Origin of the sequence: Agrobacterium genomosp. 13 str. CFBP 6927 (genome assembly GCA_900012615.1) — a bacterium.
Classification (GTDB): domain Bacteria; phylum Pseudomonadota; class Alphaproteobacteria; order Rhizobiales; family Rhizobiaceae; genus Agrobacterium.
In genome coordinates this window covers 264035-379377 of the sequence record LT009756.1, presented here as the reverse complement: position 1 = coordinate 379377, position 115343 = coordinate 264035, and the positions used below count along the sequence as shown (strand labels likewise).

The following is a 115343-nucleotide window of genomic DNA, read 5'->3' as shown; positions in this document are numbered from 1 at the left end:
CGACAATGCTGACTGAATCCCCTGCTTCAATCGTTGTGACAACCGGCGTTAATGTCGAGAGAGTTGCGCTACTCTTTTGGTATGTGAAGCCGATGGACAGGCTTGCAGAGGCCAGCGGCTGAGAACCGCCGTCGATCTGCTTGAGAATGTCTTTTACTCGATACGCCGCGAGCGCAGACGGTGCGAGAGCATAGGCACCGTTCGGACCGCCAAGCTTTCCGGCAGCGTTAGCGAGACTACCCGCAGCACTCGCGAGGCCGGAGGACACCGACAGGCTGATGCCAGCAAACATCTCCTCATGCAGGCTTTTGTAGTTGGACTTGTCCTGCGCCGAAAGCAGATTGACGTTGCGCTCTGCGAGGATAGCAACATCCCGCTCAGCGGACACCTCAGCCGCTTGAAGGTTGGCATCGCGGCCAGCAGAGATTATCAGATCACGGCCGGCAGAAAGGGTGGATCTGGCATTGGTCTCGGAAGACTGGCTCGTTTGATCAACCGACTTGCCGTAGCCAATGCCCACAGAGGCGCTACCACCGCCTGAACTGAAAGAAAGACCGAAACCGGAGCGCTGCTCCTTCTGCGCCGACGAGGCACTTTCTGCCCCGGGAGTGATATTGACGTCGCGGGCTGCATCAAGCGTGATGTCACTGCTGGCTGCGATAGAGGAGCCGATGACATTCACGTCGTTCTCGCGTGCCGTGAGCGTGACATCGGTCCCTGCCGTCAGCGCGGAGCCGACGTTAAGGGTAGATGACTGGCTCTTTTCTTTCTGTTCCTTGCCCCAGAGCGAAAGGAAGCCGCCGCCGGAACCGGCGAACAGGCCGGACTTCTTGCTACTGCTCTCCAGCGCGTGCTGCTCCTCGGCCCCGATGATGGCAACGCTGTCGCCCGCGACGCTGATCGCATCCCCGGCCGTTATGTTCGACCCCGCTATGACGGTGTTGCCGCCAGCATCCAGCTTGATGTTGCCGGAGGCGGAAAGCTCTGAGCCTACTGTCGCTTCGTCGTAGTTGTACTGCGTCGAGCTCTTTTTCGAGAGAAAGCCCTTGGATGAGGAGTTCTGCTCAAACTCAGCAGTATTCTTGCCCGACGCGATCAGCAGATCGCCGCCCGCGCTGACATTGATATCGGCTTTGCTGGTCTCATCGCCAGCCATCACCTTCGAGGCGGAGACGACGGTATCTCCACCTGAGACGATGGACACGCCCTTCCCGCCGCTAACCGATGATCCGACGACAGTCTGCGTTTCCGTGTGGCTCGTCGTCTGTTTGCTTCCGCCGAACAGACCGCCCTTTTTCCTGTAGGTGTAATCTATCGTGGTGGTGTCGATGGCCTCAGCGACTGTCACATCGCCGGTCGCCTTCAGACCAACCGTTCCATCGGCAGCAATGTTGCTGCCGATGACGTTGAGGTTGCCACCTGCATTGGCTGAGACCGACCCGCCCGCGGTGATCTCGGAACCCTGGCTGGTGGTTCTCACAACCGTCGTAGAACTCCGCTTGTCGCGCAAAGTGCTGGTCGTTGACCGTTCGGTGACGGAGATATTGATGTCTCCATTCGACGTCAGGCCGAGATTGCCGCCGGCCGTCACCTTCGCATTGGCGAGCAGAATGCCCTCATTGCCCTTCAGCGAGGCATTACCCCCCGCCGTGAAGGTGCCGCCGATTGCGGCGATCGATGAACCGGAAACGCTAAGATCGCCAGTCGATGCAATCATCCCTGATGTTGCAAGCAGGCCGGTATCGATCGTCACCTGATTACCCGCGATCAGCGCACCCGCAGAATTCAATCTTTCCCTGTCATTGGCTGCAAGATGCAACACGGGCGCAAGAACGCTCGCGCCGTTCACCATCTGCCACTCATAAACGACGACGGATTCGGTAAGGCTGGCGATCTCCTCAGCCGACAGCGGTTCGCCAAGCGGGCGCTGCTGCGCGCGCAGATAGGCGGCTCCGTTGTCGAGCAATTGCTTTATTTGAGTGATCGAATCCTGCCCGGTAAAACCTGAGCCCGTGGCCAGTCTGATCTGTTGCTCAATATACTGGTTTTCGAAATAGGCGTCCCCAAGGAACTGGATCTGGCGATCCGGCTGGTAGCCGATGCGACCAAGGAAATAGCTCGATCCATAGAATTTCGAGACGTCGAGAAAAGCGGCTCGGGTCTCATAAAGGAAGCTCTGGCCAGGAATGGTACCGCCAAAACCGCCGGACTGTGGGGTGGCGACACCGCCAAGCGTGAACAGCGCACCGCTTGCCGTCATACCGGACAGGAGTTCGGTCGGATTGTTCGAAGGCGCAGGCGCTGCAACGGCAACATGGTCGGCGATCGATCCGGCAATCGCGGTATTGTTGACGGCAGCAAAGCCGGTGATACTAAGTGCTCCGCCCGAGCGGATTGCCGCTGGAACCCCACCGATCGCGTCGACGCTTTCCACGGTTCGTCCCGGTCCAACATCCTTGGATGCATCCCGCGTTCCAAACGGGCTGGGGCCAGGCATGGAAACCTGATATGAGAATTCATGGCCTCCGGTATCGCCGCTGTCCCGCCTTTCTTCCCACTGGAAGATGACATCAGGATAATATTGGCAACCCGAGCTTTGATTGCAGTTGACCGACGTCGTGCGCTGCAGCTGCAAGCCGAGATTTGTCAGCGTGCCTGTGCCAACAAACGTCATGCCGGAGCCGGCTTCAATGTTGCTGTAGGCATTGGTAAGATCGGCGGTATCGACAAAAAGCGTATTACCCGCCTTGATCGTCGCCGCGGGGCTTCCAGCCGATGTGAGGCGGTCCTCGGTCACATCACGATAGACATGGCGAATGGGGGCACCAATGACGAACTGCTTATCAGCAAAAGAGACGGAAGATGAACAATCTCCACACAGGCGTGCATAATAAGTGTCATAAGCCGACACGAGTGCGTTTGAGATTTGCTGGCTCGTATAGGTCGGAGCCACGCTTTTCTCGTTACGCAGGTTTGCCGTCAGGATCGAGATATTGCGACCAGCGGAGATCAGACCTGAACTGTTGACCGTAGCAGCATTGCGCGCGCCGGAAGCACTTCCAGCAATTGTGAGGTCACGACCTGCGACAATCGCCCCCTGATCATTGGCAAGCACGCCGCCCACGAAAAGTGCGGCGTCGTTACCGGCATAGATGAGCCCCGTGGCGGTGTTGGTCAGGTTGCCGGCGATATTGAGGGTAAGATCATTGCCGGCAGCCAGCTGACCGGAGTTGGCAAGCTGCGAAAGCGACAGCGTCAGATCATGGGCCGCCAGAATATTGGTGGCGCCATTCGCAGCAAGGCTACCCGCTTTAATCGCGATGTCACCTGACCCCTGAACGGAACGAGCTGTGCTGCTCGCGGTGACAGCATTGAGCCGCGCACCCGTCAGATCTGTCGTTCCAGATGAGGTGAGATCAATGCCACCTGACGTCAGCGTGCTGTTGATGAGATTGATATTATTGGCATTGATGTAGAGCGTGCCGGATGTGGCAAGTCTGCTCCGGTTATTGGAAAGGTCGGCATTTTGCTGCCTGATCCTGATATCGCCGCCGGCGGCCGTGCGTTTATCGAAGCTGATGACACCATTTGTCGAAGACAGCAAAACGTCTCCGTTTGCCTCCAGACTGTCATAGCGGATGTCGCTGCCGGCCGAAGCCTGCAAATTCCCTTCTGCAAGCACGAGCCCGGAAATCCCCAGATAAAGGCCGGAGAGCAGAGCCAAATCTCCTTTCGAAAGCAGTGAGCCCGCCGTGATCGCTCCTGAGGCCGCCGTAAGCGACATCGCCGCGCCAGACTGGGCCGTGCCGCTGATGGCAATGGAGCCAGCTCCCGACCATAGCGAAACAGGTCCGGCAGCAGACGCGTCGGCGAGGGCAATACGCCCGTCTGCCAACACAGTGATCGCGCTACCGGCGCCAAGAGTGCCGACAACATCAACGAAGCCGGCCCCGCCGTCGACAAGGATATCCTCTTCCGCGCCAATCGAAGCGATCTTGGCGTCCTTCCCCGCCTTGACCGACACCGACTTTTTTGAGGTCAGACGACCGGCCGAAACACTCCCCTTCGAGGAGATGCTGACGCCGTTATTGCCAGAGGCATTGCCGATCGAAATTTTACCGTCTGCCGACAGCGAAAGCTCCCCGGCATTGGCCGCCATGTCGCCGCGCATGCGAACGCCGGCACCTTTTTCCGTGACAACCATCTTGATGCGGCCGGCCTGCATGGCCCCGAGTGCTGAACCATCGATTGCGTATTCAGGTGTTCCGGAGGTGGCATCGAGCGCTGTTGCCTCCCCGGTGGCATAATCGAACTTGCTCTTGCCGGCGGTCAGGCGCAGATCCTCACCGTAGATCGTTCCGTCGATCTGGATGGTACGGGACACGACATCGAACAGATCGACCGCACCATCACCGAGCGCAAAATTCGCACCGTTCGGACCGAATGTGACATCCCCTGCGTTGACCGTGAAGCCATTAAGGCGTCCGTCGACGCCAATATCAGGCACGCCCGTCGTCAGCGTGGCGCGGGGCGTGTTGATGAAGCCGCAGCCGTTGCAGGTAATCCCGTTCGGATTGGCGATGATGACATCGGCCCTGCCGCCGAACACTTCGGTTGGACCGAGAAGCGAACTACGGTTCTGCGACGTCACCTCATTGAGGATGACAGTGGCAGAACCTCTGCCTTGAAGGTTTGGATTGCCAGGTGTCACACCACCCAGTTTCGACGTGCCCACCTCACCATTGAAGTTGTTGAGAATGACCCCCGGCGTACCGACGTTGAAGTTATTGTATTTGTTATGCGACAGGCCCTGGCCGTTGGGACCGACGATATCGATGAGCGGCACGCCGTTCGGGGCAGCCCCTATCCCGGGCCGATTTATGGGGGACCCTCCAGCTTCCGGCGTTATGTCCTGTGCGTGAAGAAGCACCGGCTGAAGCACGAGCGTACAACTGACAACTGTCGCAATGATTTTTCGAACCAGCGCTCCGGCATGAGCGAACAGAACGGTTTCGGTTGCTTTGTGCGAAAGATACTTGAACTGTGATGTCATTGCTGTTCGCCTCATGGCAGACGATGAAAGTTGGGCTTAGCGGTCTTTTCTGCTCGTGTCGGCCGGAGAAGGCTTGCTGTCGAGTTTCTTGTAGACATCGGCCAGCTTCGATTGTGGAGCTGGGCATTTTTTGCTTTTGGCAATTTCGCCAAGAACCTGATTGCGGTTACGCAATGCGTCGATTTCCAGTTTCTCTGGCGATTTGGGATCCATGAAGAAAAGCGCGGGGAAGAACAGAAGAACGCCTGTCGCACCGAGGATGACGTTCTTACCCTGCGCATCGGCTCGTTCTTTCACCGTCGCCAGCACCTGCCGCTCATTAGCTTCGAATTCGCGCTTGATGCCCACGCAATCGAAAGCGCTGTCGGTCGGGTTGGTCGAAGAAACCGGATGCGCTGCCCGGCCGCCGCAACCGGAAACGACAATGGCAGTCGCCACCAGCGCGAATACGACAGACAATTTGGGGATGTGAAAAGAAGATCTGATCATAATATTCTCTTTTGAAGCCTACCAGCGTGCCGTCACGCTGGCGAAAATTAGATTGCCGCGTCCGTGATTGACGCTGCTGGAAAATGCCTGGGAGTAACCAAAATCGGCGCTGATGTTTCCCCCCACGAGTTTCGCGCCAACGGTCCAACTCGCGAGATGGCCGTCCGGAACATCGAAGCGATGCTGCGAGAACACACGGCCGTAATCGAGACCAAGGTAGGGGCGCAATTCGCCCAGAACGGGCGCCAGACTTGTGCCCTCCCATGGCATTGTCCGCCACGTCAATTCATTACGGCTGAAAAATCCGTTATTGCCGAATATGACGCTTTCCCTCAGGCCGCGTACGTTGCTGGAGCCACCAAGGCCGATCTGCTCCGCGCCAAACATGTTATCTGGCGAATATTGGGCATTGAGGAGTGTCGTGAACTCGAACCGCTGGCCAGCCGCCTCAAACGGCCGCGTCGCGCTGACGGTCGTGTTGAATTTCAAAAACCGAGGATCGGCCATGCCGGCTCCGGGCTCGCCGGCCTCCACGGCGTCGAAGAGATCAAGACCCTTATCAAGGGCAAAATCGAGAGCGATGACGCCACCCAGTATTCTTTGCGAACGCGACAAGCCTAGAGTGCCTATCGTGTATCGGCGGCTCCCGACCTCAATCCGATTGCCGAGAAGGAAGTTGTCGGTCTGCTTGTAGGTGAGGCCGCCCCTGAGCGTCGTGATCGAGTCCTTGTCCCGCAAAATGACGCGATCTATGCCAAATCCAACCTGACCGGAGTTACCGGAGGTTTCGATCGGCCCGAAACTGCCGGGAATGGTGCTGTCATATTCGTACCAGGAACCATTCGCCGAAAAAGTCCAATAGCCATAAGGGACACTCGTGTTGACCGAATAGCTGTTGCTGCGCCCTCGACCGTCATCACTCCAAGGGTAGTCCGGGCCGCTATGCCCGTAGGATAGCCCTAACTGATCATTGAGGCCCAACAGGTCATCGAACCCAAAGGAAATGTTGCTTTGGGAATAACCGGTACTTTCCTGCCCAAGATTATTGTTGGAAATACTTGCGTACCAGCGCTTGGATGGTTTCTTCTCGACGTTGAGGATGGATGTCCCATCCTCCTTGCCCGGCAACATCGAGGTCTTTGCATCGTTCGATGACAGGCGATTGATCTGGTCCAGCCCCTGCTCAATATCGCGAATATTGGCGACCTCACCCTTCACGCCTGGAAAAGCCGTAGCGAATGAACCGTTTCGCTCGGGTGGTTGACCGTTAAGGTAGATATCGGAGATCGTTCCTTCGACGACCACCAATCGCAGCAATTCTGTTCCGGCAATATCCTGTGGTGGAACATATGCGCGAGACGTCACCAGTCCCTTGTCTAGATAGAGGTCTGTGATGGCCTTCAGCAGAGTGGTGATATCCGCAACACCGATGCAACGATTGTCGTAACGCTGCGTAATTTTTCTGAATTCAGCGGCGGACAGCCTTGTTGCACCTTCGATCTCCACGCGCGAGATATTGAAGCATGGGCCAGTGGACTTCGCCTCGCCTCCTGGTGCCCTGTCCACACGGCTAGTGACGCCATCAGGCGTGACCTGCTTTAGGTTTTCAAGCCGCTGCAACTGTTCTTGTTGTTCTTGCCGACGGGAAAAATCATCGGCGGGTGACTGTGCACTTGCCTGCCCTGACGCGATCAGGCTTGCAAAAAGCGCAATGACAAAGGTCCGCTTGAAACTGTTTCGCGCGCTCTTCGGAGAATTGGCTAAGATTTGAGCAACCGGTACAATTGCGAGACAAAAGTCAGGAGGGACTAACCGTCGGAAACCAGGAATGAAAGCAGCAAGTGACATATTTCGGAGGCCTGCATTTGAAATGAAGTTTGTCGCGGCAATGCCGCCCATGCTTCACTCTGCAGCTGTCCTTGCTGTCGATCCCCTACCGGGTGCATAGATCAGTTCATCTGATCCAAGAAGCGTTAAAGTAGTAATTTTCTTTACGAAACGATAGTCGCAAGTCATTTGCCCAAAGAACCGCGCGCTTTAAAAATTCACGTAATAATCAATCCTGCCAATGCCATGGCAAGCATATAATTTTTCATCCGTGATTTTTAGCGCAACGCACCAAATTTTTGGCTTTGCTATCCCTTGAGTTAAACAACAACTAGAAGTTACTGCAACGCACATCTTTCTGCAAGCACCAGATGACGACCAAAGTTAAGAGCAAACTAAAATTGCTTCTAACATTGAGCCTAGTCAGGCAAATGCAAGCACTCAATCGTCCCCAACGGATTCCGAAGATCGTCCGTGATCGCATGCGAAGCTGTCGGACAGGCAAAACACAAAGCTTGGATTTCAACGTGGCGACCAACGATGGCCAGCCCTCGTAACCGTAAATAGCACGCATCAGGCCACCCATCTCTGCCTTCGTGTCAAAGCAGCCTGGTTAATCGGCACATGACGCTGGAGAGAGTCCCACAGCGCCGACGTCGGGTCATTTTCAGCCCTCGCCGTTGGGATGGCGTATCGAAACACACGAGGTCAGTTTTACCGCCGAAATTGCTGGATGTCACGGCATACCGTTGCACGACCTTACGCGCGCGCGAGGCAAAAACGCTGGAAAATCAGCGCTTGTTGGACGTCGTTGATCTTGCTGGAGAGGTCACTGGAGCGGGTGAAGGGAATCGAACCCTCGTATTCAGCTTGGGAAGCTGCTGCTCTACCATTGAGCTACACCCGCGCCGCGCATAAGACATCGGATAGTTCGATCCGGGTGTCAAGCACCCGGCAGGGTCATTGTTCAGCGCGGAAATGCTTGGAAAGTTTCAGGCCCTGCGCCTGGTAGTTTGAGCCTAGGCCAGTGCCATAGAGGCCTTCCGGCTTGTGCAGCATGTGCTCGTAAACCAGCCGGCCAACGATCTGGCCGTGTTCTAGGATGAAGGGCACCTCGTGGCTGCGCACTTCGAGCACGGCGCGGCTGCCTGTGCCGCCGGCCTGGGCATGGCCGAAGCCGGGGTCGAAGAAGCCGGCATAGTGGACACGGAACTCGCCCACCAGAGGATCGAACGGTGTCATTTCGGCCGCGTAAAGCGGCGGCACATGTACGGCTTCGCGTGAAACGAGAATATAGAATTCATCCGGATCAAGGATCAGTTCCGCGCGGCCGCGCGCATGAAGCGGTTCCCAGAAATCGAGAACGTCGTGCTGGGCCTTCTTGTCGACATCCACCACCGCCGTGTGATGCTTGCCGCGATATCCGATCAGCCCGTTCTCGCCGAAACCCTTCAGGTCGATGGAAAGCGCAATGCCGCCGCCGGTCACGTTCGGGGTGTCGCTGGCGACCAGCATTTCCGTCTCGTGCAGTTTCAGCAGTTCGCTTTCGTTGAGCAGCGAGTGACCAACGCGGAAGCGGATCTGCGACAGGCGCGATCCGCGACGCACCACAACGGGGAAAGTGCGCGGGCTGATTTCCAGATAGAGCGGGCCTGAATATCCCGCCGGTATCTTGTCGAATTCCTGCGCATTGTCGGTCATGACGCGGGTGAAGATATCAAGACGCCCCGTCGAGCTTTTGGGATTGGCCGAGGCCGACATCTCCGCCGGCAGCTCCAGGCTCTCCATCAGGGGAACGATATAAACGCAGCCGGTTTCCAAGACGGCACCCTGGGTAAGATCGACCTCGTGCAGGCTGAAGCGCTTGAGCTTGTCGATGACGCGGGTTTCGGGGCCGGGCATGAAACTGGCGCGAACGCGATAGGCCTTCGAGCCGAGCCTGAGATCAAGGCTGGCGGGCTGCACCTGGTCAGCATCCAGATCGGCCTCGCTTTTCAGCTTGCCGCCCGCAAACAGCGCCCTGATTGCGCCGTCCGCCAAAATGCCCGTCGTTCTCGTCATGGTCATCATTCCTTTTTACGGCGACAAAACCAAAAGGAAAGCATTGACGCAAGCCGGTAACGGCAGTATGGCAAGCTTATCCCGTGGTGATTTGGCCGGTCGGCTTGCAGCCACGTTAAACAAGTGGCTAAAAAGACCGGGTGCTAGGAACCGGTCTGCTTTTGCGGCCGGTTTTTTTGTTTTGAAGGTGATCACATGAGCAATAAATGGCGCCCGGCAACCCAGCTCGTTCACGGCGGTACGCTACGCTCACCCTATGGTGAAACGTCGGAAGCGATCTATCTGACCCAGGGCTTCGTTTACGAAAACTCCGAAGCCGCCGAAGCCCGCTTCAAGGGTGAAACGGATGGATTCATCTACGCCCGCTATGCAAGCCCGACCAATGACATGTTCGAAAAGCGCATGTGCCTGCTGGAAGGTGCGGAAGACGCCCGGGCGCTCGCCTCCGGCATGGCCGCCGTCACTGCCGCCATCATGTGCCAGCTGCGCGCCGGTGACCATATTGTCGCCGCCCGTGCCCTCTTCGGCTCCTGCCGCTGGGTGGTCGAGACGCTCGCGCCCAAATACGGCATCGAATGCACGCTGATCGACGGACGCGATCTTGGTAACTGGGAAAAGGCGATCCAGCCGAACACCAAGCTGTTTTTCCTCGAAAGCCCAACCAACCCGACGCTCGAAGTGGTGGACATCGCCGGTGTGGCGAAGCTTGCCAACCAGATTGGCGCAAAGGTCGTGGTCGATAACGTCTTCGCAACGCCGCTCTTCCAGAAGCCGCTGGAACTCGGCGCCCATATCGTCGTCTATTCCGCGACGAAGCATATTGACGGCCAGGGCCGTTGCCTTGGCGGCGTGATCCTTTCCGACAAGAAGTGGATCGAGGAAGAGTTGCAGGACTATTTCCGTCACACCGGCCCGGCCATGTCGCCGTTCAACGCCTGGACGCTTCTGAAGGGCATCGAAACCCTGCCGCTGCGCGTCAAGCAGCAGACGGCCAATGCCGGCAAAATCGCTGATTTTCTCGCCGATAGCGGCAAGGTCGCCAAGGTCATCTATCCCGGCCGCGCCGATCACCCGCAGGCCGATATCATCGCCCGGCAGATGTCCGGCGGTTCGACGCTGGTGGCTTTCGAGCTGAAGGGCGGTAAGGAAGCGGCATTCGCGCTGCAGAACGCACTGGAAATCGTGAAGATTTCCAACAATCTGGGCGATGCCAAGAGCCTCATCACCCACCCTGGCACGACAACGCACAAGAACCTGACCGATGAGGCACGCGCGGAACTCGGCATTTCCGGCGGCACCCTGCGGCTTTCCTGCGGTATCGAGGATACGGACGATCTGCTGGAAGATCTGGCGAAGGGACTGGCGGCTGTTTCCGCCTGAAAATCAAACCCACACAATCGCCATGGCCCGCCTTCACCGTCGGGCCATGGTGCATAACCGGTTCCGCCATCCTGGCAAAAGCCGGTGGGACGCAACCAATATTTACCTTTATCGTTATCCCTAACGGTGGAAAACAGCGCAACAGGAGATGCCCCCTGCCCGTCAAGTCATTCATTTTCTTGACGATAGCCAGAGCCTATAGTGTAGGATATTGGCAGCAGGCATAAGATCGAGGTGTGGCGCGTATGTATCGTGCTCTGACAAGGGATATCGAGGTTACGGTTGATCCGTATTATCTCGAGGAACAATCCGACCCGGATGACGACCGTTACGTCTGGGGCTATAAAGTCGTGATCTCGAACAATTCCGATATTCCGGTAACGCTCGTCAACCGTTACTGGCATATCACCGACCAGAACGGACAGGTGGACGAGGTCTACGGCCCCGGCGTCGTCGGCGAGCAGCCACAGCTGAACCCCGGCGACAGCTACGAATACTCATCCGGCTGCCCGCTGGATACTCCGTCCGGCCTGATGTTCGGCCATTATGAAATGGAAACGGACAAAGGCGAGGTGTTCAATGTCACCATACCCGCGTTTTCGCTGGATTCACCTGGCCTGTTGCGGGTTCTGAACTGAAGCAGGCGCATTCGTGCGAAGCTGCGCATTCAAAAGCGCAGCCTCGCCAGTCAAACCGCTTCAGGCGTTTTCAAACTCGCTGACATCGTAGCGATAGGTCGTGGAGCAGAACTCGCAGGTCACGGCAATCGCGCCGTCTTCCTCACTCGCCTTGATCTCCTCGGCAGTGAAGCCGGAGAGAACGCCCTTGATCTTTTCGCGCGAGCAGCTGCAGCGGTCGAAAATGACCTGCGGATCATAGATGCGCACGCCATTCTCATGGAAAAGCCTGTAAAGCAGGCGCTCCACCGGCACCTGCGGGTCGGTCAGCTCATCGGTATCCACCGTGTTCAGCAGCGTTACCGCCTCGGTCCAGGCATCGTCTTCCGCCACTTCGGAACCACCCTCGTCACCGTCACCTCCATGAAGATCGCGCAGACGCAGGCGCTCGGGCGCCTGGGGCAGGAATTGGGCAATCACGCCGCCTGCACGCCAGCCGTGGCGCGGCTTGCCTTCGCCGTCACGGTCGAAGAACTCGGCGACACCGAGGCGCACACGGGTAGGAAGCTGTTCGGACTGACGGAAATAAACCCCGGCAATTTCCTCCAGCGACGAGCCGTCCAGCGGCACGATACCCTGATAGGGCTGCATTCCTGCTCCCTGATCGATGGTGAAGGCCAGAATACCGGTGCCGAGCAATTGTTCGGGAGATGTCGCTCCCGCCGCAATCGCCTCCGCCAGCCGCTCCTCATCGAAGCGGGCATAGGCGCGCATGCTTTCGGGCGCGGTGAAATCCGCCACGAGAAGATCGACCGGGCCATCGCCCTTGGTCTGAACGGTCAGCTTGCCGGAGAATTTCAGGGACGTGCCGATCAGCGCCGTCAGCACAGTCGCTTCCGCGAGAAGGCGGGCGACCACGGCGGGATAATCATGCCTTTCGAGAATGGCATTCAACAGCGGGCCGACCTGTACGGCGCGGCCGCGCACATCCAGACCTTCGACCTGAAAGGGTACGACCTTGTCGTCGCCAGCAAAATCGAGATCGTCCAGTTCAACCGTTACATCTGCCATATCATAACTCCCTGGCGCAGCCGTTGCGCCGCTACCGTCCAAAAGTCCGGCTTTTTAAATGTGCTTTTTCCGCTTGTCGCACAGAGATCCGGGAAGCGAAACCGCCTCCGGGGAAAATCGTGCAAATCGTGATTTTGGCCCGCCAGCGAAAAACCGACGAGCCTGTTCGAAGTCCCACAGATGGTAACGTGCGCGGCCGAGTTCAAGAACCCTTCCTCACCCGCCGGGCTGGAAGGGTAAAAGCCGTCAGATGACGCCCATGCACCACGCGATGATGGACTTCTGTGCGTGGAGCCGGTTTTCCGCCTCATCGAAGACCACCGATTGCGGGCCATCGATCACGCCATCCGTCACTTCCTCACCGCGATGTGCCGGCAGGCAATGCATGAACACCGCGTCTTTATCGGCTTTCGCCATCAGGGCTTCGTTAACCTGATAGGGCTGGAAAATATTGTGGCCGCGCGCCTTGTGTTCCTGGTTCATGGACACCCAGGTATCGGTGACGACGCAATCCGCTCCCGCCACCGCCTTGTCGGCATCGTGATACAGGGCGATCTCGCCGCCATTGTTCCGCGCCCAGTTCAGGAACTTGTCGTGCGGCTCCGAACCCATCGGCACCGCCATTGCCATGCGGTAGCCAAAACGGGCGGAGCCTTCCACGAAGGAATGCAGCACATTGTTGCCGTCGCCCGTCCAGGCAATTGTCTTGCCCTTGACCGGGCCGCGATGTTCCTCGAACGTCAATATATCCGCCATGATCTGGCAGGGATGGGTATCGTCCGTCAGACCATTGATGACCGGCACGGTGGCGTGTTCGGCAAGCTCGAGCAGGCGCGAATGATCCGTCGTGCGGATCATGATGGCGTCGACATAACGCGACAGAACCTTGGCCGTATCACCAATCGTTTCGGCGCGGCCGAGCTGCATTTCCGTGCCCGACAGGAAAAGGGTCTCGCCGCCAAGCTGGCGCATGCCGACATCGAAGGAGACGCGGGTGCGGGTGGACGGCTTTTCAAAGATCATCGCCAGCATCTTGCCGGCAAGCGGCTTTGCCGCCGTGCCGGTTTTGGTGGCAATCTTGCGCGTGCGCGCATCATCAAGAATTGTCCGCAAGTCCTCCGACCCTACGGCCGAGAGGTCGAGAAAATGTTTTGGTGAAGCCATTTCAAACTGTCCCATGCTCGCGAGCCTCCGGGAAGAGGCCCGCCCTTTATTGTTTCCTCAGGCGATTTTCGCCTGTTTCGCGGTCAGGGAGGAAGCAGCCGCCTCAACGCGCGCCAAGCCCTCTCGGGCTTCTTCGGCCGTGGTGACGAGCGGCGGCAGAAGGCGGATGACATTGTCCCCCGCCGGCACACCAAGCAGATGCTCAGCGCGCATGGCCTGCAGCAGATCACCCGAAGGCACCTTGGCCTTGATGCCCAGAAGAAGGCCTTCGCCGCGAATTTCCTCGATCACGTCAGGATACCGGTCCTTGATCGAAGCGAGCCCCTGCCGGAAGATCAGCGCCACATCACGGACCTTCTCGAGAAAACCGTCGGCGAGAACAACATCGAGCACAGCATTGCCCACCGCCATGGCCAGCGGATTGCCGCCATAGGTGGTGCCGTGCACACCCGCCGTCATGCCGGAAGCGGCATCCGCCGTTGCAAGGCATGCGCCGAGCGGGAAACCGCCGCCAATGCCCTTTGCGACTGCCATGATATCGGGCGCAACACCGGTCTGCTCATAGGCGAACAGCTTGCCCGTGCGGCCAACACCCGTCTGAACCTCATCGAAAATCAGAAGCAGGCCGTGCTCGTCGCACAGGCTGCGCAGGAGTTGCAGGAATTCTTTGCTGGGCGCGCGGATACCGCCCTCGCCCTGGATCGGCTCGATCAAAAGCGCCGCCGTCTCGGCCGTGATGGCTGCCTTCAGGGCATCGACATCGCCGAAAGGCACCTGGTCGAACCCTTCGACCTTGGGGCCGAAACCCTCAAGGTATTTCTGCTGGCCGCCGGCGGCGATCGTCGCAAGCGTGCGGCCATGGAAAGCGCCTTCAAAGGTGATGATGCGGAACTTTTCCGGATGGCCCTTGGAATAGTGATAACGACGTGCCGTCTTGATTGCGCATTCCAGTGCTTCCGCACCGGAATTGGTGAAGAACACCTTGTCTGCAAACGTCGCTTCCGTCAGGCGCCTGGCAAGCTTTTCCTGTCCCGGTACTTCATAGAGGTTAGAGACGTGCCAGACCTTCTCGGCCTGCGTCTTGATCGCATCGACGAGATGCGGATGGGCGTGGCCCAGCGAGTTGACCGCGACGCCGGCCGCAAAATCGAGATATCGTTCGCCGCTTTCCGTGAACAGCCAGACGCCCTCGCCTCGCTCGAAGCGCAGGGGGGCTCTTGCAAACGTATCGAACAATGGCGCGGCGGCTTCGGCCATGGCTGTATCACTCCTTGCGCGGATGCGCTGTCAGACGGTTGTCAATAGGCCTCGAGGGTTATCCCTCGCCTGAAAATCAAAAATGCCGCCTTGCGGCGGCAGGGGCACTATTGTCACTTCGTTTGCCGATGTCAACAAAAGTCCGCATTTCCCGGGCTTCTCAAGCCCTAGTATGCGGCGGCCGATGAGCCCCAAGGTGTTGCCTTTCAGACTCAACTCACCAGCAAGTTGGGGAAAACCGGAAAATCGATTCCAGATGATTCCCCCGACTCTTGCCACGGAGTCTGCGTGGCACTAGGTTAATCGCTAATTACTAGACTGCATTGCGGCGGAACTAGTCACCAAAAATCCGGCGGAAACCACGCTTGCGGCACGCCCGCGAGACGGAGAAGGATTCTGCCGAAAATATACGCGACAAGCGGAGAAGCGGCATGAACTGGACAGACGAGCGAGTCGAGAAACTCAAGAAATTGTGGTCCGAGGGGCTTAGCGCCAGCCAGATTGCGGCGCAGCTGGGCGGCGTCAGCCGCAATGCCGTGATCGGCAAGGTCCATCGTCTCAACCTGCCAGGACGCGTCAAGGCTGGCGGCCCGGTTACTTCGGCGCGTTCCGCGCCCAAGCGCACAGCCGCACCTGCACCGCGCGCCACGACTTTCGCGGCACGCGTCAACGCGGCACCGGCACGGGTTCTCACCCGTTCGAACGCGGTGACGGCACTGCACGAGGAGATGGACATCGAGACCGCACAGGTTCTCGATTACGTTCCTTCCAAGAACGTTGTTACGCCGATTTCCCGTCGCCTGACCTTGACGGAACTGACCGAGCGCACCTGCAAGTGGCCGGTTGGCGATCCGCTGAAGGACGATTTCCATTTCTGCGGTTGTGAAGCGCTGGAATCCTCGCCCTATTGCAAGTTCCATGCGAAACTCGCCTATCAGCCGGTAAGCGAGCGCCGCAAGGCTTGAGTGTTGCGGCACGTTATCAGCACTCAAAAACTACGGGCCTTCGGGCCCGTTTTTTTATGGCAAAACCCAAGGTGGTTCCGACTTGGAGCACGTGTTGTTCAAGAAGCGTTGCCAATCCTTGTTCTTGCGTATTCTCCGAACGTACAGCTGCAACGCGCCCTTGCTGCAAATGCTCTGAATTCGTCCGCGGCGTGCAGCGTCCTTTTTTATCCCTGCCAGGTTTCACTGCTTAATCCAAACTTCAGCGGACCGTCTGCCGCCCTTCCAAAAAGGACGAGGGCGCCTTATTTGCGGAAGGTTCAAAATCGAAAGGCCCGACACCATTCGGTTTCGGGCCTTCTGATTTCTGCGTAGTCCGAATGAAACTACAGGTTTCAGTTTCGCTCAGGCTTCCATCGAATATCCGGCGCCACGCACGGTGCGGATGACATCCTGCATATGGGAGAAATTCAGGGCCTTGCGCAGGCGTCCGACATGCACGTCGACGGTGCGCTCGTCGACATAGATATCGTGACCCCAGACGCCATCCAGCAATTGTGAACGGGAGAAGACCCTGCCCGGCGATGTCATCAAAAATTCGAGCAGGCGGAATTCCGTCGGGCCGAGGCGCACTTCACGGCTTTTGCGGTGAACGCGATGGGTCTCGCGATCCAGTTCGATATCACCGCATTTCAGCACCGATGAGAGAACCTCGGGACGGGCCCGGCGCAGCATGGCCTTGACGCGGGCCATGAGTTCCGGGGTCGAGAACGGCTTGACGACATAGTCATCGGCGCCGGTGGCAAGACCACGAACCCGCTCGCTTTCCTCACCGCGCGCCGTCAGCATGATGATGGGCAGGCGCTCGGTTTCCGGCCGCATTCTCAAACGTCGGCAGAGTTCGATACCGGATACGCCGGGCAGCATCCAGTCCAGGATGAGAAGATCCGGAATACGCTCCTGCAGCCTGATTTCCGCCTCATCGCCGCGGGGTATCGTGTCGACGTCGTATCCCTCAGCCTCGAGATTGTAACGAAGCAGGACGCTCAGCGCTTCCTCATCTTCCACAACTGCAATCTTGGGCACCATATACTGAACTCCGCAAGCTTCTGCCTGTCTGTTACTCGGTCACCGAACCGAGAGTGTTGGAACTGTCGTCCTTCGGACGTTCGCCCTCCGGCTGGCTGCCGGTGGTCATGTAGTAGATCGTTTCAGCGATATTCGTGGCATGGTCGCCGATACGCTCGATGTTCTTGGCGCAGAACAGGAGATGCGTGCAGGTGGTGATGTTGCGCGGATCTTCCATCATGTAGGTCAGAAGCTCACGGAAGAGCGACGTGTACATGGCGTCGATTTCCTCGTCGCGCTCGCGAATGGCATTGGCCTTCTCGGCGGAGCGTGTGGAATAGACGTCGAGGACTTCCTTGAGCTGCACCAGCGCCAGTTCCGACAAATGCTCGATACCGCGCGCGAGCTTGCGCGGCACGCCGGTTCCGGCAACCGCGATGACGCGCTTGGCCGTGTTCTTGCCGAGATCGCCGACGCGTTCGAGATCGGCGGCGATACGCAGGGTGCCGATGATCTCGCGAAGGTCTGCCGCCATCGGCTGACGCCTGGCGATGGTGACGATGGCCTTGTCGCCGATTTCGCGTTCGGCGTGGTCGAGAATTGTATCGTCCGAAATGACCTTCTGCGCGAGTGCGGCATCGGAATTGACAAGCGCGCGCACGGCATCGCCGCACATCTGCTCGGCAAGACCGCCCATTTCGGCGATACGGCGCGTCAGAAACTTCAATTCGTCGTCATAGGCCGACAGGATATGCGAATGGGTCGTTGTCTGTGTCATGGTCTAGTCCTCCGGCTTGGCCTGCATGCGCGGACCCGGAAGCGGGCACGGCAGAGGCACCAGTCTTGTTCGGTTTCGATAAAGCGCCGGCCGGGATCAGCCGAAGCGGCCCATGATGTAATCCTGCGTGCGCTGGTCATCCGGATTGGTGAACATCTTGTCCGTTTCGTTTTCCTCGACAAGATGACCAAGATGGAACATGGCCGTGCGCTGGGAAACGCGCGCCGCCTGCTGCATGGAGTGGGTGACGATGACGATCGTGTAGTTGGTACGCAACTCGTGGATCAGCTCCTCGACCTTCGCCGTCGCGATCGGATCGAGCGCCGAGCAAGGCTCATCCATCAGGATCACTTCCGGGCTGACGGCAACCGCGCGGGCAATGCACAGACGCTGCTGCTGACCGCCGGAAAGACCCGTGCCGGATTCGTGGAGACGATCCTTCACTTCATTCCACAGGCCGGCCTTCTGCAGGCTGTGTTCAACGATCTGGTCCATATCCGCCTTGTTACGGGCAAGACCATGGATGCGCGGACCGTAGGAGATGTTCTCGTAAATCGACTTCGGAAACGGGTTCGGCTTCTGGAACACCATGCCCACGCGGGCGCGCAGTTCCACGACGTCGATCGCCTGATCGTAGATATCATCGGTATCGAGCGTTATCTTACCGGTGACCCGGCAACCGTCGATCGTATCGTTCATGCGGTTCAAGGTGCGCAGGAAAGTGGATTTGCCGCAACCGGACGGGCCGATAAGGGCGGTCACCGTGTTTTCCCGGACATTGAGGTTCACGTCGTAAAGCGCACGCTTCTCGCCGTAATAAACCGAAACGTCCTTGCCGATCATCTTGTATGAAACTTCATTCATTTTCTTGTCCAGCGCCTTTTCAACTGCTGCTTCCGACAACATGTTCATTGCTCAATCTCCCTCTACCAGCGCCGTTCGAAGCGGCGACGCAACAGGATTGCGCCAACATTCATGACGATGAGGAACAAAAGCAGGATGATGATAGCGCCGGATGTCCTTTCGACAAAGGCGCGTTCGGCTTCGTTCGCCCACATGTAAATCTGCACCGGCAGGGCCGTGGACGGATCCATCGGCGTTGTCGGATAATTCGCAACGAATGCCACCATGCCGATCAAGAGCAGCGGCGCCGTTTCGCCCAGCGCGTGAGCAAGGCCGATGATCGTGCCGGTCAGAATGCCGGGCATGGCAAGCGGCAGGACGTGATGGAAGATCGTCTGCATCTTGGAGGCGCCGAGGCCGAGTGCTGCGGCACGGATCGACGGCGGCACCGCCTTCAATGCGGCGCGCGTGGCAATGATGATCGTCGGCAGCGTCATCAGCGTCAGGACCAGGCCGCCGACCAGAGAGGCCGAGCGCGGAAAGCCCATGAAGTTGATGAAGACGGAAAGACCGAGCAGACCATAAACGATTGAGGGAACAGCCGCGAGATTGTTGATGTTCACCTCGATAAGGTCCGTCAGGCGGTTCTTCGGCGCGAATTCCTCGAGATAGATCGAGGCGGCGACACCGATCGGCAGCGACAGAACCAGCACGATCATCATCATATAGAAGGAACCGATCAGCGCCACACCGACACCCGCCGCTTCCGGACGGCTCGAATTGCCGTTAACGAAGATGCCGGTATTGAAATGTTTGCCAAGCTGGCCACCTTCGGCGAGCTGGTTCATCCAGCCGAGCTGCTGGTTCGAGATGCGGCGGTTGGCCTCATCCACCGTCAGGTCGACCTGGCCCTTGAAGGCGCTATCCACATCGCCCGATGCAAGAAGCGTGACGGTGCGTGTGGTGCCGATAACGGCAGGATCGGCGACGACGATGTCGCGCAACTGGGTGCGGACGCTGTCGGAGATCATGACGTTGACGGCGCGCAGACCGGCGCGGTCCGTTGGCGCGATGCCGAGAACCTTGGCAACCGCATCGCGGGCGAGAACGGGATAATTGGCCGTCATCAGCTTTGCGGGATTGGCGGCGCGCTCATTCTTCGGGTCGATGATCAGTTCGGAGAACTCGACCGGAACGGTGATCATCGTCTGCTGGAAGGCGGTGTAACCCTTGGATACGACCGACCAGAGCAGCAGGAAGAGGAAGATAAGGCCGAAGGAAATCGCTGCCATTCCATAAGCACGGAAGCGGCGTTCGGCGGCATAGCGGCGCTTGATGCCGATATCACGGCGCGTAGCCTTGTTCACGGCGGCACCGGCCGCGGGAGAAACGATGTCGGTCATTCATATTGCTCCCGGTATTTGCGCACGATGTAAAGCGCGTAGATATTCAGGCAAAGCGTGATGGCGAAAAGCGTGATGCCCAGCGCGAAGGCGACAAGCGTCTGCGGCGAGGTGAATTCAAGGTCGCCGGTCAGCTGGCTGACGATCTTGACCGTCACCGTGGTCATGGGTTCGAAGGGGTTGAGCTGCAGGCGCGCGGCAACACCAGCCGCGAGAACCACGATCATGGTTTCGCCGATCGCACGCGACGCCGTCATCAGCACGGCGCCGACGATGCCGGGAAGAGCGGCGGGAACGATGACCTTCTTGATGGTTTCGGACCGCGTGGCGCCAAGGCCGAGCGAACCGTCACGCAGGGAACGCGGCACAGCGGTGATGATATCGTCCGACAGCGACGAGACATAGGGGATCAGCATGATACCCATGACGAAGCCGGCGGTGATGACGCTCTGCGCCTGAATGAAATTGGCGTAGTTACCCGTCGCCAGACCGTTGATCTGCGTGGAAATGTCTCTGAGGAAAGGACCAACCGTCGTCAGCGCGAAGAAGCCGTAGACAATGGTCGGAATACCGGCGAGCACCTCGAGCAGCGGCTTTGCCACGGAGCGAAAGCGCGGCGACGCATATTCCGACATATAGATTGCCGAAAACAGGCCGACCGGGACAGCCACCAGCATGGCGACGAGACCGATGTAGAGTGTGCCGGCGAGCAGCGGGATCAGGCCGAACTGACCGGAGGAGTCGGTTGCGCCAGCCGCCGCGAAACGTGGATCCCACACCGTACCGAAGAAGAACTGGTGGGCCGGAACCATGGTGAAGAACTGGATCGCTTCCGTCAGCATCGACATAACGATGCCGATGGTCGTGAGGATTGCGATGGAAGAAGCGACGAGCAGGGCCGCGAGAATGACCCTCTCGACCTTGTTGCGTGCCCGGAAGCGCGGTGCAATCGAACGCAGCGCATAAGCGGCACCGCCGAGTGCGGCCAACAGCACGATAGCGACCATCGCGAAGCGGCTGGTGGAGGTCATGTCGTTGAGCGTATGGGCGGCATCGACCATAAACCGCTCGGGATCGCCGGCGATCGCGACACCCTTCGAGGCCAGAAGCGGCCTTACCGCCGCCGTATCGGCATCGACCTGCGCGATTTCCTCCGCCGTCAGCCGCTGAAGGCCACGGGCGATGGAGGTCACCATGCCATAGGTCAGGCTCTGCTGCGCCTCGGATTGCGCCCGCACATCCTCAGGGAAATTTCCGCGTACCGCCGAGGTGACGACGAGCGGGCTGACAATGAGCCAGACGGCAAGAATGAACGCCGCGGGCAAAACCGCCCAGACGACCGCGTAGGAACCGTGATAACCGGCACGGGAATGCATGTTGGCGGGACGCCCGCCAGACAGGGCAACGGCACGGCGGCTGCCGAGCAGGTAGCTGCCGATGCCGATCAGCGCCAGTATCAACAAAAGGATCGATGTGTTCATTAGAGTTCCCTCGGCGTGCCTCAAGAGCACGGTGCGATATCGGGCAAATCAAAAAGTCATCAAAACGAGACGGCTGAACCACCCGGAGATGCTTGCCGCCTGACTGGATCAAAGTCTGGCAAGCGTCAAGGTTGATACATCCTATCCATCTGTAATCGATCAACAATTATGTGGACGATAATGGATCGGAACTGTCAACCGGAGACAATTACCAAAGCGGAAGGGCACCGGAGCGGAACGAGGGGCGCGGCATACCGCGCCCCTCTTTCTTATTACATGGACGCGCCAGCTGCGAACTTGGCGCGGATTTCTTCGCGCTCCTTGTCCGGAGCGGCAACGAGGCCGTAGTTGGCGAGCGGAGAATCCGGGCCGATCATTTCATCGGAAACGAAGAACTCGACATATTCCTTGAGGCCCGGGATAACGCCCAGGTGAGCCTTCTTCACGTAGAAGAACAGCGGGCGCGAAACCGGGTACTTGCCGCTGGCAACGGTTTCGGTGGACGGAACGACGCCCGAAACAGTCGCAACCTTCAGGCGGTCGGCGTTGTTTTCATAGAAAGCGAGGCCGAAAACGCCAAGGCCGGTCTTGTTGGCATCGATACGGGCAAGCGTCTCGGTGTAGTCGCCGTCAATGTCGACTGCGGCGCCGTCCTTACGGACTGCAACGCACTTGGCGGCAGCCTGCTTGGCATCGGTGACGAGCGTCTTGATGGCGTCGGTGGCGCCGGCTTCCTTGCAGCCGTCAGCCATGATCTTCTCTTCGAAGACTTCGCGCGTGCCGTGCTTGGAACCCGGGATGTAAGCGGCGATCGCGACGTCCGGCAGTTCCTTGTTGACTTCCGACCACTTCTTGTAGGGGTTGGCAACGAGCTTGCCGTCCTTGAGGACTTCAGCGGCGAGCGCGAGGTAAAGATCCTTCGGCTCAAGCTTGATGTCCTTGTTGGAAGAGTCCATCGCAAAGACGATACCGTCGTAACCGATCTTCACTTCCTGAACGTCGGCAACGCCAGCAGCCTTACAGGCGGCCAGTTCGTCGCTCTTGATCTTGCGCGAAGCGTTGGCAATGTCGATAGTGCCTTCGCCGACGCCGGAGCAGAACGCCTTCAGACCGCCGCCCGTGCCGCCGGACTCAACAACCGGAGCCTTGAAGTTCGGGAAGGTTTCAGCAAAGGTCTCGGCAACAATCTTGGCATAGGGCAGAACAGTGGAAGAACCGGCAACCTGGATCTGGTCGCGAGCAGCGGCGGCGCCAGCGAAGGCGACAGAAGCCACCAGAGCTGCTGCGGAAAATTTTACGATGTTCATTTGTCTCTCCCGTCGTGGGCTTGTTTGTGGACGCAGCCGATTGCGGCAATCGCTCTTAGCATGCGCTCGGCGACCTTTTCTTAACCACCGTAGCCCCATCCTTTTATGTCACTTTGACGAAAGATTTGTGACAATCTAAATTATTGATTTTATTTATAAATATTTACGACATTAAAAGCAGATGCATATTTTATGTCAGAATCTCACGGTGAAGTCCGTGCCGCTGCCCAATTCCGATTTAATGATGAGGCGGGCGCGGTGGCGGGTGAGGATGTGCTTGACGATGGCAAGCCCGAGACCCGTGCCCTTTTTTGAGCGGCTGTCGGCGACGCTGACACGATAAAAACGCTCCGTCAGGCGCGGCACATGTTCGGCGGGAATGCCCGGCCCCTTGTCGATGACGCTTACCTCCACCGGCTTGCCGGGTTCGGCGCGCAGCCAAACATCCACGACCTTGCCTTCCTGCCCATATTTGCAAGCGTTTTCAACGAGGTTCTGGAATACCTGCACCAGCTCGTCACGGTCACCCTGCACTTCCGCCGGCCGGTCCGGCAGATGCAGGGTGATATCGACATCCAGCTCATCGGCGAGCGGCAGCAGCGCATCGCGCACATGGCCGATGACAGGGACGAGATCAACCCTCTGGTCCGGGGCGATATTGGCGCGCAATTCCAGCCTCGAAAGGGACATGAGGTCATCCACCAGCCTGCTCATGCGGGTTGCCTGATCCAGCATGATGGCGAGGAAACGTTCCTGCGCTTTCGGATCGTTGCGCGCCGGGCCCTGCATGGTTTCGATGAAACCGCGCAAGGAAGCGAGCGGGGTGCGCAATTCATGGCTGGCATTGGCAACGAAGTCGCTGCGCATACGGTCGATGCGGCGAAGCTCCGAAACATCGCGGAACGACAGGATATAGAATGGCGGACCCGCCCCCTCGCCCGCATCGGCGCGGGCGATGCGAACGATAAAGACCCGCTCGGAAGGAAAACGCTCGGAATGCTCGACCTGGTTGGGCTGGCCGGTGGCGATGGTTTCGCGAATGACATCCAGCAGGCCAGGCGAACGCAGCCGGGCGGAAATATGCGCACCGGCCGGAAGCTGGCCGAAGGCACGCTCCGCCGCGCCGTTCTGAAACAGCACGCTGGCATTCCTGTCGAGGATGAAGACGGGCGTATCGAGGACGGCAAGCCCCGCCCGGACACCGGAAATGACGTTTTCGCCGGGCACTTCCGGCTGATCCGTTTCCGCAGCCACGTTTTCGTCCTTCGCCGCCGCCGGCCTTTCCCGAACGGCGAGAATGGCGATAATGGCGCAGAGCCACAGGATTGCCGGCATATAGGGCGTGTGAAGCTCCGAGACCGCCACGATGGCGAGCATGCTGACAACCAGAACAGGCAACCAGTTTCGGCGAAGCTTTTTTCCCAAAAGCCTTAATCCACTATCGCCTTCCATGACTGCCATTTCAGCCCACTTTCCACTTCCACCTGACAGCGCATCGAAACCTCATAGGCCAGCTTCATGACAGAGATTCATCGCCGCGCATTTTCCACAACGTATATGCGCAAAATCGGCGCTGCAATCGCCCGTACCGCCGCACCCCGACCAGGCAATCCTCTTTCACTTGAATTCCGGCAATGGATATGAATTCATTGGTGGCGAGTTGCCTTTACACAACAACAGCCGGAGGAAAACATGGTCGAGGAAACGAAGAAGCGCTCGGTGGAGCTCACCATTGGCGGCAAGCCGCGCAGCTTCGACATCGATGATCCGGTCCTTCCCGACTGGGTGGAGGAAAACAAGCTTTCGGCCGGCGATTATCCCTACGATAAAAAGATGAAGCGCGAGGAATACGATGCAGTCCTCGAAGCGCTGCAGGTGGAGCTGGTCAAGGTACAGTTCTGGTTGCAGGCCACCGGCAAACGGGTGATGGCCGTGTTCGAAGGCCGCGATGCGGCCGGCAAGGGCGGCGCGATCTTCGCTACCCGGGCATATCTCAACCCCCGCTATGCCCGTATCGTGGCGCTGACGAAACCGACGGAAACCGAGCGCGGTCAATGGTATTTCCAGCGTTATATCTCGCATTTTCCGACAGCGGGTGAATTCGTTCTGTTCGACCGTTCCTGGTATAACCGCGCCGGGGTGGAGCCAGTCATGGGGTTCTGCACCCCGGAAGAGCACAAGCGCTTCCTCAAGGAAACGCCGCGTCTTGAAAAGATGCTGGTCCATGAGGACGTTCATCTGTTCAAGTTCTGGCTCGACATCGGCCGGGAAACGCAGATCGAGCGTTTTCACGATCGTCGCCACAGCCCGCTGAAATGCTGGAAGCTTTCCGACATGGATATTGCCGCACTGACGAAATGGGATGACTATACGGACAAGCGCGACGAGATGCTGGAAAAGACCCATACCGACGCTGCCCCCTGGACAGTGGTGCGCGCCAACGACAAACGCCGCGCAAGGGTGAACCTCATCCGGCACATTCTCAATGCGCTCGACTATGACGGCAAGGACAAGAAGGCAATCGGCGAGATTGACGGCAAGATACTGGGATCAGGCCCCGGCTTTCTCAAATAAGGATAGAGCGAAAATGACAGGCGCCCAAAGGCCGCGGCGCTTGTCACCTTTGTTACCGGGTCGCTTCTTACTGACCCGGCAGAATGCGCACGGAATAAAGATTGACCGGGCGGCTGTTGCCATCAATATCGCTGTTGATGAAGACCTTGCCCGGCGCATTGGGGGCTAGCGAACGTTCAAATGTCGCATTCAGCAGCATATCCGCACGCTCGGCCGTGGCCGTGAAGCGGTGACGGGAGCAATCGCCAAGGGTTGCGAAATCGCAGGCGACGGAAACCTGCGTCTGCCGGTCGCTGGATGATTGCAGCGTGATTGATATGGTCGAGGATTTGCCCGCCATATCCCGCATCACCTCCACCGGAACCTCAATGCTGACCGCACCATCCTGGGAGACGCTTCTCGACGTCACCTTTATCGCCTTGCCGGCCGGCGTGGCAATATTCTCGACAGTGGCGCGCGCGCCTGCCGAAATTCCGGAACTGCCGCGCTCGGCATTAAATATTTCGACCCAGTCATCGGAAAAACCACGGCCGGCGGAAAGGCTCGGCGCTGGTTCCGCACCGGTGAAGTCCTCCGCCTGCACCTGCGCCGGCGGATTGGGCACGCTGGTATCGCGTTGCTCCGGCGACAGCAGCAGGCCGGAGGAATAGGCCCACCAGGCGCCGAAACCGATAAAGGCCAGGAGCGTCAAATATATGAAAAGTCGGGCAAAAAGCCCGCGGCGTTTGCGCCGGCCAACAGCACCTTCTGGACGAAAGGCAAGCGAGGCGTCGGCTGCGCTGGAGCCTCTCTTTCGCGTCTTTCCATTACGCCGGTCGGCGCTCAGGTTTTCAGCAGCAATCGGACGCACGTCGCGCGTTTCGCCGCGCAATTCCGGTTCGACAGCCATATCGCCATGATGCTGGGGTTGTGAGGCAGGATCGACCGAGTGATCATCCTGCACCGGGCTTTCCGGCAGAGGCGGCCGCAATTGCTGCTCCACCCGGTCGAGAAGACGGTTGCGCTCTTCATTCTCAATAATATGGATCAAGCTTTCGAGCCGCTGGCGCTGCTGGGCCACCACCTGCGGATCGTCTATGCCCTGCTTGCGCAGGCCCGCTTCCAGTGCCTGACGGGAGGATTGGTAAATCCGTGCACGAACTTCGGCGTTCGATCTGTCCGATTTTTCCAGAGCATTTCTGATTGCCGTTTCCAGTCCGCTCACGACCGATCCTTGTTCTATTGCGCCTTGCAAAAAATATGCGGCGTTGCGCCATACATTCACGATTCGGTAACGGCTATGCCGCGCCTCCGCAAGCACCGTTTGTTATAAAGACCGGATTGCTTTGGGGAAAATCGATCCATTGTGGCGCTGCGAACGCAGATTTGAGAGCCCGGCACCACACCGTTTTCGCTTTCAATCCGCTGGCGAACGCGATATTGACTTACGTGCGCGTAAACGTAATCCGTGGGAGGAGACATGCTGCCGTCCGTGCTGAAAGACAATCTGCGTCTTCCGGTCATAGCGTCACCGCTATTCATTATTTCACATCCGCAACTGACACTGGCCCAATGCAAGGCGGGTGTCATCGGTGCTTTCCCCGCGCTGAATGCGCGGCCAGAAAGCCAGCTGGATGAATGGCTGGCAATGATTACCGAGGATCTGGCCGCCCACAACAAGGCCAACCCCGACCGCCCGGCTGCGCCCTTCGCGGTCAACCAGATCGTGCACATGTCCAACCGGCGGCTGGAACACGATCTCGGCCTCTGCGTCAAATACAAGGTGCCGGTGGTGATTTCCTCGCTCGGCGCCGTGCCGGAGGTCAACGCGGCCGTGCATTCCTATGGCGGCATCGTTCTGCATGACATCATCAATGACCGCCATGCCCGCTCCGCCATCCGCAAGGGAGCGGACGGGCTGATCGCTGTGGCCACCGGCGCCGGCGGACATGCGGGCACGCTTTCGCCCTTCGCCCTCGTTCAGGAAATCCGCGAATGGTTCGACGGGCCACTGCTGCTCGCCGGCGCCATCGCCAATGGCGGCTCCATTCTTGCCGCACAGGCGATGGGCGCGGATATGGCCTATATCGGCTCCCCCTTCATCGCCACGCAGGAGGCGCGCGCCTCCGACGGCTACAAGCAGGCGATTGTGGAAGCGCAGGCCAAGGATATCGTTTATTCGAACTATTTCACGGGCGTGCATGGCAATTACCTGAAAAGCTCCATCGTCGCCTCCGGCATGGACCCGGACAATCTCCCCGAGGCGGATCCTTCGAAAATGGATTTCGAAACCGCCACCGGCGGCGCCAAGGCGTGGAAAGACATCTGGGGCGCAGGCCAGGGCATTGGCGCGGTCAAATCTGTCGAGCCTGTAGCGGACCTCGTCGATCGTCTGGCCAATGAATATGAGGACGCCAAAAAGCGCATCTGCGGCAAGGCCTGAAGCCACAGGTAAACAATGGACAGGCAAAGCTTTTTACGGAATTTTCAAAACCAGCGCATTCAAGGCTTGAAATCCGTCAGCATTGCCTGTATCAGCCCGCCATGAAGCTGATCCGTAACAAACGGGTCACAATCGGGCCGCTTTAGCTCAGTTGGTAGAGCACGTCATTCGTAATGACGGGGTCACGTGTTCGAGTCACGTAAGCGGCACCATTTTATCTCCCCAAATCGCAATTTATGCTCAGGCCGATTTCCATCGGCGCTGTCAGCGTTTCTGTTAGCATCATGCTGCCTGCGATCACCAAAACCTTTGAAACCAAACCGCCCGCCACACGTTGACCGGCAAGTCACTCTCAAATGGAAAGCCGGTCATCGTGGACGTCATCCGTATTCTTATCGCCATCATCCTTCCGCCCGTTGGCGTGTTCCTTCAGGTCGGGCTTGGCCTGCATTTCTGGCTGAATATTCTGCTGACACTGTGCGGTTATGTGCCCGGCATCATTCACGCCATCTGGGTGATCCTGCGGAAATAGCAATCACGATGATCGCTGCAGCGCGGCGGCGTGCCGCGCGCAAAGGGATGCCCGCAATATTTTAGTACGTGATTAAATTCTTGCAGAGCTGGAACCTCACCTTCGCCCTCACGTTATGGTGATGACACCAGTCAAGGAGAAAATCATGAACCAGATCATCTACATCGTCGGCCTAGTCGTTATCGTGCTGGCAATTCTGTCGTTTTTCGGCTTCCGCTGATCACCGTTGTCAATTCGATCGCATGCGCTTATCCTAAGCAGCAGTAACACACGACTGCGTTCATGGGTTGCTCCGCTGTCGAGTGTATTTCGGGATCGCGTTGCTCTGGGAGGTGCACGATGAAGAACGAGAGATGGACAGAACCTGTCGAGGTCAATCTCGAGGCGAACGGCAAGAGTGTCGTCGCCGGCCCCTTCGAGGCCCTGATATTGTTGACCGAAGGCTGGCCTAAAATTCGTGGATTGAGTTTCGTGAGAGCCAGAAGCGCCTGCCGCGCCGCCCTTGATGGACGCAAGTCTCCCGAGGAAGCCCGCAAGTGCTTTACCGATGCGGTTTCAGAGATGCAAAAAAACCCGCATTGACGTGCGGTGAAACGATAAACGGCTCCTTCTCAGGAGCCGTTTTTGTATGCGGCATTTCCGGGCCATAAAGAAGCCGGAAATGCCGCTTGTAACGCTGCCCGGCCTTACATCCAGTAGGGCGCGACGCCATAATAGTCATAGACCTTGCGGTCCTTGGCGTTCAGCAGATCGTCATCATCGAGATTGGCGAAATGCGGCGCGTTTTCGATCTCTTCCTTAGTCAGATCGATGCGGTAGCCGTCAAGCTCCTCGTCGTAGTGAAGCTTTTCCCAGGGCAGCGGGTAATAATCATCGCCGATGCCGAGGAAGCCGCCGAAGCTCAATACCGCGTAAGCGACACGACCGCCGCGTTTTTCCAGAATGATGCGCTGGATCGAGCCGATGTGTTTGCTATCGGCGCCATAAACGCGTGTTCCTTCAACCTTGTCGCTGGCGATAAGGCTCGGCGTGTCCTTGACATAGGGGTCCTGTCCGGCACGGGGTTCCTGATGCAACATGACATCTTCCTCCTTGGTTTTCCTCGTAAATGTTACGTTGGTAAACCACCGCACGGGCAATTCGTTCCGAAGCTTTTTCAGCCGTGAAAGAGGAATTTTTTCGGATAAGCATGGAACGAAACGGCGTTATTGCCTGATCTTCTGCCAGACCGAAGGCGAGACACCGACCATCTTGCGGAAGACACGGGAGAAATGCGCCTGGTCCGAAAAACCGGCGGCTATGGCAATGTCGGTGAGCGCCATGTCCGTTCGCGTCATCAGATCCTTAACGCAGTCAATACGCGCCTGCATCTGCCATTGATGCGGCGGCACGCCCGTCGATGCCTTGAAGGCATGGCTGAAATGGGATTGCGACAGGTTGGTGAGTTCCGCGAGTTCCTCCAGCCTTATCGACCGCAGGCAATGTTCGCGAATGTAGTCCGTCGCCGCCCGCAATTGCCAGGAGGCGAGCTTGCTGCGCTTCTTGACCGGCTCGCGCTTTACCTTGAGGAAATCCGTCAACAGCGCCAGCACGAGGCTTTCGCCGTAGAGATCGTGCAACGGGTCTGGATTATCGCATTCGGCGGCGATCAGCCGCGCGAGCGCCAGCAGCCGCTCATCCTCGAACATCAGATGCGGATCGAGCAGCGCATGGGGATCGAAGCCCTGCACCAGCCGCGCACCCAGCAATCCCGCATCGAAGTGCAGATCGAGGTGGCGCACGAAGGAAACATTGCTCAGTTCCGCATGCACATCCAGATCGGCGGGTACGAAGGAAATCCGGTTCGCTTCAGACGAGCCGTAATTGTCGCGGCGGTGCCGGTTCATCATGAAGCGGCCGCCATCCGCCCCATCCATATCGAGTAGGAAAACGAAACGCGGGTCCTTGCCAACATAACGGCCGCCCGCCCTTGGTGCGCAACGCACGTCCCAGAGATCGGCAACGATGCCGTTCCACATCCTTGAGCGCGGGCCGCCAATAACGGCAAAGCCCTCGATCTCATTTTCCATCCGAACGCGGAAAGCCATGGCCTCTTGATCCCGCAAGGCGCCATAGCGCCACTATAAACATGATAAGATTATTCATGTTTATAGTGGCAAACTATTTTTCCCGCAACTGCCGGCCGGCCATTACCACTTCTTGGAAAGCTTGAAGGTGATGGTGCGGCTGTCACCCCAGCCGCAAACCGACACGCCGGCGCAGCTTTTGACATATTCCTTGTCGAAAACGTTCGCGACGTTGACGGACGCTGTCCAGTCGTTCTTCTCGTAGCGGATCGCGGCATCGAACACAGCAGCATCCGGCACACGCAGCGTATTTGCCGCATCGGCCCAGGACTTGCCCTGATAGCGCACACCGCCACCAATGCTGAGGCCTTCAAACGTATCGTCGGTGAAGGCATAGTCCACCCATAGCGACGCCGTATGAGCCGGTACGATCCACGGCGATTTGCCGATCAGGTTGGGATTGGCATCCTTGGTAATGTCGAGATCCGTATAGGAATAGGAGGCGAGCGCTTTCCAGTTGTCGCTGAGATTGGCCTTGGCCTCCAGCTCGAAGCCCGTGGATTCCACCTGCCCGAACTGGCCGCTCGTGGTTACGCCGCCGGCCGTATAGGAAACGATGGCATTGTCCTTGACCAGCTTGAAGACGGAGGCCGTGATGCTGCCGTCAAAGAAGCTCGGCTCATATTTAATGCCCGCCTCGAACTGGTGTCCCTCTTCCGGCGCAGCGGGCGTGCCATCTGCAAGCGTATCGATGAGCGGATTGAAGAAGGTGGCCGCCGAGACATAGGGCGTCAGGCCATTGTCGAATTCATAAGCAAGGCCCGCACGTCCGCTCAGCGCATCGTCATTGGAGCGGCGGGAGAGGCCGGCCGGCAACCTGTTGTTCAATTCGGTATCGACATAATCATAACGACCGTTCAGCGTGACCAGCCAACCATCGCCAAAACGCAGCTGATCCTGGGCATAGATGCCGATCTGCTGCTGGGTCACGACGTTATCGGCGTAGACGAAATTCGTTCCCTGCGTCGAGCCATAGACCGGGTTGAGCGCGCCGATCGCATTCGATCCGCAGCAGGCCTGCACCTGATCCAGCTTGTAATATTTGTAGTCCAGACCGAAGAGCAGAGAATGGCTGACCGCGCCGGTATCGAACTGGCCTTCGACCCGGTTGTCCACGCCAAAGCTGTCGACTTTCGACAGGCCGTCATAACCGAAGCGGGTCAGCATATAGTCGTTGGTGGTGGCGTCACGGATCGGCTGGCCATTGGCGTCCGTATTGGCCCAACCGCCCGGATAGGGCCCGGTTTCATGCTTGTAGAGGTGACCATAACGGGCGTTCTGGCTGATCTTCCAGCCATTGTCGAATTCATGACTGACCTCGTAACCCACCATGGACTGGTAGACGCGGCCATTGTCGATGTCAGGTTCACCATAAAACGCCTTGCGGTCCAGCTTGCCGAACGGTGCGTCGACCACCGTTCCGACATAGGGCAGGAAACCGTTGCCGACATGAACCTGATCCAGCGCCGAAAAATAGCCGTAGAGCGTGGCACTGGTCTGCGCATCCGGTTCGAAGGTGATCTGCGGCATGACGAAGCCGCGCAGATCCTCGGAATAGTCGGTGTAATTGTCGCCGCCCGAAACCTTGCCGGTGACGCGATATTTCCAAACGCCCTCGCCATCGACCTTGTCGCCGAGGTCGAAACCGAAGAAGGCATTGCCAAAATTATTGATGCCGATTTCCGTTTCGCGGACCGGCTCATCCTGCGGGCGCTTACGAACCATCTGCACGATGCCGCCGGGATTGGCGCCGCCATAAAGCACCGAAGCAGGGCCCTTGAGAATCTCCACCCGCTCCAGACCATAGGCATCCATCTGGAAGCCGCCGAAGCCGTAGCTGAACAGGTTCAGCCCATCCAAGAAAACGCCGGTCTGGGTTGCCTGGAAACCGCGGATGTAAAACCAGTCCGTATCCGGGTCGGTGCCAAAAGGCTCCGCTGTCACGCCGGGCGTATAGCGTAGAACCTCGTCGATTTTCGTCACCGCGCCGCGGTCATCCATTTCCTTGCGGCCGACGACCGATACGGATTGCGGAATGTCCTTCGTTTCCGTATCGGTTTTCGATCCCGTCGCACTCTTCTTGGCGACATATCCCCGGACCGGACCTGTGGCGTTTTCCGCGCCCTGCCCTTCAACTGTGATCTCACGCAGAACCGTCGTCTGCTGTGCCTGACCCATCACTGGCGCCATCAAAACAATGGCAGCCGTTCCCAAAGCCAGGCGGCCCAAAAACATCTCATGCAAATTTTTCAAGATATGCCCCGAAACAGATCACGGCCGACGTTCTTATACGACAGGCCGCAGCACCTCAATTAAGCTGAGTATTTACATCAGGATTAAGGCAGGATGCTTGTCGTTTCCTGGGGGGATTTGAAGCTTATTGGCTTCTCGCACAGTTTTGCGCCCATCATTTTTGGGCCGGCCGCGGGGTATCAGCCCTTGCGCCGCCCGATCCTTGCAAGCTGCATGACGGGAAGGATGCCGATGACCACGATCGCCAGCGCCGCGATTGCCGCTTCCTCGTAAGTACCACGCGCCGCTTCACCATAGAGATGTGTCGCGAAAGTCTCGAAATTAAGTGGCCGCAACAGCAGCGTGGCGGGAAGCTCCTTGACGCAGTCGACAAATATCAGGAGCGCCGCCGCCGCAAGCGATGCCTTCGAAAGCGGAAGGTGAATCTGGCGAAATGTCTGGGTCGCGGATCGTCCGAGCGTGCGCGAAGCATGATCGAAGGATTGCGGAATACGGCTCAGGCCGGCATCGACGCTGCCCGCCGCAATGGTGAGGAAACGCGCCGAATAGGCATAGATCAGGGCGGCCCCGCTGCCGATGAAAATGAGGCCGGTGGATATGCCGAACCATTCGCGCATTGTCTGATCGACAAACCGGTCGAAGCCGCCGAGCGCAATCAAAACGCCGATGGCGATGACCGTGCCGGGAGCCGCATATCCCACCGTGGAAAGACGATAGGACCAGCGCGAGAGACGCCCCGGAGCAAGGCGCATCGCGTAAGCAACTGCTAGGCCGAGAATGAGGGTGATCACCGTTGCCAGACCGGCGAACAGAATCGTATTCAGAGCCTCCTCGGTAAAACGGGAAGACAGGCCGCTGAAGCGAAATCGCTTCCATGCCTCGATGACGAGATAGCTCGCCGGCGCCACGAAGCCGATCAGGACCGGCAGGCTGCCGAAGGTAAAGGCGCCGAAGGCTTTCAGGCCGACAAGCCGCACCGGCTCCAATTCCTTGCTTTTCTGCGCCGAGACCGCATAACGCTGCTTGCGCCGCGCCCAGCGCTCAAGCGCCACGAGGGCGACGACGATGAACAGCATGGAAAGCGCGATCTGTGCCGCACCGGGCAAATCTGATTTCGTGACCCAGGTGGTGTAGACCGAAACGGTGAGCGTGCGGACACCGAGAAATTCAGATGCGCCGATATCGTTCAGCGCTTCCATCAGCGCGAGGCTGATGCCGACCGCGATCGCCGGGCGCGCGAGCGGCACTGCGACCTTGAAGAAGGCCGCGCGCCTGGAAACGCCCAGCGTGCGCGCTGCTTCCAGCAGGTTGCCCGCCTGGGTCAGAAACATGGCGCGGACGGGAATATAGACATAGGGAAACAGCACAAAGCCAAGCAGGACAATGCAGCCCGTCATGGATCTTATATCCGGCAGACGGAATTCACGCGGGCTGGAATAACCGAGCAACCAGCGGATCGCCCCCTGCACCGGCCCGATCGGATGCAGAATATCGAGATAGGCATAGGCGACAATATAGGTGGGCATGGCGAGCGGCAAAAGCAGCGCCCATTCCAATATCCTGCGCCCGGGAAAATCATAGGCGGTAACCAGCCAGGCGGAACATGTTCCGACGATACCGGCAAGCAAGCCGACGCCACCGAGCAGGAGGACCGTATCCGGCAGGGCCGTCAAAAGAACGGTGGAGCCGAGATGCTCCCACAGGCCCGCCGAACCCTGTACGGCCTGTGAGACGAGCGCCAGAACCGGCACCATCGCACCGCAGACCGCAATGAGCGACAGGCACAGCCACCAGAAGGAGGATGAAAACCTTGGTCTTGCGCGGGATGTCAGTGGCTGAACGGCGTCTGGATTCATGAGCTTCTTGAAAATACAGGGAAAGGCGCCCGCGGGTGCGAACGCCTTCCTACTAGAGCGTCGGATAGAAAAACGGAATCATATCCGACACTCTATCTGTTTGTTTAAGCATTGGACCGGAAACCGCGTACGATTTTCGGTCCTATGCTCTCATGGGCCTTTACTTGTCGAAACCGACCTTGTCGACCAGCTCGCTCGCCTGCTTGCGATGCGATACGATTTCCGTCAGCGACTTGTTGTCGATCTTCAGGTCGCCGAAGGAGGCGACAATCTCGTTGAGAGCCGCACCCTGCTTGACCGGATATTCGTAATTGGCTTCGGCATAGATCTTCTGGGCTTCGTCCGAGACGAGATATTCGAGAAGCTTGACGGCTTCCGCCTTGTTCGGAGCATTCTTGGCCACGGCCGCGCCGCTGATATTGACCTGCGTGCCGCCATTCTTGAAGGTCGGCAGAACCACCTTGATGGCGTCGCCCCACTTCACCTGCTCCTCGCCGCCCTTGCCCGAGCGCATCAGGCCGACGTAATAGGAGTTGGCAATGCCGATATCGCAAATGCCGCCGAGAATGTCCTTGGCTACGTCACGGTCGCCGCCGCCTGCCTTGCGGGCCAGGTTTTCCTTGACGCCGGCAAGCCACTTCTCGGTGTCGGCAGCGCCGTAGTGGGCGATGTAGTCGGCAAAGAGGGCCGTATTATAGGGGTGCTGGCCAGCGCGAATGCAGACCTTGCCCTTCCACTTTGCATCCGCCAGGTCTTCATAGTTGAAGGAGGCGAGATCGACATCCTTTGCCGCATAAAGAACGCGGGCGCGCATGGAGAGCGCGAACCAATGGCCCTTGGCGTCACGCAGTTCAGCCGGGATAGCCTTGCTGAGAGTTTCGGATTCGACCGCCTGGGTAACACCCTTTTCGGCGAGATCGACAAGATTGCCGGCATCCACGGTCATCAGAACGTCGGCAGGCGAGCTTGCGCCTTCGCTCAGAACGCGCTCGGCAAGGCCGTCCTTCAGAAACACGGTATTGACCTTGACGCCGCTCGAGGCGGTGAAGGATTCCAGCAACGGCTGGATCAGGCCCGGCTCTCTGGTGGTGTAGATGTTGAGTTCCGCAGCGCTGAGCGAACCGGCTGCGAAAGCAACGGTGCTGGCAAGCAGGGTAAGTTTGGCAAATTTGATCATGTTTCGTCTCCCTCTCCGATGGCGGCAGTATAGAGGGAGCAAACATCATACCTGATGCCGCAAATCAAGTTTTATTTAGCCCTATTCAGGCGCGATTTGATCACCAAGAGTTGAAAATGGAGCGCAAATAAACATGCAAATCCACTCATTCAACCTCAAGTAAATATCAAAACACCCTTGGGATCGATACCGAAACGCACCGCCTTGGCCTTGGCCGGCATGCGCTGCATCGTTCTGACGCGCAGATCTGCCGGCAAGCCGGGCACGGTTATTGCAAGCTGCTCGATCTCACCGAGAAAAACGCGACTGGATATTTCACCCGCAATCCCCTCATTCGCAGTGCTGTCCCCGATAATCGAAATCGCATTGGGGCGCACATAGGCGACGGCGGCAAGACCGTCCGGCAGATCGGATGCATCACCCAGAGGCCCGAGCGGCGTTTCAACGCGGCCTTGCCTGACATGCCCTTCGATCTTGTTGAAGGCGCAGAAAAAATCGGCGGCGTAGCGGGTTTTGGGATTATCGTGGATTTCATAGCCCGTGCCGCTCTGCACGATGCGCCCGCGCTGCATCAGCACCACACGGTCGCCTGCCGAAAGCGCCTCTTCCGGATCATGGGTGACCATGATCGCCGTCGTTCCCAGTTCCCGCAGAAGCCCAAGCGTTTCCTCGCGCACATTGTCTCGCAACCCCCGGTCCAGATTGGAAAAGGGCTCGTCCATCAACAAAAGGCCGGGTTGGGGCGCAAGGGCGCGGGCAAGTGCCACACGCTGCTGCTCACCGCCCGAAAGCGTATGCGGATAGCGCTTTGCAAGCTCCTGCAGGTGAACATGTTCGATCATTTCCCCGGCGCGACGACGGGCTTCCGCCTTTGGCAGCGACCTCAGACCAAACATCACATTCTGTTCGACGGTCAGATGCGGGAAAAGTGCGTAGTCCTGAAAGACAAAGCCGATATTGCGCTTTTCCGGTTCAACGAAAACACCCGAACCGGCAACCGGAGCACCATTCAGGGAAACACTGCCATGGTCCGGCGTCTCCACGCCCGCGACGATACGCAGCAAGGTCGATTTTCCACAGCCGGACCGTCCCACCAGACAAATAATTTCGCCGCTTTCAACGGACAGATCGATATCGGACAAGACGTCCGTATCACCGAATCTTTTGCCCACCGATTTCAGTTCAAGCGCTGCGCTGCCTGCCATTTCAAATCCTGCCCTGCTCTACGAATTATGTTGATCGCTCAAATCAGGATTAAAGTCAAAAAGCCGGGCAAAATACGGTTTTCCTTCACGAGGCCGCGAGATGTTGGGCAGCAATATTGACGTTTACGTTAGAGTTAAATAGGCTTTGCCAATACGATGGACGTCACGGGATTACGCGTTTATCATTCGTTACCGGGGAGCAGGAGGAGCGGTCGATCCGGTGACGCATAGCGGTTCCCTCCATCCGGTCATTACACCGGAAAATGCGGGAGCCTCGTGACAATCAGACAGGCTAAAGCGCCTTTAATGCGTTCCGTCGAACGCGCGGCGCACAGAAGACTCTGGGAGGAGAAGCATGAGTGAATTGTCCCTGGGACAACCGGAAAATGTCAGCGTCCAGAAACGCTGGCTGTCATCCTATCCGCAGGGGGTGCCTGCCGAGATCCCCGCATCCGCCTATTCCTCCCTTGTCGAACTTCTCGAAAAGAGCTGCGTGCAATTTGCCGATCGCAAAGCTTTTTCCAGCATGGGAAAGTCGCTGACCTATCGGGAACTGGATATCGAAACCCGCGCCATTGCCGCCTGGCTGCAATCCAGAGGGCTGGAAAAAGGCGACCGGGTTGCCGTGATGATGCCGAATATCCTGCAAAATCCGGTTGCAGTTTATGGAATCCTGCGGGCCGGCATGATCGTGGTAAACGTCAATCCGCTCTATACGCCGCGCGAACTGGAACACCAGCTGAAAGATTCCGGCGCAAAGGCGCTTTTCGTGCTGGAGAACTTCGCACATGTGGCGCAGCAGGCGGTGCCGAAAACCGCCGTCCGGCACGTGGTTGTTGCGGCTATGGGCGATCTGCTCGGCCTCAAGGGGCATATCGTCAACCTTGTGGTGCGCAAGGTGAAGAAGCTCGTGCCTGCCTATGCCATCCCCGGCTCCATCAGTTTCAAGGCCGTGCTGAAGGAAGGGCAGGAGCTTCCCCTGAAGCCCGCCAGCCTTAACGCCCAGGATATCGCTTTCCTGCAATATACCGGCGGAACGACGGGCATTTCCAAAGGCGCAATCCTTACCCATGCCAATCTGCTGGCCAACAAGGCGCAGATCAGCCTCTGGCTGGACGCCGCCTTCAGCGGCCGCAAGGACCGCCCGGAGGTTCTCAATTTCATCTGCGCGCTGCCGCTCTGCCATATCTTCGCGCTGACGGTGAATTCGCTGATGGGTATTGCACTGGGCGGCCACAATCTGCTGATCGCCAATCCGCGCGATATACCGGGCTTCGTCAAGGAACTGTCGCATTATCGGCCGCATATTTTCCCGGGCATCAACACGCTGTTCAATGCGCTGATGAACAATGAGGATTTCCGCAAGCTCGACCTGTCCTCGCTGATCCTCGTGCTTGGCGGCGGCATGGCGGTGCAAAGGCCGGTGGCCGAACGCTGGCTCTCCATGGTCGGTTGCCCGATTGCGGAAGGTTACGGTCTTTCCGAAACCTCGCCCGTCGCCACCGTCAACCGCCTCGACGCCAAGGAATTCAGCGGCACCATCGGCTTGCCGATCTCCTCGACGGAAATCGACATTCGCGACGAAGAGGGCAACAGCCTGCCCACCGGTGAAGTCGGCGAGATCTGCATTCGCGGACCGCAGGTCATGGCCGGCTACTGGCAGAGGCCGGATGAAACCGCCAAAGCCATGACGGCAGACGGCTTCTTCCGCTCCGGCGACATGGGGTTCATGGACGATCGCGGTTATACCAAGATCGTCGACCGCAAGAAGGATATGATCCTCGTTTCCGGTTTCAACGTCTATCCGAACGAGGTCGAGGAAGTGGCCGCCAGCCACCCGGGCGTGCTGGAATGCGCCGCCATCGGCGTTCCCGACGAACATTCGGGCGAAACCGTCAAGCTTTTCGTCGTCAAGAAGGACCAGTCGCTGACGGAAGCGGAACTCAAGGCCTTCTGCGCCAAGAACCTGACAAATTACAAGCGGCCGAAAATCATCGAGTTCCGTACCGAATTGCCGAAATCCAATGTCGGCAAGATTTTGCGACGCGAATTGCGCAATCTGAACTGAGCGCTTCGAAGCCACTTACGAGAGCCGGGAAACCGGCTCTTTTCTTTTATCGCGGCCCTTTTCTTTTATCAAAGTCGCCTTGATTTGGCCGCCTGAAAAAGAATAGTTTCCTCATCCTTCCACGGAAGCCGAGGAGCACAAGATGCAGGCCACCATCGAAAAACTGAAAGCAACGGCGAGCAGCACAGCCGCAACCGATCTTCGCGCCGCGTTTGCGGCCGACGACCAACGATTCAGCCGTTTCAGCGCGAAATTCGATGACCTGCTGATGGACTATTCCAAATGCGCGGTGAATGAGGAAATCGTGACGCTCCTCGAGACGCTGGCCCGCGAGGGCGGCGTCGAAGCCAAGCGCGAGGAGATGTTCTCCGGCAAGGCCATCAACTTCACCGAGGACCGCGCCGTGCTGCACACCGCGCTGCGCAACCGTTCCAACACGCCCGTTCTCGTCGATGGCAAGGACGTGATGCCTGACGTGAACGCCGTTCTCACCGCCATGGGCAAGTTTGCCAATGCGATCCGTTCCGGTTCGCTGAAGGGTGCGACCGGCAAGAAGATTACCGACGTCATCAATATCGGCATTGGCGGTTCCGATCTCGGTCCTGTCATGGCGACGCTGGCGCTCGCGCCTTTCCATGACGGCCCGCGCGCGCATTTCGTCTCGAACATCGATGGCGCCCATATCGCCGACACGCTGAAGCTTGTCGACCCGGAAACCTCGCTGTTCATCGTCGCGTCGAAGACCTTCACCACCATCGAAACCATGACGAATGCCGCCACCGCGCGCCGCTTCATCGCCGAAAAGCTGGGTGAAGGCGCCGTCAAGCACCATTTCGCCGCCGTTTCCACCGCGCTGGAAAAGGTTGCCGCCTTCGGCATCGAAAGCGACCGCATCTTCGGTTTCTGGGACTGGGTGGGCGGACGTTATTCGATCTGGTCGGCCATCGGCCTGCCGCTGATGATCGCCATCGGGCCGGATAATTTCGGCAAGTTCCTGGATGGTGCGCATGCCATGGACAGGCACTTCCGCGAAGCGCCGATCCGCGAAAATCTGCCGATGCTGCTCGGCCTCATCGGTTTTTATAACCGCAACGTGTTGAATTATCCGACGCGCGCGATCCTGCCCTATGATCAGCGGCTGTCGCGTTTCCCGGCTTATCTGCAGCAGCTCGACATGGAGTCGAACGGCAAGGGTGTGACCATCGACGGCACGCCCGTCGAAGGCCAGTCCGGCCCGGTCGTCTGGGGCGAGCCCGGCACCAATGGCCAGCACGCCTTCTACCAGCTCATCCACCAGGGCACGAGCGTCATTCCGGCGGAATTCATGATCGCGGCCAACGGTTTCGAGCCCGAACTGCGCCACCAGCACCAGCTTCTCATCGCCAATTGCCTGGCGCAATCGGAAGCGCTGATGAAGGGCCGCACGCTCGCCGAAGCGAAAGCACAGCTCACCTCCAAGGGCATGGAAGACAAACTCGCCGATTTCATCGCGCCGCATCGCGTCTTCACCGGTAACCGCCCCTCCATCACCTTCGTCTACGACAAGCTGACGCCGTTTGCCCTTGGCCGCCTGATCGCGCTTTACGAGCACCGCGTTTTCGTCGAAGGCGTGCTGTTCCGCATCAACTCCTTCGACCAGTGGGGCGTGGAGCTTGGCAAGGAACTGGCGACAGGCCTGCTTCCCGTCGTGGAAGGCAAGGAAAGTGCGGCCGGCCATGACAGCTCCACCCAGGGTCTGGTGAAGGCGCTGTCGGGACTGGCGGGCTAAGGGACGTTACGACCGTCATCGAAAAAGCCGGAGACACCTCCGGCTTTTTTATTGTGGTGGCTCAAATATAAAGCGCCGCCATCTTGCGCCATGCGCCCGCCCGGTGGGCGCGGCCATCCCAGACATGCATCTGGTGCCCCACCTGCTTGTCCGACAGAACCCGGCTCAGATGATGGTTGTTGTCCAAAAACGGATCGGCATCGCCGATGGTGAAGACCATGTCGATGCGGCGCAGGCTATCGAGCCGCCATGGGCAGGCGAGGCCCGGCAGGAAATGGCTCGGCATGTGGAAATAGACATCGTCGTCGTAATAACCATCGAACAGATCGCCGAAGGATTCCACCTTCATCGTCAGGTCATAACGGCCGGAAAAGGCGACGAGCTTGCGAAAAAGATGCGGGTGGCGAAAAACGAGGCTGGCGGCCTGAAACGCACCCAGGCTGCAACCCTGCACGATCGTATCGCTATTCGGGTTTTTCTCGGCCATCAACGGTAGCACTTCGTTCAGAATATAGTCTTCGAAGGCGGCATGGCGGCGAATACGATCGGCGGGATGATGCCAGGCCGCATAGAAGGTCTCTCTGGCAAGCCCCTCTATGCAATAGAGCTGAAGGTGGCCCGCCTCCAGCTTGTCGGCCAGACTGCCGACAAGACCAAGTTCCTCATATTCGAAGAAGCGCCCGTCGCGGGTGGGAAACATCAGCACCTTGGCGCCGGAATGTCCGAATATTAGCAGCTCCATGTCGCGATGGAGCCTTTGACTATACCAACGGAGATATTCGCGTTTCATGGCACCTTGAAAAACCGTCTGACCTTGTCCTTATGGACCGCATCTTGCGATGCGCTGTCAGGGTAATCGAAATGCCCGGCGTCGAGGATGAATATTTCATTAAATTTTGATTTTGGCAGCGCATTGGCCACCGCGAACTGGCAGGGCGGCGCCACCGCCGGATCGAAAAGCGCGGGCGCAACCAGCATCGGCACTTTTATGCGGGTGGCGGCACAGGCAGCGTCGAACAGGCGCAGCGTCTCAAGCAGGTTGGCATGGGTCTTCTGATAGGTTTGAACCGCATCCGCGCTGCCGACGGTGGGCAGCGTCAGCCAGAACGGCCGGTGTCCGAATGTTGGCACGACAAGATGGCCGCGATCTATACGCTCGTCGAAAGGGATGGCCAGGGCACCGATGCCGCCGCCGAAACTGATGCCGCTATAACCCACCTGCCCTTCCAGCCACGGATAAAGGCTGATGAGCGTGGAAACGGCAACCCACAGATCGTCGACGCAGCCGCCGATGATGTAATCGTCTTTCCTGTCGATATTATAGAGAACATGAAGCGCCGGGTCGGACGAGATCGGCGGACAGGCGCTCAGCGACAACCCGCGAAAACAGGGAAACAGCACGGCCGTTTCTTCCACCGGCACGTCGAAATCGGGTTCCCCTCGCCCACCATAACCATGGCCCACAACGAGGCCGCGACGCACCTGCCCTTCGCGCGGCAAAAGCAGCCACCCGCCGATGCGAAAACCGCCGGTGGAAGTGTAGGTCATATCGAGGAAATGCCAGCGGGGATCGCTGAGCCTGCTCTTGCGCAGCACCGGCCGGGGATCCGTGGCGAGCGCGCGGCGATAGCGCTTTTTCCAGAAATCATCGAAGCCCGGCGGCGCTTCGGGTGGGGTGATGGCCAGCAGCTGCTCGCGCTGCATGCCATAGGTCGGGTCGAAATCGAAAGGATGGGACTTGGGAACGCTCATGCGATGCTTGTTTCGTGAAAAAACAGCGGACACAAGCTTCATAATATCGAAATAACGGTTTTTTACGGTTCTAAAGCCGGGAAGAGTGTTGAACCACCTTTTCAAAATGGTTCAACCGCGCCCATCACAAACCGATTTCATGCGCAAAGGGCGGATTCGCGCCCGCCCGCGAAACGGTGACAGCGGCCGCTTTCGCGCCCAGCGCCAGAGCCTTCTTGATCTGGTCTTCCGTCAGCGAGGCAACCTGCGCCTTGGTCAGAAGGCCCTGCATTTTCAGCGAGGCGAGAATGCCGGCATCGAAGGTATCACCCGCGCCGACAGTGTCGACCACTTCCACCCGCTCGGAGGCCACTTCAACCTTGAGATTGGCGCTATACCCCACCGCGCCCTTGGCGCCACGGGTGACGACGACCAGTTTCGCACCATGGTGCAACCAGTGGCGGGCAAGCGTGTCCTCATCGCCTTCCAGCCCGAACCAGGCAAGGTCTTCATCCGAGAATTTCACGATATCCGACATGGCCGCCATGCGACGAATGCGGGCCATGTGGGACTGCTTGTCCTTGATGAAGCCAGGGCGGATATTCGGATCGAGCGAGATGACACGGCTTTCATGCTCGCGCGTCATCAGCGCCTCATAGGTGCTGCCGCAGGGTTCGGGGATAAGGCTGATCGCGCCGAAATGCAGCGCCTCGCAATCCGCGCCCAGCGCCGGAAGCTCCGCCTCGGTAATCATTCGGCCGGCGGTGTTTTCGTCGTAGAAGGCATAGGTCGCATGGCCATCCACCAGCTTCACGAAGGCGATGGTGGTCGGCCGCGAAAGGGTGGCGCAATAGCTGAAGTCGACATTGCTGGCGCGCAGGGTTTCCCGCAGGATATCGCCCATCATGTCATCGGAAAGACCCGTGAAAAAGGCGGAAGGGACACCGAGACGCCCCAGCGCAATCGCCGTGTTGAAGACCGCTCCGCCTGCATAGGGGGCAAAACCCGCCTCACCCAGCGTCGTCTGCCGGGGCAGCATGTCGATCAGGGCTTCACCACAACACAGGATCATTACGGTCCTCCTCAAAACAGCAAATCAAATGGACTTAAATCGATTTAGACGAAGATTGATCGGAAGGCCAGCCGCAAAACCGGGCTGGCCGCATCCGAAATTAAGATTGCGGCAATTCGCTGACACCGCCGCGTTTTGCCGACCATGGCAGCGGGTTATCGAGGAAGGCTTCGACCTCGGAGAGGGTCTTTTCGTCGAACAGTTTTTCAGCCCGGGCAACCGCCAGAACATCGCGCCAAGTGGTCAGGTAATGCAGCTTGACATTGCCATTGGCGAAGCGCGCTTCGGCCTCTTCGAAGATGCCGTAATAGAAGAGCGCGATACCGTGATCCACGATGCCGCCCGCCGCACGGATGGCGTCGATGAAGGTGAACATCGAGCCACCGGCCGTCGTCAGATCCTCGATGACGAGAACGCGGGCACCTTCCGGCATATGGCCTTCGATCTGGGCGTTGCGGCCATGGCCTTTCGGCTTCTTGCGGCAATAGATCATCGGCAGGCCAAGGCGCTCGGCAAGGAAAGCGGCGAAGGGAATGCCCGCCGTCTCGCCGCCTGCCACACAGTCGAACTTCTCGAAACCGGCCTCGCGCATCACCGCCGCCGCCGCAAAATCCATCGCCGCCGAGCGGATGCGCGGGAAGGAGATGAGCTTGCGCATGTCGATGTAAACCGGGCTCTTCATGCCCGAAGCGAAGGTGTAGGGGCTTTCGGAATTGAAGTGGACCGCCTTGATTTCCCACAACATCTTCGCAACCAGTTCCGCAACGACGGCGCGGTCAGTGAATGTGAAATGGTTCATAGGCGTTCTCCTTTTTCGGCCTTGGTTTATCGCTCCGAAAACCCGGATCGGTTTTCGGAAAGCACAACGTCTCGGTTCAGCATTGCAGGCATCCGCAGGCGGCATCGAAGGGCGAATGCCTGGGGACCATAACAAAACCGCCGGCAGTGCCGGCGGTTACTAAAAAATCAACTCACATCCCAATGGAGCGGGAACATCGGATCGAACACGGTAACGGGCCCGGCACCCGTCTCGATTTTTTCAGGAAAGGCCACCGCTTCCTCGCGCTTGACCAGCGTGATGGTTTCCTCGTTCGGCGCAAGACCATACCAGGCCGGGCCGTTGAGCGATGCGAAGGCTTCCAGCCTGTCGAGGGCGTTTTCATCCTCGAAGACGTGGGCGAGACAGCTCATGGTGTTGATGGAGGTATAGATGCCGGCGCAGCCGCAGGCGCATTCCTTCAGCGGATCCACATGCGGGGCGGAATCCGTGCCGAGGAAGAAGCGCGCATCGCCCGAAGTCGCCGCAGCCCGCAGCGCCAGCCGGTGCTCTTCGCGCTTGGCGACGGGCAGGCAATAATAATGCGGCTTGATACCGCCAACGAGAATGGCGTTACGGTTGATGATGAGATGGTGGGTGGTGATCGAACCGGCGAGGTTGGCTTTGGACGACTTGATATAGTCCACGCCGTCGCGGGTGGTGATGTGCTCCATCGTCACCTTGAGTTCCGGCAGGCGCTGGCGCAGAGGCTCCAGAACCGTATCGATGAACACCTTCTCGCGGTCGAAAATATCGACTTCCGGCGTCGTCACCTCACCATGCACGCAAAGCGGCAGGCCGATCTTCGCCATGCGCTCCAGAACCGGCATGGCCTTGTTGAAATCGCGCACACCGCCATGGGAGTTGGTGGTCGCACCGGCCGGGTAGAGCTTTACGGCAGTGATGAGACCGCTTTTTTTGCCCTCTTCCACATCGTCGGCCTGCGTGTCCTCGGTGAGATAGAGGGTCATAAGCGGCTCGAAACGATCACCCGCGGGAATGGCCTTGACGATGCGTTCGCGATAGGCGCGGGCATCGGCCGTGGTGACGACCGGCGGCACCAGGTTCGGCATGATGATGGCGCGGGCGAAATGGCGGCTCGTATCCCCGATCACCCCTTCCAGCATTGCCCCATCACGCAGGTGCAGGTGCCAGTCATCAGGGCGGCGCAGGGTGAGCGACTTCATCGGGATACCTCGGAGCATGACGGAATTGGCGCCCGCTTAGCATCTTTTGCCGCGGGAAAACAGCCGCCAAAGTCCATCGGGCGGCTGTAAATGTCATTTTTTTAAAGCATGCCTCAGATGTTGCCCGCTTCCGGGCCCCATACGTCCGTCATGGCGAAACCATCGGCCAGAGGATCGAAGGGATCGAGACCCACCTGATGCAGGCCGAAGGTGAAACCGCGCCCGGCAATGGTGGGAATAACAGCCGGGCGACCTGCCACTTCGGTGACGGCGGAAAGGCCGACATCGAATTCCGAACCGATGATCGAGCGGGATTTATACTCGTCTCCCACCTTCACCCTGCCGCGCGCATAAAGCGTGGCGAGATTGGCGGAATTACCGGTGCCGCAGGGCGAACGATCCGCCCGGCCCGGCCACATGGTGGTGCAGGTGCGGATGGAGCCATCCGCATCCACATCGCGGAACATGACATAGGCAACGCCGGAAATGGCCGGGATTTCTGGATGAACGACGGTCATTTCTCGGTTGACCAGATCTTTCAGGATCATGCCCGCCGAGACCAGTTTGGCCGCATTGGCCTTTTCGATCGTCAGGCCAATCTGGCGGACATCGACGAGAGCATAAAAGATGCCACCATAGGAAATATCCATCGTCACCCTGCCCCATTCGGGCGTGTCGATACTGACATCCAGCTCATGCACGAAGGACGGCACCATGGTCAGTTTGACCTTTTCGCAACGGCCATCGCGGCAGGTGGCCGTGGCCTTGACCAGACCGGCCGCCGTTTCGAGGATGATGACGGTTTCCGGTTCCTGCATTTCCACCATGCCGCTTTCCAGAAGCGCCGTCGTCGCGCAGATGGAATTGGAACCGGAGCTGGCATGCGCCTGATCCGGCTGGAGAATGACAAAGGCCGCGTGCGCATCCGGGTGCTTCGGCGGCAGGAGAAGATTGACCGACCCCATCGGCGTGCCGCGCGGCTCCAGCGTCAGGAAGCGACGAAGCGCCTCGCCCTGCGGATCGGTATTCATCCAGTGAAGCTGTTCGGCCACCGTGTTGCCGGGAATTTTCGGCGCGCCGCCGGTGACGACACGGCCGATTTCGCCTTCGCAATGAACATCGAGAAGCTGGAGGGTGCGTTTCCAACGCATGGGGGTCTACTCCGGAAGTTGGGTTGTTGACCCGACCATACAGATAAAAATACAAGCTGTATACAAATCTGCGAGGGTGCGGCTTCGAAAACGCGGAAAGTTCGAAGCCGCCCTTTAATCACGATTTAGCGGCTACGGCATTCCGCCCGATTTCGGTTGGCGGTCGCCTCGCAATTCACTCTCGACGACTGAACAGCCTGATCGTCCACCACGGAACCGGCCGTATCGCCCACCGATCCGACGGTGTTTTCCACGGAGCGGCCGAGCCGTTCCACCTGCCTGCCGTAATTTTCACGCGTGCGCGGATCGAACACCGCAATCGGCGCGCTGACCACGACGCTCGCCGCCGTTCCGACGGTTTGCGCAGCCCCGATGCTGACGGCACCCAGCGCCTCACCCAGACCGACATCGGAATCCGTCACCGTCTGCCCGGCGATAAGGCGGTCACCGATCAGGCGGACAACTTCAGGGCTTTCGGCAAATTTGCCATGGTTCAGGCGGTCGCCGGATTGCAGCTTGGTCAAATCCAGAACGGTAATCCCGGCTTTTTCCAGCTGGCTGCGATAGGGCTCGACCGATGGGTCGATCTGCCCCAGCCGGTCAACATTGCCGGAGATACGGCGCGACAGGCTGAGCGCGCGGTCATCCTGAGAGACGAACAGGGTAAATTTCGGCGGCGTCTTGCCGAGGCTTGTGAATTGCCGGCTGAACACGTCGACATCGAGATCGGGCGCGGCCAGAATGACGTTGCTGATCTTCGGGTCGACGCGGCCATTGCGGATGGCCATCTGGCGCAGCGCCTCCACCGCAAGCCAGGTGCCCATGGAGTGGGCCATGACAGTGACCTCGCCGATGGACTTGTCCTTGGCGAGACGTGTCAGCATCTCTTCCAGCGCATCACGGGAGTAGTTGGTGCTTTCCTTGTCGTAATTATAGTCGAAAATGCTCGCCCGCGACGGCCAGGTGAAGACCACCGGAACGACATCCGTGCCGGAATCATGGACGATCTGGGCGAAGCGATAGACGGATTCTTCGTAACGATTATTGAAACCGTGCACGAAAACCAGCACGCGGCGGTCCTTCTGGATGTGTTTGCTGATCCAGCTTCTTGTTTCGGCTTCGGAGCGAATTGGCTCCACCGCCACCGTGGTGAAATCCTTCAGCGGGTTCGGCGGCAGCTTTTTCGGCCATTGCACCTGCCCGACCTTACGGTTGGCATTGGGCGGAATGGAAATGGTGACGGCATCGACCTTCAAGCCCGTTCCACGCTCACCGCCGAAAAGCACGGCGGCGTTTTCCGATGGCGCACGCGTCGTGGCAACCAGCAGATTGACCGGCGTTGTCCCCGCTACGGTCTGCCCGGTCGGCGTCATGACACCGATCGGACGCCCGCCACACCCGGCAAGCAGGGCGACAATGGCGATTACGGCCACGAAGCGAATGGGCATCACATCACTCTCCTACAACCCAGAAGCAGCCGAATAGCAGCCGGTTGGAGAGGATTTTCTACCGGAGGCGGAACTGCCGCGCCAGCAGCTAAGCAAAGCGGCGACACTTTCCCCAACCGGTGTGTCCAAACGGACCCAATTGCCGGACGATTGAACCGGCAGTCGGAGAACCCTCACAAGCCTATTGCAGCGACAGCATCGTGCCCTTTTCCCGCAGCGCTTTATGCCAGGAGAGCGCCTCTTCGATGAGATGCGGCGTGTGCCCACCCCGCGCCACCGCCCGCTGGTAATAATCCGTCAGCGCATCACGGTAGTCAGGATGCACACAATTGGCGATAATGACCGCTGCGCGTTCGCGTGGGGCGAGGCCGCGCAGATCGGCAAGCCCGATCTCCGTGACCAGAATATCCACATCATGTTCGGTATGATCGACATGGCTGACCATCGGCACGACGCTGGAAATGGCGCCGCCCTTGGCGATCGATTTGGTGACGAAGATCGACATATAGGCATTGCGGGCGAAATCTCCCGAGCCACCGATGCCGTTCATCATATGGGTTCCACCGACATGGGTGGAATTGACGTTTCCGTAAATATCGAATTCCAGCGCCGTATTGATACCGATGATGCCGAGGCGACGGATCACCTCCGGGTGGTTGCTCACCTCCTGCGGGCGCAGGATCAGCCTGCTCTTGTAATCTGCCAGTCGCGGCATGACCCGTTCATTCATGGCCGAGGAGAGTGTGATCGACGAACCGGAGGCGAAAACCAGCTTGCCTGCGTCGAAAAGCTCGAAAGTCGAATCCTGCAGGACCTCCGAATACATTTTGAGATCGTGAAACGGCGTATCGATGAAACCATGCATCACGGCATTGGCTATGGTGCCGATGCCGGCCTGGAGCGGCTGGAGTTCATGGGTCATGCGGCCGTGACGCACCTCGTTCAGCAGGAACTCGGTGAGATGGCCGGCAATGGCCTTGGTCTCGTCATCCGGCGGCAGCACCGTGGAAAAACTGTCGCTCTTGTCGCTGAGAACGATGGCGGCGATTTTCTCCGGCGGCACCGGAATGAAGGGCAGGCCAACACGGCTATCCGTTGCCACCACCGGAATGGGCATGCGGGTGGGGCGTTTGGCAGGGATGAAAATGTCGTGCAGCCCCTCCAGCACCTCGGGCTGCGACAGGTTGATCTCGACGATGACCTTGTCGGCCAGAATGGCGAAGCTTGCCGAATTGCCGACGGATGTCGTGGGCACGATGCCACCATCCGCCGTAATCGCCACCGCTTCGACGATGGCGATATCCACCCCGTGAATCTGGCCGCCGCGCAATTGCTCGACCGTTTCTGAAAGATGCTGGTCGATGAACATCACCCGGCCGTCATTGATCGCCTTGCGCAAAGCCGGATCGGACTGGAACGGCATGCGGCGCGCCAGCATGCCGGCCTCGACCATGGTCTTGTCGAGATCGTTGCCAAGCGACGCGCCGGTCATCAGGGTGATTTTCATGGGGTTCGTCTTGGCGCGTTCGGCCAAGGCCAGCGGCACCGCCTTCGCTTCGCCTGCCCGCGTAAAACCGCTCATGCCAACCGTCATGCCATCCTGAATGAGGCTGGCGGCCTCTTCGGCGCTGACGATCCGGTTCAAGAGGGACGCGTTGCGGATACGCTTTTCAAGCATGCACTTCTCCATGATCTGCACTCACGATGGCACGTCACCAGACTTGCCACCTCTCCGGTGACTATGGCGCGTACTTTCAACGATGAAACTGACATAGATCAAGGGTGCGAGCGGGACTATGGCCTTGACGCATCAAATCCTGCTCAACAAACCGCAAGTGGCGCATAGGCGCGACAGGCAGCGGGGTTTTTGCAGCGTCGAGGCCTGTCGGCGAAAACACTGCCGTATTCTGCTGCGGGCGATGAGGCGCATCTGCGCCTCATCGTGGATATCGGCCAGGATCAGGGGCCTTCACAAACCGGAGCCTGACCGAGTACGACCTGCCCCACCTCGGCATCATAGGCGCGCAAGCCGAAGGCACCGAGGCTGATGATGCGGTAACAGGGGTTGCCACCCGTCCACAGCGGATCAAGAACCTCGATATCGGTGATGAAACGATGTGAGCAGGCCTGACCGGAACTATAGGCAATGCCTTCCGCGCTGGTGCCCGCCATCGGGACGTGAATGTGGCCAAAAACAATGTGGCGCACGCCAGCCTTGTGAGCGGCGAGGCGACGCATGACCGCGCCGTCGTCATGCATGCCGATGTTTTCGAAATGCCGGATGCCGCAATCCATAGGCGGGTGATGAATGAAAACCGTCACCGGCAGGTCGCCAGCGCCTTCAAGTGCGCTGTCCAGCCATGTCAGACGGTCCGCGCCATACATCCCGCCAATCACATCGGGCTCATGGCTATCGAGGAACAGCAGGCGACCGAATTCGGTATCGATAAAGGACTGGATATAGCCGTTGTCGTCACGCAGCTGTTCCGGAAAAGCCGTCACGAATTCCGGTCGGCGGTCGTGATTGCCGAGCATCAGCCGTACGGGGATTGAGACGGGCCTAAGAATATCGCGCAGTAGTTGATAGGCTTCCGGCTCGCCGTAGTTGCAAAGATCACCCGTCATGACAAGAAGATCGGCATCGGCGTGTTTTTCGACAATATCAGCCACCGTCGCGCGCAGCTGCTTTTCCGGGTCGACGCCGTTTACAGCGATGCCGGGGGGTACGAGATGGGTGTCGGTGATCTGGATGATCTTCATAGTCTGTCTCTCTGCGCAAAATGGCTGCGGGAACGGATTCCCCGCAGCCTTTTCGATGGTTTTGCTTATTTCAGCAGGGCGTTGGTCTGCTCGACGATCTGCTTGAGACCGGCTTCAGGCGTCACCTCACCGCGCATGACGGTGCCGATGATGTCGCGCTGGGTGCGCCAGATGCGGACGGAATCGCCACCCGGATAACCGGCCCAGGGCAGGGAACGGTCAGCCTGAAGCGAAGCGGTCTTCACATTCGGGTTCTCGACATAATAGGGAGCGAGGAAGTCCGGGCCGGTTGCCAGCTTGTTGGTCGGCAGGTAACCGGTAATGCGAACGATGGTGTTCTGGGCTTCCGGACCGGTGATCCACTTCAGGTACTTCCAGGCAGCGTCCTGCTTGGCCTTTTCCTGGGTCAGGATAACGGCAGAGTTACCACCGGTCGGAACGCCGCCCTTTTCCTTGTTGTCGAGCGGGAAGGTCGCGGTCTTCAGCTTGAAGCGGTCGCCGACCAGGCCCTGAATCGTCTGAACGTGAGCCGGGGTCGAGAAGATGAAGCCGGTGAGGCCTGCACCGAACTGCTGGCGGGACTGATCCCAGTCGAGCAGGTTCTGGCCACCTTCGGTGACGAACTGACGGGTCATTTTCAGGGCGTTGAGGCCGATCTCGTTGTCGAAGCCAACGGTCTTGGCCTTCTCGTCAACGAGCTTGCCGCCCTGTTCGACGATGAGCGCCTGCCACAACCAGTCATCCGGCCAGCCGTTGATGTCGTAGCTCATGCCGGCGAACTTGGGGTCAAGAGCCTTGATCTTCTTTGCGAGAGCAATGAGTTCCGCAAAGGTCGTCGGCATCTTGTCCGGGTCGCCGCCAGCCTTGGTGACGAGGTCGGAGTTGATATAGATGATCGGCGAGGACGCGTTGACCGGCAGGCCGTACTGCTTGCCGTCGATCTGGCCGAGGGCGGCCATCTTCGGGCTGTAGTTCTTGTCGAGGAAGGCCTGACCGCCTTCAGCCTGGATGAACGGGCCGAGATCGGTGATCTGGTTGCGCGGTGCGAGCGTGTGAACGAGTTCCGCTGTCAGGTTGTAACCCGAGAAATATACGTCTGGCAGATTGCCAGTTACGGCGGAGCGCAGAACCTGCTGCTGGCCTTCATTATAACCGGCGGCCGGAGCGAGGAAGTTGATCTTCACGTCCGGGTTCTTCTTCATGAATTCATCGGCCAGCGGCTGATGGAATTTCGTGAAGCCCGGCAGGTTGTAGAGAACGTTGAGCGTGATTTCATTGGCGAGAACCGGCTGTGCGAGGCCCGCAAAAGCCATGCCAAGAGCCAGACCGCCCATCACGGCGCGTCGGTTGAGTTTCATGTCAATCTCCAGAAAGGTTGGGAGGAGGAAGTCTGAACGGCGTCACTTGACGCCGGTCATGGTAATACCGGCGATGAAATGCCGCCGTGCGAGGAGGAAGCACAGCACCATCGGCGCGGTAATCAGTGTGGCGCCCGCCATCAGCGCACCGTAATTCGCACCGGATTCGACATCGGCGAAGAACATCATGCCAAGCGGCGGCGGGGCCAGATTGGTGTCGGAAACCACGATCATCGGCCAATAAAGGTCGTTCCAGTGGGCAACGAGCGAGAAGACCGAAAAAGCGGCGAGCGAGGGCAGCGAGCCGCGCAGAACCAGCCCCCAGCAGATCTCCATTTCCGAGAAACCATCCATGCGCGCCGCCTCGATGATTTCGTCCGGGTAACTGCGGAAGGACTGGTTGAACAGGAAGATGGCGAAGACGGAGATGAAGAACGGCATCATCATCGCGAAGTAGGTGTTCAACATCTCCGCTTTCGCCAGACCGACAAAAAGCGGAAGCGCAAGAGCCTGAATTGGAACGCAGAGTGCGGCGATGACGAGGCCCAGGAGAAGCTTGCGGCCCGGAAATCTGAGCTTCGCCAGCGCATAGGCCGCGGGAACCGATGTCAGGACCTGCACGATGAGGATGCCGAAGCAGACGATGACGCCGTTCAGCATGAAACGTGCCATCGGCACCTGCCCGGCCGCCCGGGCATAATTGTCGACCGCATCGAATTTCTCGGGGATCGGCCACAGGGAGACGTTGAATATTTCTGCTGGCGAGCGGATCGACGTCAGTATCATCCAGTAGAACGGCAGGAGCATCACGAATGCGCCGAGGGCGAGCACGAGATGCGGGAGATATTTACGGAGCGCGGCCATCAGTAGTGCACCTTCCGGTCCATATGCAGCGTCTGGCCGATCGACAGGATCAGCACGATCGCGAGGAAGATAATGGTCAGCGCCGCCGCATAACCCGTGTTCGAATATTCGAAACCCTCAAGATAGAGATCGAACAGCAGTGTTTCGGAACCGGAGCGGCCCTTGGTCAGCACGGCGACCGTCTCGAACACCTTGAAAGCCGAGATCGAGGTGGTGACCACAACGAACATCGTCGTTGGCCCAAGCATCGGCCACGTTACCGTCAGGAACCGGTCGATCGGGTTTTTCGCGCCATCGAGCCGTACCGCTTCGTGCAAATCCTTGGAGATGGCGGTAAGGCCCGCGAGGAACAGCACCATGTTGAAGCCCAGAATCTGCCAGACACCCATCAACGCCATGGTGGGAATGAGCAGAACGGGGTTGGAGAGGAATGCGACGGGTTCGAAACCCAGCCACTTGATCGCCGCATTCACCGGCCCAAGCGAAGGGTGCAGCAGAAATTGCCACACCGTTGCCATGGCGACGAGCGTTGCAGTGACGGGAAGGAAATAGGCCACTTCCCAAAAAGCGCGGCTACGCTTGCGATTATAAACGAGCAGGGCTACGCCGAGTGCCAGAAATACGCCAAAGGGGATGACGATGGCCGCATAAATGGCCGTATTCGCCAGTGCGCGCAAAAAAACCGGATCCTCAAAAGCCTTGACGAAATTCCCGATGCCGACGAAGCGGGTGGAGAGTGCGCCAAGCTGGTAATCGGTGACGGAAAAACCCGCCAGAACGAGCATGGGAATGATATAGATCGCCAGAAGCAGGAGGCTCGCCGGCGCGGCAAACATGAGGCCGCGCCAGATCATGCGCCGGTCCGCCTTCGACAGGCGCGGCCGGGCCTTTGCAGGCGTGAGCGTGGAGAAATCGGCCGCCGTCATGCCGGCACCCGTTCACGCACCGTCGTCTTGCGGCGCAGGCCGTCGGCGGCGAAAAGATGGGCACGTTCCGGCGCAAAACCGAGGTTCATCACGCCGTCCGCATCAGCGCCCAGCACCTCTCCCGCGCCCTGGCGAAGGGTGACGGCCACCGTCTCATCGCTCAGAAGGCGGCAGCTGACAAAACGGTCAGCGCCATGGGTTTCGCTGCGCACCACCCGCACCGCGAAACCTTCGGCACCCGGACGCAAGTCTTCGGCGCGAAGGCCGAGCGTTGCCGGACCGGCATCGCGGCCAGAAGCATCCACACCAAGATCACGGCCGAAAGCCGTGACCTTGCCCTGTGCATCGATTTCGACCGGCAGCAGATTGATCGACGGCGTGCCGATAAAACGCGCGACCGTCAGCGTCGCTGGCTTTCGGTAAAGTTCATCCGGCGTGCCGAGCTGTTCGATGCGGCCTTCCGCCATCAGCGCGATGCGGTCGGACATGGTCATGGCCTCGATCTGATCGTGGGTAACGTAGATGAAGGTTGCTCCCAACCGGCGATGCAGGCCAGCCAGTTCCTCACGCATATGGGCGCGAAGCTTCGCATCGAGATTGGAAAGCGGCTCGTCCATCAGAAAGGCGGCGGGCGAGCGCACCAGTGCCCGGGCAAGCGCCACACGCTGGCGCTGGCCACCGGAAAGCTGCGCCGGCTTGCGGTCCAGCAGATGCGCGATCTGCAGGGTCTCTGCCGCCTGTTCGACGGCGGCATCGATCTGCCTGAGCGTTTCGGCCGGGGCCACAAACCGCCCGATCAGCGGCAGGCGCGCTGCAAAGGGCAGACGTCGCATCCTGAGCGGCGTTGCGATGTTCTGGCGCACGTTCATATGCGGATAAAGGGCGTAAGACTGGAACACCATCGCCAGATTGCGGTCACTCGGATCGAGTTCCGTCACATCCTGACCACCGATCGAGACCGAACCGCGATCCGGCGTTTCCAGCCCTGCAATGATGCGCAGAAGCGTGGACTTGCCGCAGCCCGACATGCCGACGAGGGATAGGAATTCACCGGGACGGATGGAGAGTTCGATCTCTTTCAGAACATCGTCAGCCCCGAAGCCTTTGCCGATACCCGAAAGTTCAAGTGATTGTGGCGTCATTCTGCGCTCCTTTTCTGGAGCGCATATGCTTATATTGTATGACAATATGACGAAGGTTTGCAGAAAGTTCGGTGACACCGGAAAGCCCGATAATCCCGGCTCATCGCCAGGCCCTGCAATACCGGCCTTCATAAAAATCCACTAATATGAGGGGGTAACCCGAATATACGGATTCAAGACCTGTTCGACGGCCATGGCTGCATCAGCAGGCGAAGTGTCTCACGCAACAGCCAGAATCACATGGGCCTGAATTTTGGCGGCAACCTCGCCGTTGCCGTGCCTCGCTTCAATCCGGGATGCGGCACACGCCGTCGCCGCTTCCAGTTTTCCCGGCGCCCTGGCTTCGATTTCAGTGCGAAGAACGGTTCCCTGACAATAGGCCATGGCGGGAATGCGCGGTGACGATGCACGGCTTTGCGCCGCTATCGTCTCAATCGCCACGCGGGAAAAGCCGGCACTCTCCAACTCGGCACGGATCAACGCCGTATCGTGATAGCCGTGCGGAGTGCGGGCCATGAAGCGTGGCGGATCGTCGGGAAACAGACCGGCAAGGGCGTTCGTCACATCATTCGCGAAGTCATTCTCTTCAATACGGTCCCACACGTTCAATAAATAATGTCCACCGGGCTTCAACACCCTCTTTGCTTCGCGATAGGCGGTCAGACGGTCGGTGAAAAACATCGCGCCGAACTGACAGAAAACGAGATCGAAACTCGCGTCTTCAAACGGCAGCGCCTGAGCATCCACCTGCTGCCAATCAATGCGATTGTCAGGCGCCTGTCGCGCCGCTGCAAAATCAAGCATCGGCTGATTGAGGTCGGTTACGACATAATGTGCGGCGGGCGGCAATCTGGGCGCCAGTTCGCGGGTGACAACCCCGGTCCCCGCAGCGATTTCCAGCACATCGATCGGCATCAATGACGCCGCTCTCCGCGCCAGATCACGGGCGAAGGGCTCGAAAATCAACGGCACCATGTAACGGTCGTAGTTTTCCGGAATAGAACCTGCAAATACCTGGTCAGTTTCCAACATGGCTTTCACCTGAGGCCAGCTAATGACCGGATGATTTTAGCACATATTGGCGACGTTCGGAGTCTGTTCGACCTTGTGGGTTTTCGAGAGGGCAACAGAGATGCCGACATTGAACCGCATTATAAACGGCGGCCCGAAAGGCATTTTATTTGATTTTTTATGGAAAGAGAAATGGCGCACCCGAAGAGATTCGAACTCCTGACCCCCAGATTCGTAGTCTGGTGCTCTATCCAGCTGAGCTACGGGTGCGTGCCGTTCCGGTCGTTTCCGGTGGCGTGGCGATCCTCTAAAACGTCCTCATTCCGATTGCAAGCGATTTCGTTTCGAAATTGTCATTTTTCCGCAGCAATTCATTTATCCCATTGATTACAAAAGATATTCCATAAGGGCTGTTTTTGAGCGACCCCGTGTCACGCATTTTCAGGCTGATATGGTGATTGCATCAGGCCGTCCGCGAGCGGGATTCTCAGGCGGTTCTGGCCGCATGTACGGAAGCTGCACGATCGGCGATCTCTATGCGGAACTGGGTTCCTGGGCCGGGCTTTTCAACAAGCGCGATCGTGCCGCCATGGGCAAGCACCAGTTCCCGCGCAATAACGAGCCCGAGGCCGGTGCCACCGGAACGGGCCGAGCCCCTGAAAGCGGAGAACAGGTTTTCCTTTGCCTTGCGCGGCATTCCCGGCCCGTTGTCGTCTATGACGATGCTGACGACGCTGCCAGCCCTTTGGGCCGAGATTGAAAGATGCCGGGGCGCCGCATTCGCCGCGTCCGATTGCAGGGCCTGAACGGCGTTGCGACAGAGATTATGGATCACCCGGAAAAGCTGCTCGGCATCGGCATCAACCGTCAGATCAGTGGGCACACTGTCGTGAAATTCGATACCGCTTTCCGGCTCAAGCGCCAGAATGTCGCGCACATCGCGCACCAGAAGGCTCAGGTGAACCGTCTTGCGTTTCGGCGCGCCTTCCGTCGCCTGCCCATAGGCCAGAACTTCGCCCGTATAGGCCACCGCACGGTCGATGGTGCGCAGCAGCTTCGGCGCGAAACTTCTCACCATCGGGTCCTTTGCATCCACCAGGCGGTCCGACATCAGCTGCGCGGATGACAGAATGTTGCGCATGTCATGATTGATCTTTGAAACGGCGAGGCCAAGATCCACGAGGTTCTTCTGTTGCCTGAGCGTTTTCTGCAACTCGGTCTGCATGTCGGCCAGATGGCGGCCAGCAACCGCCAGTTCATCGGTCCCGTCCTCGGCGACGAAAATCCGTTCCGGATTGCCGGGGTCTTCGGAGAAATGCTGCATGCCGAGCGTCAGGCGGCGGATGGGCCGTATCATGATGCGGTTGATGGAAACGAAAATCAGACCGGCAGTGATCAGCGACAGGACGATGGAAATCAGGAAGACGTTGCGAGCATAGGCAAGCATCGCCGCCCGCAGCTTGTTTTCGCCCAGCACCAGTTCGATGATGGTGTCGCTGTCACCGACAACGTCGAAAACCCGGATGACGCGGTTGCCGCCGAACAGCAATGTGGAAAAGGCATCCCGCACCGCCGCCAGCTGCGAGACATCGGAAAGATCATATTGCTCATCCACCCCGGGCGGCGTTTCGGCCACGGCGAGGAGGCGCGAGGTGCCGTCCTTGCGCAGTGCGATGAGCTTCGCCCCGGTCGCCATCAGTGTGTCGTTCTGCACGCTTCGCGGCAATTCTGCCTGCAAGCCGTCAATCACCGCACCGGCAGCGGCTGCCGTGTTCAGCCGATCGCGCAGCCAGGAAAGGCGCATGTTGGCGACCGAGGGCACGAAGATCAGCACCTCGGCGATCATCACGAAAATGACCGTCAGCAGCAGCAGGCGTCCTGAAAGACCTGCGGTCAATCCCGGCATGCAGTGCACCGGATTGTCCTCCGTGCGGTCCAAGCTGTCTACGCCTTTAGAAAACACCGGGCCCTGATCCTGTATGCGCGCCGCCGCTTTGGTTGAACGGCTCGGTTTATATGCACGTATAATAATAGGACCTAACTGATTTTTTTCCAATGCGCTGCAAAACAAACGTTTTCATCGCAGGAAAAACAAACGCCGCCCGGGAGGGCGGCGTTCGAAACAGAGCTAATCTGACGAGAACGGGTAAACCGGGTCCAATCAGAACTCCTGCCAGTCTCCATGCGCCGGCGCAGCGGCCGACTGGGCATTAAGCGCACGGCCAACGCTGTTCATCAATTTACGGGCCGGCGAGGCAACCGCCGCCGTTCTGCCGGAAACCGCCACGGGCCGCATCGGCTGTTCCGCGCGGGGCCGGGCGTGGACCTCCTCGACGCCCACCTTGAAGCGTGCCACCAGCGTCACCAGATGATCCGCCTCGCCGCTCAGCTTGTGGGTCGCAGCCGATGTCTCCTCGACCATGGCGGCATTGCGCTGCGTCACCTGGTCCATCTGGTTGATCGCCGTGTTCACTTCGTGCAGTCCGGTGGACTGTTCCCGCGCAGCGGTAGCAATCGAATGGATGTGATCGTTGATCGCCAGGACGCGCGTCTCGATCTCACTCAATGCGCTGCCGGTTTTTTGCACCAGCGATACGCCCCGGCCGACTTCCTCGCCGGATTTGGTGATCAGCGCCTTGATGTCCTTCGCGGCCGTTGCCGAGCGTTGCGCCAGCTCACGCACTTCCTGCGCGACGACGGCAAAACCCTTGCCCGCTTCGCCTGCACGCGCCGCCTCGACGCCCGCATTCAACGCCAGAAGGTTGGTCTGGAAGGCGATCTCGTCAATGACATTGATGATCTGGCTGATTTCACGCGACGCATGCTCGATGCGATCCATGGCGGAGACGGCATCGCGCACGACATTGGCGGATTCCTCCGTCTTCTGCTTGGTCTCGGCCACCATGGTGCTGGCTTCCTGCGCCCGATCGGTCGAATTGCGAACGACGGCGGTGATTTCGTCCAGAGCGGCGGAGGTTTCCTCCAGGGCTGCGGCCTGCTGTTCTGTCCGCTTCGACAGGTCGTCGGCCGCCGAGCGCAGTTCGTTCGCATTGCCGCTGATGCCTTCCGTGCTGCTGCGCACTTCCCGCATCGTTTCGCGCAGCTTGGCGAGTGTCTCGTTGACGTTGGCCTGCAGTTCGGCGAACACGCCGCGGAACTCGCCATCCATCTTTTCCGTCAGATCACCCCGGGCCAGACCTTCGATGACGCGGCTGGTCTCGGAAACGCCGTTATCCACACCGGTGAGCAGGGCATTGATGGTCGCGGCGAAACGATTGAGGTTTTCATCGCCGTAATCCTTGTTGATGCGGCGGCTGAAATCACCGCCCGCCGCCGCGTCGACGACAACGGCCATGCCGGCCTGCAGATCGTCGCTCTTGGCGCGCATGGCGGCTTCCTGCGCATTCATGCGGCGCATCTCGCGCCCGTTCTTCTTGAAGACCTCGACGGCCGCCGCCATTTCGCCGATCTCATCCTTCTGGCCGAGATAAGGCACGTCCACGTCCAGATTTCCGTCCGCAACGGCATTCATCACTTCCGAAACCCTGCGGATCGGCGCGCTCAGCTGTCGCGCTCCAATGTAAAGACCGAACGCCGCGCCGGCCAATATGCCGCTGCCCGTGACGATGATGACCAGCCAGAACGTTGTCGTCACAAACCCGTCGATGCCCACCTTGACGGCTTCAAGCCCGGCAATGTCATTTTTAACGACGGCATCGATTTCCGCCTGATAGGCCTTGCGGTTGGCCCGGTTCGCCTCATTGTTGCCCTGCTGGTTGGCGGCCTGCGGACCGACCTCACGTGCAAGCCGCGCCGTTTCCAGACGGAAGGTCTTGAACTCCTTGAAGCGGCTGGAGAGGTTGTCGAAGGCCGTCTTCTGTTCCGCCGGAACGAGAGGGGTCCACGTCGAGATCAGCTTCTCCATGGCGTCGAGATTCTTGACGATGCCATCGGCAAAAGGTGCCGCCTTCTCGATATCGGGGGCAGCGTAAATACCGCGCGCTTCCATCACGACGGCGGTGACAAGACGGTTGAGCGCCTCGCCTTTATAGGCGCGCTCCGCAGCCTTTTCATACCCAACCGTGCGCACCTGGAATTCGCTGACCGCGTAGATAGACAGCCCGCCAATGGTACAGGCCACGAGGCTCATCAGCCCAACAAGAAGATTGATACGACCGCGAATTCTCAATTTCGTTCCCCCAACAAAAGCCAGCCGCGCGATAAAAAATGGGAAGCTGGCATAACTTTTCGCATCACAACATTTATCAATGCTGCGTTAAGAAAGAATTTCGGATTTTACCGATTGTACGCGGGAATCAGCATCTATCGCCGGTCAGCGGGGAACATGGCCGCGCGTTTTCCGCAAAAGGTGAAGTGCGAAAACCCCTTCGGCAATTGACTTTGCTCGGCCTATGCCCTTATAAGCCGCGCACGCTCGGCCATTGAAAGCTCGCCCAGGCGGGGTTAGCCGTGCAAAAAACGAAACGCTCTTGCAAATAGTTGCAAATTCAAGAAGGGCCGCACACCGCGGTATTAAATAAATGTCGAAGCGTACCTACCAACCGTCCAAGCTTGTTCGCAAGCGTCGTCATGGTTTCCGTGCCCGCATGGCTACCGCTGGCGGCCGCAAGGTTCTCGCAGCCCGCCGTGCGCGCGGCCGCGCACGTCTGTCGGCTTAATCGCCGCCTCTGTGACCCGATGAAAGTCGCGGGCACGTGAGTGAGACAAAAAAACGACCCGGCCGGCTTAAAAACCGGTCGGAGTTCCTTGCCGTTCAGGCGGGGGAAAAACGGCGGGGGAGCACCTTTCTTCTGGAAGTGCTTGACCGAAAGACCCCGGAGACCGAACCTCGGGTCGGTTTTACCGTAACAAAAAGACAAGGCAACGCGGTCGAGCGAAATCGCATGCGCCGCCGTCTCAAGGAAGCCGTCAGGCTTTCTGCCGGATTCGCAATGAAGCCCGGCCATGACTATGTGATTGTCGCCCGCAGGGATGTGCTCGATACGGCATTCCCGAAAATTCAGTCTCTCCTTGCCGAGCGAATTGAAGGAACGGCGAAACCGAAACGGTCCCAGGAGACCCGCTCCAGGAAAGAATGATGGAAAAGAACCGCAATTACTTCATCGCGATAGCCCTATCGGTTGTCATCGTCCTCGCCTGGCAATTCCTGTACATGAATCCGCGCATCGAGCAGCAGCGCCGCGCCGAAGAGGCCCGCCAGGCGCAGCAGCAGACGACGCAGCAGCAGCCGGCACCGGGTGCAGCACCCGGCGTAGCCGTGGAAGGCGCACCGCCTGCATCCTCCACCCAGGCCGCCGCCACGGCGACGCGGGAAGAAGCGATCGCAAAAACCCAGCGCGTCGCCATCGACACCAACGCCATTGCCGGCTCGATCAATCTGACCGGCGCCCGTTTCGACGACATCCGGCTCAAGGACTACCATGAGACCGTTGATGACTCGAGCCCGATCATCACGCTGTTCTCGCCCTCCGACACCAAGGATGGTTACTTCACCGAACTCGGTTATGTCGCTGCACAGGAAGTCGGCGGCGTTCCCGGTCCGACGACGGTCTGGACGCTGGCAAGCGGCGACAAGCTGACGGAAACCACACCCGTCACGCTCACCTATACCAACGGCAAGGGCGTCGTTTTCTCCCGTACCGTGTCGATCGACGAGCATTACATGATCTCGGTCGCCGACAAGGTCGAAAACCCCGGGCAGGAAGCAATCTCGTTTGCCACCTATGGCCGCGTGACGCGCAACAACAAGCCGGCAATTCCCCCGGTCTTCGTTATTCATGAAGGTTTTCTGGGCGTTTCGGGCAGCGATGGTAGCCTGACGGAAGAGAAGTATAAGGATGTCGAGGAAGCGCCGGTAACGGTCGCCAAGGCAACCGGCGGCTGGCTCGGCATCACCGATAAATATTGGGCCGCGGCCATCGTTCCGCCGCAGACGACGCCCTTCGAAACCCGCTATTCGCATATTACCGGCAATCAGCCGAGCTATCAGGCCGACTTCAAGAGCGACCCGATGACGGTCGAACCGGGCAAGTCCATCGAGCTGAAAAGCCTTGTCTTCGCCGGTGCGAAGGAAGTGCCGCTGGTTGACCGCTACGAGACCGAATATTCCATTCCGAAGTTCGACCTTCTCATCGACTGGGGCTGGTTCTACTTCATCACCAAGCCGATGTTCAAAATGATGGATTTCTTCTTCCGTTATTTTGGTAATTTCGGCGTGGCCATCCTGCTGACCACCATCGTCGTCAAGGCTCTCTTCTTCCCGCTCGCCAGCAAGCAATATGCTTCCATGGCGAACATGAAGCGCGTGCAGCCGAAGATGGAAGAGCTGAAGGCCAAACATGGCGATGACCGCATGGCCATGCAGCAGGCGATGATGCAGCTCTACAAGGAAGAGAAGATTAACCCGGTTGCCGGCTGCTGGCCGATGCTTTTGCAGATCCCGGTCTTCTTCGCCCTCTACAAGGTCATCTACGTCACCATCGAAATGCGGCATGCACCGTTCTTCGGCTGGATCCACGACCTTTCCGCACCCGATCCGACCTCGCTGTTCAACCTGTTCGGTCTTCTGCCCTATGACGTGCCGCACTTCCTGATGATCGGCGTCTGGCCGTTGATCATGGGCATCACCATGTTCCTGCAGATGCGCATGAACCCGACGCCGCCCGATCCGACACAGGCGATGATCTTCACCTGGATGCCGCTGATCTTCACCTTCATGCTGGCTTCCTTCCCGGCCGGTCTGGTCATCTACTGGGCATGGAACAACACGCTGTCGATCTCGCAGCAGGCCCTCATCATGAAGCGTCACGGTGCCAAGATCGAACTGTTCGACAATCTCAAAGGGCTATTCAAGCGAAAGCCGGTGCAATCGAAATGAGTGAGACCGGCCCGGCAACTGAAAAGCCCCTTTTCGGGCGCCCCTGGATATTCATTCGCGGCGTTCCCGCAATGAAGTTCCTGCCGCCCGAAGGGCCGCCGGAGATTGCCTTTGCCGGACGTTCCAACGTCGGCAAGTCCTCGCTCATCAATGCGCTGGTGGGTCACAAAGGACTTGCCCGTACGTCCAACACGCCCGGACGTACGCAGGAACTGAACTACTTCGTGCCGGAAGGTTATTCCGGTGAGGCAGGCGACCTGCCTCCGATGGCGCTGGTCGACATGCCCGGTTACGGTTATGCGCAGGCGCCCAAGGACCATGTCGACGCCTGGACGAAGCTTGTCTTCGATTATCTGCGCGGCCGCGCGACGCTGAAGCGGGTTTACGTGCTGATCGATTCCCGCCACGGCATCAAAAAGAACGACGAGGAGGTTCTGAGCCTGCTCGACAAGGCGGCCGTTTCCTACCAGGTCGTGCTGACGAAGACAGACAAGATCAAGGATGTCGGCGTTCCCCGGCTGATCAACGAAACGCTGGAAAAAATCCGCAAGCGCCCCGCCGCCTATCCGGAGGTTCTCGCCACATCCTCGGAAAAATCCTTCGGGCTGGATAGCCTGCGTGAAGAGATCGTAAGAACGGTCTCGCTCTAGGAGGCCGCAGCCTTCAAGCAATGGTGAAAAGCAGAACGGCGGTCCAGAGCATCGCCGTCAACGCCAGAAGGCGCCAGAACCGCACGGAATGCCATATCTCGGACACCATGGCCGCAAACATGCTGCCATTGCGCAACGGCTGGCCCCGGAAAGGCAGGCCGGATCGAGCCGGATCACTCTCAAGCAACGCAGTGATGGTCGCTTTTTCGCGATATTCGGTTTCCGCCAGATTGTCCCGCCAGCGCCTGACCATGGCGGCAAACTGACGGTCGCGCTTGATGCGCTTGGCAAGCTCCGCCATGCTCTCCGGCGGTAGGGCACCCAGCACATATTCGCCAGCGAGCACTTCGTCCCGCAAACCGCTTTGCTTGTCTCGATCCGGTGCCGTCATAGGTCTTCAAACTCCTCGGTCGTTCAGGCCAGCATCGTTTCACGACGCGCGACACATCCCGTCGCCCTGCTGAATAACCCCTCCCCTGCTCCCCACAAGGCTGGTCCGATTGGTGCTTTATGTCAATCTTATTACGCGCTCCGAGGCGACCAAAAGCAGAATTTTACTATCGGCCGACACAATAAGGCCCGGAGGTTATTTCATTCGTCGAGCACCGGCATTCACCTGTCCTTGCCAGAGCTCGGGCACGGTGAATCCGTGCCTCCTGCACTGCAAAAATCGATTCCGATTTTTGCGCCGATGCTGTAGAGCGATGCAAGGCTCTCGAGGGCCGCAACCACAGACCGAGGTTTTTAGATGACTGCTTCCGAAAGCGAAACTCAGGCGCGGCTGCTCGCACAGGCTCTGCCCTTCATGCAGAAATACGAGAACAAGACCATCGTCGTGAAATATGGCGGTCACGCCATGGGGGATTCGACGCTCGGAAAGGCTTTCGCGGAAGATATCGCCCTGTTGAAGCAGTCCGGCATCAACCCCATCGTCGTGCATGGCGGCGGCCCGCAGATCGGTGCGATGCTGACGAAGATGGGCATCGAATCGAAGTTCGAAAGCGGCCTGCGCGTCACCGACGCCAAGACTGTCGAGATTGTCGAGATGGTTCTGGCCGGCTCCATCAACAAGGAGATCGTCGCGCTCATCAACCAGACGGGCGAATGGGCCATCGGCCTTTGCGGCAAGGACGGCAACATGGTCTTCGCCGAAAAGGCGAAAAAGACCGTGATCGATCCCGATAGCAATATCGAGCGCGTTCTCGATCTCGGCTTTGTCGGTGAAGTGGTCGAAGTCGACCGCACCCTGCTTGATCTGCTCGCCAAGTCGGAGATGATCCCGGTCATCGCTCCCGTCGCTCCCGGTCGCGATGGCGCCACCTACAACATCAATGCCGACACCTTTGCCGGCGCTATCGCCGGTGCGCTCAACGCCACCCGCCTCCTGTTCCTGACCGATGTGCCGGGTGTTCTCGACAAGAACAAGGAACTCATCAAGGAACTGACCGTCTCCCAGGCGCGCGCACTCATCAAGGACGGCACGATTTCCGGCGGCATGATCCCGAAGGTCGAGACCTGCATCGAGGCCATCAAGGCCGGCGTTCAGGGCGTGGTGATCCTCAACGGCAAGACCGCCCACTCCGTCCTTCTGGAAATCTTTACCGAAGGCGCCGGCACGCTTATCGTGCCCTGATACGGCTTCCGTCTGTGGCGGGCGGTCAAGCCTGTCCGCCACAGGCGGTTTTTCAGCCGAATGCCAGCAGCGACAATACGCCCACCACGATCAGCAGGCAGCCGGAAATTTCCAGCCGGTTGATCTTCTCCTTGAAGAAAAGCACGGTCGAGGCGAAGGCAAAGAGCATTTCCACCTGCGCCAGCGCCTTGACCACGGCGGCCTGTTGCAGGGTCATCGCCGTGAACCATCCGAATGACGCCGTGGCACCGACGAAACCGACCGCAAGCGACGGTTTCCACGCCCTGGCGATGCGGGGCAGCTCGTCCCTCTCCCGCCAGACGATCCAAAGGAACATCGACAGGGTCTGCGTCACAATGACGACGACAAGGGTAAAACCGGCCTGCATCATGGCATCCGGGGCAGGCAGGCTTGGCGCCAGCGCCAGCGAGGCGGAGCGATAGGCAACCGATGAGAGGCCGAAAAACGCGCCCGAGGCCAGGCCGATGCCCGCCGTGCGGCTGAAAATGGAGGTGAGGATGGAAGCGGGTGTCACTTCCGTGCGCGCGACCGAAATCAGCATGACGCCGGCCACTGAAACGGCGATGGCCACCAAAGTTCCGCTGTTGACGCTTTCTCCGACGAAAATCAGTGCAAACAGCGCCGCCTGCGCCGGTTCCGTACGGGAATAGGCCGTGCCGACCGCAAAATTGCGGAAGGAGAACAGGTGCACGAGCAGGAAGGTGGCGGCGATCTGCGCCATGGCTCCGACCATTGCCCATATTGCAAAGGACATGTTCGGCACCGGCAGCGGCCGGCCGAGCGCACCATGCAGAAAAACGAGATAAGCGAGAGCAAAAGGCATTCCGAATACGAAGCGCACGAAAGTCGCGCCCGTGGTGCCCATCATGCCCTTGAGGTGCTTTTGCAGGGTCGAGCGCAGGTTCTGCAAGAACGCGCTCGCGAAGGTTATGCCTATCCAGAGTTCCATGGCATTGGCGGTATCATGCGCTGAAGGCTGCGGCCAAGCCCGATTTTCCCTTCAGTCGTCGTCTTTTCGATTTTCTTCGGCATTCGAAACGGGCATAAAGCAGCCCATGAACACAAAGCCGCAAAACCTGCCCGATGCCGCCGATTTCGCCCATGTGAGCGAATGGGTCTTCGATCTCGACAACACGCTCTATCCGCATCACGTCAATCTGTTTTCCCAGATCGATCGTAATATGACGGCCTATGTGGCGGAGCTTCTGAAACTTGATCCCGACGAGGCCCGCAAGCTGCAGAAACGCTATTATCATGACCATGGCACCACGCTTCAGGGCCTGATGATCAACTACGGCATAAGCCCCGATGAGTTTCTGGAACGCGCCCATGCCATCGATTATTCGGCGCTGAAACCGCATCCGGAACTCGGCGAAGCGATAAAGGCCTTGCCGGGCCGCAAGTTCATCCTGACCAATGGCAGCGTCAAACATGCGCAGGCAGCCGCCGGTGCGCTCGGCATTCTCGATCATTTCGAGGATATTTTCGACATTGTCGCCGCGAATTATCTACCGAAACCGGCTAGTGCGACCTACGAGAAATTCGCGGCGCTCGCAAAGCTCGATACGAAAAAAGCCGCCATGTTCGAGGACCTGCCGCGCAATCTCGCGGCACCCAAGGCGCTCGGCATGAAGACCGTTCTTCTCGTTCCCTCCAATCTCGAGGGCGTCATCATGGAACGCTGGGAGATTCCCGCCGAGACGGATGCGCATATCGATTATATCACCGACGATCTGACCGGCTTTCTGACCAGAACGATCCCGCGCTGACAACATTACCGAAGCTTCATCCACCTTACCGATGTTTAAGTGGTGAGGTGCGGCCGACGTCACTATCTTTTTCTCAGGGACACCAAAGAAAGGTAATGACGATGACCACACGAAAAATCGCCCTCTCTGCTCTTGGCGCAGCCCTTCTGGTCGGCACCGCCGCAACGGCAGGTTTTGCCGCCCCGCCTGCGCCGGGCAAGGGCCATGGCGAGCGCATGCCCATTCGCCAGGAAGCGGCTTTCGTTCACCTGCTGAAGGTTGCCGACACCAACAAGGACGGCAAGATTTCCAAGGAGGAGTTCGCCGCACGTCAGGACGCACTCTTCACCGAGATCGACAAGGACAAGGACGGCTCGATCACGCCGAAGGAAATGCGCGAATATCGTCAGGCAAAGATGGAGGCCTTCCGCGCCGCCAATCCGCGCCCCGAGCGTGAGCAAGCCAAAGCCGAAGACGGCAAGGCCCCTGAAGGCAAGCGCGCCGAAAGACATGCCGAACGCGAACATGGCGGCCGTTTCGGCCATCAGGGCTGGGGCAAGCATGGCGGCAAGGGCGCCGGCTACGCGCTGATCCGCTGGGCTGATACAGACGAGAACGGCCAGGTCAGCAAGGCCGAATTCACCGCAGCCGGTGAAAAAATGTTCGAACGGCTGGACAAGAACAAGGACGGCGTCATCTCGATCGACGATATACCGGACCGCCCATTCCTCTGATCCGCTAAAGAAAAAGCCCGCTCAAAAGCGGGCTTTTTTCTTCAATGCAGGCTGACGGTCGTGAGATCGTCTTCAGCAGCCTTGAAAAACGTACTGGAACGGTTGTCCGTCAGGAGGATCGGCGTACCATCCGCACCGAACAGCGCCCACAGATCCAGTTGCGGATCGAGATCAGGCGCCTCCGGGAAACAGCGGCTGACGTCTTCCGCACGGATCTTGCGGATATATCCCACTTCTCCCTCACCGATATGGGCGAGCTGGGACCGGGTGAGACGCGCATGCGCTTCTTTTAAAAGCATATTTCAGCCTCCTTCTTCACGCCGAGCGATTCATGTCCGATTCCGGCGTTCACGTTCTACTCTGAGACGGAAATATTAATTTTCTTTACCACGTTCGAAATTTCAGGCCGGACGAGATCGATGGAGAGAAGGCCGTTGCGCATGCGCGCTTCCCTGACCTGCATGCCATCGGCAAGCACGAAGACCCGCTGGAACTGGCGCGCTGCGATGCCTCTATAGAGGAAATCCCGCTTCTCCTGCTCCTGCTGGCGACCGCGAATGACCAGTTGGTTGTCGGCCGTCGTTACATCCAGATCATCCTGCGAAAACCCTGCAACCGCGATGGTGATGCGCAGCCGTTCCGGCACATCGGCACTGCCCGGCAGGCGCTCGATATTATAGGGAGGATAGCCGTCATTGGCCTTCGCCATACGCTCCAGCGTTTTTTCCATGGCATCAAAACCCAGCAACAGCGGGTGGGTGAATGGCGTCATGCGGCTCATATCGTTTCTGTCCTTGCAACCAAGCGACGTTTCGCGGTCCCGCTTCCGGCAACCTTGCCGGTCAATCGCACCGGCTCAAACAATATGGGAAGCCAGGCAGCAATGCGCAAGACGGATACGGGCGCAAAGGAATGTGGCTTGACAAGTGCGCACCCGCCGCTCGAAAAAAGCGCTCATCTCAACGGCGGGCAAGACATGGCAGAACGCAGAAAAATCATCATCGACACGGATCCGGGCCAGGACGACGCGGCGGCAATCATGCTCGCTTTCGCAAGCCCGGAGGAAATCGAAATTCTCGGATTGTGCGCCGTCGCCGGCAACGTTCCGCTGAAACTGACCAGCCGCAACATCCGCATCATCTGCGAATTGTGCGGCCGCACCGATATTCCCGTCTATGAAGGCGCCGAGAAACCGCTGGTGCGCAAGCCCATCACCGCCGAACATGTTCACGGCAGCACCGGCCTCGACGGCCCGGTTCTCGATGAGCCGACGATGGAAGCGCAAAAGCAGCACGCGGTTGATTTCATCATTGAAACGCTGATGCGGGAACCCGCCGGCACCGTGACGCTCTGCACGCTTGGCGCGCTGACCAATGTGGCGCTGGCTCTCCTGAAGGCGCCTGAGATCGCTGACCGTATCAAGGAGCTGGTGATGATGGGCGGCGGCTTCTTCGAAGGCGGCAACATCACGCCGGCAGCGGAATTCAACATCTATGTCGATCCACAGGCCGCCGATATCGTCTTCCGCGCCGGCATTCCTGTCGTCATGATGCCGCTCGACGTCACCCATAAGCTCCTGACCACCAAGGCGCGCGTCAGCCGCATTCGCGACATCGGCACACGCCCGGCGATCGCCATGGCGGAAATGCTGGAATTCTTCGAACGTTTCGACATCGAGAAATACGGCTCGGACGGCGGCCCGCTGCATGATCCGTCCGTCATTGCCTATCTCATCAAGCCCGAGCTGTTTCAGGGGCGTGACTGCAATGTCGAAATCGAGGTCAGTTCCGAACTGACCATGGGCATGACGGTGGTGGACTGGTGGCGCGTGACCGAGCGCTCGGCCAATGCGCGCGTGATGCGCAACGTGGATGCGGACGGTTTCTTCGAATTGCTGACCGAACGTTTCGCCCGTCTTTGACCGGAACCCGGACATAAAAAGGGCCGCTGGAAAAACCAGCGGCCCTTTTAATTCGATTGGGAGATACCCGTCAGAATTCGGTCCAGTCATCCTGCGCCAGCGCGTTTGCGCCGCTGGTTCTTGGCTGGGCACGCGGCGCGGCGGAGCGCGCAGGTGCATGTGCCGGAGTTGGAGCGACGGGTGCGCGCATTGCCGCCGCAGTGGCGCGCAATTGCTGGCTTGAATGGCCACCGGACACGGAGAAGCCGGCGACGAGCGATTTCAGCGTTCCGGCCTCACCATTCAGCGTCACGCTGGCCGCGGTAGTTTCCTCCACCATTGCCGCATTCTGCTGGGTGACCTGGTCCATCTGGGTAACGGCGGAATTGATCTCCTTCAGGCCCACGGCCTGCTCGCTGGCGGAGGCGGAAATCTGCCTGATCAGCTGGTTGATCTGCAAGACCTGGTCGGCGATGTTCTTCATCGTCTCACCGGCCTTGCCAACCAGCTGAACGCCTTCGCCAACCTGCCTTGCCGAGGTATTGATCAGGCCCTTGATCTCCTTGGCCGCATTGGCGGAGCGTTGCGCCAGTTCGCGTACTTCCTGCGCGACAACGGCAAAGCCCTTGCCCGCATCGCCCGCGCGGGCGGCTTCCACACCGGCATTCAGCGCCAAGAGATTGGTCTGGAAGGCGATCTCGTCGATGACGCCGATAATGCGGGAGATTTCCGCCGAGGATTGCGCGATGCCCTCCATGGAATTCACGGCCTGCTGCACGACCTCGCCAGACTTGCCGGCGTCATCACAGGCATGGCTGACAGCGCCGGCCGCCTGTGCGGCATTTTCCGCGCTGGAATTGACCTGCGCAGTCAGCTCATTAAGCGCGGCTGCGGTTTCTTCCAGACTTGCTGCCTGCTGTTCCGTGCGGTGCGAAAGATCGCTGGCGGCCCGGGTGATCTCACCGGTGCCGTTGCCGATGCTGACAACCGTTGCATTCACCGTGGAGACGGTTTCCTCGAGGCTGGCGAGCGCCGAATTGAAATCATCACGGAGCTTAGCATATTCACCGGGGAACTCGTCGTTGATCCGGTAGGTCAGATTGCCCTGCGAAAGCGCGTTGAGGCCTGAACCGAGCACGCTGACGATGTGCTGCTGCATGCGGCTGTTTTCGCTGCGTTCGGATTCCGACCGCTGACGCGCCGTTTCGGCATTGCCGCGCTGGACTGCAGCCTCGGCCTCCATTTCACGAATGCCGGCAAGCTTTGCACGGAAGCCTTCCAGTGCGGTCGCCACAGCACCCGTTTCATCCCTACGATCTTGCCCGGACACGGGCGCGTCGTAACGGCCGTCGCTCAGCGTACGAACATCCGCGACCAGAGAGGCGAGCGGGCCACCGACGAAGTGACGGACGGCGAAATAAAGGGCGGTGATGACTGCGGCGAGAATGACGATCGCGCCGATGATCATCATGTAGGTCTGCTCTTCCACCGGAGCGTTCAGCGCCTGATGGGGAATATCGACCAGAACCACCCAGGTCGCATTGAGGCCAGGAACCGCGAAGGGGTAGACCAGACGGTTATAGGGCGCATCGGTATCGAGGCCGAGATTTTCGATAAGACCCTGTTTGCCCGAGGTAATGGCCGCCTGAACGGTGCTCGCACCGTCTCCGTCATAGGCCTTCATGTTCTGTTCAGGCGTCGGCGGTACCAGCCATTGGCCGCCTTGGGACACGAGCGTAACGCGGCCGGTCTCGAAGGGATGCAGCGCCTGCAGCTTCTGCGACAGCGAGGCCAGCGAAATATCAACGCCTGCCACGCCGATCATCTTACCATCCGACATAACGGGATAGGCAAGCGAGGTCATGGTGGTGGGCACTTCCGTGCCTTCGGCGAGATAAGGCTGGGTGATCGCGCCCTTGCCGGATTTGGAGGCGAGCGCATACCATTCCGCCGCATAGTCGTTCTTGAAGGTCGAGAACTGGATATCGCCCTTCTGGGTCTTCGACCAGTAGGGTGCGAAGGCGCCATTTTCATTGGTGCCGAGATCGAGCCTGCCGGCGATCTCCTTGCTCTGTCCGTCGAAAAGGCCAAGCTGCTCACAGAACCAGCTTCCGAAAGCGAAGGTGTTCTGCTCGACATTGGCCTTGAGGATGTTGACGATGCCGGGGCGATCCATCGATTTCGCCTGATGCGCGCGACCGATGACGCCGGCCATGGACCGCGCGGCGCTGCCGAGTTCACCTACATCGGCGGCGATGACGTTGGCGATGGCGCGCGCCTCGGTGTTGGCCTGATCCATGGTCAGCGCGTGGACGCGCTCGCTGGTCTGGGAAATAAGGAAGGAATTCGATGCGACGAGAACCGTGGTGATGGCACAGCCGGTTACGAGGATCAGCTTGGTCGCAAGCGACTTCACTTTGAAATTGAACATTTTGGCCTCGATCAAATCGCCAGTCAGAACGACTGACGTCAACGGATGATTAATCTCCGTCATGGAGGCCCGCCCGTGTGGGCAGTGCGCTGCAGCGCGACGAGGGAAAACTAGAATATCTTTGCTAATTAAGCCCTAAAACCGCCGCGCCACATCAAGCTAAAATTCAATGTTCATAATGTTCGGAAATGATCCGCCACGCATCATCGGCCGTTTCAGCGAAATTCAGGAGGCTCATATCCTCCGGCGCAATGGTGCCGAAATCCGCCAGAAACTCGAAATTGATGACGGATCGCCAGAATTTCTCGCCGAACAGGATGAGCGGAATGGGCTCCATGCGCTTCGTCTGGATCAGGGTCAGCGCTTCGAAAAGTTCGTCGAGCGTACCGAAACCGCCGGGGAAAATCACCACGGCCTTTGCCCGCATGAGGAAATGCATCTTGCGGATGGCGAAATAGTGGAAATTGAAGCTCAGCTCCGGCGTGACATAGGGGTTGGGCGCCTGCTCGTGCGGCAGCACGATGTTGAGGCCGATTGACGGACCTCCCGCATCGGCAGCACCGCGATTGCCCGCTTCCATGACGCCCGGACCGCCACCGGTGACCACGACATATTCGAGGTGATCGGATTTCGCGGCATATTCGGTGCAAAGCCGGGCGAACTTGCGCGCCTCGTCATAATAGACCGAGGATTGCTCCAGATTGCGCTTCTGCGTCTCGTTGCGCGCCGCCCAGGCCTCGCCGCCCGGTTCAGGAATACGGGCGCCGCCGAACATGACGACGGTGGATTTGATCCCGCGCTCCGTCAGCGCCATTTCCGTTTTCAGAAGTTCCAATTGAAGTCTGACGGGGCGCAACTCCTCGCGGCAGAGAAAATCCATGTCCACATAGGCAAGCCTGTAGGACGGGGAATCCGACTGCGGCGTCTTTTGAACGACTTCGGCCTGCTGCTTGTCGACGGCACTGCGTTTCAAGGGGTCCCAAACCCCGTCCTTGCGCCGCAACTTGCCGTTTTTCAGTCGTGTCATTTCCATGCCTTTCGTCTGACGCGCCAAATCACCCAAATCACATTGACGCCTTTCCAACACTCCCTTAGATCAAATGGCCAAAGCCTTCCAGCGGCGCGGGACCATCCGTGACCACGAACACACGCGACTTTAAGGAATTTTCCATGAGCCTTACGGATCTCACCTCCCTCGAAACCATCATCGAAACCGCCTTCGACAACCGCGACGGTGTGAACGTATCGACGAAGGGCGAGGTTCGCGATGCGGTGGACACATCTCTTCAACTTCTCGACAGCGGCAAGGTTCGCGTGGCCGAGAAGCAGGCGGATGGAAACTGGAAGGTGAACCAATGGCTGAAAAAGGCCGTGCTCCTCTCCTTCCGTCTGAACGATATGGAGATCGTGACCGGCGGACCGGGCGAATCTACCTGGTGGGACAAGGTGCCGTCGAAGTTCGAAAACTGGGGCGAAAACCAGTTCCGCGCCGCCGGCTTCCGCGCCGTACCGAACGCCGTGGTGCGCCGCTCCGCCTATGTGGCCAAGAACGTGGTGCTGATGCCGTCCTTCGTCAATCTTGGTGCTTATGTCGATGAAGGCACGATGGTCGACACCTGGGCGACGGTCGGTTCCTGCGCGCAGATCGGCAAGAACGTCCACCTTTCGGGCGGCGTCGGCATTGGCGGCGTTCTGGAGCCGCTTCAGGCCGGCCCGACCATCATCGAAGATAATTGCTTCATCGGCGCCCGTTCGGAAGTCGTTGAAGGCTGCATCGTGCGCGAAGGCGCCGTTCTCGGCATGGGCGTCTTCATCGGCAAGTCCACCAAGATCGTCGACCGCGCCACCGGCGAGATCACCTATGGCGAAGTGCCGCCCTATTCCGTCGTCGTTGCCGGCACCATGCCCGGCAAGCCTTTCCCGAACGGCGAGCCGGGCCCGAGCCTCTATTGCGCCGTCATCGTCAAGCGCGTCGATGAAAAGACCCGCTCCAAGACCGGTATCAACGAGCTTCTGCGCGACTGATAAAAGCGACTGCCATGACCACGACCGATCCCGTTGCCAATCTCGCCGCCCTCATTCGTTGCCCCTCGGTGACGCCCGCCGAAGGCGGTGCGCTATCGCTGCTCGACACCCTGCTTTCACCACTTGGTTTCATGGTGGAAAAAATGCTGGCGACGGAAGCGGGAACGCCTGACGTGGAAAACCTCTACGCCCGACTCGGCACGGAAGGTCCGCATCTAATGTTTGCGGGCCACACGGACGTCGTTCCGGTGGGCGACGAGGCGGCGTGGAGCCATCCGCCCTTTGCGGCCGAGATTGCTGACGGCGAGATGTTCGGCCGTGGCGCCGTGGACATGAAGGGCGGCATTGCCTGCTTTATCGCCGCCATTGCCCGCCATATCGAGAAACATGGCAAACCGAAGGGTTCGGTGTCGTTCCTGATCACCGGCGATGAGGAAGGTCCGTCGATCAACGGCACCTCAAAGCTGCTGGAATGGGCTGCGGCCAAAGGCGAAACCTGGGACGCCTGCGTGGTGGGCGAGCCGACCAATCCCGACCAGCTGGGTGACATGATCAAGATCGGCCGCCGTGGATCGCTTTCCGGCCGCATCACCGTGCACGGCGTGCAGGGGCATGCCGCCTATCCGCATCTCGCCGACAATCCCATTCGCGGACTGCTGCAGCTGACCCATGCGCTGATGCATCCGCTCTTCGATAACGGCACGGATAATTTCCAGCCCTCCAATCTGGAAGTGACGACCGTCGACACCGGCAACGCCGCCACCAATGTGATCCCGGCGCGGGCGACAGCGGCTTTCAATATCCGTTTCAACGACACCTGGACGGCCGAAAGCCTGCGAGCGGAAATCATCCGTCGCCTCGATGCCGCCGCAGCGGACGGCGAGCTGCGCCCCGACCGCAACCCGGTGAAATACGACATCGTCTGGGCCGACCGCCCGGCCCATGTTTTCCTGACGCGGAACAACGCCCTCATCTCGTCGCTTTCCGGCGCCGTGGAGGCCGTGACAGGCAAGGAGCCCCGGCTTTCGACCACGGGCGGCACATCGGATGCGCGCTTCATCAAGGATTATTGCCCGGTGGTGGAATTCGGCCTCGTCGGGCAGACCATGCATATGGTCGATGAGCGCGTGGCGGTTGCCGATCTCGAGACGCTGACCCGCATTTACGAAACCTTTATCGAACGCTGGTTCGCCCATGCCGACGGCAAGTGAAATAAGGCTCTATCTGAAGGGCCTGTGGCTTCTGTTGCTCGGCGACCATGCCGGCGCGCGTTACCTGGACCTGTCCGAACGAGGCATGTGGCGATCTTTCTATTCGGCCCTGTGGTGCCTGCCCGCCATGCTGGTTTCCTGGCTGTGGCTGCGCGCTGCCTTCCTGGCCAGCTATCCGCCCGGGACCGGAACGGGCTTCATCTTCTTTTTCCGCCTGGCGATGGTCGAGGCCATATGCTGGATTGTGCCGCTGCTATTGATCGGCATGCTGCTGTTCGCCTTCGGCGCACGGGAAAAATTCGCACCTCTGGTCACCACCATGAACTGGCTGTCCCTGCCGTTTTCCTATGCCTATGCGGTTCTGATCCTGATTGCATTCTTCCTGCCGCCTTTGCAGGGGCTTATCGCCATTCTCTGGCTGGCGCTGCTTTTGTCGCTGGTCTTTGCCTTTTCGCGCATTGTGCGGTTCTTCATCCGCGACCAGTCGCTGCTTGTCTCGGCCATCGTCATGACGCTGCTGGTGCCGGGGATGTTGCTATCGGAAGCGCTGCAGCGTTTTCTCGGCGTTTATCCGGCCTGAGACACAGGGCGACCTTTCGGGTCAGTCCATATCTTCCGTGATTTCAACTGCGGAGTGACGGCGTGGCGGAATGACGTCGGGATAATCGACCTGCATGAAATAAAGACCGTCCGGCGGCGCGACAGGGCCGCAGGCCTTGCGATCCCGCGCTTCCAGCGCCGCGCGTACATCTTCCGGCGTCATGGTGCCTTCACCCGCCAGTTTCAGCGTGCCCGCAAAAGAACGGATCTGATTATGCAGGAAGCTCTGCGCCGTCGCCCGTATCTCAATGAGATCGCCGGTGCGGGTCACATCCAGCCGGTCGAGCGTCCGGACCGGGCTGTTCGCCTGACAATGAACCGAGCGGAAGGTGGTGAAATCGTGCCGGCCGACGAGCATCTGGGCGGCTTCATGCATGCGCTCATGGTCCATGTCCTTCGACACCCACCATGCACGTTTGTGCTCCAGCGCCAGCCGCGATTTGCGGCAGATAATACGATAGAGATAGTGGCGACGGATGGCGGAAAAACGGGCGTCGAAATCTTCCGTCACCGCCGTCGCATCCAGAACCGAGACGGCCTCTTTCGCCATGGCCAGATGCGCGTTCACCGCGTTGCGAAGCTTGTAGGGTTCCCAGTCGCGGGCAAGATCAACGTGTATGACCTGCCCGACAGCATGTACGCCTGAATCCGTGCGGCCGGCACCGCGAATGGAAACGGTCTCGCCGGTCAGCGACCGGACGGCGGCTTCCAGAGCGCCCTGCACGGACGGCCCGTTATCCTGTCTCTGCCAGCCGTAATAAGGCGTACCGTCATATTCGACGGTCATGCGGAAACGCGGCATCAGCCGAGCCTCGTTGAGGGAGGAACCGGCGTGCCGCGCACGAAATCGGCGGCCGACATCGGCTTGCCGCCCGCCTTCTGCAGACGGGTGAGCCGCACCGCGTCGCTGCCACAGGCGATGGTCAGGGCATCGTCAAGCACTGCGCCCGCTTCTCCCATGCCGCTCGCCAGTTCGGAGGCCAGAACCTTCACGCGCTCCGCCTTGCCGCCGATGTCCATCTCCAGCCAGGCGCCGGGAAAAGGGGAGAGGCCGCGAATATGGTTATGCACGTCCTGTGCGGGCCGGGAAAAATCGATACGGGTCTCGCCCTTGTCGATCTTGGATGCGTAAACAACACCCTCTTCGGCCTGCACGGTCAGAGGAAGATCGTCCGCTTCCAGCTTGTCCATTGCCTGCCGCATCAGCCGTGCGCCGGCCAGCATCAGGCTATCGTGCAATTCGCCGGCGGTCATGTTCTCATCGATCGCGACCTTGGCGGTCAGGGCAACAGGCCCGGTATCCAGCCCCTTTTCCATTTTCATGACCATCATGCCGGTCTCGGCATCGCCGGCCATGATCGCCCGCTGGATGGGTGCCGCGCCCCGCCAGCGTGGCAGCAGCGAAGCATGGCCATTATAACAGCCAAGGCGCGTGCCGGAGAGGATCGCTTCGGGTAGCAGCAGCCCATAGGCCACCACGACCGCCACGTCGGCATTAAACTCCCGAAACTGCTGGCGATCTTCTTCAGCCTTGAAGTTTACGGGCGTCAGCACGGGCAGGCCCAGAAGCTCAGCCGCCTGATGCACCGGAGATTTTTGCAGATCGAGGCCACGACGGCCGCCGGGACGCGGCGGCTGCGTATAGACGGCAACGACCTCGTGACCCGCTTCCACCAATGCACGCAACGTGGGGACGGAAAACTCCGGTGTGCCCATGAAGATGATGCGAAGAGCCATCGTCGCCCCCTGCCCTTTTTGCCGCTCCGTCTCCAGATAAGGAGAACGGATCAGACCTTTGCGCGGGCCGCTTTCGTGAATTTCTTGATGACCATGTCGCGCTTCAGTCGCGAAATATGGTCGATGAAGAGAACGCCGTTCAGGTGATCGATCTCGTGCTGCAGACACGTCGCCAGAAGCCCGTCCGCCTCGACGGTCTGCTGCTTGCCGTCACGGCCGACATATCGCACCGTCAAGGCTGCGGGGCGCTCGACTTCGGCGTAATAATCGGGAATGGAGAGGCAGCCTTCCTCATAGGTCGAAATATCGTCCGACACCTTGAGGATTTCCGGATTGATGAAGACGACGGGGGCCTTTTCCTCGCCTTCACGCGCAACGTCGATCACCAGCATGCGGCGCGCCACGCCGACCTGAATGGCGGCAAGGCCGATGCCCGGCGCATCATACATGGTTTCCAGCATGTCGTCGGCGAGGCGTAGCACTTCGGCATCCACCTGTTCGATGGGCTTCGATTGCTGGCGCAGCACGGGATCGGGCAAAATGATAAGCGGTTTGATAGTCATGGCTTCCCATAACGTATCTCTTGCGCCGAGGAAATAAAAAACACGCAGGCCAAACCGGCACCTGTCGCCCGTTCCGTCGGACTCATTTCCGCCGCAGGAATGTTCTTGTTTTGATCTTACGAATCACAGGAAATCTGCTAGATTTAGACATGGGTATAGATTTCTCCGTTCTCCTCGATCCAGCATTGCGGGCCGGTTCCGTCGACATCAGCTTCGGCGCGCTGCTTGCGGCCCTGGTTTTCGGCCTGGCTGCCGTCTGGATGACCACGAAAAGCCGCGAAAAAAAAGCGCAGGCCGATGGTGAAACCTCCGACCTCCTGAAAACGCAGGCCGAGCTACACGGCCGGATCGCCGCAATGGCAGAGACGCTCGGCACACGCCAGAGCGAGATGAGCCAGACACTCAACCAGCGCCTCGACGGCATGTCGCAGCGGCTGGGTGAAACGCTGACGGAACAGACCCGGTCGACGCATGAGAATCTGAGCCGCCTGCAGGAGCGCCTGGCAGTCATCGACGCCGCGCAGGGCAATATTCAGGATCTGGCCAAGGACGTAGTCGGTCTGCAGGCGATCCTTTCCAACAAGCAGACGCGCGGCGCTTTCGGACAGGCACGCATGGAGACACTGATCGCCGATGCGCTACCCGCTGGCGCCTTTCAGCTTCAGCCGACGCTGTCCAACGGTTACCGGCCAGACTGCATCATCAAAATGCCGAACAACGCCCCATCGCTTGTCATCGACGCCAAGTTTCCGCTGGAGGCGTGGAACGCGATCAAGGCTGACGAGTCGCCGGAAGCGAAACGGGCCGCCACCCAGCAGTTTCGCCGGGATATGGAAGTGCATATCCGCGACGTGGCCGAGAAATATCTCATTCGCGGCGAAACGCAGGATACGGTCTTCATCTTCGTGCCTTCAGAATCGATCTTCGCCGATATTCACCAGCATTTCGAATATCTGGTGCAACGCGCCCACCGCGCCCGCGTCGTCATCGTTTCTCCATCACTGCTGATGCTTTCGGTGCAGGTCATCCAGTCCGTGCTGAAGGATCAGCGCATGCGCGAGCAGGCGCATCTCATACAGGGTGAAGTGGCTCTGCTCATGGACGATGTGCGGCGGCTGGATGATCGGACACGCAAGCTGCAGGCTCATTTCGGGCTGGCGCAGAAAGACGTCGACATGATGCTGATCTCCTCCGACAAGGTGCTGGCGCGTGGCCAGAAGATCGAGGGGCTCGATTTTTCGTCGGCGGAAAAAGAAACTTTACATGGGGAAATCGAGCAGGCGCGGCGCTTTGCTGAGAACAGGGCGGGAACGACCAAGTTGCGGGTGGTTGACGACGAGTGATGCCCTCGGGCAAAGTCGCCGCCTTGCTTGAATTCTATACGGACATGCCCCCCATGATTACTGTTTTCGGCTCCATCAACATGGATCTCGTCGCCACCGCCAAACGGCTGCCCAAACCCGGTGAGACGGTGACGGGAGAGAGCTTCGCCACCGCAGCAGGCGGAAAGGGAGCCAATCAGGCGCTTGCCGCAAGACGCGCGGGCGCGACCGTCAAGATGGCGGGCGCTGCAGGCGACGACACCTTTGCCGCACCGGCGCTGACATTGCTGCGCGAGGCCGGCACCGACCTGTCACTGGTCAAGACCGCACCGGGCCCGACCGGAACTGCCATGATCCTTATCGGCGAAGGCGGTGAGAACATGATCTCCGTCATTCCTGCCGCCAATGGTGAAGTTTCAGCAGCCGATGCGGCCAAGGCCGTGGCCGAAATGTCAGCGGGCGATATTCTGATGCTGCAGTTCGAGATACCCGCGCCCGCCATCGAAGCGGCGCTGACGGCCGCCAAGGCGAAACGCATCACCACCGTCATTAATACCGCACCGCTGACTGCTGACGGGCCGCGCCTTGCCGGACTTGCCGATATCGTCATCGCCAATGAAACGGAATTCGAGCTGCTGATCGGCAAAAGCGGACTTTCCGGTTCCGAGCGGGAAAACGAAATCAAGGCCCTGCATGAAAAGAGCGGCCAGACATTGATCGTGACGCTTGGTGCGGACGGCGTGATCGCCATTCGCAACGGCAAGGTTTTCCGGGCGTCCGGCCTCAAGATCGAACCGGTCGATACCGTCGGCGCAGGCGATACCTTCTGCGGTTATCTTGCCGCCAGTCTCGACCAGGGGATGGATTTCGAAAAGGCGCTGAAACGCGCCGCCGTTGCTGGTTCACTCGCCTGCACCCGCGCCGGCGCGCAGCCGTCCATTCCAGTCGCCGCCGAAGTGGACGCCAATCTCTGAGGGTTTCGGCCGTCAGGTGCGAATGAATGTGAGATAGGCCGAGCTTCGGCCTTCTCTTTTCGCCTTGTTCTCATAACGCGTGCCCGGCCAGTTGGCATAGGGTGTGCGCCAGTCGTCAGCGCTCGTCGCTGTCCACTCGAAACCGCCATGGCGGGCGCAATGCTGCAGCGTCCAGTTGATGTAGGTATCGATATCTGAAGCGAAGCAGAACTTGCCGCCGGGTTTCAGAACGCGATGGAAGCGGGCAAGGTTGACGTCAGACACGAAGCGGCGCTTCCAATGCTTCTTCTTGGGCCAGGGATCGGGGTAAAGAAGATCGATGTGATCGATTGATCCATCCGGCAGCCAGTCCAGCAATTGCGTTGCGTCATCGTCGTAGAGGCGGATATTCATCAGCTCGCCTTCACGTACGCTCGCCAGCAACTTCGCCATGGAGTTGACGAAGGGCTCGACACCGATGAAACCAGTCTCGGGGTTTTCAACCGCGCGGTGGGCAAGATGCTCACCACCGCCGAAACCAATCTCCAGACGAACCGATTTCACATCCGCAGGGAAGAGAGCAACGAGATTTTGCGGCGGGGCGCTTTCCAGATCGATTTTCAGCAAGGGCAGCAGATTTTCGATCGTGTCGATCTGCTGATTGCGCAGGGGCTTGCCCTTGCGCCTGCCAAAAAACGCTTCCGTCGCGCGCGAACGCCGTTCTTCCGTCATGTCATACTCTCAAGAATAAATAGACTTAACCCGCACAGCGCCACATGAGGCACTGTGCGGGTTACAAAAGGTTGGTGACGGTATCTCTCAATCGCCGTCAAATAACAAGGGCGATATCCCGTGCACGCATTTTCCGGACGTAAACCCGCTGCGCGGCTTTACTGGAAATGCTTCAAGCGCTCAAAGCTTCCTTGAGCGGCTTCACCAGATCGAGCTTCTCCCAGGAGAAGGAGCCATCGCGACCTGCCTTGCGTCCGAAATGGCCGTAGGAGGAGGTCTTGGCGTAGATCGGCTTATTGAGATCGAGATGGCGGCGGATGCCCGACGGTGACAGGTCCATGACCTTGCGGATAGCGCCTTCGACCTGGTCTTCGCTGACCTTGCCCGTGCCGTGCAGATCGACATAGATCGACAGCGGCTGGGCGATACCGATCGCGTAAGCAATCTGGATGGTGCAACGATCGGCAAACCCGGCGGCCACAACATTCTTGGCGAGATAGCGAGCGGCATAGGCAGCGGAACGGTCGACCTTGGTCGTGTCCTTGCCGGAGAATGCACCGCCGCCATGGGGCGCAGCGCCGCCATAGGTGTCGACGATGATCTTGCGGCCCGTCAGGCCGGCATCGCCATCGGGACCACCAATGACGAACTTGCCGGTCGGGTTGATGTACCATTGGCAATCGTCAGCGATCTTCAGGTCACCCAGAGCTTCGCGAATATAGGGCTCGACGACGGCGCGAACCTTCTTCGAATCCCAGCTTGCATCGAGATGCTGCGTGGACAGAACGATGGATACGGCTTCGGCGGCCTTGCCGTCGACGTAACGAACGGTCACCTGGCTCTTGGCGTCCGGTCCGAGCTTTGCCGCTTCGCCTTCACCGCTTTTACGGGCGGTTGCCAGCAGCTGCAGGATACGGTGGGAATAATAGATCGGAGCCGGCATCAGGTCCGGCGTTTCCTTGCAGGCGTAACCGAACATGATGCCCTGGTCGCCGGCGCCCTCGTCGCCCTGCTTGTCGGAAGCATTGTCAACGCCCTGCGCGATGTCAGCCGACTGCGGATGCAGGAGAACGTCGATCTTGGCGGTCTTCCAGTGGAAACCATCCTGCTCATAGCCGATGTCGCGGATCGCCTTGCGGGCGGCGGACTTGAACTTCGAGGGGTTGATGACCGGATGGCCAGCGGCGTCCTTGAGAACCTTGCCGTCCTTGTCCTTCTTCAGAAGCGTATCGGGAACCCGAACCTCACCGGCGATAACGACGCGGTTGGTGGTTGCAAGCGTCTCGCATGCGATGCGCACGGTCCACGGGTCGACGCCCGTCTTGGACGCTTCACGGTAAATGAGATCCACGATTTCATCGGAAATACGATCACAAACCTTGTCCGGATGACCTTCAGCCACGGACTCGCTGGTGAACAGATAATTGGCACGCATGCGGGATTCCCCTCAAAGAATGGTCTTGGAGTTTGTTAGTCATTTCGGCCATGAAAAACAAGGACACAACCACATAAATATATCTTTATGTGAGAATTCCTTTCTAATCTGGCACAAAAAAACGGTCCTTGCGGACCGTTGAGTGCCCGGCATCCTGTGCCGGAAATTTAGTGTGTCACGCGGGCTCGCCCTACTCCGCGTCTCCCTCGGCGGCCAGCGCCTTGACGAGGTCCACGAGGCGACGGCGAACCTTCGGGTCGGCGATTTTGACAAATGCGCGGTTCAGCTGCAGACCTTCAGCCGAGGACAGGAAATCGACCACGTAGTTTGAGCTCGACGCTTCCGCCATGCCGGGAGCACCGCCAACCTGATCGCCGGGTGCATCTTCGAAGAAAAAGGAAACGGGCACGTTGAGGATGGCCGAAATATTCTGCAAGCGACTGGCGCCCACGCGGTTCGTGCCTTTTTCATACTTCTGGATTTGCTGAAAGGTAATTCCAAGACTTTCACCCAGCTTTTCCTGGCTCATGCCCAGCATGGTTCTGCGAAGTCGAATTCGGCTTCCGACATGAATGTCGATGGGGTTAGGCTTTTTCTTATTTTCGGTCATCATGCGGTCCTGACACTCGGAAAGGGTTGATATCTCGCTTCATTACTCACTCGAAGAAATGATCCGGCATTTCGACAGCGTCCAAACTTGTTTTACGACTGACGTATTCACTATGCAATTGTGGGGGTTGCTGGTCAATTCTGGCGCCGCGCAAAACTCCAGGCAGTCGATACCGCAACCATCAAAAGAATTGAAAAAATCAACCAGAAATACGTCCGATGTATGTCGTAAGTAAATGCGTCGCTTGACCCACCACTCAAAGTGGCGTCAACAATTCCGACCCGCCCGTAGTCCAATCCAGCGATAATGCGGCCATAGGGGTCTATGACGGCGGAAATTCCGGTATTTGCCCCGCGAATCACCGGCACACCCGTTTCGACGGCGCGCACTCTGGCCTGCAGAAAATGCTGGTACGGGCCGGGCGTATCGCCGAACCAGCCATCATTGGTCACGTTCAGGATCGCGGCCGCCCCCTTCAGGCCCGGCGTCATCTCACCCGGAAAAATGATCTCGTAACAAATCAGCGGATAGAAGGTCTTGCCGGAAGGAAGCGTCAAGGGCGTGCGCGAAGACGCCGCTGAGAAGCCGCCGGGCAGGCTGATGACATTGTCGATGCCGAATTCCCGCAGGATGCCTTCAAAGGGGACATATTCGCCAAAGGGTGTGAGATGAACCTTGTCGGTTGCGCCGATAATCTCACCCTGGCTGTCAATCGCGTAGACCGAATTGTAATAGCGCGGTGGCTTGCCTGCCCCCTGATCTTCCATTCTGACTGCGCCGGTGAACAGGACCTGCCCATCCTCCAGTGTCCTGGCAATTTCCGCCAGGGCGTCCGGGTTTTGCGTCAGGATGAACGGTACGGAGGTCTCCGGCCAGACAATGATGTCGGGGCGTTTTTTCCCTTCACCGGGCGGCAGGCCTGTCAGTCGCAGATGCTCGGCAAAAATCTCCGCACGGTCGGCGTTCAGCATTTTGCGGGACTGGTCAATCGAGGGCTGTACGATCCTGACGGTCAGCGCATCCGCCGGCGTTTCGGCCGGTGCCTGAAGACGGTAAAAACCATAACCGAAATGACCAGCCAACAGCAGAGCCGCCACAATGAGGCCCGGCCACATGCCTTTTTTCGTACCGATCAAGGCGGGAGCAGCAAAGATGAGAACGGCAAGCGTGGTGACGCCGAAAAGACCCAGCAGATACGCCGACTGCATCATGATCGGCACGGGCATGATGCCATAACCGATAGCGTTCCACGGAAAGCCGGTCGCGAGAAAGCTGCGCAGCCATTCCGAAAGGCCGAATGCGGCAGCAAGGGCCGCGATGCGGCCGAAACCATCTGACCAGACGATATTGGCGATCGCAACCGCAAAACCGTAAAACAGCGCCAGAAAAGCCGGAAGGCCTAGGATGGCTAGCGGCAGCGCCCAGGCGAATTCGTCGGCTTCCAGCAGGAGCGCATTGCCGAGCCACCACAGGCCCGCCACGAAATAGCCCAGCCCAAAACACCAGCCAATGCCGAAAGCCGGCATGATACGGCTGAAGATGCCGCCGCCCGGCTTGCCGGTGCAGCCATCGATCAGCCAGACAAGCAATGTGAAAGACAAAAACAGCGCTGCGAAAAAGCCGAACGGGGGCAAGGCCAGTGCACCGACCGCGCCAGCGGCAATTGCCATCGTTGCCCGGCTTATGCCACCGGCCAGCATCACCCTGCCTGCAAGACGCTCCATACCATCTCCGTTTTATGCGCGTCTGGAAAAGACCGTTCCCGGCAAGGCCGCGCCGAGAAATTTTCCCTCAGATCCGACGTAAAGGAAAAAAGATTCACAGTCCACAGGAGCGGCAGCGGCAGCAACACCATACAGTGCTTTGGCCCCGCAAACCGTTGGATTAGTGCAGTTTTGAGGTAGCGGCGACGGAGAACTCCCCGTCTGCCTTGCTCAGTCGACGTTCTGCTGGTGCGTGATGAGGCGAACATCCGGCGCCGGCAGCGCAATCACCTCATTGGCTTCGCCCGGAGCACGATCATCCTGCCCTTCCGAGCCGTGATCCCGGACGATGCGGACTCCCTTGATACGTCTTGTATCGGCATCGAGGATCTGGAACTCGAAACCCGGTACCGCTCTCACCACCTCACCCTTGGCCGGAATGCGGCCGAGCGCAAAGAAGATGAGACCACCGAGCGTATCGATTTCCTCCAGATGTTCGCGGACATCGAATTCCGGGCCGATCGCCTCGGCAAGCTCCGTCAGTTCGGCGCGGGCATCCGCCACGAGCACATCGGCGGAAAGGCGCGAGAACATTGCCTCGTCCTTGTCGTGCTCATCATCAATATCGCCCACGACCATCTCGACGATGTCCTCATGGCTGACGAGGCCATCCGTGCCGCCATATTCGTCGATCACGAGGGCGAGCTGCGTCCGCTGCGCCTGCATGGTCTTCAGGAGATCGGAGGCCAGCATCGAGGGCGGCGCAAAAAGGATTTTCCGCACCAGCCCGGCATCGGCAACCGTCTGTTCCAGATCGACGCGGGCAAGGTCGAAATTCGGTCGCGGCGAACGCGTCGCTTTCGTCTCGCCGTAAGCAACGCTTCGCGATCCCGCCCGGCGTTTGTTGCGGGCCTGCTTGGCGACATAGGCCAGGAGATCGCGGATGTGGATCATGCCCTTGGGATCATCCAGCGTCTCGTCATAAACCGGCATGCGGGAGCGTCCGGTTTCTTCAAAGAGAATGAGGGCGTCGCCAATCGTCATGTTCTGGTCGAGACCGTCGATATCGACCCGTGGGATCATGATATCTTCGACCCGGACTTCCCGGAAACGCAGGATATTGTTGAGCATCGCCCGCTCTTCGGGCGAAAAGGCGGCACCGATTTCAGTGTCGTCCATTAGCGCGTCGGTCAAATCCTCGCGCAGGCGCTCGCCCTGTGACGGTTTCAGTAACCGCGCGATGCGCGACCAGATCGTCGATCTCGGCTTTGCAGTGAGGTCGTGACGTAAATGACTACTGCCCTCCTCCGAGGAGGACTGCTCGCCGTTTTCTCTGCCCTCATTGGCAGGTCGTGCAGAATGTTCGTTCATGGCTCCAGACAATATTCAAAGCGGTTCCTGTCCCGCGTAAGGATCAGATAGGCCAAGCACCGCCAAAATGCGAGTCTCAAGCGACTCCATTTCTTCCGCTTCTTCTTCGTCCATGTGGTCATAACCAAACAAATGCAGGAAACCATGAACGAGAAGATGGGTCAGATGATCCTCGAAACTCTTGTCAAGTTCAAGGGCCTCGCGCTCAACCGTCTCGCGTGCGATGACGATATCGCCCAGCATCGGGCCGGGCATACCGCCCGGTTCCAGCGGAAAAGCGGGGAAAGACAAGACATTGGTCGCCTTGTCCTTGTCGCGCCACTCGGCATTGATTTCCCGAATATTTTCATCGTCGGTAAAGACCAACGACAGCTCCACCGGCATTTTAGGGAAGGGTTGTTCCTCTTCCCGCTTCAGAAAATCGACCGCCGCGTCCAGCACCTTGGTGGCAAAGGCAGCCAAGTCCTCTTCCGAGGACCAGCCTTCGGCCTCGACGCTGATTTGAATATCCAGAGCTGTCATTGTCTTTACGTCAGTTGCCCTTCACGAGGCTTTCATCCGGTACAGCCGTGTGGGATTCATAGGCCCGGACGATACGCGCTACCATCGGATGACGCACGACGTCGACATCCTTGAAGCGCACGACCGACACGCCCTCCACATCGGTGAGGATTTGCAGGGCCTCGACAAGACCGGATTTCACGCCGCGCGGCAAATCCACCTGGCTCGGGTCACCCGTCACGATCATGCGGCCGTTCTCGCCCAGACGGGTCAGGAACATCTTCATCTGCATGGTCGTGGTGTTCTGGGCTTCGTCGAGAATGACGGCGGCGTTGGCAAGCGTGCGGCCGCGCATGAAGGCCAGCGGCGCGATTTCGATGACACCCGCCTGAATGGCGCGTTCCACCTTGTCACCCGGCATCATGTCATAAAGCGCGTCGTAAAGCGGGCGCAGATAGGGATCGACCTTTTCCTTCATGTCGCCGGGCAGGAAGCCCAGGCGCTCGCCCGCTTCGACGGCGGGGCGCGAGAGGATGATGCGGTCGACCGCACCACGCTCCAGAAGCTGCGCCGCATGCGCCACGGCAAGATAGGTCTTGCCGGTGCCAGCAGGGCCGACACCGAAAACCAGCTCGGACTGCTCGAGCGCCCGCATATAGACATCCTGCGTCGGCGTGCGGGCAGCGATGGTCTTCTTGCGGGTGGAAATCTGCGCCATGGAAATCTTCGCCTTGCGTTCCATCGTCGGCAAGGTCAGCTGATCGTCTGCCGCCATGGCCATGCGGATCGCGCCTTCCACGTCGGAAACCTCGGCGGTTCCGCCCTTGAGTAGCCGTTCGTAAAGGAAATCCAGCGCGCGACGGGCTTGATTGGTGGCGACCACATCACCGGTGATGGCAACCGAATTGCCGCGCGGGCGCGCATCGATATTGAGACGCTGTTCCAGCAATTTGAGGTTTTGATCGAACTGACCGAATAGCTCTCCCGCTATCCTGTTATTCTCGAACGTGAGGACGAAGTGATTGGCGTCGGTCGCGGCTTGGCGTGGCTGGCGCGATGAAGGTGATACCAATTCATGTGCGTTCAAGCGGTCAGGCTCCTGTCCCAATCAGTGTCGGCTCCTCACTCTAACTCCCTGCCACCTCGGCAAACAAGCTGTTTGGACCCGTTGCGGTGATTCGTACATGAACAATGTCACCGATTTTCAAAGTCTTTGCATCAAGATTCACGGATTGCAGCCAGGGAGAGCGACCTATCAACTGTTCAGGCATGCGGCCGGGCTTTTCCAGCAACACATCCATGGTCTTTCCGACCAGCGATTCCGCAAATTCCTTCTGCTGCCGCAGCAACAGGGCCTGCAATCGTTCCAGCCGCTCGGCCTTCACCTCTTCCTCAACCTGATCCGTAAGGTCAGCCCCCGGCGTACCGGGACGGGTGGAATATTTGAAAGAGAAGGCCTGCGCGTATTTCACCTGCTCGACAATCGCCATTGTATCTTCGAAATCGCGATCCGTTTCACCGGGGAAGCCGACAATAAAGTCCCCCGACATGGCGATATCAGGGCGGGCGGCGCGGATTTTTTCGATAAGCTGGATATATTCCTCACCCGTATGACGACGGTTCATCGCCTTCAGGATGCGATCCGACCCGGATTGCACCGGCAGATGCAGGTAGGGCATCAGGATGCGCAGATCGCGATGCGCGCCGATCAGGCGATCATCCATGTCGCGCGGATGGCTGGTGGTGTAGCGAAGCCGGGCGAGACCCGGAATCTCCGCCAGCCGGTAAAGCAGCTCAGCCAGACCCCATTTTTCGCCCTTCGGACCTTCGCCCTGCCAGGCATTGACGTTCTGGCCGAGCAGCGTGATCTCGCGCACACCGGCATCCACCAGCTTCATCGCCTCATCGACGATCTGGCGAACGGGGCGCGACACTTCCGAACCGCGCGTATAGGGCACGACACAGAAGGTACAGAACTTGTCGCAGCCTTCCTGCACCGTCAGAAACGCCGTCACGCCACGCGTGCGCAGCGTCGCCTTTTCGGCGACCGGCAGATGCTCGAACTTGTCCTCGACCGCATATTCCGTCTCGATGACCCGCTCGCCGCCGCGTACCCGCTTCAGCGCTTCCGGCAGGCGGTGGTAAGTCTGGGGGCCGATGACGACATCGACGGCGGGCGCGCGGCGAAGAATTTCCTCGCCTTCGGCCTGCGCCACACACCCGGCAACGCCGATCATGAATTCGCGGCCCTGCTCTTCCCGCGATTTTTTCATGTCGCGCAGACGGCCAAGCGCCGAATAGACCTTTTCAGCCGCTTTTTCGCGGATATGACAGGTGTTCAGCAGAACCAGATCCGCCTCGCCCATATCCTCGGTCTGAACGTAACCATCCTTCGCCAGCGCGTCGCTCATGCGAACGGAATCGTAGACGTTCATCTGACAGCCGTAGGTCTTGATAAAAACCTTGCGGCTGTTCGAACCCTCGCGGGCTATCAATTGGGGGGCGTCGAGACTGATGGTTTCCTGGGTCATGGCGGCTATCTAGTGTTTTTCACGGCCAGATTAAACAGAAAAATGCCGGAAAAGCTATGATCTCGCTATTTCCGCCAGCCACCGCGCAGGCTGAAGGCCAGCATGAAACGGATGGAAGCGGCGATATCGGTCGCAAGGCGCTTGCGGTTATCCGTGCTGTGGAACGGAACGCTGTCACCGAAGGTCACATCGACATCGATGGCGCCTGCCCTGATGACGCCAAGCAGATGCGGCACCAGCGTTATGCTGCCCGGCCAGGCGGCAATGATCCGATGATAACGACCCATGGCCATGCCGTGTACCCGCGTATAGGCGATGGCGACCGGCTGCACGTAAACCAGCTTGCCCGGGACCTGCTCGGCCGCCGTGGAGGCCGCGCCGAACAGCGAGGATTTGACGGCGAGCATGCGGTTGCCGTCCGAAGTGGTACCTTCGGGGAACAGGACGACGATCTCGCCATCGGCCATGCGGCTGGCAATCTCACCAACCTGCTCGCCGGTGCTGCGTTTCTGTTCTCGCTGGACGAAGATGCTTTTCTGTAGCCGGGCGAGCCAGCCGAAAACCGGCCAGTCCCTCACCTCCGTCTTGGCGATGAACACGACATCGGCAATACTGCCGAGAACGAGGATGTCCTTCCACGAGGCGTGGTTGACCGCCAGCATCAACGGTTTTGCCCGCTCCACATCACCATGAACATGCACGCGAATGCCGAGAACACGGCAGGCGATGCGATGCCAGATGCGTGGAATGCGGCGGCGAAGCCGCCAGTCGAAGGCGAGGCCCAATAGTTGCAGCGGCAGCAATATGAGCGTGACGATCAGAAGAACGACCGCGATATAGGCTGCTCTGAGCCACATCATGATTGGAACGCCCGTCTGTTCACCGGCGTCTCAGCGTTCGCCGGGCTTTAACGGCACGCCGTAAAGTTCCAGCCGGTGATCCACGAGCTTGAAGCCGTGTTCGCGGGCGATCTTCTCCTGGAGGGCCTCGATCTCGGCGGAATGAAATTCGATGACGACGCCGTTCTTCAGATCGATCAGATGATCGTGATGTTCCTCGGGCACCGTCTCGTAACGCGAGCGGCCATCACGAAAATCGTGACGCTCGATAATGCCGGCGTCTTCGAACAACTTCACCGTTCTGTAGACGGTGGAAATCGAGATGCGCGGGTCCACGGCGGAGGAACGGCGGTAAAGTTCCTCGACATCGGGATGGTCGGCCGATTCCTGCAGGACACGGGCAATGACGCGGCGCTGGTCCGTCATCCGCATGCCGCGTTCGGCACAAAGCTCCTCCAGCGTTTTCGAAAGGTCTATCACGTCTTCTGGCCTTTTGAGTATTCCGGTTGAATTTTGCGGCTTTCGCCGAAAAAATGCCTGTCGCAGGGAACTAGCGAAGATCGCGGCGCATGACAAGCGCCGTCGACTTGGTTCCATCCTTGGCGGTATAATAGGCCTTGCGCTCCGCGACTGTCTTGAAGCCGAGCTTTTTATAAAGCCCAAGGGCGGAAGCGTTGCTGTTGTCCACCTCAAGGAACATGGTTTCCGCACCGCGCATCATCGCTTCGCGAATGGCCGACTGCATCAGACGCCAGCCGAGGCCAGCGCGCCCGAACTTGTCGGCGACGGCGACGGTGAGAATTTCCGCCTCACCCGCCACTTCGCGCGCCAGCACGAAGCCACCGAGCGGCCTGCTGAAAAATGCGTTGGTCTGACGGGCGACGGCACCGAAAACCGACCCCTGCGTCAACAGGCCGGAGAACTCGCCGTCATTCCAAGGGCGCGGAAAGCGCAGCGCATGCAGCTCCGCCACCGCGCCGCAATCCTCATGCTGCATCGGCACGATTTCGAAATAGGGCTTCCAGCTCAGATAATCATCAAACATAGCAAGGATCGGGCATCACGGGAATCATTCGCAGGCATTCAGCCATGCCCTATCAGGCAACACCCTGACGTGCCAGCGCAAAACCGGTCTGCGGCCGGGCATCCGGCCCGCGCAGATAAAGCGGCGCAGGCTTCGGTTGGCCTGCCGGCTTGCGCGCAGCGGCGCGCGCCACCGAGGTAATCGGGAAATGATCCGGTCCGGAACCAGCCTCTGCCCCGGCGAAAAGAGGCGCAGCGGAGCCGATGACGGCGCCATCGAAACCTTCGATAGCCAGTCTCGAATCCTCCAGAGACAGGAGGGAGGCATCGCGAAGCGGCGATCCATCCGCCGAGAATGTCTGGAGGTAGGCTTCATCGCGCTTGGCATCCAGCCCGACGGCCACGGGCCGGCCGGGATTTACAAGCAGATAATGCAGCGCAAGCGTCTCGAGCGTGGTTACACCCAAGGCCTCAATGCCAAGGGACAGGGCAAAGCCACGCGCAGCGGCAACACCGACACGGATACCGGTGAAAGACCCGGGACCGATGGTAACACCGATGCGTTCGACATTCTGGAGCGGCAGTTGCGCCTGCTCTAGAGCGCCGTCAATGACAGCCATCAGCCTTTCAGCATGGCCCTTGCCGATTGTTTCGCACACTTCGCCGAGTACCCTGTCGGAGGCGCTGTCATAAACGCAGGCGGAACAATCCACACCTGACGTGTCGAGTGCTAGAACAATCATCGCGTGGCCTGGCTTACAATGTCATACCGCTTCGACTTCGCGCACTTCCGGCACGAAATGGCGAAGCAAATTCTGAACGCCATGCTTCAGCGTGGCGGTGGAGGACGGGCAACCCGAGCAGGCGCCCTTCATGTTGAGGAACACGGTACCATCGCGGAAACCGCGGAAGGTGATGTCGCCACCGTCCTGCGCCACGGCGGGACGGACGCGGGTATCCAGCAACTCCTTGATGGTGGCGACGATGGTTTCGTCACCCTCTTCGAAGAATTCGCCCTCCTCATCCGACACTTCGGCCGCAACGGCCGTGCCCATGATCGGGCGGCCGGACATGAAGTGCTCCATGATCGAGCCCAGAATAGCAGGCTTCAGGTGCTGCCATTCCGCACCGTCCTTGGTGACGGTGATGAAATCGAAACCGAAATAAACGCCGGTCACACCCGGAATCGTGAAGAGGCGCTCCGCCAGCGGCGAAGCCTGCGCCTGCGACGGGTTGAGAAACTCTGCCGTGCCGCTTTCCAGCACCACCTTGCCCGGCAGGAACTTCAACGTCGTGGGGTTCGGCGTGGCTTCCGTCTGAATGAACATCGTCTGTCTCCTTCGAGGTCGCCGTTCACGCCCCGCAATTTAGAATTCTTCCAAAAAATACGCCCGGCGAAGCCGTACTTCAAGCCCTGACATGATAATTACATTCAAGAAATCGTCAGCCCCAAGATCTTGCCCGAAACCAGGATCAGCAGAGCGCGTCGATTTCCTCGTCCGACAGCGTATCCGGCAGCACGGTGACCGGAATGGGAAAGGCTGCACCGCGTCCGGCGATGGAGGACACCAGCGGTCCCGGCCCTTCCTTGGTCGAGCCTGCTGCCAGAACGAGAATGGCGATATCGCGGTCTTCCTCGACCAGCCCGTGGATCTGCTCGGTGGCGCTGCCTTCGCGAATGACCGACTCCGGTTCGATACCGATTGTCTCGCGCACCTTCTGGGCGATCTTGGCAAGCGTGGCTTCCGCCTCCTCACGCGCCTCGGCCCGCATGATCTGTTCGACACCCAGCCATTGCTGGAAATCCCCTTCCGGGATCATGTAAAGCAGGACCAGTCCGCCATTGGAGTTCTTGGCGCGACGGCCGGCATAGTGCACGGCCCTTTCGCATTCCGGTGTGTCATCGATAACGGCGAGAAATTTGCGACGATGCCCTTCCAGACGCGACAGCCGTTTTGAAACCATTCCGCACTCCCTAAGTCCGCCGTGATCCAAAAAACCGCCCGACGGTTCGGGCGGAGATTATATCAAATCACGGCAGGCGCAAACCGCCTGCCGTCGTTCGCAGGCGGCCTGTGCTCAGCGCAGGAAGCCGATGATATCGCGCACCTCGTTCATCGTCTTCTCAGCGATCGCGCGAGCCCGCTCGCCGCCCTGGCTGAGAATGGCATCGATATGGGTCGGGTCATCGAGAAGGCGGCGCATCTCGTTGTTGACGGGGGCCAAAACATTGACGGCAAGCTCGACGAGGGCCGGCTTGAAGGCCGAGAACTGCTGTCCGCCGAATTCGGAAAGAACATCCGCCTTGGTCCTGTCGGACAGCGCGGCATAGATGCCGACGAGGTTTTCGGCCTCGGGGCGACCCTTCAGGCCTTCCACTTCGCTCGGCAACGCGTCCGGGTCGGTCTTTGCCTTCTTGATCTTCTTCGAGATCGCGTCGACATCATCCATCAGGTTGATGCGCGACAGATCGGAAGGGTCGGACTTCGACATCTTCTTGGTGCCGTCCTTGAGCGACATCACGCGCGGCGCCGGACCGCCGATAAGCGGCTCCACCATCGGGAAATAGGCGTGCACCGGCTCATCGCCGACCGTAATGTCGAGGCCAAGACCGGCCTTGCGGATATGGTCGCTGAAATCGATGTTGAATTTCTGGGCGATATCGCGGGCGAGTTCCAGATGCTGCTTCTGGTCGTCACCGACCGGAACATGCGTGGCGCGATAGACCAGAATGTCGGCGGCCATCAGGCTCGGATAGGCGAGCAGGCCGAGCGAGACCTGCTCGGCATTCTTGCCGGACTTGTCCTTGAACTGGGTCATGCGCTCCATCCAGCCGATGCGCGCCACGCAGTTGAACACCCATGCCAATTCCGCATGCTGCGGCACGGCCGACTGGTTGAAGACGATATGTTTTACGGGATCGATGCCCGCGGCGATGAAGGCAGCCGCAATCGAGCGGGTCTGCGCCTTCAGGTCCGAGTGAACGAGCTGGGCGGTGATGGCATGCATGTCGACGACGCAATAGATGCAGTCGTTATCTTCCTGCAACGCCACGAATTTGCGGATGGCGCCGAGATAATTACCGAGATGCAGATTGCCGGTCGGCTGGACGCCCGAGAAAACCAGCGGCTTGAATGCGTTCATTGTCGTCCTCGAAAAGGCTTGTGGAGGGCCCCGCCCCGTGATTTGAATTGCACGCGCTTATGCACCCGCAGCCCCCAGCAATCAAGCGGTTTCAGGGCATGTCAGCCGCGCGGTTCCAGAAGATCCCAGCGATTGCCATAAGGGTCTACAAAGACCGCAACGGAGCCGTAAACCTCGTGGCGCGGTTCCTCCAGAAAGCGCACGCCGCGGGCGAGCATGGTCTCGTAATCGCGTTGAAAATTGTCAGTGTGCAGGAAAAACCCGACACGCCCGCCCGTCTGGTTGCCGATGGCAAGCCTCTGCGGCTCACCGTCCGCCTGGGCAAGCAGCAGGGCACCGCCATCGCTGCATTCAGGTTTCACCACCAGCCATCGCTTGCCATCACCAAGCGACTGATCGGACAGGCACTCGAACCCGAGAACATTGCAATAAAACGCTTTTGCCCGATCGTAGTTATCCACGACAAGCGTAACAAGCGCGATGCGGCGGTTGTCGGCAAAGGACATCAGCCCGCCTCCGTTTCGACGTTCTTTTTGCCGCGCTTGCGGATGGCTCGTTTGACCATGCCGATATCGGCACCGCCGGAAACGAAAGCGAGCACGAAATAAACCAGCATGGCTGCGAAAACGAGAGCCATGATGGTGCCCGCACGCACGAAAATGGACGAGGCGGAAGACAGTTCGAAACTCAGCCAGGTCAGCGCATAATGCACGAAACCGGCCATCAACGCCGCAGCCAGCAGCAAACGCGGAATGCGGGTGAGCAACGGAATATCCACCTGCCAGTGACCGCGCCACAAAAGCATGCCGAACAACAGGGCAGCATTGACCCAGCCGGCGGTGATTTCGGCAATGGCGATGCCCGGGCCTCCAAGACGCGGAAACAGTGTCAGCGCCAGGGAGACGTTCACGACGACGGAAATCGCCGCGAAGATCATTGGCGTGCGGGTATCCTCACGGGCGAAGAAGCCCGGAATGAAGGCCTTGATCAGCACGAAAGCCGGCAGACCAAGACCATAGATACCGAGGATTTGCGCGACGGTGACGGTGGCCGAAGGCGAGAAGTTGCCGCGTTCATAAAGAAAACGAACGATAGGCTCCGCCATGACGAGAAGTGCTGCGGCAGCGGGCAATGTCAGGAACAGTACGAATTCGACCGAGCGGTTCTGGAGGCTCCCGGCCTCCACCATATGCCCGCCGCGCAAAGCCCGCGCCAATTCCGGCAGAAGCACGGTGGCCACCGCAATGCCGACCACGCCGAGCGGCAGCTGGTAAATCCGGTCCGCATAGGCAAGCGACGAGATCACGCCTTCGCCGGCAGAGGCGATATTGGTGTTGATCAGCAGATTGATCTGGGTGATGCCGCCGGTGATGGCTGCCGGTAGAGCAAGAACCAGAAGGCGCTGCACATTCTTCGTCAGCCGCGGCCTGCGGAAACCGATGCGCATGCCGGCATTGCGCACGGCGATCCAGACAATGGCAAGCTGCACCAGACCCGCCGCCATCACGCCCCAGGAGAGCGCATAACCCACCTGAAGCGGATCGTAATTCTTCCACCATGCCAAAGCGAGCACGCCGATGAGGATGATGTTGAGGAAAACGGGAGCAATTGCGGCTGCGAAATAGCGATGCAGCGAGTTCAGCATGCCGCCCATCATTGCCGCCAGAGACATGCAGGCGAGATAGGGGAACATGATGGTGGCGAGATGGACGGTGTTGTCGAATTTCACCGGATCTTCCAGAAAGCCCGGCGCGATCACCGTGCGCACGATGAACGGCATCGACAGTTCCATCAGGATCGTCAGAGCCAGAAGCACGGTGAACAGGACGCCGAAGACTTCCTCAGAAAAGCGCCTTGCGCCCTCCATGCCGTTCGCCTCAATTTCCTTGGCGAAGAGCGGCACGAAAGCCGAGTTGAACGCGCCTTCGGCAAACAGTCGCCGGAAGGTGTTCGGGAAACGGAAAGCGGCGTTGAAGGCGTCAGCCACCGGACCGGTGCCGACGGCGGCGGCCATCAGGGTCTCGCGGACAAAGCCGAAGATGCGACTACCGAGCGTGGCCGTGCCGACGGTGGCGAACTTGCCGATCAGACTCATGGTCGCTTCAAGCCTTTGCCGTGCGCGCGGCCGGAAGGGCCGCCACGTCTGGATGGGCGATGATGCCGTTCGGCATACGGTCTCGCAATTCGTCTTCCTGCTCGCTCATCACGGCCTTCAGACGCGTGGCGATGCTGGCCTGCCGGTTGTCATTCGTCACCTTCTGGCCGAAGAGGTCCGTCACATAGAAGGTATCGATGACCTTTTCGCCGAAGGTGGTGATGCGGGCGGAATGAATATCGAGCGACAGGTCGGCGATCACAGCCGTCATGTCAGCCAGAAGCCCCGGCCGGTCGAGGCACTCGACTTCGATAACGGTGAACTTGTTGGACAAACCATTCGAGATGGTGACGGAAGGGGGAATGGTGAAGGCGCTTTTCTTCTTGCGGCTCTTGGTGCGGGTGGCAATCATTTCCGGCAGGCGCTGCTTGCCGGAGAGAACCTCCTCGATGAGCTTGCCGACATTGTTGCCGCGCCGCGTCTCATCCTCATCGATCGGAAATTCGCGGTTGATCAGGATCGTATCGAGCGCCCGCCCGTCGGACGTCGTGAAAATCTGCGCATCGGCGATATTGGCGCCGGCGGCCGCACAGGCGCCGGTGATGATGGACAGCAGGCGCGGATGGTCCGGCGCCAGCACGGTAATTTCGGTGATGGCATGGAAGGAATGGGTGCGCACCATGGTCGACAGCGCTTTTTCCTGCTTGTCGGCCTCACGGATGAAGCGGGTGTGGCGCACCTGGTCTTCGAGCGCCACCGTCAAAAGATAGGGCTCGTAGTGCAGCTTGGTATATTTGCGCCGCGCCTTCTGGCCCCAGTCCTCGAGGGCGTCGTAGAGCGCCTGCCGGGCGATCTGCGCGCGCTCCTTGCGGGAGACTTCCGAAAAGCCGCCCGAGAGCAGCAGTTCGGTCTCGTAATAAAGCGAACGCAGCAGCTGCCCCTTCCAGCCGTTCCACACACCCGGACCAACGGCACGGATATCGCAGACCGTGAGGATGAGCAGCATCTTCAGCCGCTCCATGGACTGCACCTTGTCGGCAAAATCGGTGATGGTCTTGCGGTCATGCAGATCGCGCGTCTGGGCGACCATGGACATCAGCAGATGCTGCTCGATCAGCCAGACCACCGTTTCGGTCTGCTTGCCGGTGAGGCGAAAACGCTGGCAGAGCTTGCGGGCGACACGCGCGCCGGCAATCGAGTGATCCTCCTGCCGTCCCTTTGCCACATCGTGCAACAGAACGGCGACATAAAGCGCCTCACGTTCCTCGACGCTCGGCATCAGCTGGTTGGCGAGCGGGTGGGCATCGACAGCCGTTCCCTTGTCCACTTCCGACAGAACGCCGACAGAGCGGATCAGATGCTCATCCACCGTATAGTGGTGATACATGTTGAACTGCATCATCGCGACGATCTTGCCGAATTCGGGAATGAACTTGCCGAGCACGCCGGCCTCGTTCATGCGGCGCAGGGTCAGGGCCGGATCGCGCCGCGACGTCAGGATCGACAGGAAAAGCCGGTTTGCCTCTTCGTTTTCGCGAAGCTCGTCATTGATGAGCGACAGCGAACGCGTGACGACACGCAGCGCATCGGGATGCAGTTCGAGATTGTTGATATCGGCAATGTGGAACAGCCGGATCAGATTGACCGGGTCGTTCTTGAAGACATCCGGCTTGGCGAGCGCGATGCGGCCGCGATCCTCGACGAATTCCACCGAGCCGGGAATCTTGCGTACACGGTGGGCGAAGCGGCTGAGGACGCCGGAAAGACCCGGCACGTCCTTCGCCTGCCGGTCTTCCAATGCAGCGCAGACGATGCGGGTCAGGTCGCCCACATCTTTCGCCACGAGGAAATAATGCTTCATGAAGCGTTCGACGGCGGACAGGCCGGGGCGCGGCTGATATCCCAGCGCATCGGCGATTTCGCGCTGAATGTCGAAAGAAAGGCGCTCTTCGGCCTTGTTGGTGATGAAATGCATCTGGCAACGGACGGCCCAGAGAAAATCATCAGCCTTTTCGAACAGCCTGAGTTCGCGCCGCGACAGGACGCCGAGCTTCACCAGATCGGCCGTATCGCGGACGTGATAATAATATTTGGCGATCCAGAACAGCGTGTGCAGGTCGCGCAACCCGCCCTTGCCTTCCTTGACGTTCGGCTCCACCAGATAACGCGTATCGCCCGCCTTGCGGTGGCGCTGGTCGCGCTCGGCGAGCTTTGCGGCAATGAACTCCGGACCGGTACCAGTGACGACTTCCGACTCGAAGCGTTTTTCAAGATCGTCGGTCAAGGATTTTTTGCCGCAGATCGCCCGCACTTCCAGAATGGCCGTGCGGATCGTCATGTCGGATTTGGAGAGGCGGATGCATTCATCCACCGTGCGGGTGGCGTGGCCGACCTTGAAACCGAGGTCCCAGAGGAGGTAGAGCACGAACTCCACGGCCTTGTGCATGTCAGGCGTGTTCTTGGCCGGCAGCAGGAACAGAAGGTCGATATCCGATCCCGGCGCCAGCGTGCCACGACCGTAACCGCCGACCGCCGCCACCGCGATCTGCGGTGTATCTTTCGGATAGACATATTGGCAGGCGAGATCATAGAGGATTTCGATCAGCCGATCCTGAAGCCAGGAAATGCGTCTGGCGCAATCGATGCCACTACCATCGGCTTTTAATAGTTCTCTAGCCTTTTCCCGGCCTTCCGTGCTGGCCTTGCGAAAGATCGGCAGCAGATCGGAGCGAATATCGGCAATGCGTTTGCCGTCTTCCTTGAAGATGATGTCGCATTCGCGCTTCAGCGCCGATACATCGAGAATGTCGGAAAAATCCAGGTCCTTGATGGCCATCTATGCCGGTATCCATGTCCTGTGGGAAATCCCACCACTTGCGATGGGAGTGTCCTATAGCGAGTTTTAAAGGCGATGGACAGGCAATCTATTCCTTCAAGCCTTGCCAAGTTCTTTCTTCAACGCATAGAGCGCGTCTAATGCCTCACGCGGCGTCATTTCGTCGGGGTTGAAGCCTTTCAGAGCTTCCTCCAGCTTCGATGGTCCGGCCTTGCGGGTTTCGTCGCGGCGAACCGCGATCTGGAACAGCGGCAGATCGTCGATGAGCTGGCTGGCCGGGTTCTTGCGGTCGGCATCTTCGAGCTTCGTCAGCACCTCGCGGGCGCGCTCCACCACCGAAGCAGGCAAGCCCGCAAGCCGCGCCACCTGAATGCCATAGGAACGATCCGCAGCGCCCGGTCCGACCTCGTGCAGGAAGATGACGTCACCTTCCCACTCCTTCACCCGCATCGTGGCATTGGAAAGGCGGCCAAGTTTTTCCGACAGCACGGTCAATTCGTGGAAATGGGTGGCGAAGAGACCACGGCAACGATTGACCTCGTGCAGATGCTCCACCGCCGCCCAGGCGATGGAAAGACCGTCAAAGGTCGCCGTGCCCCGGCCAATCTCGTCCAGAATGACCAGCGAGCGGTCCGTCGCCTGATTGAGAATGGCGGCGGTTTCCACCATTTCCACCATGAAGGTCGAGCGGCCGCGCGCCAGATCATCCGATGCGCCAACACGGGAAAACAGCCGGTCGACGACGCCGATATGGGCGGCTTCCGCCGGAACGAAGGAGCCGATCTGCGCGAGAATGGCGATCAGCGCATTCTGGCGCAGGAAGGTCGACTTACCGCCCATGTTCGGGCCGGTGAGCAGCCAGATCGCACCGTTCTTGCCGCCATTGACGGCCGACAGATCGCAGTTGTTGGCGATGAAGGGTCCGGCCGACTGCCGCCGCAGCGCCTGCTCCACCACCGGATGCCGCCCGCCCTTGATCGCAAAGGTCATGGAAGCATCGACGATCGGTCGGCAATAGGCCTGTTCGGTGGCGAGATAGGCAAGGCTCGAGGCGACATCGATCACCGCAAGCGCAAGTGCGCCGGCCTTGATCGCTTCCGCCTGCTGCACCACGGCCTTGACCATGCGCTCAAAGGCTTCCAGTTCCATGGTCAAAGCCTGCGCAGCGGCATTGGCGATGCGGCTTTCGAGATCGGCAAGCTCAGTGGTGGTGAAGCGCATGGCGCCTGCCATGGTCTGGCGGTGGATAAAACGCGCCTTGGCCTCATCCGTCGCCATCATCACATCGGCATTGCCTGCCGTCACCTCGATGAAATAGCCCAGCACATTGTTGTGCTTGATCTTGAGCGACTTGATGCCGGTCTCATCGGCATATTTGAGCTGCAACCCGGCAATCACCCGGCGCGACTGGTCGCGCAGTGCCCGCACCTCGTCGAGTTCGGGATTGGCGCCTTCACGCAGGAAACCGCCGTCACGTTTCAGAAGCGGCAGATCATCAGCCAGCATTGAGCCGAGCATGGCTTCAAGACCACCGGGCAAGGCCTTCAAATCCTTCAGAGCCGTTGCCAGCTCATCCGGCAACAACCCGTCATCGAGAATGGTCGCTATTTTTTCGGCGGAAACCAGTCCCAACCGGATGGCGCCGAGATCGCGTGGCCCACCGCGCTCCAGCGCCAGACGCGAAAGCGCACGCGGCATATCGGCGACATGTTTCAGCGCATCACGCAGGCCATCACACAGCGAGACGTCATCGATGAGATAGGCGACGGCATCGAGGCGGGCGTTGATCCTTTCCGGGTCGGTCAAGGGCGACATCAGCCGCTCGGCCAGAAGCCGTGCACCGCCGCCGGTTACCGTACGGTTCAGGGCATGCAGCAGCGATCCATCTCTCTCACCGGACAGCGTCTTCACCAGCTCCAGATTGGCGCGGGTGGCGGGATCGATGAAAAGCGTGGAGGCGGCACTTTCACGCTCCGGTGCACCGAGCGGCGGGCGCTCGGCGATCTGGGTCTTTTCGACATAGGCGACGGCAGCGGCGGCAGCCGCCATTTCCACGCGCGAAAAGGCGCCGAAACCATCCAACGTCGAGACGTTGAAATAACGGGCGATGCGCCCTTCCGCCGTGGCGCTGTCGAAAAGGATAGCCGGTTGCGGAACCGCCACACGGCCAAGCACATCGAAAACCGGCCGCAGTTCCTCGTCATGGAACAGGCTATCGGCGACGATCAGCTCGCGCGGATCGATGCGCCAGATATCGGCGAGCAGCCGTGTCAGCGTGGTTTCCGCCAGACGGAAGACGCCGGTGGAAATATCGATCCAGGCGAGCGCAAACTGCGCTTCGGCACTGCCGCGAATGCGGGCGAGCGCCATCAGATAGTTGGATTCCGTCGGCGACAGCAGCTTTTCTTCGGTCAGCGTGCCGGGCGTGACAAGCCGCACCACATCACGCTTGACCACGGATTTCGATCCGCGCTTCTTGGCTTCCGCCGGATCTTCCACCTGTTCGCAGACGGCAACGCGATAACCGCGCAGGATGAGTTTCTGGAGATAATCATCCGCTGCATGGACGGGAACACCGCACATGGGAATATCGTGCCCCATATGCTGGCCGCGTTTCGTCAACGTGATGCCGAGAGCGCGAGAGGCTTCGACCGCATCGTCGAAGAACAATTCGTAAAAATCGCCCATGCGGTAGAAGAGCAGCGAACCGGGATTGTTCGCCTTGATCTCGATATATTGCTCCATCATCGGAGTGGCCGTCGCGCGGCTCTCTTCCGAGATCAGGGAAGCGGTTGTCAGAACGTCCGTCAATGGCCTGCCGATGTCATATCGTGTTGCGGAAAAGGAGCGCCGACACTAGCGGCAATCTCCACCTTAAGACAACACACGCGGGGACGCTGCCCACAGGAACATCCCGCCCGGCTGCGCCAAAACCCTGTCAGCCGTTGATGCGCTCGGCCTCGCCGCCGTAATAGCTGATATAGCGACCGGCGATGGACGAAACCGGCAGGACTACGAGGACGTCGGTGGTGTTAAAGGCATGGTCCACAACCGCGCCGGAGCCGAACATGGCGCCAAGGCGCATATAGCCCTTGATCAGCGGCGGCATGGCGTTCAGCGCCTTGCGGGCGTTGAGCGCCTCAGCCGGCACAAGGTCCATCTCATGGTAAAGCTCGGGAAGAGCCGACGCTTCCCACTCGCCCTTGGCTACGCAATTATGGTGCAGGAACGACAGGGCAAGCGCGTGGGCTTCCGGTTGCACGCCGGGGAAGGAGGCACAGCCGATCATCGCATCCATGCGGTGTTTCACGGCATAGGCCCAGTTGCCCTGCCACAGAAGCTCGACGGTGCGCTTGGTGCGATATTCCGGCAGCACGCAGGAGCGGCCAAGCTCCATGAAGCGCTTGCCCGGATGGCGCGCGACGAGACCGGCGATGTCGAATTCGCTGGCGGAATAAAAACCATTATTGGCGAGCGCCGTTTCCTGACGCAGAAGACGGTAGGTGCCAACGATCTGGTCCTCGCTGTCGCCTTCGATCGCCTTGTCGAGCACGAGCAGATGATCGCAGACGCTGTCCCAGGCATCGATATCGCGCTTGCGGCGCATCGCTTCTGCCGGAAGGCGCGCCTTCATTTCCTCGACAAAGACCCGGTAACGCACGGATTGTGCGGCATCGATCTCACGCTCATTTCTTGCAAGCCGTGTTTCAAGTGTACCGATACGACCGAAAAGGCCCTCATTATCCTGCACAGTCTCAGGACGAGGATGAATGACAACATTGTTTTCACAAATGTCGTGATTGAGTATTTCGGCAACCATGGGGAATCGCTCCGCCACCAAAGAATTTTCCTGTCATAAATCACTAATTGACGACAGAATAGTGACAAAATGCAGCCAGAGCGAGTCTGTTAAATTATGATGGCGACACACGTTTCGCCTCCAGCAGGCGGCGAATTTCCTCGACCAGCCGCCTCGGGTCGGCAGGTTTGGTCAAAACCTTGGCCGCACCGGCCTCCAGCAAGATTTCAGCAGTCGCGGCACTCGCATCGCCGCTCAGCACGATAACGGGAATATTTGCCTCGCCCTTAAGCGTCAGGAGAAGGTCGGGTAACATCTCCAGCCCCTCACCACCCGGCATACTGAGATCGGAAATGATGAGGTGCGGCAAGCGAGAGGCGCCCGGCGCCACCGACTGCTGCAGGGCGTGAAAATCGTCAACGGCGCGGACAATAAAGCCGCTTTTTTCGAGCACGGCGCGAATGATGCGGGCATTGACGGCGTCGTCCTCGGCCACGAGGATCTCGATGCCGCTTGCGCCTTCGCTCACCCGCGACGAAAACCCCACATCCGGGTGATTGTCGTTGATGGCGTCGCGCCGTTCTATTCCACGCAGGCGGCCGCACAGGACGTCGATCAGGGATTTTTCGCGCAGCGGCCGGATCAGCCACGCATCGAAGGATACATGCATCGTCGAAGGCCGCTCTTCGGGACTGACCAGCAGCGTGCGGCGAACATTCTGTTGTGGCCACTCCTTCAGATCGTCCCTGAAGAGAGCGGAAATGCGTTGATCGACGATGATATCGGTGAGGCTCGCGGCCACGCCACCCGTCTTGTCCTTCAGCCTTTCCAGATCCTCCGGCTGATGGATGAGAATACACTTGCCGCCGAAAGCCTCTATCGCCTCCATCGTCACCGCTGCCGCCACACCCTTTGGGGCGACCAGCAGGACATTCGTATGCTGAAGGCAATGACGCCGGCCTTGGTCCGGCATTCCGGCAGGCGCGCTGCCGGGGCGGAAGGCGAGCGAGAAGGTGCTGCCCTTGCCCTTGCGGCTCGACACGGTGAGGCTGCCGCCGAATTCCCGCACGATGCGGGCGGAAATGGCCAGCCCGAGTCCGGTCCCTGCACTTCTCTGCGACATGGGGCCAGCCTGCTCGAACTCACCGAAAATACGGGCCTGCTCCGCCGCACTCATGCCCGGGCCGGTATCTTCGACGGTGATCAGCAATTCACCCTCGACCATGCGCGCCCGGATGACGACTCCGCCTTCCCGGGTGAATTTGACGGCATTTCCAAGCAGGTTGAACAGGACCTGACGCAGCCTTGCCGGATCGAAATCCAGATAATCGGGCACATCGGGCGTGACGAAGGAGGTGATTTCGATGCCCTTTTCATGGGCGCGATGCGCCAGCATCTCGACAATGCTCTCGATCAGCCGTCGCAGGTTTTCCGCCCGCGGATTGAGCTTGAAACGGCCCGCCTCCATGGTCGAATAGTCCAGCAGGTCCTCGACCAGTTGTACCAGCGACTGGCCGGACTGTTTCATGCCGTCGAGATAATTCCGCTGCTCTTCATTGAGCTTCGTCTGCGACAGAAGATGGTTCATGCCAAGCATGCCGGAAAGCGGCAGGCGAATTTCGTGGCTTACGGTGGCCAGCAGCCGCGCTTTTTCGGCATCGGCCTTTTCGGCGCGCAACCGTGCGTCTTCCCTTTCGCCAAGCGCCAGACGCTCTTCGGTCACGTCCCTGGCGATGCTGCTGATAAGAAGACGGCTGCTCGCGAGATCGCGGGTCACGGCATCATGCCAGGAGAAAATGCGCTGGCCAAAGGGGGTCGCGATTTCTACATCATAAACGTGGGCTTTGCCGCCCGGCCGGAACGCGATGCCTATCTCCTCGCAGCTCAGTCCCTCGGGAGCAGAACATCCCGTCATTTCGCGAAAGACGGCGTTCGCCTCGACGATGCGCCGGTCCATGTTACGGATCACGACAATATCGCCCATGGCTTCCTGCATCTCGGCGACCAGCGACCGGTTTTGCACTTGCCGCAGCCGGACATCCGAATAATCGGCTTGCAGTTCGCCGGACTGAGGGGACGTTTTGCCGAAGAGCGCGTAGAACAGGAGGCCGACGAGCACGGCGGCAAAGAAGGATGCCAGCGCGACGGTGACCGCATAGGGCACCGCGAGCGCAATCAGCGCCGCAGAGAACGCACCGACTGACAAGGAAACGGCGGCATGGAGCGCGATCGTTCCGGCACCGATCTCACCGGCCGTATCAGTGCGGTGAGGTGTCGCCTTGGCATGATCCATCGGCTGCGCGGCTGGGGCAGCCGCGTGGAGGCCATCTAAAACTCTTTCCCGAAGTCTTGCCGGTTCGCTCATAAACAACCGCTACCACGGCAGCGGTTTTGATATGTTTGGCTGAAACCCTAAAATTTTACTTTTTTGCCGCGCGAGCGTGCAGAAACTCATCCAGAATGACGCAACCCGCACCAATGGTTATGAAAGTGTCGGCCAGATTGAAGACCGCGAAAGACCATGTGTCGGTGTGAAACAGGATATAATCGATGACGTGTCCGTAGAAAAAGCGGTCGAGAAGATTGCCGGCCGCGCCTGCGATGATGAAGGCAAAACCCAGATGAGCAAAGGTTCGGTCCGCCGCCGTCTTGCGCCAGAGCCATAGCACAAAGACCACAATGACGAGCCGCATGCTGACGATGAACCAGCCATGCATGTCCGACAGCATCGAAAATGCGACGCCGAGATTGTAGGTGCGGTAAAGCGCCAGGAACGGAACGACCGGCACCATCTCCTGTAACGGCAGATAGGCTTCGACCAGTTGCTTGACGATCTGGTCCAGCACCAGTGCGGCGACGATCAGCGCGAAAGCCGGGCCAAATTTCGAAAACAACGCCGCTTTGGCCATTACTTCACCGGTGTCAGTTCGAGGAGATGTCGCCGCGCTTCGAAAAGCATGACGGCGGTTGCGATGGCGAGATTAAGGCTGTCGGCACGGCCCTGCTGCGGAATGCGGGCCAGCTGGTCGGCCTTGCCGGCCAGTTCCGGCGGCAGGCCCGATTGTTCATTGCCCATCAAGACCACCACCGGCTTGCCGGAATAGTCAATCTTTCGATAATCCACCGCGCCGGCGAGATGGGTGGCGACGACGCTCACATTGGCCGATTTTTTCCAGGAGAGGAACTCCTCGACCGAAGCACGGGCAACAGGCGTGGCGAAAACCGAACCCATGGTGGCGCGAACCGTTTCCAGCGAGAAGGGATCGGTGCAATCGCCGACCAGAATGACGCCCGAGGCGCCTGCCGCATCAGCGGTGCGGATGATGGTGCCGAGATTACCGGGATCGCGGACCCGGTCGAGCGCGATATAGGTCTCGCCCTTTTCCGGGCGAATATCCTTCAGCGGTTTCCATTTCTGCTCGAAAATGCCGACGACCATCTGCGGATTGTCGCGACGGGTGATCGAGGCGATAACCTTTTCGCTGACTTCCAGCACCAAACCGCCGGAGGCGACCGTCTTCACCGCCGCCTGCTCCACCAGCGGCTTGCCCTTGGCGGCCTTGGCATAAACCAGCGTCTTGATTGTCCAGCCCAGTTCAAGCGCGTCGATGACCAGCTTCAGGCCTTCCGCCATGAAGGTGCCGGTTTCTTCCCTGCCCTTTTTCTGGGTGAGCGCCTTGATATCCTTGATGATGGGATTGGCAAGGCTGGTCACTTCCTTGACCTGGCCAACCCGGCGCGTCGTGTTTTCGCGCATGTCCTTCGTCATTTCGGCTCCCAGCGGCTGAACAGCGATGTGGAAAGCACCCGGCCCGGCGTCTTGCCATCAAGACCGGCCTCGCGAATGACGAGTTCGCCGGATGCGACAACGCCACCGGCGCCACGCATGGTTTCGCGCATCAGTTCGTGCATCGAATAGAAGCTGGCACGGATGGAATAGGCCGTCAGCACAAGGCCGAGTGCCCTGGGCGACAGGATTTCACGGCAGATATCCAGCATCAGCGGCAGATGGTCGAATAATTGCCAGACTTCGCCATGGGTGCCACGGCCGAATTTCGGCGGGTCGGTGAGGATGATGTCATAGGTGCTGCCGCGACGTTCCTCACGCTGGATGAATTTCATCGCATCTTCGCAGATCCAGCGGATGGGCGCCTGTTCAAGCCCGGCAAGCGCCTGATTTTCCTTGGCCCAGCCAATCGCCTTCTTGGAAGCATCGACATGGGTGACTTCAGCACCCGCGGCAGCCGCAACCAGCGAGGCGACGCCGGTGTAACCGAACAGGTTCAGCACTTTCAGCGGCCGGTCGGCCGTCTCGACGGTATGCTTCAGCCATTCCCAGTGGACGATCTGTTCCGGGAAGACGCCGACGTGACGGAAAGCGGTGAAACGGCCAAGAAAATCGACCCCGAGCAGGGATAGTGGCCAGGTTTCGCCAAGCGCCGCCTTTGGAAAACGCCAGCGGCCCATGCCGTCCTCATCGGTATCACCGGTGAAAATGGCGTCGGCATTCTGCCATACGCGGTCGGGGACCGACGGTTGCCACAGCGCCTGCGCCTCGGGACGGACGACGCGATATTCGCCGTATTGTTCAAGCTTCAGGCCGTTGCCACTGTCGATCAGGTGAAAATCGCCCGCACCGCTCGATTCCAGAATGACCGGAACCTGCTCTGCGGGACGTTCGCCGGTGCGAGGCTTGAGCGGCCGCGCGGGCACCTGCTCAACGGCTGCCGCCGGCGTAACCTTTTCCCTCGGCGCAGGTTTTGGCACGCTGCGGACTGCGTCCGGCTCGCGCTTTTTCGGTGCCACTTCCGCCCGCCGTGCCGGCTTTGCGGCATGAACCTGTTTTTCTCGCTCCCGGCACGTGCACGATTGCCCGGCCGGCTGTCTTTTTCTTCAATGGAAATCTTTCCGCTTCTGCCCGCGTCTTATGGCGCAGCAAATAGCATTCCACGCGCCGCTCGCCTAGAGCCGGAACGAATGTCGGCTACATCACTTTGCCGGGAGTTGACCGACATTGGGAACATGGCCGGTCGCAGCAGCTTTCTGCCGGTTGGCCTCGTCATGCCAGCGAACCGCTTCTTTCGCCTCGATACGGGCGCGTTTGCGATGCTTGCCCTGCGCAAACCAGGTGGCCGAAGACCCCAGCAGCACGCCGAAAATGACGGCCAGAAACAGGAAGACGAAAAACGGCGCGGTGAAAGAGAGAACGCCATCTTCGGGCCGGAAGGGATTTAACGCCAGCGTCACGGCCTGACGATTGGCAACGCACAGGATGACGAGAATAATCGCCAGCGGAAGCAGGATGATGAGGTTGATGATTTTTTTCGACATCCGAGAATACTCCATCGCTGCGGGGCTCCGCTAGCTCCGTTTCCGGCGCGTGCGTTGAGGACGATCAATCGTCCTCTTCGTCACCCATGCCGGGGTTCAGGCGCTCGCGCAGTTCCTTGCCCGTCTTGAAGAAAGGCACCCATTTTTCCTCGACGAAAACCGACTCACCCGTGCGCGGGTTCCGGCCGGATCGCGAAGGACGGTTTTTCACCGAAAATGCGCCGAAACCACGAAGCTCGACACGATTTCCTGCCGCAAGGGCATCGGTGATTTCATCCAGCACCGCATTGACGATGTTTTCCACGTCGCGGTGATAAAGGTGCGGGTTACGCGCAGCAACGATCTGCACCAGTTCAGACTTGATCACGGTTGCCCCCTGAAAGAATTGGATTTTTAACGCGGCTCAACCTGCCAAACGGAAACAAGACCGTCAAGAAACAACTTGTCCGCACCGAGCTGACCAGGGCCTGTGAAGGGAATTAAATCGTCATATCCCAGAAACTTCGCTATTTGCGCAACACTGAAAAGCGCAAAAGGCGAACGGGACGACGGCGCGCGCCATTCGACGATCGGCAAATCCTTGGCAACGCCGCGTGTTTCGAAATAGCCGCGAATTTCCTTTTCGCCGCCCAGCGTATCGACCAGCCTGTTGGCGAGCGCCTGCCTGCCGGTGAAAATCGATCCATCCGCCAGTTTCAGCACATCTTCGCGCGGCAACTTGCGGCGATCGGCCACAAGATCGACGAACCAGCCGTAGCTGTCCATCACCATGGCACGGATCATCGTCTTCGCTTCCTCCGGCGCCTCATGGAAAGGCGAAGGCTCCGCCTTCATCGGCGACGACTTGATTTCCTGCAGCGAGACGCCGAGCTTTTCCATAAGCTGGCCAACCTGCGGATACTGGAAGATCACACCGATCGAGCCGGTGATGGAGGTTTCACCGGCAACAATGGTATCGCCGGCCGACGCGATCATATACCCAGCGGAGGCCGCCAAAGTGCGGACATCGGAGACGACCGGCTTCTTTTCCGCAACGCCGCGAATGGCCTTGAAGATACGCTCGCCGCCATAGGTTGTGCCGCCGGGCGAGGAGATCGAAACGATCAGGCCTTTGACATTGTCGCTCTTGGCAATCTTGTCGAGCCGCTCGAGAAGTTCGGTGTTATCCTGGATCAGACCGGAAACCTCGACACGGGCAATGTGCGGTCTGGCGCTTTGCTGAGGCTCGGTCCATAAAAACCGGTAAAGGCCGAAAATGCCGGCGACAAGCAGGAGAACGGCGGCAACCCGCCAGAAAGTCAGCTTGCGGCGCAATTGCCTGCGATCCGCTATCGCCATATTATCCATCGAAAACCTCTGCCATCCGGCCTTTGAGCGACATGAGCATCACGGCCATATGGTTCTTCTAGCGCGAAGCCGCAAGGAAACAATAAGGAAACCAGAATTACGATAAAATTCGCATTTCCCTTGCACCTTTCCAGACAAAAACCATATTGGCAGGACAAAGCACTCGTGCCAAAGACTTTAAGATAAACATACAAGCTTCAATTGTGCGCCAGAATGGCGCCCAGGAAGTTTCCGGATCCACTCTTATGCTTGAAAGACTTCGCGAACCAGCGCCAGCATTTCCGCTGCCCAATGACCAGAACGGCGCTTACGAGCGCGCGCTCAGGCATTCTGCGCGCGTGAAGCGGCTGAAAATCATCCTGCCCCTCGGCGCGGCGGTCATTTCGCTTGCCTTCATCGCCGTTTCGCTTATCCGGACCTGGGCGCCCGATGAGGTCTCGCTTGAAAGCGCGAGGATCGAGGATGGCAAGATCGTGATGGAAAAACCCGCGGTTGCCGGCCGCAACGAGAAGGGGATCGATTATTCCATGAACGCCGACCGTGCGTTGCAGGATATCGCCAACCCCAACCTCATGACGCTGGAGAAGGTTCTGGCCGCGGTGCCGGTGAACGATGGCGTCGCCCAGGTAATTGCCAAGGAAGGCATTTTCGACCGGGCCACCAACACGCTGAAGATGACGGCCCCTTTTGACATCAATCTCAGCAATGGCATACAAGCGAAGTTCCAGTCTGCGGATGTCGATTTGAAGGCCGGAAAAATGAGCAGCAAAGAGCCCGTTTCGATCAAAACAAACGACGGCTCGATTGTTGCGCAATCGATTGATATCGCCGATAATGGCAAGACGATTACATTTTCGGGGCAGGTACGGGCACGTATCGCTGCATCCAATATCAAGAATGAAGGCAAGTGAGAGCCCGGTCCAGATGATGCAAATTTCCCGTCCCGTTTCCATTGGCAAATCCGCGGGCCTTACGGCCTTTGTTTTCTCCTGTCTTGCAACCGTGGCTTTCGCCCAGAACACCACGAGCAACATGCAGGGCGTCAAGCTCTCCGGCGACCAGCCGATCGCCATTGAAAGCGATCAGCTCGAAATCCGGGATCAGGAGCGCAAGGCCTATTTCACCGGTAATGTGAAAGTGGTGCAGGGCACGACCACCCTTCAGGCCGGCAAGATGACGGTGAATTACAAGGGAGAGGGTTCATCGCTCACCAGCGGTGATGCCAATATCGAAAAAATCTTCGTCGATAATAATGTCTATCTGACATCCGAGACCCAGAAGGCCACGGCCGATCACGGCGAATTCGACATGGCGGCTCAGACCTTCATCCTGACGGGCAAGCAGGTTGTGCTGTCTGAAGGCACGAATGTCTTCACCGGCTGCAAGCTGACTGTTTTGATGAATACGGGACAGGCGAAGCTCGAAAGCTGCGGCGGCCCCGTTCGGATCATGCTCGATCCGAAATCGCAGAAAAAACAGTAGTCTCACCTCGTGAAGATACCTTCGATCTCAAAAATATTTGGCGGCGGGCGCAACCGATCCGTGGAGGCGACATCGCAAGCCGACAAGGCTCGTTATGAAGGCACCCTGATCGCGCATGGTCTGACGAAGACCTATAATACGCGCCGGGTCGTCAACGGCGTTTCCCTGGTCGTGCGCCGCGGCGAGGCCGTGGGGCTGCTCGGCCCCAACGGCGCGGGCAAAACCACCTGTTTTTACATGATCACGGGCCTCGTGCCCGTCGATACCGGCAAGATCGCCATCAACGGCAATGACGTTACCGGCATGCCGATGTACAGGCGTGCGCGCCTCGGCGTCGGTTATCTGCCGCAGGAAGCCTCGATTTTCCGCGGACTGACGGTGGAGGAAAACATCCGCGCCGTGCTGGAGGTCCACGAACCGGACAGCGTCAAGCGCAACCACAAGCTCGATGAGTTGTTGGAAGAGTTTCATATTGCGCAGCTGCGCAAATCGCCGGCAGTCGCACTTTCGGGTGGTGAACGCCGCCGCCTCGAAATCGCCCGTGCTCTCGCGACCGATCCGACCTTCATGCTCCTGGACGAGCCTTTTGCGGGCGTTGATCCTATTTCCGTCAGCGACATCCAGAATCTTGTCCGGCATTTGACCGCACGCGGGATCGGCGTTCTCATTACTGACCACAACGTCCGCGAAACGCTCGGCCTCATCGACCGTGCCTATATCATCCATGCCGGTGAGGTTCTGACCCATGGCCGTGCGGACGATATCGTCAATAATCCTGACGTTCGCCGCCTCTATCTCGGCAATAATTTTAGCCTGTAGCCCCCGGGCGCGAAAGATTCTTCATCGCGCCCCGCCCTGACGCTTGACCAAACAAGATAAAAAAGCAATTTTTGGGCCAAGTTCTCTTGCCTCCGCAAAATTTATGAAAACTGTGGCAATGGAGAAGCTGTAAGGGGAGTTTCGCGTCCGCCATGGCATTATCTGCCAGCCTTTTGCTGCGTCAAAACCAGTCTCTTGTGATGACACCGCAACTGATGCAGTCCATCCAGCTGCTTCAGATGACGCATTTCGAGCTGACGCAGTTTATTGCGCAGGAGGTCGAACGCAATCCGCTGCTTGAAATTGCGGCAAACGACGGCGATTTGGGCGGTGACAGCCCGGCGGATGCGGAGAATTTCGGCGATGCCGACAGCGAGGCTTCGGATAAATCCGCTGCGATAACGGCTGACAGCGACGACTGGTACGGTGAGCGCGCCGCCAATCTTGGCGAACAACTGGATACCAGCTTTGAAAACGTCTTTCCCGACGACGGCGAGCCCAGAAAAGCCGACGCCCCCGAGCTGGCGGGCCAGTGGAAATCCATGCCCGGACAGGAATCCGGCGAAGGTTACGACCTCGACGACTTCGTTGCCGCAAAACAGAGCCTCGGTGACCATCTCAATCAGCAATTGCCGCTCGCCATTTCTTCCCCGGAGGAGCGGATGATCGCCGATGCGCTGATCGGCCAGCTCGACGAAACCGGCTATATCGCGACGGACGCTGTGGATGATGTCGCCGAACGGCTGGGAGCAACCCCATCCGCTGTTGAGCAGGTTTTGAAAACCCTTCAGGGCTTTGATCCTCCGGGCGTGTTTTCCCGCTCGCTGAGTGAATGTCTGGCAATCCAGCTCGCCCAGAAAGATCGGCTCGATCCGGCGATGCGGGCCTTTGTCGACAATCTGGAACTTCTGGCCAAACGGGACTTTGCGGCTCTGAAAAAACTCTGCGGCGTCGATGAAGAAGACCTTCTCGACATGCTGGCGGAAATCCGCACACTCAATCCACGACCCGGCGCGGGCTACGATTCGACCGTTTCTGAGACAATCGTCCCCGATATCATCGTGCGCCCCTCCTCTACAGGCGGCTGGCTTGTGGAAATCAATCCCGAAACCCTGCCTCGCGTGCTCATCAACCAGACCTATTTCGCCGAGGTCTCACGGCACAAGGTTCGTCAGGGCGAGGATCAGGATTTTCTGGCCGAGTGCATGCAGACTGCCCATTGGCTCACCCGGAGCCTGGACCAGCGCGCACGCACCATCATGAAGGTGGCAACCGAAATCGTACGCCAGCAGGACGCCTTTCTCGTCAACGGCGTGGATCACCTGCGCCCGCTGAACCTGAAGACGGTGGCCGATGCGATCAAGATGCACGAATCCACCGTCAGCCGCGTGACGTCGAAAAAATACATGCTGACGCCGCGCGGTCTGTTCGAGCTCAAATATTTCTTCAGCGTGTCGATCAGTTCCGTGGAAGGCGGCGACAGCCATTCGGCGGAAGCGGTGCGCCACCGCATCAAGGGCATGATCGCGCAGGAGTCCGCCGACGCCGTGCTTTCCGATGACGATATCGTCGACAATCTGAAAAAGAGCGGCATCGATCTCGCCCGCCGCACCGTCGCCAAATATCGCGAGGCGATGAACATCCCCTCCTCCGTGCAAAGGCGCCGGGAAAAGAAAGCGCTGGCGAGGGCCTCAGCCTACTGAGCGGCGAAAACGATCACGTTTTCAGGGCTTGGCTGCCGCATCCCGGCTGCACCATTGACTCTTGCCACGCCAGGGGCTAGAAGCCCGCCGCACACGTAAGCAAGGTCATTTGTAACGGATTCATCTCCACCGTCCATGGGCGTAAAATTCGAATGGGGGCTTTTTAAGGTCTTCGAAACGCTTGGATGCGCGCGCGGCTTGACGTAAGCTGGTACTCGCAAATCACTACAAAAAGGAAAATTTCCATGAGTGTGCGTGTATCTGGTAAACATATGGAGATCGGTGAATCTTTCCGTCAGCGGATTGAGGACAATATAGGTCTGGCGGTTACCAAATACTTCGATGGGGGGTATTCAGGCCAAGTGACCGTGGAGAAGTCGGGATCGCGTTTTGCCGCCGATTGCAAGCTGCATCTTGATACGGGCGTTGTATTGCATGCGGCGGGTCAGGCAAATGATCCGCAAGCGAGTTTCGATGCCGCCGCAGAGCGGATTGAAAAGCGCCTGCGTCGTTACAAGCGCAAGCTGAAAGACCATCATAGCGGCGCAAATGGCGTGATGCCGGAAATCGCCTATACGGTGATGGATGCTATTCCCGATGAGGATCACGAGGTCCCTGAAGACTACGCACCCACCATCGTGGCAGAGAGTTCGAAACAGATAAAGACAATGTCCGTTGCCAGCGCCGTGATGGCGCTCGACATGACGGACGAACCGGTTCTGCTCTTCCGCAGCCCGGGCAAGGAATATCTCAACATCGTCTACCGACGTCATGACGGCAATATCGGCTGGATCGACGCGGAAACGATCAAGAGCTGAACAGTCTGACAGGACTGTGGGAGGCAGGGCGCGAAAGCGTATCTGCCTCCCACATCGTCTCGATGGCATGAAGGAAAAAGAGAATGGCGTTGGCAGATTTGCTGCAACAAGATGCGATTATTCCCGCCCTCAAGGTGAATTCCAAAAAGCAATTGCTTCAGGAGCTGGCCGCAAAGGCAGCCAGAATTACCGGAGTCTCGGAACGGGAAGTTTTCGACGTCATCCTCCAGCGTGAAAAGCTCGGCTCCACCGGTGTGGGCCACGGCATCGCCATTCCGCATGGCAAGCTCAACAGCATTCATCAGATCACCGGTGTTTTCGCACGTCTTGAAACGCCGGTCGATTTCGAAGCACTGGACGACCAGCCGGTCGATCTGGTTTTCCTGCTGCTCGCGCCCGAGGGTGCCGGCGCGGATCACCTCAAGGCCCTGTCCAGAATTGCGCGCGCCCTGCGCGACCCCGAACTGGTGGCCAAGCTGCGCGCCACCGATTCCGACACGGCAATCTACGCCTTCCTCAATCAGGAGCAGGCGACGGCGGCCTGATCGCCGCTTCCCTGCTGGCCTCAGTTTTCATGACATAAAAAAACGCGCCTAACGTCGCGTTT

At 59.1% G+C, this 115343-nt stretch carries 100 protein-coding genes, 3 tRNA genes, 1 pseudogene and 1 riboswitch (1 of these 105 cut by a window edge); of the genes and pseudogenes, 29 read left to right on the top strand and 75 right to left on the bottom strand.

Annotated elements, in window-relative coordinates; genetic code table 11:
- From AGR13A_RS01865 to AGR13A_RS01840, 5 genes are all read right to left on the bottom strand, one after another.
- Positions 1–5053, bottom strand: the 5' portion of a protein-coding gene (locus AGR13A_RS01865; RefSeq protein ID WP_308399959.1) for a hemagglutinin repeat-containing protein. 2084 nt of this gene lie to the left of the window's left edge; the window shows 5053 of its 7137 coding nt (coding positions 1–5053); it begins with the start codon at positions 5051–5053; its stop codon lies beyond the left edge, outside the window.
- Between the two features lie 36 nt (positions 5054–5089).
- Positions 5090–5542 carry a hypothetical protein gene (locus AGR13A_RS01860; protein WP_080833346.1) on the bottom strand — a complete coding sequence of 151 codons (453 nt, stop codon included), beginning with the start codon at positions 5540–5542 and terminating at the stop codon, positions 5090–5092.
- Between the two features lie 18 nt (positions 5543–5560).
- A complete protein-coding gene (locus tag AGR13A_RS01855; protein ID WP_080833344.1) occupies positions 5561–7441 on the bottom strand; it encodes a ShlB/FhaC/HecB family hemolysin secretion/activation protein in 1881 nt (626 codons plus the stop codon).
- A gap of 761 nt (positions 7442–8202) precedes the next feature.
- Positions 8203–8276, bottom strand: a tRNA-Gly gene (locus AGR13A_RS01845).
- 53 nt (positions 8277–8329) lie between these two features.
- Positions 8330–9430, bottom strand: a complete 1101-nt coding sequence (locus AGR13A_RS01840; RefSeq protein ID WP_080836433.1) for a 2'-deoxycytidine 5'-triphosphate deaminase — start codon at positions 9428–9430, stop codon at positions 8330–8332.
- Positions 9431–9503: 73 nt separating this feature from the next.
- Positions 9504–9582, top strand: a riboswitch (SAM riboswitch).
- A 43-nt stretch (positions 9583–9625) separates the two neighbouring features.
- Between AGR13A_RS01840 and AGR13A_RS01835 the strand changes: the two genes are divergently transcribed.
- Both AGR13A_RS01835 and apaG read left to right on the top strand, forming a co-directional pair.
- Positions 9626–10810, top strand: a complete 1185-nt coding sequence (locus tag AGR13A_RS01835; protein WP_080833342.1) for an O-succinylhomoserine sulfhydrylase — start codon at positions 9626–9628, stop codon at positions 10808–10810.
- A 245-nt stretch (positions 10811–11055) separates the two neighbouring features.
- Positions 11056–11448: a Co2+/Mg2+ efflux protein ApaG gene (apaG, locus tag AGR13A_RS01830; RefSeq protein WP_035219089.1), complete on the top strand. Its 393-nt coding sequence runs from the start codon at positions 11056–11058 to the stop codon at positions 11446–11448.
- A 60-nt stretch (positions 11449–11508) separates the two neighbouring features.
- Here apaG and AGR13A_RS01825 read toward each other — a convergent pair whose 3' ends face one another.
- From AGR13A_RS01825 to AGR13A_RS01815, 3 genes are all read right to left on the bottom strand, one after another.
- Complete coding sequence (locus AGR13A_RS01825; protein ID WP_080833339.1) at positions 11509–12498, bottom strand: Hsp33 family molecular chaperone; 990 nt, start codon at positions 12496–12498, stop codon at positions 11509–11511.
- A 246-nt stretch (positions 12499–12744) separates the two neighbouring features.
- On the bottom strand, positions 12745–13662 hold the full coding sequence (argF, locus tag AGR13A_RS01820; RefSeq protein WP_080836431.1) for an ornithine carbamoyltransferase: 918 nt from the start codon (positions 13660–13662) through the stop codon (positions 12745–12747).
- Between the two features lie 57 nt (positions 13663–13719).
- A complete protein-coding gene (locus AGR13A_RS01815; protein WP_080833337.1) occupies positions 13720–14919 on the bottom strand; it encodes an aspartate aminotransferase family protein in 1200 nt (399 codons plus the stop codon).
- Positions 14920–15350: 431 nt separating this feature from the next.
- Here AGR13A_RS01815 and AGR13A_RS01805 point away from each other — a divergent pair, with 431 nt between their 5' ends.
- Positions 15351–15884 (top strand): GcrA family cell cycle regulator, encoded by a 534-nt coding sequence (locus AGR13A_RS01805; RefSeq protein ID WP_080836429.1) that lies wholly within the window; start codon positions 15351–15353, stop codon positions 15882–15884.
- Between the two features lie 384 nt (positions 15885–16268).
- Here AGR13A_RS01805 and phoB read toward each other — a convergent pair whose 3' ends face one another.
- The 7 genes from phoB to phoR form a co-directional block, all read right to left on the bottom strand.
- Positions 16269–16952 (bottom strand): phosphate regulon transcriptional regulator PhoB, encoded by a 684-nt coding sequence (gene phoB, locus AGR13A_RS01800; RefSeq protein WP_003493692.1) that lies wholly within the window; start codon positions 16950–16952, stop codon positions 16269–16271.
- A 31-nt stretch (positions 16953–16983) separates the two neighbouring features.
- A complete protein-coding gene (phoU, locus tag AGR13A_RS01795) occupies positions 16984–17709 on the bottom strand; it encodes a phosphate signaling complex protein PhoU (RefSeq protein WP_035219095.1) in 726 nt (241 codons plus the stop codon).
- Positions 17710–17805: 96 nt separating this feature from the next.
- Complete coding sequence (gene pstB / locus AGR13A_RS01790) at positions 17806–18621, bottom strand: phosphate ABC transporter ATP-binding protein PstB (RefSeq protein ID WP_035219098.1); 816 nt, start codon at positions 18619–18621, stop codon at positions 17806–17808.
- A gap of 14 nt (positions 18622–18635) precedes the next feature.
- Positions 18636–19955, bottom strand: a complete 1320-nt coding sequence (gene pstA / locus AGR13A_RS01785) for a phosphate ABC transporter permease PstA (RefSeq protein ID WP_080833333.1) — start codon at positions 19953–19955, stop codon at positions 18636–18638.
- A complete protein-coding gene (gene pstC / locus AGR13A_RS01780; protein ID WP_080833331.1) occupies positions 19952–21436 on the bottom strand; it encodes a phosphate ABC transporter permease subunit PstC in 1485 nt (494 codons plus the stop codon). The genes pstA and pstC overlap by 4 nt, the downstream gene beginning before the upstream one ends.
- A gap of 272 nt (positions 21437–21708) precedes the next feature.
- On the bottom strand, positions 21709–22743 hold the full coding sequence (locus tag AGR13A_RS01775) for a substrate-binding domain-containing protein (protein WP_080833329.1): 1035 nt from the start codon (positions 22741–22743) through the stop codon (positions 21709–21711).
- Positions 22744–22938: 195 nt separating this feature from the next.
- Positions 22939–24195: a phosphate regulon sensor histidine kinase PhoR gene (phoR, locus tag AGR13A_RS01770; protein WP_374701838.1), complete on the bottom strand. Its 1257-nt coding sequence runs from the start codon at positions 24193–24195 to the stop codon at positions 22939–22941.
- A gap of 240 nt (positions 24196–24435) precedes the next feature.
- Between phoR and ppk2 the strand changes: the two genes are divergently transcribed.
- A complete protein-coding gene (gene ppk2 / locus AGR13A_RS01765; RefSeq protein WP_035219109.1) occupies positions 24436–25317 on the top strand; it encodes a polyphosphate kinase 2 in 882 nt (293 codons plus the stop codon).
- Positions 25318–25384: 67 nt separating this feature from the next.
- On the opposite strand, the gene AGR13A_RS01760 is transcribed toward ppk2, so the two are convergent.
- Positions 25385–26521, bottom strand: a complete 1137-nt coding sequence (locus AGR13A_RS01760; protein ID WP_080833326.1) for a hypothetical protein — start codon at positions 26519–26521, stop codon at positions 25385–25387.
- A gap of 255 nt (positions 26522–26776) precedes the next feature.
- Here AGR13A_RS01760 and AGR13A_RS01755 point away from each other — a divergent pair, with 255 nt between their 5' ends.
- The 4 genes from AGR13A_RS01755 (at position 26777) to AGR13A_RS01740 (ending at position 28853) form a co-directional block, all read left to right on the top strand.
- Positions 26777–27739, top strand: a complete 963-nt coding sequence (locus AGR13A_RS01755; RefSeq protein ID WP_080833324.1) for an NAD(P)H-dependent flavin oxidoreductase — start codon at positions 26777–26779, stop codon at positions 27737–27739.
- Positions 27740–27875: 136 nt separating this feature from the next.
- Positions 27876–27951 (top strand) — tRNA-Thr (locus AGR13A_RS01750).
- A gap of 161 nt (positions 27952–28112) precedes the next feature.
- Positions 28113–28271: a YqaE/Pmp3 family membrane protein gene (locus tag AGR13A_RS01745; RefSeq protein WP_003493670.1), complete on the top strand. Its 159-nt coding sequence runs from the start codon at positions 28113–28115 to the stop codon at positions 28269–28271.
- A gap of 339 nt (positions 28272–28610) precedes the next feature.
- On the top strand, positions 28611–28853 hold the full coding sequence (locus tag AGR13A_RS01740; RefSeq protein WP_035219113.1) for a DUF982 domain-containing protein: 243 nt from the start codon (positions 28611–28613) through the stop codon (positions 28851–28853).
- 104 nt (positions 28854–28957) lie between these two features.
- On the opposite strand, the gene AGR13A_RS01735 is transcribed toward AGR13A_RS01740, so the two are convergent.
- The 6 genes and pseudogenes from AGR13A_RS01735 to AGR13A_RS01710 form a co-directional block, all read right to left on the bottom strand.
- Positions 28958–29350: a PRC-barrel domain-containing protein gene (locus tag AGR13A_RS01735; RefSeq protein WP_080833321.1), complete on the bottom strand. Its 393-nt coding sequence runs from the start codon at positions 29348–29350 to the stop codon at positions 28958–28960.
- 126 nt (positions 29351–29476) lie between these two features.
- Positions 29477–30358: a helix-turn-helix transcriptional regulator gene (locus AGR13A_RS01730; RefSeq protein WP_167377373.1), complete on the bottom strand. Its 882-nt coding sequence runs from the start codon at positions 30356–30358 to the stop codon at positions 29477–29479.
- Between the two features lie 102 nt (positions 30359–30460).
- The gene (locus AGR13A_RS01725; RefSeq protein WP_080833319.1) at positions 30461–32650 is read right to left on the bottom strand and encodes a TonB-dependent siderophore receptor; all 2190 of its coding nucleotides are present in this window, start codon (positions 32648–32650) and stop codon (positions 30461–30463) included.
- A 179-nt stretch (positions 32651–32829) separates the two neighbouring features.
- A pseudogene (locus tag AGR13A_RS01720) lies at positions 32830–34401 on the bottom strand (ABC transporter permease); the annotation flags it as partial.
- Positions 34402–34666: 265 nt separating this feature from the next.
- On the bottom strand, positions 34667–35683 hold the full coding sequence (locus tag AGR13A_RS01715) for an extracellular solute-binding protein (RefSeq protein ID WP_035219125.1): 1017 nt from the start codon (positions 35681–35683) through the stop codon (positions 34667–34669).
- Positions 35684–35838: 155 nt separating this feature from the next.
- Entirely contained in the window at positions 35839–36888 is a 1050-nt protein-coding gene (locus AGR13A_RS01710; RefSeq protein ID WP_080833315.1) for an ABC transporter ATP-binding protein, read from the bottom strand.
- A 355-nt stretch (positions 36889–37243) separates the two neighbouring features.
- Between AGR13A_RS01710 and AGR13A_RS01705 the strand changes: the two genes are divergently transcribed.
- Positions 37244–38956, top strand: a complete 1713-nt coding sequence (locus AGR13A_RS01705) for a long-chain fatty acid--CoA ligase (protein WP_035219129.1) — start codon at positions 37244–37246, stop codon at positions 38954–38956.
- A gap of 142 nt (positions 38957–39098) precedes the next feature.
- The gene (gene pgi / locus AGR13A_RS01700) at positions 39099–40724 is read left to right on the top strand and encodes a glucose-6-phosphate isomerase (RefSeq protein ID WP_080833313.1); all 1626 of its coding nucleotides are present in this window, start codon (positions 39099–39101) and stop codon (positions 40722–40724) included.
- 61 nt (positions 40725–40785) lie between these two features.
- Here the strand turns inward: pgi and AGR13A_RS01695 are convergent, their stop codons facing one another.
- The 17 genes from AGR13A_RS01695 to AGR13A_RS01610 all read right to left on the bottom strand — a co-directional run bounded on the left by AGR13A_RS01695 (position 40786) and on the right by AGR13A_RS01610 (position 60380).
- Entirely contained in the window at positions 40786–41514 is a 729-nt protein-coding gene (locus tag AGR13A_RS01695) for an esterase family protein (protein WP_080833311.1), read from the bottom strand.
- The gene (locus tag AGR13A_RS01690; protein ID WP_080836425.1) at positions 41511–42476 is read right to left on the bottom strand and encodes an acetylxylan esterase; all 966 of its coding nucleotides are present in this window, start codon (positions 42474–42476) and stop codon (positions 41511–41513) included. The genes AGR13A_RS01695 and AGR13A_RS01690 overlap by 4 nt, the downstream gene beginning before the upstream one ends.
- Before the next feature lie 124 nt (positions 42477–42600).
- Positions 42601–43527: a carbohydrate kinase family protein gene (locus AGR13A_RS01685; protein ID WP_080833309.1), complete on the bottom strand. Its 927-nt coding sequence runs from the start codon at positions 43525–43527 to the stop codon at positions 42601–42603.
- 100 nt (positions 43528–43627) lie between these two features.
- A complete protein-coding gene (locus AGR13A_RS01680; RefSeq protein WP_003520012.1) occupies positions 43628–44326 on the bottom strand; it encodes an orotate phosphoribosyltransferase in 699 nt (232 codons plus the stop codon).
- Between the two features lie 167 nt (positions 44327–44493).
- Positions 44494–45531 (bottom strand): dihydroorotase, encoded by a 1038-nt coding sequence (gene pyrC / locus AGR13A_RS01675; RefSeq protein ID WP_080836422.1) that lies wholly within the window; start codon positions 45529–45531, stop codon positions 44494–44496.
- Between the two features lie 113 nt (positions 45532–45644).
- Positions 45645–46682 carry a 4-hydroxyproline epimerase gene (locus tag AGR13A_RS01670; protein ID WP_080833307.1) on the bottom strand — a complete coding sequence of 346 codons (1038 nt, stop codon included), beginning with the start codon at positions 46680–46682 and terminating at the stop codon, positions 45645–45647.
- Between the two features lie 125 nt (positions 46683–46807).
- Entirely contained in the window at positions 46808–48130 is a 1323-nt protein-coding gene (locus AGR13A_RS01665; protein WP_035219138.1) for an alpha/beta hydrolase, read from the bottom strand.
- A gap of 181 nt (positions 48131–48311) precedes the next feature.
- Positions 48312–49808 carry an acetyl-CoA hydrolase/transferase family protein gene (locus tag AGR13A_RS01660; RefSeq protein ID WP_035219141.1) on the bottom strand — a complete coding sequence of 499 codons (1497 nt, stop codon included), beginning with the start codon at positions 49806–49808 and terminating at the stop codon, positions 48312–48314.
- A gap of 281 nt (positions 49809–50089) precedes the next feature.
- Entirely contained in the window at positions 50090–50890 is an 801-nt protein-coding gene (locus AGR13A_RS01655; protein ID WP_080833305.1) for a phosphodiesterase, read from the bottom strand.
- A gap of 65 nt (positions 50891–50955) precedes the next feature.
- Positions 50956–52248, bottom strand: a complete 1293-nt coding sequence (locus tag AGR13A_RS01650) for an ABC transporter substrate-binding protein (protein ID WP_003503651.1) — start codon at positions 52246–52248, stop codon at positions 50956–50958.
- A gap of 42 nt (positions 52249–52290) precedes the next feature.
- Positions 52291–53112 (bottom strand): carbohydrate ABC transporter permease, encoded by an 822-nt coding sequence (locus AGR13A_RS01645; RefSeq protein ID WP_080833303.1) that lies wholly within the window; start codon positions 53110–53112, stop codon positions 52291–52293.
- On the bottom strand, positions 53112–54038 hold the full coding sequence (locus tag AGR13A_RS01640) for a carbohydrate ABC transporter permease (RefSeq protein ID WP_080833301.1): 927 nt from the start codon (positions 54036–54038) through the stop codon (positions 53112–53114). The genes AGR13A_RS01645 and AGR13A_RS01640 overlap by 1 nt, the downstream gene beginning before the upstream one ends.
- Positions 54035–55180 (bottom strand): ABC transporter ATP-binding protein, encoded by a 1146-nt coding sequence (locus AGR13A_RS01635; RefSeq protein WP_167377372.1) that lies wholly within the window; start codon positions 55178–55180, stop codon positions 54035–54037. Before AGR13A_RS01635 ends, AGR13A_RS01640 begins: the two co-directional genes overlap by 4 nt.
- Before the next feature lie 219 nt (positions 55181–55399).
- A complete protein-coding gene (locus AGR13A_RS01630) occupies positions 55400–56212 on the bottom strand; it encodes a class I SAM-dependent methyltransferase (protein ID WP_080833299.1) in 813 nt (270 codons plus the stop codon).
- A 172-nt stretch (positions 56213–56384) separates the two neighbouring features.
- Positions 56385–56461, bottom strand: a tRNA-Arg gene (locus tag AGR13A_RS01625).
- Between the two features lie 217 nt (positions 56462–56678).
- Positions 56679–58097, bottom strand: coding sequence for a sensor histidine kinase (locus tag AGR13A_RS01615; RefSeq protein ID WP_167377371.1), 1419 nt, complete (start codon positions 58095–58097; stop codon positions 56679–56681).
- Between the two features lie 255 nt (positions 58098–58352).
- Entirely contained in the window at positions 58353–60380 is a 2028-nt protein-coding gene (locus tag AGR13A_RS01610) for a methyl-accepting chemotaxis protein (RefSeq protein WP_080833296.1), read from the bottom strand.
- A gap of 352 nt (positions 60381–60732) precedes the next feature.
- Between AGR13A_RS01610 and rpmH the strand changes: the two genes are divergently transcribed.
- From rpmH to yihA, 4 genes are read left to right on the top strand one after another with little or no spacing between them, the layout of a single operon-like run.
- On the top strand, positions 60733–60870 hold the full coding sequence (gene rpmH, locus AGR13A_RS01600) for a 50S ribosomal protein L34 (protein WP_003493611.1): 138 nt from the start codon (positions 60733–60735) through the stop codon (positions 60868–60870).
- Positions 60871–60906: 36 nt separating this feature from the next.
- Positions 60907–61290, top strand: coding sequence for a ribonuclease P protein component (gene rnpA, locus AGR13A_RS01595; protein ID WP_035219159.1), 384 nt, complete (start codon positions 60907–60909; stop codon positions 61288–61290).
- A complete protein-coding gene (gene yidC, locus AGR13A_RS01590; protein WP_080833292.1) occupies positions 61290–63089 on the top strand; it encodes a membrane protein insertase YidC in 1800 nt (599 codons plus the stop codon). The genes rnpA and yidC overlap by 1 nt, the downstream gene beginning before the upstream one ends.
- A complete protein-coding gene (gene yihA / locus AGR13A_RS01585; RefSeq protein WP_035219164.1) occupies positions 63086–63739 on the top strand; it encodes a ribosome biogenesis GTP-binding protein YihA/YsxC in 654 nt (217 codons plus the stop codon). Before yidC ends, yihA begins: the two co-directional genes overlap by 4 nt.
- Before the next feature lie 13 nt (positions 63740–63752).
- Here the strand turns inward: yihA and AGR13A_RS01580 are convergent, their stop codons facing one another.
- Positions 63753–64130, bottom strand: a complete 378-nt coding sequence (locus AGR13A_RS01580; protein WP_035219168.1) for a hypothetical protein — start codon at positions 64128–64130, stop codon at positions 63753–63755.
- A 357-nt stretch (positions 64131–64487) separates the two neighbouring features.
- Between AGR13A_RS01580 and argB the strand changes: the two genes are divergently transcribed.
- Positions 64488–65372: an acetylglutamate kinase gene (gene argB / locus AGR13A_RS01575; protein WP_003493597.1), complete on the top strand. Its 885-nt coding sequence runs from the start codon at positions 64488–64490 to the stop codon at positions 65370–65372.
- 52 nt (positions 65373–65424) lie between these two features.
- Here argB and AGR13A_RS01570 read toward each other — a convergent pair whose 3' ends face one another.
- The gene (locus AGR13A_RS01570; protein WP_035219170.1) at positions 65425–66342 is read right to left on the bottom strand and encodes a DMT family transporter; all 918 of its coding nucleotides are present in this window, start codon (positions 66340–66342) and stop codon (positions 65425–65427) included.
- Between the two features lie 106 nt (positions 66343–66448).
- On the opposite strand from AGR13A_RS01570, the gene AGR13A_RS01565 reads away from it, so the two are divergent.
- Both AGR13A_RS01565 and AGR13A_RS01560 read left to right on the top strand, forming a co-directional pair.
- Positions 66449–67162 (top strand): pyrimidine 5'-nucleotidase, encoded by a 714-nt coding sequence (locus tag AGR13A_RS01565; RefSeq protein WP_035219171.1) that lies wholly within the window; start codon positions 66449–66451, stop codon positions 67160–67162.
- A gap of 95 nt (positions 67163–67257) precedes the next feature.
- The gene (locus tag AGR13A_RS01560; protein WP_080833290.1) at positions 67258–67875 is read left to right on the top strand and encodes an EF-hand domain-containing protein; all 618 of its coding nucleotides are present in this window, start codon (positions 67258–67260) and stop codon (positions 67873–67875) included.
- A gap of 41 nt (positions 67876–67916) precedes the next feature.
- Here the strand turns inward: AGR13A_RS01560 and AGR13A_RS01555 are convergent, their stop codons facing one another.
- Together AGR13A_RS01555 and AGR13A_RS01550 are read right to left on the bottom strand one after the other, a co-directional pair.
- On the bottom strand, positions 67917–68174 hold the full coding sequence (locus tag AGR13A_RS01555; protein ID WP_035219174.1) for a DUF1150 family protein: 258 nt from the start codon (positions 68172–68174) through the stop codon (positions 67917–67919).
- 56 nt (positions 68175–68230) lie between these two features.
- Positions 68231–68656 (bottom strand): Hsp20 family protein, encoded by a 426-nt coding sequence (locus tag AGR13A_RS01550; RefSeq protein WP_080833287.1) that lies wholly within the window; start codon positions 68654–68656, stop codon positions 68231–68233.
- A gap of 195 nt (positions 68657–68851) precedes the next feature.
- Here AGR13A_RS01550 and AGR13A_RS01545 point away from each other — a divergent pair, with 195 nt between their 5' ends.
- Positions 68852–69796, top strand: coding sequence for a nucleoside hydrolase (locus AGR13A_RS01545; RefSeq protein ID WP_035219844.1), 945 nt, complete (start codon positions 68852–68854; stop codon positions 69794–69796).
- A 70-nt stretch (positions 69797–69866) separates the two neighbouring features.
- On the opposite strand, the gene AGR13A_RS01540 is transcribed toward AGR13A_RS01545, so the two are convergent.
- Together AGR13A_RS01540 and AGR13A_RS01535 are read right to left on the bottom strand one after the other, a co-directional pair.
- A complete protein-coding gene (locus AGR13A_RS01540; RefSeq protein ID WP_035219845.1) occupies positions 69867–72206 on the bottom strand; it encodes a methyl-accepting chemotaxis protein in 2340 nt (779 codons plus the stop codon).
- Between the two features lie 166 nt (positions 72207–72372).
- Positions 72373–73239: an LOG family protein gene (locus tag AGR13A_RS01535; RefSeq protein ID WP_374701797.1), complete on the bottom strand. Its 867-nt coding sequence runs from the start codon at positions 73237–73239 to the stop codon at positions 72373–72375.
- Between the two features lie 137 nt (positions 73240–73376).
- Here AGR13A_RS01535 and dapD point away from each other — a divergent pair, with 137 nt between their 5' ends.
- From dapD to AGR13A_RS01520, 3 genes are read left to right on the top strand one after another with little or no spacing between them, the layout of a single operon-like run.
- Positions 73377–74231 carry a 2,3,4,5-tetrahydropyridine-2,6-dicarboxylate N-succinyltransferase gene (dapD, locus tag AGR13A_RS01530; RefSeq protein ID WP_035219176.1) on the top strand — a complete coding sequence of 285 codons (855 nt, stop codon included), beginning with the start codon at positions 73377–73379 and terminating at the stop codon, positions 74229–74231.
- A 14-nt stretch (positions 74232–74245) separates the two neighbouring features.
- Positions 74246–75442 (top strand): succinyl-diaminopimelate desuccinylase, encoded by a 1197-nt coding sequence (gene dapE, locus AGR13A_RS01525; RefSeq protein ID WP_080833283.1) that lies wholly within the window; start codon positions 74246–74248, stop codon positions 75440–75442.
- Positions 75426–76022: a hypothetical protein gene (locus AGR13A_RS01520; protein ID WP_035219179.1), complete on the top strand. Its 597-nt coding sequence runs from the start codon at positions 75426–75428 to the stop codon at positions 76020–76022. The genes dapE and AGR13A_RS01520 overlap by 17 nt, the downstream gene beginning before the upstream one ends.
- A 21-nt stretch (positions 76023–76043) precedes the next feature.
- Here AGR13A_RS01520 and truA read toward each other — a convergent pair whose 3' ends face one another.
- The 3 genes from truA to def are packed head-to-tail and all read right to left on the bottom strand — an operon-like array spanning position 76044 to position 78342.
- On the bottom strand, positions 76044–76844 hold the full coding sequence (truA, locus tag AGR13A_RS01515) for a tRNA pseudouridine(38-40) synthase TruA (protein WP_080833281.1): 801 nt from the start codon (positions 76842–76844) through the stop codon (positions 76044–76046).
- A complete protein-coding gene (gene fmt / locus AGR13A_RS01510) occupies positions 76844–77779 on the bottom strand; it encodes a methionyl-tRNA formyltransferase (RefSeq protein ID WP_080833279.1) in 936 nt (311 codons plus the stop codon). Before fmt ends, truA begins: the two co-directional genes overlap by 1 nt.
- Positions 77780–77829: 50 nt before the next feature.
- Positions 77830–78342 (bottom strand): peptide deformylase, encoded by a 513-nt coding sequence (gene def / locus AGR13A_RS01505; protein ID WP_080833277.1) that lies wholly within the window; start codon positions 78340–78342, stop codon positions 77830–77832.
- 149 nt (positions 78343–78491) lie between these two features.
- Between def and AGR13A_RS01500 the strand changes: the two genes are divergently transcribed.
- A complete protein-coding gene (locus AGR13A_RS01500; protein ID WP_167377370.1) occupies positions 78492–79685 on the top strand; it encodes a DNA recombination protein RmuC in 1194 nt (397 codons plus the stop codon).
- A 53-nt stretch (positions 79686–79738) separates the two neighbouring features.
- Positions 79739–80638 (top strand): ribokinase, encoded by a 900-nt coding sequence (locus tag AGR13A_RS01495; protein ID WP_080836416.1) that lies wholly within the window; start codon positions 79739–79741, stop codon positions 80636–80638.
- Positions 80639–80650: 12 nt separating this feature from the next.
- On the opposite strand, the gene trmB is transcribed toward AGR13A_RS01495, so the two are convergent.
- The 27 genes from trmB to sppA form a co-directional block, all read right to left on the bottom strand.
- Positions 80651–81349: a tRNA (guanosine(46)-N7)-methyltransferase TrmB gene (trmB, locus tag AGR13A_RS01490; RefSeq protein ID WP_035219189.1), complete on the bottom strand. Its 699-nt coding sequence runs from the start codon at positions 81347–81349 to the stop codon at positions 80651–80653.
- Between the two features lie 172 nt (positions 81350–81521).
- Positions 81522–82784: a methionine adenosyltransferase gene (gene metK / locus AGR13A_RS01485; protein WP_035219191.1), complete on the bottom strand. Its 1263-nt coding sequence runs from the start codon at positions 82782–82784 to the stop codon at positions 81522–81524.
- Between the two features lie 190 nt (positions 82785–82974).
- Positions 82975–83394, bottom strand: a complete 420-nt coding sequence (locus AGR13A_RS01480) for a helix-turn-helix domain-containing protein (RefSeq protein WP_035219848.1) — start codon at positions 83392–83394, stop codon at positions 82975–82977.
- A gap of 134 nt (positions 83395–83528) precedes the next feature.
- Positions 83529–85118, bottom strand: coding sequence for an apolipoprotein N-acyltransferase (gene lnt, locus AGR13A_RS01475; protein ID WP_080833274.1), 1590 nt, complete (start codon positions 85116–85118; stop codon positions 83529–83531).
- 210 nt (positions 85119–85328) lie between these two features.
- Entirely contained in the window at positions 85329–86468 is a 1140-nt protein-coding gene (locus tag AGR13A_RS01470; protein WP_035219194.1) for a hemolysin family protein, read from the bottom strand.
- A 15-nt stretch (positions 86469–86483) separates the two neighbouring features.
- Positions 86484–86990 carry an rRNA maturation RNase YbeY gene (gene ybeY, locus AGR13A_RS01465; protein WP_035219195.1) on the bottom strand — a complete coding sequence of 169 codons (507 nt, stop codon included), beginning with the start codon at positions 86988–86990 and terminating at the stop codon, positions 86484–86486.
- A 10-nt stretch (positions 86991–87000) separates the two neighbouring features.
- The gene (locus AGR13A_RS01460; protein ID WP_035219197.1) at positions 87001–88056 is read right to left on the bottom strand and encodes a PhoH family protein; all 1056 of its coding nucleotides are present in this window, start codon (positions 88054–88056) and stop codon (positions 87001–87003) included.
- Between the two features lie 40 nt (positions 88057–88096).
- Entirely contained in the window at positions 88097–89500 is a 1404-nt protein-coding gene (miaB, locus tag AGR13A_RS01455) for a tRNA (N6-isopentenyl adenosine(37)-C2)-methylthiotransferase MiaB (RefSeq protein WP_080833272.1), read from the bottom strand.
- Positions 89501–89565: 65 nt separating this feature from the next.
- On the bottom strand, positions 89566–90360 hold the full coding sequence (locus tag AGR13A_RS01450) for a lysophospholipid acyltransferase family protein (protein WP_080833270.1): 795 nt from the start codon (positions 90358–90360) through the stop codon (positions 89566–89568).
- 30 nt (positions 90361–90390) lie between these two features.
- Positions 90391–90819, bottom strand: coding sequence for a Fur family transcriptional regulator (locus AGR13A_RS01445; RefSeq protein WP_035219202.1), 429 nt, complete (start codon positions 90817–90819; stop codon positions 90391–90393).
- A 70-nt stretch (positions 90820–90889) separates the two neighbouring features.
- Positions 90890–91384, bottom strand: a complete 495-nt coding sequence (locus AGR13A_RS01440; RefSeq protein ID WP_035219205.1) for a GNAT family N-acetyltransferase — start codon at positions 91382–91384, stop codon at positions 90890–90892.
- A 52-nt stretch (positions 91385–91436) separates the two neighbouring features.
- Positions 91437–92105: a tRNA (adenosine(37)-N6)-threonylcarbamoyltransferase complex dimerization subunit type 1 TsaB gene (gene tsaB, locus AGR13A_RS01435; protein WP_080833268.1), complete on the bottom strand. Its 669-nt coding sequence runs from the start codon at positions 92103–92105 to the stop codon at positions 91437–91439.
- 21 nt (positions 92106–92126) lie between these two features.
- Positions 92127–92690 carry a NifU family protein gene (locus AGR13A_RS01430; RefSeq protein ID WP_020812436.1) on the bottom strand — a complete coding sequence of 188 codons (564 nt, stop codon included), beginning with the start codon at positions 92688–92690 and terminating at the stop codon, positions 92127–92129.
- A 145-nt stretch (positions 92691–92835) separates the two neighbouring features.
- The gene (locus AGR13A_RS01425; RefSeq protein WP_035219209.1) at positions 92836–93327 is read right to left on the bottom strand and encodes a universal stress protein; all 492 of its coding nucleotides are present in this window, start codon (positions 93325–93327) and stop codon (positions 92836–92838) included.
- A 114-nt stretch (positions 93328–93441) separates the two neighbouring features.
- On the bottom strand, positions 93442–94506 hold the full coding sequence (gene trpS / locus AGR13A_RS01420; protein WP_080833266.1) for a tryptophan--tRNA ligase: 1065 nt from the start codon (positions 94504–94506) through the stop codon (positions 93442–93444).
- Positions 94507–94607: 101 nt separating this feature from the next.
- The gene (locus AGR13A_RS01415) at positions 94608–95012 is read right to left on the bottom strand and encodes a VOC family protein (protein WP_080833264.1); all 405 of its coding nucleotides are present in this window, start codon (positions 95010–95012) and stop codon (positions 94608–94610) included.
- Positions 95012–96601, bottom strand: coding sequence for a murein biosynthesis integral membrane protein MurJ (gene murJ, locus AGR13A_RS01410; RefSeq protein WP_080833262.1), 1590 nt, complete (start codon positions 96599–96601; stop codon positions 95012–95014). Before murJ ends, AGR13A_RS01415 begins: the two co-directional genes overlap by 1 nt.
- A 7-nt stretch (positions 96602–96608) precedes the next feature.
- Positions 96609–99437, bottom strand: a complete 2829-nt coding sequence (locus tag AGR13A_RS01405; protein ID WP_035219220.1) for a [protein-PII] uridylyltransferase — start codon at positions 99435–99437, stop codon at positions 96609–96611.
- A gap of 96 nt (positions 99438–99533) precedes the next feature.
- The gene (gene mutS / locus AGR13A_RS01400; RefSeq protein ID WP_080722919.1) at positions 99534–102185 is read right to left on the bottom strand and encodes a DNA mismatch repair protein MutS; all 2652 of its coding nucleotides are present in this window, start codon (positions 102183–102185) and stop codon (positions 99534–99536) included.
- Between the two features lie 190 nt (positions 102186–102375).
- Positions 102376–103257 (bottom strand): GNAT family N-acetyltransferase, encoded by an 882-nt coding sequence (locus tag AGR13A_RS01395; RefSeq protein WP_035219224.1) that lies wholly within the window; start codon positions 103255–103257, stop codon positions 102376–102378.
- Positions 103258–103351: 94 nt separating this feature from the next.
- Positions 103352–105601, bottom strand: a complete 2250-nt coding sequence (locus AGR13A_RS01390; RefSeq protein ID WP_080833260.1) for a hybrid sensor histidine kinase/response regulator — start codon at positions 105599–105601, stop codon at positions 103352–103354.
- Positions 105602–105656: 55 nt separating this feature from the next.
- A complete protein-coding gene (gene lspA, locus AGR13A_RS01385) occupies positions 105657–106145 on the bottom strand; it encodes a signal peptidase II (RefSeq protein ID WP_003493513.1) in 489 nt (162 codons plus the stop codon).
- Positions 106145–107005 (bottom strand): TrmH family RNA methyltransferase, encoded by an 861-nt coding sequence (locus tag AGR13A_RS01380; RefSeq protein ID WP_080833258.1) that lies wholly within the window; start codon positions 107003–107005, stop codon positions 106145–106147. The genes lspA and AGR13A_RS01380 overlap by 1 nt, the downstream gene beginning before the upstream one ends.
- Complete coding sequence (locus AGR13A_RS01375) at positions 107002–108042, bottom strand: class I SAM-dependent methyltransferase (RefSeq protein ID WP_308399919.1); 1041 nt, start codon at positions 108040–108042, stop codon at positions 107002–107004. The genes AGR13A_RS01380 and AGR13A_RS01375 overlap by 4 nt, the downstream gene beginning before the upstream one ends.
- Positions 108043–108225: 183 nt before the next feature.
- The gene (locus AGR13A_RS01370) at positions 108226–108567 is read right to left on the bottom strand and encodes a LapA family protein (protein ID WP_035219233.1); all 342 of its coding nucleotides are present in this window, start codon (positions 108565–108567) and stop codon (positions 108226–108228) included.
- Between the two features lie 64 nt (positions 108568–108631).
- Positions 108632–108958, bottom strand: coding sequence for an integration host factor subunit beta (locus AGR13A_RS01365; protein ID WP_219256707.1), 327 nt, complete (start codon positions 108956–108958; stop codon positions 108632–108634).
- 2 nt (positions 108959–108960) lie between these two features.
- On the bottom strand, positions 108961–109914 hold the full coding sequence (sppA, locus tag AGR13A_RS01360) for a signal peptide peptidase SppA (protein WP_080833255.1): 954 nt from the start codon (positions 109912–109914) through the stop codon (positions 108961–108963).
- Positions 109915–110159: 245 nt separating this feature from the next.
- Here sppA and lptC point away from each other — a divergent pair, with 245 nt between their 5' ends.
- The 6 genes from lptC (at position 110160) to ptsN (ending at position 115281) form a co-directional block, all read left to right on the top strand.
- Positions 110160–110825 carry an LPS export ABC transporter periplasmic protein LptC gene (gene lptC / locus AGR13A_RS01355; protein ID WP_167377506.1) on the top strand — a complete coding sequence of 222 codons (666 nt, stop codon included), beginning with the start codon at positions 110160–110162 and terminating at the stop codon, positions 110823–110825.
- 13 nt (positions 110826–110838) lie between these two features.
- On the top strand, positions 110839–111396 hold the full coding sequence (locus AGR13A_RS01350) for an LptA/OstA family protein (RefSeq protein ID WP_080833251.1): 558 nt from the start codon (positions 110839–110841) through the stop codon (positions 111394–111396).
- A gap of 60 nt (positions 111397–111456) precedes the next feature.
- Entirely contained in the window at positions 111457–112215 is a 759-nt protein-coding gene (gene lptB, locus AGR13A_RS01345; RefSeq protein WP_162180481.1) for an LPS export ABC transporter ATP-binding protein, read from the top strand.
- 152 nt (positions 112216–112367) lie between these two features.
- A complete protein-coding gene (gene rpoN / locus AGR13A_RS01340; RefSeq protein ID WP_035219241.1) occupies positions 112368–113918 on the top strand; it encodes an RNA polymerase factor sigma-54 in 1551 nt (516 codons plus the stop codon).
- Positions 113919–114163: 245 nt separating this feature from the next.
- Positions 114164–114736 carry a ribosome hibernation-promoting factor, HPF/YfiA family gene (gene hpf / locus AGR13A_RS01335; RefSeq protein WP_035219244.1) on the top strand — a complete coding sequence of 191 codons (573 nt, stop codon included), beginning with the start codon at positions 114164–114166 and terminating at the stop codon, positions 114734–114736.
- An 83-nt stretch (positions 114737–114819) separates the two neighbouring features.
- Entirely contained in the window at positions 114820–115281 is a 462-nt protein-coding gene (ptsN, locus tag AGR13A_RS01330; protein WP_003503792.1) for a PTS IIA-like nitrogen regulatory protein PtsN, read from the top strand.
- Positions 115282–115343: the final 62 nt, after the last annotated feature.

Bases quoted from the DNA above. Each gene is read 5' to 3' on its own strand.
- AGR13A_RS01440 (WP_035219205.1), bottom strand. From the start codon at position 91,384: ATGTTTGATGATTATCTGAGCTGGAAGCCCTATTTCGAAATCGTGCCG.
- AGR13A_RS01500 (WP_167377370.1), top strand. From the start codon at position 78,492: ATGGGTATAGATTTCTCCGTTCTCCTCGATCCAGCATTGCGGGCCGGT.
- AGR13A_RS01805 (WP_080836429.1), top strand. From the start codon at position 15,351: ATGAACTGGACAGACGAGCGAGTCGAGAAACTCAAGAAATTGTGGTCC.
- AGR13A_RS01545 (WP_035219844.1), top strand. From the start codon at position 68,852: ATGGCAGAACGCAGAAAAATCATCATCGACACGGATCCGGGCCAGGAC.
- pgi (WP_080833313.1), top strand. From the start codon at position 39,099: ATGCAGGCCACCATCGAAAAACTGAAAGCAACGGCGAGCAGCACAGCC.
- argB (WP_003493597.1), top strand. From the start codon at position 64,488: ATGACTGCTTCCGAAAGCGAAACTCAGGCGCGGCTGCTCGCACAGGCT.
- AGR13A_RS01825 (WP_080833339.1), bottom strand. From the start codon at position 12,498: ATGGCAGATGTAACGGTTGAACTGGACGATCTCGATTTTGCTGGCGAC.
- AGR13A_RS01655 (WP_080833305.1), bottom strand. From the start codon at position 50,890: ATGAAGATCATCCAGATCACCGACACCCATCTCGTACCCCCCGGCATC.
- AGR13A_RS01695 (WP_080833311.1), bottom strand. From the start codon at position 41,514: ATGAAACGCGAATATCTCCGTTGGTATAGTCAAAGGCTCCATCGCGAC.
- AGR13A_RS01650 (WP_003503651.1), bottom strand. From the start codon at position 52,248: ATGAAACTCAACCGACGCGCCGTGATGGGCGGTCTGGCTCTTGGCATG.
- murJ (WP_080833262.1), bottom strand. From the start codon at position 96,601: ATGAGTCTGATCGGCAAGTTCGCCACCGTCGGCACGGCCACGCTCGGT.
- metK (WP_035219191.1), bottom strand. From the start codon at position 82,784: ATGCGTGCCAATTATCTGTTCACCAGCGAGTCCGTGGCTGAAGGTCAT.
- AGR13A_RS01855 (WP_080833344.1), bottom strand. From the start codon at position 7,441: ATGGGCGGCATTGCCGCGACAAACTTCATTTCAAATGCAGGCCTCCGA.
- AGR13A_RS01735 (WP_080833321.1), bottom strand. From the start codon at position 29,350: ATGTTGCATCAGGAACCCCGTGCCGGACAGGACCCCTATGTCAAGGAC.
- ptsN (WP_003503792.1), top strand. From the start codon at position 114,820: ATGGCGTTGGCAGATTTGCTGCAACAAGATGCGATTATTCCCGCCCTC.
- AGR13A_RS01450 (WP_080833270.1), bottom strand. From the start codon at position 90,360: ATGATGTGGCTCAGAGCAGCCTATATCGCGGTCGTTCTTCTGATCGTC.
- AGR13A_RS01495 (WP_080836416.1), top strand. From the start codon at position 79,739: ATGATTACTGTTTTCGGCTCCATCAACATGGATCTCGTCGCCACCGCC.
- apaG (WP_035219089.1), top strand. From the start codon at position 11,056: ATGTATCGTGCTCTGACAAGGGATATCGAGGTTACGGTTGATCCGTAT.
- lptC (WP_167377506.1), top strand. From the start codon at position 110,160: ATGCTTGAAAGACTTCGCGAACCAGCGCCAGCATTTCCGCTGCCCAAT.
- AGR13A_RS01755 (WP_080833324.1), top strand. From the start codon at position 26,777: ATGCTGCCGTCCGTGCTGAAAGACAATCTGCGTCTTCCGGTCATAGCG.
- tsaB (WP_080833268.1), bottom strand. From the start codon at position 92,105: ATGATTGTTCTAGCACTCGACACGTCAGGTGTGGATTGTTCCGCCTGC.
- pstC (WP_080833331.1), bottom strand. From the start codon at position 21,436: ATGAACACATCGATCCTTTTGTTGATACTGGCGCTGATCGGCATCGGC.
- AGR13A_RS01395 (WP_035219224.1), bottom strand. From the start codon at position 103,257: ATGGTTGCCGAAATACTCAATCACGACATTTGTGAAAACAATGTTGTC.
- AGR13A_RS01615 (WP_167377371.1), bottom strand. From the start codon at position 58,097: ATGCCGGGATTGACCGCAGGTCTTTCAGGACGCCTGCTGCTGCTGACG.
- AGR13A_RS01665 (WP_035219138.1), bottom strand. From the start codon at position 48,130: ATGCCCATTCGCTTCGTGGCCGTAATCGCCATTGTCGCCCTGCTTGCC.
- AGR13A_RS01705 (WP_035219129.1), top strand. From the start codon at position 37,244: ATGAGTGAATTGTCCCTGGGACAACCGGAAAATGTCAGCGTCCAGAAA.
- truA (WP_080833281.1), bottom strand. From the start codon at position 76,844: ATGCCGCGTTTCCGCATGACCGTCGAATATGACGGTACGCCTTATTAC.
- pstB (WP_035219098.1), bottom strand. From the start codon at position 18,621: ATGAACATGTTGTCGGAAGCAGCAGTTGAAAAGGCGCTGGACAAGAAA.
- AGR13A_RS01715 (WP_035219125.1), bottom strand. From the start codon at position 35,683: ATGATCAAATTTGCCAAACTTACCCTGCTTGCCAGCACCGTTGCTTTC.
- AGR13A_RS01690 (WP_080836425.1), bottom strand. From the start codon at position 42,476: ATGAGCGTTCCCAAGTCCCATCCTTTCGATTTCGACCCGACCTATGGC.
- AGR13A_RS01540 (WP_035219845.1), bottom strand. From the start codon at position 72,206: ATGTTCAATTTCAAAGTGAAGTCGCTTGCGACCAAGCTGATCCTCGTA.
- AGR13A_RS01860 (WP_080833346.1), bottom strand. From the start codon at position 5,542: ATGATCAGATCTTCTTTTCACATCCCCAAATTGTCTGTCGTATTCGCG.
- AGR13A_RS01480 (WP_035219848.1), bottom strand. From the start codon at position 83,394: ATGACCGAAAATAAGAAAAAGCCTAACCCCATCGACATTCATGTCGGA.
- AGR13A_RS01840 (WP_080836433.1), bottom strand. From the start codon at position 9,430: ATGACGAGAACGACGGGCATTTTGGCGGACGGCGCAATCAGGGCGCTG.
- yihA (WP_035219164.1), top strand. From the start codon at position 63,086: ATGAGTGAGACCGGCCCGGCAACTGAAAAGCCCCTTTTCGGGCGCCCC.
- yidC (WP_080833292.1), top strand. From the start codon at position 61,290: ATGGAAAAGAACCGCAATTACTTCATCGCGATAGCCCTATCGGTTGTC.
- phoB (WP_003493692.1), bottom strand. From the start codon at position 16,952: ATGGTGCCCAAGATTGCAGTTGTGGAAGATGAGGAAGCGCTGAGCGTC.
- AGR13A_RS01815 (WP_080833337.1), bottom strand. From the start codon at position 14,919: ATGGCCGAAGCCGCCGCGCCATTGTTCGATACGTTTGCAAGAGCCCCC.
- phoR (WP_374701838.1), bottom strand. From the start codon at position 24,195: ATGGAAGGCGATAGTGGATTAAGGCTTTTGGGAAAAAAGCTTCGCCGA.
- AGR13A_RS01640 (WP_080833301.1), bottom strand. From the start codon at position 54,038: ATGACGGCGGCCGATTTCTCCACGCTCACGCCTGCAAAGGCCCGGCCG.
- rpmH (WP_003493611.1), top strand. From the start codon at position 60,733: ATGTCGAAGCGTACCTACCAACCGTCCAAGCTTGTTCGCAAGCGTCGT.
- pyrC (WP_080836422.1), bottom strand. From the start codon at position 45,531: ATGAAGTCGCTCACCCTGCGCCGCCCTGATGACTGGCACCTGCACCTG.
- AGR13A_RS01555 (WP_035219174.1), bottom strand. From the start codon at position 68,174: ATGCTTTTAAAAGAAGCGCATGCGCGTCTCACCCGGTCCCAGCTCGCC.
- ybeY (WP_035219195.1), bottom strand. From the start codon at position 86,990: ATGACAGCTCTGGATATTCAAATCAGCGTCGAGGCCGAAGGCTGGTCC.
- sppA (WP_080833255.1), bottom strand. From the start codon at position 109,914: ATGGATAATATGGCGATAGCGGATCGCAGGCAATTGCGCCGCAAGCTG.
- AGR13A_RS01835 (WP_080833342.1), top strand. From the start codon at position 9,626: ATGAGCAATAAATGGCGCCCGGCAACCCAGCTCGTTCACGGCGGTACG.
- AGR13A_RS01390 (WP_080833260.1), bottom strand. From the start codon at position 105,601: ATGAGCGAACCGGCAAGACTTCGGGAAAGAGTTTTAGATGGCCTCCAC.
- AGR13A_RS01415 (WP_080833264.1), bottom strand. From the start codon at position 95,012: ATGTCCTTTGCCGACAACCGCCGCATCGCGCTTGTTACGCTTGTCGTG.
- AGR13A_RS01730 (WP_167377373.1), bottom strand. From the start codon at position 30,358: ATGGCTTTCCGCGTTCGGATGGAAAATGAGATCGAGGGCTTTGCCGTT.
- AGR13A_RS01535 (WP_374701797.1), bottom strand. From the start codon at position 73,239: ATGGAAATGACACGACTGAAAAACGGCAAGTTGCGGCGCAAGGACGGG.
- hpf (WP_035219244.1), top strand. From the start codon at position 114,164: ATGAGTGTGCGTGTATCTGGTAAACATATGGAGATCGGTGAATCTTTC.
- fmt (WP_080833279.1), bottom strand. From the start codon at position 77,779: ATGGCTCTTCGCATCATCTTCATGGGCACACCGGAGTTTTCCGTCCCC.
- AGR13A_RS01570 (WP_035219170.1), bottom strand. From the start codon at position 66,342: ATGGAACTCTGGATAGGCATAACCTTCGCGAGCGCGTTCTTGCAGAAC.
- AGR13A_RS01380 (WP_080833258.1), bottom strand. From the start codon at position 107,005: ATGACGAAGGACATGCGCGAAAACACGACGCGCCGGGTTGGCCAGGTC.
- AGR13A_RS01565 (WP_035219171.1), top strand. From the start codon at position 66,449: ATGAACACAAAGCCGCAAAACCTGCCCGATGCCGCCGATTTCGCCCAT.
- AGR13A_RS01560 (WP_080833290.1), top strand. From the start codon at position 67,258: ATGACGATGACCACACGAAAAATCGCCCTCTCTGCTCTTGGCGCAGCC.
- AGR13A_RS01580 (WP_035219168.1), bottom strand. From the start codon at position 64,130: ATGACGGCACCGGATCGAGACAAGCAAAGCGGTTTGCGGGACGAAGTG.
- AGR13A_RS01470 (WP_035219194.1), bottom strand. From the start codon at position 86,468: ATGAACGAACATTCTGCACGACCTGCCAATGAGGGCAGAGAAAACGGC.
- trmB (WP_035219189.1), bottom strand. From the start codon at position 81,349: ATGACGGAAGAACGGCGTTCGCGCGCGACGGAAGCGTTTTTTGGCAGG.
- AGR13A_RS01680 (WP_003520012.1), bottom strand. From the start codon at position 44,326: ATGAACCATTTCACATTCACTGACCGCGCCGTCGTTGCGGAACTGGTT.
- AGR13A_RS01740 (WP_035219113.1), top strand. From the start codon at position 28,611: ATGAAGAACGAGAGATGGACAGAACCTGTCGAGGTCAATCTCGAGGCG.
- AGR13A_RS01635 (WP_167377372.1), bottom strand. From the start codon at position 55,180: ATGACGCCACAATCACTTGAACTTTCGGGTATCGGCAAAGGCTTCGGG.
- lnt (WP_080833274.1), bottom strand. From the start codon at position 85,118: ATGGAGCGTCTTGCAGGCAGGGTGATGCTGGCCGGTGGCATAAGCCGG.
- AGR13A_RS01630 (WP_080833299.1), bottom strand. From the start codon at position 56,212: ATGTTGGAAACTGACCAGGTATTTGCAGGTTCTATTCCGGAAAACTAC.
- trpS (WP_080833266.1), bottom strand. From the start codon at position 94,506: ATGAACGCATTCAAGCCGCTGGTTTTCTCGGGCGTCCAGCCGACCGGC.
- dapE (WP_080833283.1), top strand. From the start codon at position 74,246: ATGACCACGACCGATCCCGTTGCCAATCTCGCCGCCCTCATTCGTTGC.
- dapD (WP_035219176.1), top strand. From the start codon at position 73,377: ATGAGCCTTACGGATCTCACCTCCCTCGAAACCATCATCGAAACCGCC.
- AGR13A_RS01645 (WP_080833303.1), bottom strand. From the start codon at position 53,112: ATGGCCGCGCTCCGTAAATATCTCCCGCATCTCGTGCTCGCCCTCGGC.
- phoU (WP_035219095.1), bottom strand. From the start codon at position 17,709: ATGACACAGACAACGACCCATTCGCATATCCTGTCGGCCTATGACGAC.
- AGR13A_RS01775 (WP_080833329.1), bottom strand. From the start codon at position 22,743: ATGAACATCGTAAAATTTTCCGCAGCAGCTCTGGTGGCTTCTGTCGCC.
- AGR13A_RS01520 (WP_035219179.1), top strand. From the start codon at position 75,426: ATGCCGACGGCAAGTGAAATAAGGCTCTATCTGAAGGGCCTGTGGCTT.
- AGR13A_RS01685 (WP_080833309.1), bottom strand. From the start codon at position 43,527: ATGATCCTGTGTTGTGGTGAAGCCCTGATCGACATGCTGCCCCGGCAG.
- AGR13A_RS01425 (WP_035219209.1), bottom strand. From the start codon at position 93,327: ATGGTTTCAAAACGGCTGTCGCGTCTGGAAGGGCATCGTCGCAAATTT.
- argF (WP_080836431.1), bottom strand. From the start codon at position 13,662: ATGGCTTCACCAAAACATTTTCTCGACCTCTCGGCCGTAGGGTCGGAG.
- def (WP_080833277.1), bottom strand. From the start codon at position 78,342: ATGACTATCAAACCGCTTATCATTTTGCCCGATCCCGTGCTGCGCCAG.
- AGR13A_RS01660 (WP_035219141.1), bottom strand. From the start codon at position 49,808: ATGCTTGAAAAGCGTATCCGCAACGCGTCCCTCTTGAACCGGATCGTC.
- ppk2 (WP_035219109.1), top strand. From the start codon at position 24,436: ATGGTCGAGGAAACGAAGAAGCGCTCGGTGGAGCTCACCATTGGCGGC.
- AGR13A_RS01710 (WP_080833315.1), bottom strand. From the start codon at position 36,888: ATGGCAGGCAGCGCAGCGCTTGAACTGAAATCGGTGGGCAAAAGATTC.
- AGR13A_RS01370 (WP_035219233.1), bottom strand. From the start codon at position 108,567: ATGTCGAAAAAAATCATCAACCTCATCATCCTGCTTCCGCTGGCGATT.
- AGR13A_RS01350 (WP_080833251.1), top strand. From the start codon at position 110,839: ATGATGCAAATTTCCCGTCCCGTTTCCATTGGCAAATCCGCGGGCCTT.
- lspA (WP_003493513.1), bottom strand. From the start codon at position 106,145: ATGGCCAAAGCGGCGTTGTTTTCGAAATTTGGCCCGGCTTTCGCGCTG.
- AGR13A_RS01670 (WP_080833307.1), bottom strand. From the start codon at position 46,682: ATGCGTTGGAAACGCACCCTCCAGCTTCTCGATGTTCATTGCGAAGGC.
- pstA (WP_080833333.1), bottom strand. From the start codon at position 19,955: ATGACCGACATCGTTTCTCCCGCGGCCGGTGCCGCCGTGAACAAGGCT.
- AGR13A_RS01430 (WP_020812436.1), bottom strand. From the start codon at position 92,690: ATGTTCATTCAGACGGAAGCCACGCCGAACCCCACGACGTTGAAGTTC.
- miaB (WP_080833272.1), bottom strand. From the start codon at position 89,500: ATGACCCAGGAAACCATCAGTCTCGACGCCCCCCAATTGATAGCCCGC.
- mutS (WP_080722919.1), bottom strand. From the start codon at position 102,185: ATGATGGAGCAATATATCGAGATCAAGGCGAACAATCCCGGTTCGCTG.
- rpoN (WP_035219241.1), top strand. From the start codon at position 112,368: ATGGCATTATCTGCCAGCCTTTTGCTGCGTCAAAACCAGTCTCTTGTG.
- AGR13A_RS01405 (WP_035219220.1), bottom strand. From the start codon at position 99,437: ATGGCCATCAAGGACCTGGATTTTTCCGACATTCTCGATGTATCGGCG.
- AGR13A_RS01550 (WP_080833287.1), bottom strand. From the start codon at position 68,656: ATGAGCCGCATGACGCCATTCACCCACCCGCTGTTGCTGGGTTTTGAT.